The sequence below is a fragment of the Salipaludibacillus daqingensis genome (assembly GCF_029891575.1).
Classification (GTDB): domain Bacteria; phylum Bacillota; class Bacilli; order Bacillales; family Salisediminibacteriaceae; genus Salipaludibacillus; species Salipaludibacillus daqingensis.
The window spans coordinates 115,343-230,685 of the sequence record NZ_JARZHF010000008.1 but is presented as its reverse complement, the minus strand read 5'-3'; the positions used below and the strand labels follow the sequence as shown (position 1 = coordinate 230,685).

General features: G+C 38.2%; 111 protein-coding genes, 6 tRNA genes and 1 other annotated feature (2 of these 118 running past the window's edge). Of the genes, 86 read left to right on the top strand and 31 right to left on the bottom strand.

The features are described from left to right. The 20 genes from QDN89_RS16420 to rlmH form a co-directional block, all read left to right on the top strand. On the top strand, positions 1-677 hold the 3' portion of the coding sequence (locus tag QDN89_RS16420) for a YybS family protein (RefSeq protein WP_280771251.1). The gene continues 265 nt to the left of window position 1, outside the view; 677 of the gene's 942 nt are visible here — the last part of the coding sequence; the start codon falls outside the window, past its left edge; the stop codon is at positions 675-677. A 12-nt stretch (positions 678-689) separates the two neighbouring features. Then, positions 690-2,654: a DHH family phosphoesterase gene (locus tag QDN89_RS16415; RefSeq protein WP_280771250.1), complete on the top strand. Its 1,965-nt coding sequence runs from the start codon at positions 690-692 to the stop codon at positions 2,652-2,654. A gap of 2 nt (positions 2,655-2,656) precedes the next feature. After that, positions 2,657-3,103: a 50S ribosomal protein L9 gene (gene rplI, locus QDN89_RS16410; RefSeq protein ID WP_280771249.1), complete on the top strand. Its 447-nt coding sequence runs from the start codon at positions 2,657-2,659 to the stop codon at positions 3,101-3,103. A gap of 100 nt (positions 3,104-3,203) precedes the next feature. After that, complete coding sequence (gene dnaB / locus QDN89_RS16405) at positions 3,204-4,568, top strand: replicative DNA helicase (protein WP_280771248.1); 1,365 nt, start codon at positions 3,204-3,206, stop codon at positions 4,566-4,568. 482 nt (positions 4,569-5,050) lie between these two features. Next, positions 5,051-5,563, top strand: a complete 513-nt coding sequence (locus QDN89_RS16400; RefSeq protein ID WP_280771247.1) for a DoxX family protein — start codon at positions 5,051-5,053, stop codon at positions 5,561-5,563. Positions 5,564-5,910: 347 nt separating this feature from the next. Then, a complete protein-coding gene (locus QDN89_RS16395; RefSeq protein WP_280771246.1) occupies positions 5,911-7,197 on the top strand; it encodes an adenylosuccinate synthase in 1,287 nt (428 codons plus the stop codon). Between the two features lie 239 nt (positions 7,198-7,436). Continuing rightward, a tRNA-Lys gene (locus QDN89_RS16390) sits at positions 7,437-7,512 on the top strand. Between the two features lie 19 nt (positions 7,513-7,531). Next, positions 7,532-7,606 (top strand) — tRNA-Glu (locus QDN89_RS16385). 200 nt (positions 7,607-7,806) lie between these two features. Next, positions 7,807-7,883: transfer RNA gene (locus tag QDN89_RS16380), tRNA-Met, on the top strand. A 119-nt stretch (positions 7,884-8,002) separates the two neighbouring features. Beyond that, positions 8,003-8,078: transfer RNA gene (locus QDN89_RS16375), tRNA-Asp, on the top strand. Between the two features lie 42 nt (positions 8,079-8,120). Then, a tRNA-Phe gene (locus QDN89_RS16370) sits at positions 8,121-8,196 on the top strand. Positions 8,197-8,206: 10 nt separating this feature from the next. Then, a tRNA-Thr gene (locus QDN89_RS16365) sits at positions 8,207-8,282 on the top strand. 455 nt (positions 8,283-8,737) lie between these two features. Next, positions 8,738-9,445, top strand: coding sequence for a response regulator YycF (yycF, locus tag QDN89_RS16360; RefSeq protein ID WP_280771245.1), 708 nt, complete (start codon positions 8,738-8,740; stop codon positions 9,443-9,445). A 2-nt stretch (positions 9,446-9,447) separates the two neighbouring features. After that, entirely contained in the window at positions 9,448-11,274 is a 1,827-nt protein-coding gene (gene walK / locus QDN89_RS16355; RefSeq protein ID WP_280771244.1) for a cell wall metabolism sensor histidine kinase WalK, read from the top strand. Beyond that, positions 11,271-12,647: a YycH family regulatory protein gene (locus QDN89_RS16350; RefSeq protein WP_280771242.1), complete on the top strand. Its 1,377-nt coding sequence runs from the start codon at positions 11,271-11,273 to the stop codon at positions 12,645-12,647. Before walK ends, QDN89_RS16350 begins: the two co-directional genes overlap by 4 nt. Then, positions 12,634-13,416: a two-component system regulatory protein YycI gene (locus tag QDN89_RS16345; protein WP_280771241.1), complete on the top strand. Its 783-nt coding sequence runs from the start codon at positions 12,634-12,636 to the stop codon at positions 13,414-13,416. Before QDN89_RS16350 ends, QDN89_RS16345 begins: the two co-directional genes overlap by 14 nt. Before the next feature lie 18 nt (positions 13,417-13,434). Beyond that, a complete protein-coding gene (locus QDN89_RS16340) occupies positions 13,435-14,229 on the top strand; it encodes an MBL fold metallo-hydrolase (protein WP_280771240.1) in 795 nt (264 codons plus the stop codon). Between the two features lie 183 nt (positions 14,230-14,412). Then, positions 14,413-15,660, top strand: coding sequence for a S1C family serine protease (locus QDN89_RS16335; RefSeq protein ID WP_280771239.1), 1,248 nt, complete (start codon positions 14,413-14,415; stop codon positions 15,658-15,660). Positions 15,661-16,092: 432 nt separating this feature from the next. Beyond that, the gene (locus QDN89_RS16330; protein WP_280771238.1) at positions 16,093-16,260 is read left to right on the top strand and encodes a CxxH/CxxC protein; all 168 of its coding nucleotides are present in this window, start codon (positions 16,093-16,095) and stop codon (positions 16,258-16,260) included. A gap of 336 nt (positions 16,261-16,596) precedes the next feature. Continuing rightward, positions 16,597-17,076, top strand: a complete 480-nt coding sequence (rlmH, locus tag QDN89_RS16325) for a 23S rRNA (pseudouridine(1915)-N(3))-methyltransferase RlmH (RefSeq protein WP_280771237.1) — start codon at positions 16,597-16,599, stop codon at positions 17,074-17,076. A gap of 526 nt (positions 17,077-17,602) precedes the next feature. On the opposite strand, the gene QDN89_RS16320 is transcribed toward rlmH, so the two are convergent. Both QDN89_RS16320 and QDN89_RS16315 read right to left on the bottom strand, forming a co-directional pair. Then, entirely contained in the window at positions 17,603-17,704 is a 102-nt protein-coding gene (locus QDN89_RS16320; RefSeq protein ID WP_280771236.1) for a YjcZ family sporulation protein, read from the bottom strand. A gap of 223 nt (positions 17,705-17,927) precedes the next feature. Next, positions 17,928-19,103: a pyridoxal phosphate-dependent aminotransferase gene (locus QDN89_RS16315; protein ID WP_280771235.1), complete on the bottom strand. Its 1,176-nt coding sequence runs from the start codon at positions 19,101-19,103 to the stop codon at positions 17,928-17,930. 325 nt (positions 19,104-19,428) lie between these two features. Between QDN89_RS16315 and QDN89_RS16310 the strand changes: the two genes are divergently transcribed. The 7 genes from QDN89_RS16310 to argS all read left to right on the top strand — a co-directional run bounded on the left by QDN89_RS16310 (position 19,429) and on the right by argS (position 27,566). Beyond that, positions 19,429-20,220 (top strand): carbon-nitrogen family hydrolase, encoded by a 792-nt coding sequence (locus QDN89_RS16310; RefSeq protein WP_280771234.1) that lies wholly within the window; start codon positions 19,429-19,431, stop codon positions 20,218-20,220. 173 nt (positions 20,221-20,393) lie between these two features. Then, the gene (locus QDN89_RS16305; protein ID WP_280771233.1) at positions 20,394-20,900 is read left to right on the top strand and encodes a ferritin; all 507 of its coding nucleotides are present in this window, start codon (positions 20,394-20,396) and stop codon (positions 20,898-20,900) included. A gap of 394 nt (positions 20,901-21,294) precedes the next feature. Then, on the top strand, positions 21,295-22,362 hold the full coding sequence (gene desA / locus QDN89_RS16300; RefSeq protein ID WP_280771232.1) for a Delta(5) desaturase DesA: 1,068 nt from the start codon (positions 21,295-21,297) through the stop codon (positions 22,360-22,362). A gap of 125 nt (positions 22,363-22,487) precedes the next feature. Further along, positions 22,488-23,621, top strand: coding sequence for a sensor histidine kinase (locus tag QDN89_RS16295; protein WP_425335416.1), 1,134 nt, complete (start codon positions 22,488-22,490; stop codon positions 23,619-23,621). Then, positions 23,618-24,220, top strand: coding sequence for a response regulator (locus QDN89_RS16290; RefSeq protein ID WP_280771229.1), 603 nt, complete (start codon positions 23,618-23,620; stop codon positions 24,218-24,220). The genes QDN89_RS16295 and QDN89_RS16290 overlap by 4 nt, the downstream gene beginning before the upstream one ends. Before the next feature lie 218 nt (positions 24,221-24,438). Continuing rightward, positions 24,439-25,485, top strand: coding sequence for an SIR2 family NAD-dependent protein deacylase (locus QDN89_RS16285; protein ID WP_342394386.1), 1,047 nt, complete (start codon positions 24,439-24,441; stop codon positions 25,483-25,485). A 98-nt stretch (positions 25,486-25,583) separates the two neighbouring features. Further along, positions 25,584-25,806 (top strand) — a binding site (T-box leader). 77 nt (positions 25,807-25,883) lie between these two features. Further along, positions 25,884-27,566 carry an arginine--tRNA ligase gene (gene argS, locus QDN89_RS16280; protein ID WP_280771227.1) on the top strand — a complete coding sequence of 561 codons (1,683 nt, stop codon included), beginning with the start codon at positions 25,884-25,886 and terminating at the stop codon, positions 27,564-27,566. 114 nt (positions 27,567-27,680) lie between these two features. Here the strand turns inward: argS and QDN89_RS16275 are convergent, their stop codons facing one another. From QDN89_RS16275 to QDN89_RS16265, 3 genes are all read right to left on the bottom strand, one after another. Then, the gene (locus QDN89_RS16275) at positions 27,681-28,673 is read right to left on the bottom strand and encodes a chymotrypsin family serine protease (RefSeq protein ID WP_280771226.1); all 993 of its coding nucleotides are present in this window, start codon (positions 28,671-28,673) and stop codon (positions 27,681-27,683) included. Between the two features lie 299 nt (positions 28,674-28,972). Next, complete coding sequence (locus tag QDN89_RS16270) at positions 28,973-30,655, bottom strand: BCCT family transporter (protein ID WP_280771225.1); 1,683 nt, start codon at positions 30,653-30,655, stop codon at positions 28,973-28,975. Between the two features lie 565 nt (positions 30,656-31,220). After that, positions 31,221-32,318 carry a GGDEF domain-containing protein gene (locus QDN89_RS16265; protein WP_280771224.1) on the bottom strand — a complete coding sequence of 366 codons (1,098 nt, stop codon included), beginning with the start codon at positions 32,316-32,318 and terminating at the stop codon, positions 31,221-31,223. Between the two features lie 319 nt (positions 32,319-32,637). On the opposite strand from QDN89_RS16265, the gene QDN89_RS16260 reads away from it, so the two are divergent. Beyond that, positions 32,638-33,912, top strand: a complete 1,275-nt coding sequence (locus QDN89_RS16260) for a GntP family permease (RefSeq protein WP_280771223.1) — start codon at positions 32,638-32,640, stop codon at positions 33,910-33,912. A 29-nt stretch (positions 33,913-33,941) separates the two neighbouring features. On the opposite strand, the gene rnz is transcribed toward QDN89_RS16260, so the two are convergent. After that, positions 33,942-34,892, bottom strand: a complete 951-nt coding sequence (gene rnz, locus QDN89_RS16255) for a ribonuclease Z (RefSeq protein WP_280771222.1) — start codon at positions 34,890-34,892, stop codon at positions 33,942-33,944. A 312-nt stretch (positions 34,893-35,204) separates the two neighbouring features. On the opposite strand from rnz, the gene QDN89_RS16250 reads away from it, so the two are divergent. After that, the gene (locus tag QDN89_RS16250) at positions 35,205-35,447 is read left to right on the top strand and encodes a hypothetical protein (RefSeq protein ID WP_280771221.1); all 243 of its coding nucleotides are present in this window, start codon (positions 35,205-35,207) and stop codon (positions 35,445-35,447) included. Positions 35,448-35,585: 138 nt separating this feature from the next. Further along, the gene (locus tag QDN89_RS16245) at positions 35,586-35,924 is read left to right on the top strand and encodes a c-type cytochrome (RefSeq protein WP_280771220.1); all 339 of its coding nucleotides are present in this window, start codon (positions 35,586-35,588) and stop codon (positions 35,922-35,924) included. A gap of 61 nt (positions 35,925-35,985) precedes the next feature. Here QDN89_RS16245 and QDN89_RS16240 read toward each other — a convergent pair whose 3' ends face one another. From QDN89_RS16240 to QDN89_RS16230, 3 genes are all read right to left on the bottom strand, one after another. Further along, complete coding sequence (locus QDN89_RS16240) at positions 35,986-36,579, bottom strand: hypothetical protein (protein ID WP_280771218.1); 594 nt, start codon at positions 36,577-36,579, stop codon at positions 35,986-35,988. 60 nt (positions 36,580-36,639) lie between these two features. Further along, positions 36,640-37,452 (bottom strand): uroporphyrinogen-III synthase, encoded by an 813-nt coding sequence (locus tag QDN89_RS16235; protein WP_280771217.1) that lies wholly within the window; start codon positions 37,450-37,452, stop codon positions 36,640-36,642. Between the two features lie 199 nt (positions 37,453-37,651). Further along, positions 37,652-38,686: an STAS domain-containing protein gene (locus tag QDN89_RS16230; RefSeq protein WP_280771216.1), complete on the bottom strand. Its 1,035-nt coding sequence runs from the start codon at positions 38,684-38,686 to the stop codon at positions 37,652-37,654. Positions 38,687-39,011: 325 nt separating this feature from the next. On the opposite strand from QDN89_RS16230, the gene QDN89_RS16225 reads away from it, so the two are divergent. Then, positions 39,012-39,137, top strand: coding sequence for a YfhE family protein (locus tag QDN89_RS16225; protein ID WP_280771215.1), 126 nt, complete (start codon positions 39,012-39,014; stop codon positions 39,135-39,137). Between the two features lie 71 nt (positions 39,138-39,208). Here QDN89_RS16225 and QDN89_RS16220 read toward each other — a convergent pair whose 3' ends face one another. Beyond that, positions 39,209-39,931 carry a 3-ketoacyl-ACP reductase gene (locus tag QDN89_RS16220; protein WP_280771288.1) on the bottom strand — a complete coding sequence of 241 codons (723 nt, stop codon included), beginning with the start codon at positions 39,929-39,931 and terminating at the stop codon, positions 39,209-39,211. Between the two features lie 185 nt (positions 39,932-40,116). After that, positions 40,117-40,905 carry a VanZ family protein gene (locus QDN89_RS16215; protein WP_280771214.1) on the bottom strand — a complete coding sequence of 263 codons (789 nt, stop codon included), beginning with the start codon at positions 40,903-40,905 and terminating at the stop codon, positions 40,117-40,119. Between the two features lie 246 nt (positions 40,906-41,151). Here QDN89_RS16215 and QDN89_RS16210 point away from each other — a divergent pair, with 246 nt between their 5' ends. The 13 genes from QDN89_RS16210 to QDN89_RS16150 all read left to right on the top strand — a co-directional run bounded on the left by QDN89_RS16210 (position 41,152) and on the right by QDN89_RS16150 (position 52,634). Next, positions 41,152-41,403 (top strand): hypothetical protein, encoded by a 252-nt coding sequence (locus QDN89_RS16210; RefSeq protein WP_280771213.1) that lies wholly within the window; start codon positions 41,152-41,154, stop codon positions 41,401-41,403. Positions 41,404-41,746: 343 nt separating this feature from the next. Further along, positions 41,747-42,814, top strand: a complete 1,068-nt coding sequence (locus QDN89_RS16205) for a sulfate permease (protein WP_280771212.1) — start codon at positions 41,747-41,749, stop codon at positions 42,812-42,814. Between the two features lie 33 nt (positions 42,815-42,847). Next, a complete protein-coding gene (locus QDN89_RS16200) occupies positions 42,848-43,585 on the top strand; it encodes a phosphoadenylyl-sulfate reductase (RefSeq protein ID WP_280771211.1) in 738 nt (245 codons plus the stop codon). A 6-nt stretch (positions 43,586-43,591) separates the two neighbouring features. Beyond that, positions 43,592-44,731 carry a sulfate adenylyltransferase gene (gene sat, locus QDN89_RS16195; RefSeq protein WP_425335411.1) on the top strand — a complete coding sequence of 380 codons (1,140 nt, stop codon included), beginning with the start codon at positions 43,592-43,594 and terminating at the stop codon, positions 44,729-44,731. Continuing rightward, the gene (gene cysC, locus QDN89_RS16190) at positions 44,728-45,351 is read left to right on the top strand and encodes an adenylyl-sulfate kinase (protein WP_280771210.1); all 624 of its coding nucleotides are present in this window, start codon (positions 44,728-44,730) and stop codon (positions 45,349-45,351) included. Before sat ends, cysC begins: the two co-directional genes overlap by 4 nt. A 4-nt stretch (positions 45,352-45,355) precedes the next feature. Then, positions 45,356-46,972, top strand: coding sequence for a nitrite/sulfite reductase (locus tag QDN89_RS16185; protein ID WP_280771209.1), 1,617 nt, complete (start codon positions 45,356-45,358; stop codon positions 46,970-46,972). 34 nt (positions 46,973-47,006) lie between these two features. Then, positions 47,007-47,219, top strand: a complete 213-nt coding sequence (locus QDN89_RS16180; RefSeq protein WP_280771208.1) for a DUF3906 family protein — start codon at positions 47,007-47,009, stop codon at positions 47,217-47,219. Then, positions 47,209-48,030 (top strand): uroporphyrinogen-III C-methyltransferase, encoded by an 822-nt coding sequence (gene cobA / locus QDN89_RS16175; RefSeq protein ID WP_425335415.1) that lies wholly within the window; start codon positions 47,209-47,211, stop codon positions 48,028-48,030. Before QDN89_RS16180 ends, cobA begins: the two co-directional genes overlap by 11 nt. Positions 48,031-48,045: 15 nt before the next feature. Further along, entirely contained in the window at positions 48,046-48,804 is a 759-nt protein-coding gene (locus QDN89_RS16170) for a sirohydrochlorin chelatase (RefSeq protein ID WP_280771206.1), read from the top strand. Positions 48,805-48,869: 65 nt separating this feature from the next. After that, positions 48,870-49,484 carry a precorrin-2 dehydrogenase/sirohydrochlorin ferrochelatase family protein gene (locus tag QDN89_RS16165; RefSeq protein ID WP_280771205.1) on the top strand — a complete coding sequence of 205 codons (615 nt, stop codon included), beginning with the start codon at positions 48,870-48,872 and terminating at the stop codon, positions 49,482-49,484. Positions 49,485-49,647: 163 nt separating this feature from the next. Further along, positions 49,648-50,628: a TRM11 family SAM-dependent methyltransferase gene (locus tag QDN89_RS16160; protein WP_425335410.1), complete on the top strand. Its 981-nt coding sequence runs from the start codon at positions 49,648-49,650 to the stop codon at positions 50,626-50,628. Between the two features lies 1 nt (position 50,629). Further along, the gene (locus QDN89_RS16155; protein WP_280771204.1) at positions 50,630-51,481 is read left to right on the top strand and encodes a patatin-like phospholipase family protein; all 852 of its coding nucleotides are present in this window, start codon (positions 50,630-50,632) and stop codon (positions 51,479-51,481) included. 70 nt (positions 51,482-51,551) lie between these two features. Further along, the gene (locus tag QDN89_RS16150; RefSeq protein ID WP_280771203.1) at positions 51,552-52,634 is read left to right on the top strand and encodes a M42 family metallopeptidase; all 1,083 of its coding nucleotides are present in this window, start codon (positions 51,552-51,554) and stop codon (positions 52,632-52,634) included. 44 nt (positions 52,635-52,678) lie between these two features. Here QDN89_RS16150 and QDN89_RS16145 read toward each other — a convergent pair whose 3' ends face one another. Beyond that, entirely contained in the window at positions 52,679-52,978 is a 300-nt protein-coding gene (locus QDN89_RS16145; protein WP_280771202.1) for a YrhK family protein, read from the bottom strand. Between the two features lie 115 nt (positions 52,979-53,093). After that, entirely contained in the window at positions 53,094-54,707 is a 1,614-nt protein-coding gene (gene abc-f / locus QDN89_RS16140; protein ID WP_280771201.1) for a ribosomal protection-like ABC-F family protein, read from the bottom strand. A gap of 605 nt (positions 54,708-55,312) precedes the next feature. Here abc-f and QDN89_RS16135 point away from each other — a divergent pair. Together QDN89_RS16135 and QDN89_RS16130 are read left to right on the top strand one after the other, a co-directional pair. Further along, positions 55,313-55,858 (top strand): flavodoxin domain-containing protein, encoded by a 546-nt coding sequence (locus QDN89_RS16135; RefSeq protein WP_280771200.1) that lies wholly within the window; start codon positions 55,313-55,315, stop codon positions 55,856-55,858. Positions 55,859-56,021: 163 nt separating this feature from the next. Then, positions 56,022-56,366 carry an ASCH domain-containing protein gene (locus tag QDN89_RS16130; RefSeq protein WP_280771199.1) on the top strand — a complete coding sequence of 115 codons (345 nt, stop codon included), beginning with the start codon at positions 56,022-56,024 and terminating at the stop codon, positions 56,364-56,366. A 243-nt stretch (positions 56,367-56,609) separates the two neighbouring features. Here the strand turns inward: QDN89_RS16130 and QDN89_RS16125 are convergent, their stop codons facing one another. Continuing rightward, on the bottom strand, positions 56,610-57,578 hold the full coding sequence (locus tag QDN89_RS16125) for an NAD(P)H-dependent flavin oxidoreductase (RefSeq protein ID WP_280771197.1): 969 nt from the start codon (positions 57,576-57,578) through the stop codon (positions 56,610-56,612). A gap of 319 nt (positions 57,579-57,897) precedes the next feature. On the opposite strand from QDN89_RS16125, the gene QDN89_RS16120 reads away from it, so the two are divergent. Beyond that, positions 57,898-58,851: an alpha/beta hydrolase gene (locus tag QDN89_RS16120; RefSeq protein ID WP_280771196.1), complete on the top strand. Its 954-nt coding sequence runs from the start codon at positions 57,898-57,900 to the stop codon at positions 58,849-58,851. 28 nt (positions 58,852-58,879) lie between these two features. On the opposite strand, the gene gltC is transcribed toward QDN89_RS16120, so the two are convergent. Next, on the bottom strand, positions 58,880-59,785 hold the full coding sequence (gltC, locus tag QDN89_RS16115) for a glutamate biosynthesis transcriptional regulator GltC (RefSeq protein WP_280771195.1): 906 nt from the start codon (positions 59,783-59,785) through the stop codon (positions 58,880-58,882). Positions 59,786-59,953: 168 nt separating this feature from the next. Here gltC and gdhA point away from each other — a divergent pair, with 168 nt between their 5' ends. Continuing rightward, entirely contained in the window at positions 59,954-61,330 is a 1,377-nt protein-coding gene (gdhA, locus tag QDN89_RS16110; protein ID WP_280771194.1) for an NADP-specific glutamate dehydrogenase, read from the top strand. Between the two features lie 240 nt (positions 61,331-61,570). Here the strand turns inward: gdhA and QDN89_RS16105 are convergent, their stop codons facing one another. Both QDN89_RS16105 and QDN89_RS16100 read right to left on the bottom strand, forming a co-directional pair. Beyond that, complete coding sequence (locus QDN89_RS16105; RefSeq protein WP_280771192.1) at positions 61,571-62,704, bottom strand: S8 family peptidase; 1,134 nt, start codon at positions 62,702-62,704, stop codon at positions 61,571-61,573. 256 nt (positions 62,705-62,960) lie between these two features. Continuing rightward, the gene (locus QDN89_RS16100; protein WP_280771191.1) at positions 62,961-63,845 is read right to left on the bottom strand and encodes a helix-turn-helix domain-containing protein; all 885 of its coding nucleotides are present in this window, start codon (positions 63,843-63,845) and stop codon (positions 62,961-62,963) included. 435 nt (positions 63,846-64,280) lie between these two features. On the opposite strand from QDN89_RS16100, the gene QDN89_RS16095 reads away from it, so the two are divergent. The 4 genes from QDN89_RS16095 (at position 64,281) to QDN89_RS16080 (ending at position 67,439) form a co-directional block, all read left to right on the top strand. After that, on the top strand, positions 64,281-64,481 hold the full coding sequence (locus QDN89_RS16095) for a hypothetical protein (RefSeq protein ID WP_280771189.1): 201 nt from the start codon (positions 64,281-64,283) through the stop codon (positions 64,479-64,481). Positions 64,482-64,631: 150 nt separating this feature from the next. Further along, positions 64,632-65,771, top strand: a complete 1,140-nt coding sequence (locus tag QDN89_RS16090) for a polysaccharide deacetylase family protein (protein WP_280771188.1) — start codon at positions 64,632-64,634, stop codon at positions 65,769-65,771. 344 nt (positions 65,772-66,115) lie between these two features. Beyond that, positions 66,116-67,030, top strand: coding sequence for a protease HtpX (gene htpX, locus QDN89_RS16085; RefSeq protein WP_280771187.1), 915 nt, complete (start codon positions 66,116-66,118; stop codon positions 67,028-67,030). A gap of 172 nt (positions 67,031-67,202) precedes the next feature. Continuing rightward, a complete protein-coding gene (locus QDN89_RS16080; protein WP_280771186.1) occupies positions 67,203-67,439 on the top strand; it encodes a hypothetical protein in 237 nt (78 codons plus the stop codon). Positions 67,440-67,479: 40 nt separating this feature from the next. Here the strand turns inward: QDN89_RS16080 and QDN89_RS16075 are convergent, their stop codons facing one another. Both QDN89_RS16075 and QDN89_RS16070 read right to left on the bottom strand, forming a co-directional pair. Further along, positions 67,480-67,755, bottom strand: a complete 276-nt coding sequence (locus QDN89_RS16075; RefSeq protein ID WP_280771185.1) for a SunI/YnzG family protein — start codon at positions 67,753-67,755, stop codon at positions 67,480-67,482. A gap of 298 nt (positions 67,756-68,053) precedes the next feature. Further along, complete coding sequence (locus QDN89_RS16070; protein WP_280771184.1) at positions 68,054-69,607, bottom strand: histidine kinase N-terminal 7TM domain-containing diguanylate cyclase; 1,554 nt, start codon at positions 69,605-69,607, stop codon at positions 68,054-68,056. A gap of 272 nt (positions 69,608-69,879) precedes the next feature. On the opposite strand from QDN89_RS16070, the gene QDN89_RS16065 reads away from it, so the two are divergent. After that, a complete protein-coding gene (locus tag QDN89_RS16065; protein WP_280771183.1) occupies positions 69,880-70,605 on the top strand; it encodes a ThuA domain-containing protein in 726 nt (241 codons plus the stop codon). Positions 70,606-71,075: 470 nt separating this feature from the next. On the opposite strand, the gene QDN89_RS16060 is transcribed toward QDN89_RS16065, so the two are convergent. The 3 genes from QDN89_RS16060 to QDN89_RS16050 all read right to left on the bottom strand — a co-directional run bounded on the left by QDN89_RS16060 (position 71,076) and on the right by QDN89_RS16050 (position 72,016). After that, a complete protein-coding gene (locus QDN89_RS16060; protein ID WP_280771182.1) occupies positions 71,076-71,531 on the bottom strand; it encodes a DinB family protein in 456 nt (151 codons plus the stop codon). Between the two features lie 81 nt (positions 71,532-71,612). Next, complete coding sequence (locus QDN89_RS16055; protein ID WP_280771181.1) at positions 71,613-71,810, bottom strand: H-type small acid-soluble spore protein; 198 nt, start codon at positions 71,808-71,810, stop codon at positions 71,613-71,615. Positions 71,811-71,830: 20 nt separating this feature from the next. Further along, positions 71,831-72,016, bottom strand: coding sequence for an H-type small acid-soluble spore protein (locus QDN89_RS16050; protein ID WP_280771180.1), 186 nt, complete (start codon positions 72,014-72,016; stop codon positions 71,831-71,833). 193 nt (positions 72,017-72,209) lie between these two features. On the opposite strand from QDN89_RS16050, the gene QDN89_RS16045 reads away from it, so the two are divergent. From QDN89_RS16045 to QDN89_RS15945, 21 genes are all read left to right on the top strand, one after another. After that, positions 72,210-72,569, top strand: a complete 360-nt coding sequence (locus QDN89_RS16045) for a YidH family protein (protein ID WP_280771179.1) — start codon at positions 72,210-72,212, stop codon at positions 72,567-72,569. Between the two features lie 97 nt (positions 72,570-72,666). Then, the gene (locus QDN89_RS16040) at positions 72,667-73,674 is read left to right on the top strand and encodes a hypothetical protein (protein ID WP_280771178.1); all 1,008 of its coding nucleotides are present in this window, start codon (positions 72,667-72,669) and stop codon (positions 73,672-73,674) included. A 66-nt stretch (positions 73,675-73,740) separates the two neighbouring features. Further along, on the top strand, positions 73,741-74,181 hold the full coding sequence (locus QDN89_RS16035) for a MarR family winged helix-turn-helix transcriptional regulator (RefSeq protein WP_280771177.1): 441 nt from the start codon (positions 73,741-73,743) through the stop codon (positions 74,179-74,181). A 78-nt stretch (positions 74,182-74,259) separates the two neighbouring features. Beyond that, a complete protein-coding gene (locus QDN89_RS16030; protein WP_280771176.1) occupies positions 74,260-75,144 on the top strand; it encodes an NmrA family NAD(P)-binding protein in 885 nt (294 codons plus the stop codon). 387 nt (positions 75,145-75,531) lie between these two features. Continuing rightward, positions 75,532-75,960, top strand: a complete 429-nt coding sequence (locus QDN89_RS16025) for an AhpC/TSA family protein (RefSeq protein ID WP_280771175.1) — start codon at positions 75,532-75,534, stop codon at positions 75,958-75,960. Positions 75,961-76,605: 645 nt separating this feature from the next. Next, the gene (locus QDN89_RS16020) at positions 76,606-77,451 is read left to right on the top strand and encodes an SAF domain-containing protein (protein ID WP_280771174.1); all 846 of its coding nucleotides are present in this window, start codon (positions 76,606-76,608) and stop codon (positions 77,449-77,451) included. Between the two features lie 21 nt (positions 77,452-77,472). After that, positions 77,473-78,648: a CpaE/TadZ family protein gene (locus tag QDN89_RS16015; protein WP_280771173.1), complete on the top strand. Its 1,176-nt coding sequence runs from the start codon at positions 77,473-77,475 to the stop codon at positions 78,646-78,648. A gap of 28 nt (positions 78,649-78,676) precedes the next feature. Then, a complete protein-coding gene (locus QDN89_RS16010; RefSeq protein WP_280771172.1) occupies positions 78,677-80,023 on the top strand; it encodes a TadA family conjugal transfer-associated ATPase in 1,347 nt (448 codons plus the stop codon). A 7-nt stretch (positions 80,024-80,030) separates the two neighbouring features. Continuing rightward, positions 80,031-80,957: a type II secretion system F family protein gene (locus QDN89_RS16005; protein ID WP_280771171.1), complete on the top strand. Its 927-nt coding sequence runs from the start codon at positions 80,031-80,033 to the stop codon at positions 80,955-80,957. 3 nt (positions 80,958-80,960) lie between these two features. After that, complete coding sequence (locus QDN89_RS16000; RefSeq protein WP_280771170.1) at positions 80,961-81,899, top strand: type II secretion system F family protein; 939 nt, start codon at positions 80,961-80,963, stop codon at positions 81,897-81,899. 82 nt (positions 81,900-81,981) lie between these two features. Beyond that, positions 81,982-82,191 (top strand): hypothetical protein, encoded by a 210-nt coding sequence (locus QDN89_RS15995; RefSeq protein WP_280771169.1) that lies wholly within the window; start codon positions 81,982-81,984, stop codon positions 82,189-82,191. 145 nt (positions 82,192-82,336) lie between these two features. Next, positions 82,337-84,100 (top strand): OmpA family protein, encoded by a 1,764-nt coding sequence (locus QDN89_RS15990; protein ID WP_280771168.1) that lies wholly within the window; start codon positions 82,337-82,339, stop codon positions 84,098-84,100. A gap of 43 nt (positions 84,101-84,143) precedes the next feature. After that, positions 84,144-85,601 (top strand): YtxH domain-containing protein, encoded by a 1,458-nt coding sequence (locus QDN89_RS15985; RefSeq protein WP_280771167.1) that lies wholly within the window; start codon positions 84,144-84,146, stop codon positions 85,599-85,601. A gap of 13 nt (positions 85,602-85,614) precedes the next feature. Continuing rightward, complete coding sequence (locus QDN89_RS15980) at positions 85,615-86,223, top strand: hypothetical protein (RefSeq protein WP_280771166.1); 609 nt, start codon at positions 85,615-85,617, stop codon at positions 86,221-86,223. A gap of 73 nt (positions 86,224-86,296) precedes the next feature. Then, complete coding sequence (locus tag QDN89_RS15975) at positions 86,297-86,989, top strand: hypothetical protein (protein WP_280771165.1); 693 nt, start codon at positions 86,297-86,299, stop codon at positions 86,987-86,989. A gap of 19 nt (positions 86,990-87,008) precedes the next feature. Further along, positions 87,009-87,551 carry a hypothetical protein gene (locus QDN89_RS15970; protein WP_280771164.1) on the top strand — a complete coding sequence of 181 codons (543 nt, stop codon included), beginning with the start codon at positions 87,009-87,011 and terminating at the stop codon, positions 87,549-87,551. 2 nt (positions 87,552-87,553) lie between these two features. Next, a complete protein-coding gene (locus tag QDN89_RS15965; RefSeq protein WP_280771163.1) occupies positions 87,554-87,979 on the top strand; it encodes a hypothetical protein in 426 nt (141 codons plus the stop codon). Between the two features lie 23 nt (positions 87,980-88,002). After that, positions 88,003-88,407: a TadE/TadG family type IV pilus assembly protein gene (locus QDN89_RS15960; RefSeq protein ID WP_280771162.1), complete on the top strand. Its 405-nt coding sequence runs from the start codon at positions 88,003-88,005 to the stop codon at positions 88,405-88,407. Further along, a complete protein-coding gene (locus QDN89_RS15955) occupies positions 88,404-89,069 on the top strand; it encodes a hypothetical protein (RefSeq protein WP_280771161.1) in 666 nt (221 codons plus the stop codon). The genes QDN89_RS15960 and QDN89_RS15955 overlap by 4 nt, the downstream gene beginning before the upstream one ends. Before the next feature lie 367 nt (positions 89,070-89,436). Beyond that, the gene (locus QDN89_RS15950; RefSeq protein ID WP_280771160.1) at positions 89,437-89,709 is read left to right on the top strand and encodes a hypothetical protein; all 273 of its coding nucleotides are present in this window, start codon (positions 89,437-89,439) and stop codon (positions 89,707-89,709) included. Between the two features lie 790 nt (positions 89,710-90,499). Further along, on the top strand, positions 90,500-92,623 hold the full coding sequence (locus QDN89_RS15945; protein ID WP_425335409.1) for a glycoside hydrolase family 3 protein: 2,124 nt from the start codon (positions 90,500-90,502) through the stop codon (positions 92,621-92,623). Between the two features lie 852 nt (positions 92,624-93,475). Here QDN89_RS15945 and QDN89_RS15940 read toward each other — a convergent pair. Further along, on the bottom strand, positions 93,476-93,826 hold the full coding sequence (locus QDN89_RS15940; protein ID WP_280771159.1) for a DUF4870 domain-containing protein: 351 nt from the start codon (positions 93,824-93,826) through the stop codon (positions 93,476-93,478). Between the two features lie 229 nt (positions 93,827-94,055). On the opposite strand from QDN89_RS15940, the gene QDN89_RS15935 reads away from it, so the two are divergent. After that, positions 94,056-94,433 (top strand): SpoIIAA family protein, encoded by a 378-nt coding sequence (locus QDN89_RS15935; RefSeq protein ID WP_280771158.1) that lies wholly within the window; start codon positions 94,056-94,058, stop codon positions 94,431-94,433. Positions 94,434-94,702: 269 nt separating this feature from the next. Continuing rightward, positions 94,703-95,929 carry a LysM peptidoglycan-binding domain-containing protein gene (locus QDN89_RS15930; RefSeq protein ID WP_280771157.1) on the top strand — a complete coding sequence of 409 codons (1,227 nt, stop codon included), beginning with the start codon at positions 94,703-94,705 and terminating at the stop codon, positions 95,927-95,929. Between the two features lie 80 nt (positions 95,930-96,009). Here QDN89_RS15930 and QDN89_RS15925 read toward each other — a convergent pair whose 3' ends face one another. The 4 genes from QDN89_RS15925 to ablB form a co-directional block, all read right to left on the bottom strand. Beyond that, the gene (locus QDN89_RS15925) at positions 96,010-96,684 is read right to left on the bottom strand and encodes an SOS response-associated peptidase (protein ID WP_280771156.1); all 675 of its coding nucleotides are present in this window, start codon (positions 96,682-96,684) and stop codon (positions 96,010-96,012) included. A gap of 206 nt (positions 96,685-96,890) precedes the next feature. Continuing rightward, positions 96,891-98,864, bottom strand: coding sequence for a hypothetical protein (locus QDN89_RS15920; RefSeq protein ID WP_280771155.1), 1,974 nt, complete (start codon positions 98,862-98,864; stop codon positions 96,891-96,893). A 38-nt stretch (positions 98,865-98,902) separates the two neighbouring features. Then, positions 98,903-100,246, bottom strand: coding sequence for an ATP-grasp domain-containing protein (locus QDN89_RS15915; RefSeq protein WP_280771154.1), 1,344 nt, complete (start codon positions 100,244-100,246; stop codon positions 98,903-98,905). Between the two features lie 185 nt (positions 100,247-100,431). After that, the gene (ablB, locus tag QDN89_RS15910; protein ID WP_280771153.1) at positions 100,432-101,286 is read right to left on the bottom strand and encodes a putative beta-lysine N-acetyltransferase; all 855 of its coding nucleotides are present in this window, start codon (positions 101,284-101,286) and stop codon (positions 100,432-100,434) included. A 497-nt stretch (positions 101,287-101,783) separates the two neighbouring features. Between ablB and QDN89_RS15905 the strand changes: the two genes are divergently transcribed. Continuing rightward, positions 101,784-101,942, top strand: coding sequence for a hypothetical protein (locus QDN89_RS15905; RefSeq protein WP_280771152.1), 159 nt, complete (start codon positions 101,784-101,786; stop codon positions 101,940-101,942). A 79-nt stretch (positions 101,943-102,021) separates the two neighbouring features. Beyond that, positions 102,022-102,279, top strand: a complete 258-nt coding sequence (locus tag QDN89_RS15900) for a hypothetical protein (RefSeq protein WP_280771151.1) — start codon at positions 102,022-102,024, stop codon at positions 102,277-102,279. Between the two features lie 88 nt (positions 102,280-102,367). Here QDN89_RS15900 and QDN89_RS15895 read toward each other — a convergent pair whose 3' ends face one another. After that, a complete protein-coding gene (locus QDN89_RS15895; protein WP_280771150.1) occupies positions 102,368-102,886 on the bottom strand; it encodes an acyl-CoA thioesterase in 519 nt (172 codons plus the stop codon). A 124-nt stretch (positions 102,887-103,010) separates the two neighbouring features. On the opposite strand from QDN89_RS15895, the gene QDN89_RS15890 reads away from it, so the two are divergent. After that, entirely contained in the window at positions 103,011-103,349 is a 339-nt protein-coding gene (locus QDN89_RS15890) for a CHY zinc finger protein (RefSeq protein WP_280771149.1), read from the top strand. A 51-nt stretch (positions 103,350-103,400) separates the two neighbouring features. On the opposite strand, the gene QDN89_RS15885 is transcribed toward QDN89_RS15890, so the two are convergent. The 3 genes from QDN89_RS15885 to QDN89_RS15875 form a co-directional block, all read right to left on the bottom strand. Continuing rightward, complete coding sequence (locus QDN89_RS15885) at positions 103,401-104,843, bottom strand: carbon starvation CstA family protein (protein ID WP_280771148.1); 1,443 nt, start codon at positions 104,841-104,843, stop codon at positions 103,401-103,403. A 149-nt stretch (positions 104,844-104,992) separates the two neighbouring features. Next, a complete protein-coding gene (locus QDN89_RS15880; protein WP_280771147.1) occupies positions 104,993-105,742 on the bottom strand; it encodes a LytR/AlgR family response regulator transcription factor in 750 nt (249 codons plus the stop codon). A 76-nt stretch (positions 105,743-105,818) separates the two neighbouring features. After that, positions 105,819-107,570 (bottom strand): sensor histidine kinase, encoded by a 1,752-nt coding sequence (locus QDN89_RS15875; protein ID WP_280771146.1) that lies wholly within the window; start codon positions 107,568-107,570, stop codon positions 105,819-105,821. A gap of 558 nt (positions 107,571-108,128) precedes the next feature. Between QDN89_RS15875 and QDN89_RS15870 the strand changes: the two genes are divergently transcribed. The 7 genes from QDN89_RS15870 to QDN89_RS15840 form a co-directional block, all read left to right on the top strand. Beyond that, positions 108,129-109,913 carry an FAD-dependent oxidoreductase gene (locus QDN89_RS15870; RefSeq protein ID WP_280771284.1) on the top strand — a complete coding sequence of 595 codons (1,785 nt, stop codon included), beginning with the start codon at positions 108,129-108,131 and terminating at the stop codon, positions 109,911-109,913. A gap of 1 nt (position 109,914) precedes the next feature. Further along, entirely contained in the window at positions 109,915-110,688 is a 774-nt protein-coding gene (locus QDN89_RS15865) for a heterodisulfide reductase-related iron-sulfur binding cluster (protein ID WP_280771145.1), read from the top strand. A 98-nt stretch (positions 110,689-110,786) separates the two neighbouring features. Beyond that, positions 110,787-111,779 (top strand): sulfurtransferase, encoded by a 993-nt coding sequence (locus tag QDN89_RS15860; protein WP_280771144.1) that lies wholly within the window; start codon positions 110,787-110,789, stop codon positions 111,777-111,779. Between the two features lie 24 nt (positions 111,780-111,803). Continuing rightward, positions 111,804-112,502, top strand: coding sequence for a TVP38/TMEM64 family protein (locus QDN89_RS15855; protein WP_280771143.1), 699 nt, complete (start codon positions 111,804-111,806; stop codon positions 112,500-112,502). Positions 112,503-112,844: 342 nt separating this feature from the next. Continuing rightward, positions 112,845-113,543, top strand: coding sequence for a TVP38/TMEM64 family protein (locus tag QDN89_RS15850; protein ID WP_280771142.1), 699 nt, complete (start codon positions 112,845-112,847; stop codon positions 113,541-113,543). A gap of 55 nt (positions 113,544-113,598) precedes the next feature. Continuing rightward, complete coding sequence (locus QDN89_RS15845; protein ID WP_280771141.1) at positions 113,599-114,810, top strand: ABC transporter substrate-binding protein; 1,212 nt, start codon at positions 113,599-113,601, stop codon at positions 114,808-114,810. A 76-nt stretch (positions 114,811-114,886) separates the two neighbouring features. Beyond that, on the top strand, positions 114,887-115,343 hold the 5' portion of the coding sequence (locus QDN89_RS15840) for an ABC transporter permease (protein ID WP_280771140.1). It continues 329 nt past the right edge of the window; only the first 457 of its 786 coding nucleotides appear in the window; it begins with the start codon at positions 114,887-114,889; the stop codon falls past the right edge of the window.

Genomic DNA, 115,343 nt, shown 5'->3' with positions numbered 1-115,343 from the left:
TTGGTGAATGTTACCGTCGAAAAAAGACTGCATTCGGAGTATTGTTAGGGGGGGCACTTACTTACATTGCTGGTTTTGTTTTGATATATGTTGGAAGTATCGTTTTATTAGATGTGAATCCAATTCAAGAGTTTCAAGGAGCTATGCTGGAATCAACAGAAGTGGCAGATGAAATGATGTTAATGATGGGTGTTGAGGAAGGTGTCGTGCTAGAAAGTGTAGAAGAATTTATTGATGGGTTACTAGTCATTACTCCTGTATTACTCATTATCATTGGAGTTGTGTTTGCCTTCATTGTTCAATTCATCTCGGCGTTCCTTCTAAAGAAGAAAGGCTACGATATAGAAAAATTCCCACCTTTGAGAGAATGGGGATTCCCAAAGGCGTTTATATGGTATTATTTATTTACCTATTTGATTATAATGATAGGGGTAGAAGAAGGAACAGCTCTATATACTGTAACAGCGAATCTTACACCGATTTTATATATCGTGATGGCTATTCAAGGGTTTGCACTAGTGTTTTATTATTTTTATCAAAAGCGCGTGAACACTGCGATTCCCGTGATTATCGTTGTGATTTCATTTCTTTTTCCGATTTTCCTTCATATTGTAAGAATCTTAGGTATAATTGATTTAGGTTTTGACTTGAGAAAGCGGATGAATGCGCAGAAGTAGGAGTTGTGAATAATGCCGAAATTCCTGTTAAGAAAATGGCATGGTTATCACGTCATTGCCCTGTTGAGCGTCGCTGTGATGTTTACTGGAATATTAACGTATTACCAATGGCAGCTTGGCCTCTTAGGTTTTGCTAGCTTAGGTGTGGTCTTGTATTTGATCATTCGAGCAAGGATAGAGTTTGAAAGAGAATTATCTGAATATATTTCTACACTCACATATCGGGTGAACAAGGCGGGAGAAGAAGCGGTAACTCATTTACCGATCGGAATCCTTCTATATAATGAAAACCGAGATATACAGTGGACGAATCCCTATTTAACTAAGATTGCTGAAAAAGATGTGATAGGGGATTCTATGTCTATTTTTTCCGATGAGCTTATTAAACAAGTGAATGAGGAAAAGAAACGGTTTTTATTAAACGTAAAAGATGAAGACTTTCGAGTATATCATGAACCTGATGAACGATTACTTTATTTTATTAATGTGACGGAAGAACAAGAATTTAAAGATTTATTTGAGAGAGAAAAAACAGTCATTGGATTGATTTATCTTGATAACTATGATGAAGTTACTCAAGGAATGGATGACCAAATTAGAAGCAAGTTATTAACGCAAGTGACGGATTCATTGAATCGTTGGTCGAAGGAACATGATATATTTATTCGTAGAACATCATCGGATCGCTTCATTGCAATATTTAATGAAGAGACTTTAAAGACGTTAGAAGATAACCGATTTACAATTCTTGATGAAATCCGTGAAAATACAGCGAAGGAAAAAATCTCTTTAACATTAAGTTTAGGGATCGGTAGTGGCGAATTATCGTTACGTGAGTTAGGGACCCTAGCTCAATCAAGCCTCGACTTAGCTTTAGGTCGTGGGGGGGATCAAGTAGCGATCAAAGAAAAGAATGGGAAAGGTCGCTTCTATGGCGGTAAGTCGAATGCCATGGAAAAACGAACGAGAGTAAGAGCAAGGGTCATTTCCCATGCCATTCGAGATTTTGTTAAAGAAAGTGATAAAGTATTTGTGATGGGACATAAAAATCCTGACATGGATTCCATTGGTGCGGCAATTGGTATGTTGAAGATTGCTGAAGCAAATGGTAAAGATGCATTTATCATTCTGAATCCAAATGACGTGAATCAAAGTGTCCATAAACTATTAGATGAAATAGAAGGTCACAGAGATCTTTGGGCGCAATTTATTACGCCAGAGGAAGCAAGAGAAGAAGTAACCGATGATACATTAATGGTTATAGTCGATACTCACAAACCGTCTCTTGTCATGGACCCCAAGCTTTTAGAGAAGATGGATCGAACGATTGTTATCGATCATCATAGGCGCGGAGAAGATTTTATTGATGATGCAGTTCTAGTTTATATGGAACCATATGCCTCGTCTACTGCTGAGTTAGTAACGGAATTGCTTGAATACCAACCTACACAACCAGATTTGGATGTATTGGAATCAACAGCTTTACTAGCGGGGATTATCGTTGATACGAAGAGCTTTGCTATACGCACAGGATCACGTACGTTTGATGCGGCATCTTATCTTCGTAGTCGAGGTGCAGATACAACACTTGTACAAAAACTATTAAAAGAAGATTTTGATCAATTTGTCAAACGTTCAAAGCTGATAGAAAAAGCGTATATATATCCTGGAGGGATGGCAATTGCCAAAGGATATACAGAGGAAACATACGGTCAAGTTCTCATTGCTCAAGCTGCAGATACATTGCTTACAATGAATGACGTTGTTGCATCCTTTGTCATCTCGAAGTTAGAGGATGGCCGTGTAAGTATTAGCGCTCGTTCTCTTGGAGAAGTAAATGTCCAAGTTATCATGGAAATGATGGATGGCGGTGGTCATTTGACAAATGCAGCAACACAATTAGAAGGTGCAACAATAGAAGAAGCAGAAGAAACTCTTAAAGAGAAAATTGATAATTATTTCAAAGGGGGACAATAATCATGAAAGTCATCTTTTTGGACGATGTAAAAGGAAAAGGTAAAAAAGGTGAAGTGAAGAACGTTTCTGAAGGTTATGCAAGAAACTATTTGTTGAAAAATAACCTTGCAGTTGAAGCAAATAAAGGGAACATGAAATCGCTTGAGAAAAAACAAGAGAGTGAAGAAAAACAAGTAGAAAAAGAACTTGAGCGTGCAGAAAAATTCAAGTCAGAATTAGAAAACATGACAATTGAATTAACTGCAAAAGCTGGAGAAAACGGTCGACTTTTTGGTGCCGTAACAAATAAACAAATTGCAGAACAATTGAAAAAAATGGATTTGAAAATTGATAAAAGAAAAATTGAAATGGACGAACCAATTCGAGCACTCGGATACACTAATGTGAAAGTTAAAGTCCATAACAAAGTAACCGCAACATTAAAAGTGCACGTTGCAGAACAAAAATAGTGATACTCAGAGCGAATGGTACGTGAAAAGAAAAGATTTCTCCACCACCATTTGAATTCTGAGATCATGTAAATCAGCGGGGAAATGAGGGAATCAAGTCATGTCTGACTTATTTGCCGATCGAACGCCACCGCAAAATATTGAAGCCGAGCAGGCGGTGCTAGGAGCAATCTTCATCGAAGACCAAGCTCTCGTCACCGCCTCTGATCGTTTGATTCCTGAAGATTTCTATCGGGCAGCTCATGAGCGTATTTTCACTGTCATGTTGGATCTCTCCTCTAAAGGAGAGCCAGTAGATTTAGTGACTGTTACTTCAGAATTGCAAACGAAAAAATGGCTAGAAGAAATAGGCGGCGTATCATATTTAAGTGATTTGGCGAATGCAGTACCAACTGCAGCAAACGCCAGTTATTATAGTCAAATTGTTGAAGAAAAATCATTATTGAGAAGGTTAATTCGAGTAGCAACAAACATAGCATCTGAAGGGTATGCAGCTGATGAAGATGTTGACTCTATTTTAAATGATGCCGAGAAATCCATTTTAGAAGTGGCTAAAAAGAAAAATTCAGGAGAATTTGTAGACATTAAAGATGTTCTTGTTGAAGCATTTGATAAAATAGAAATGCTTCAACACACAGCGGGAGATGTTACGGGAGTACCAACTGGTTTTACAGAGTTGGACCGGATTACTGCTGGATTCCAGAAAAACGATCTAGTTATCGTTGCTGCACGTCCATCCGTGGGTAAGACGGCCTTCGCATTAAATATATCTCAAAACGTTGCAACGAAAACAGATGAGAATGTTGCTATCTTTAGTTTGGAGATGGGGGCGGATCAACTTGTCATGCGTATGCTTTGTGCTGAGGGAAATATCGATGCTCAGCGTCTTCGAACAGGGAAACTAGAAGATGAAGATTGGCAACGCTTAACGATGGCAATGGGAAGTTTATCTAAAGCCGGGATTTTTATTGATGATACTCCAGGTATCAAAGTAAAAGACATTCGTTCTAAATGTCGTAAGTTAAAACAAGATCGAGGGCTTGGTATGATTATGATTGACTATTTGCAGCTTATTCAAGGAGATTCTAGAAGTGGGGAAGGAAGACAGCAAGAAGTGTCGGAAATATCCCGAGAATTAAAAGGACTAGCTCGTGAACTAGAAGTACCTGTTATAGCTTTGTCTCAGCTCTCACGTGGAGTGGAATCTCGGCAAGATAAACGCCCGATGATGTCTGATATTCGTGAATCAGGAAGTATTGAGCAAGATGCCGATATTGTTGCGTTCTTATATAGAGATGACTATTACGATCAAGAATCTGAGAAAAAAGATATTATTGAAATTATTATTGCTAAACAACGTAATGGTCCAGTAGGAACAGTCGAATTGGCATTTGTGAAAGAATACAATAAATTCGTTAACTTAGAGAGGCGCTTTGATGAAGGCGATATGCCACCAGGTGCGTAATTATTGATTTCATTATCATTTTTGTCAAAAAGGGTGTTTCAAAAAGCCAAATTCAAAAGAAACGAGTCAGTTGTATCCATTCTGACTCGTTTTTCTATATGATTTGATATCTCACATCCATAAGAAAGTATGACAGGTGATGAAGTTGATAGCGGTGTAGAACCTAATAGTAATAAAAGGCTGTTCACATAGTACATAGTACTTGTGAATAGCCTTTTATTGTTATGGATGAAACCAGTGGAGGGGAAGAAAACGTCTCTTTTTAAAAATGTGAATTTAGTCACACAATGATCACTGTATTGCAACGAACTGTTCACACGTATGACGTTCACAGTATGGAAATCCATATTATACTAAGGCTATAGAAAGATAGTTAGTGATCACTCACAACCTAACGAGACAAACGAGAAATTATTTTATTACTATTAGTGGTCACCTACTGCCTTCATAAAAAACTAAAATTAATTTAGGAGGAATGGATTATGTTTATGGATTTCTTAAGAAATAATAAAATTGCAGCGGGAGTATTGACGTTTTTAAGAGTGTATATAGGTTGGCAATGGTTAACATCAGGTTGGGGAAAAGTTTTTGGTAGCGAACCTTTTGATGCAAGCGGATATTTAACAGGTGCTGTGAATAATGAAGCGGTGATTGAACAATATCCAACGTATCACGCATTTATCGAAAATTTTGCGTTACCAAATGCAGACATATTTAGTTTCATGGTAGCTTGGGGAGAAGTCCTCGTTGGACTTGGTTTAATTGTAGGTGTGTTGACAACAGCAGCGGCGTTCTTCGGTATTATGATGAACTTTGCATTTATGTTTGCAGGCACAGTTTCCTCCAATCCTTGGATGGTGTTATTAACAATCTTCATTCTTGCAGCAGGATATAACGCTGGTAAATTCGGTGGTGACCGATGGGTAATTCCATATATTCGCACAGTTATTTTTAAAGATAAGTTAACACCTAAAGAAGACAAAAAAACGGCATAAGAATACAATTATTTAATAATTAGATCTCCCGTCATGAATTAGACGGGAGATCTTTTTGAATTGTTAGAAGCAATTCGGAGGAAAAAGAGGAATGAATAGGTCTAAAAAGTAAACATGAGGGAGATGAATATCTATCGTTTCCCAAAAAATACTCCAATTTTCTGATTATATATGAATAAACGAATGAAAAAGACTAATATTAGGTCAACGTTCGGAATATAGTTGACGGTAGCGGGGGAAACTGATAAACTAACGATGGTTCAAATGATAAAAGCAAATGATAAAAGCAAATGATACAATGTAAAAAACAATACATGAAAGTAAATACACTTGGAGGTGCTCGATTCATGCCATCAGTAGTTGTGGTAGGTACGCAATGGGGAGACGAAGGAAAAGGAAAAATTACCGATTATTTATCTGAGCAATCAGAATTAATTGCCAGATATCAGGGTGGAAATAATGCAGGTCATACAATTGTATTCAACGGTACGACCTACAAATTGCACCTAATTCCATCAGGAATCTTTTACAAAGAAAAAACGTGTGTGATTGGAAATGGTATGGTTATTGATCCGAAAGCTCTTGTTAAAGAGTTGTCATATTTACATGATAAAGGTGTGGATACGAGCAACCTCCGAATTAGTAATCGTGCGCACGTCATTCTTCCATATCATTTGAAATTAGATATCGCTGAAGAAGATAGTAAAGGTGCGAATAAAATCGGTACAACGAGAAAAGGGATTGGTCCTGCTTATATGGATAAAGCAGCTCGAGTTGGAATCCGAATCGTTGACTTGTTAGATAAAGAAACCTTTAAAGAGAAACTTGAAATAAATTTACGTGAAAAAAACCTTTTGTTGGAAAAGATATATGAAGTAGAAGGTTTTAAAATAGAAGATATTTTAGAGGAGTATTATGAGTATGGTCAACAGTTTGCTCACCATGTTGCTGATACGTCAGTCATTTTAAATGACAGTCTTGATGCTGGGAAACGAGTGCTTTTTGAAGGTGCTCAAGGGGTAATGCTTGATATCGATCAAGGAACGTACCCTTTCGTTACATCATCTAATCCGATTGCTGGTGGAGTAACGATCGGTTCTGGAGTTGGTCCATCAAAAATCGACCACGTTGTAGGTGTGTCTAAAGCCTATACAACTAGAGTAGGAGACGGACCTTTCCCAACCGAATTAAATAATGAGATTGGCGATAAGATTCGCGAAATAGGGAATGAATATGGAACGACAACAGGACGGCCACGTAGAGTAGGTTGGTTTGATAGTGTTGTTGTACGTCATGCTCGACGAGTTAGTGGAATTACTGACTTATCATTGAATTCTATTGACGTTCTTACTGGGATAGAGAAATTGAAAATATGTGTTGCCTATAAGTATCGAGGAGAAATTATGGAAGAGTTCCCAGCGAGCTTGAAAGTCCTTGCTGAGTGTGAACCTGTGTATGAAGAATTACCTGGTTGGACAGAAGATATTACGAACGTGAAGTCATTACATGACCTTCCACGTAATGCACTTTTTTATATTGAAAGAATTTCTCAACTTACTGGCATTCCGTTAACAATCTTTTCTGTAGGGCCAGATCGTACTCAAACGAACCTTGTTCGTGGAGTATTTGCTTAATCAAATTATTTTATAAGGGCTCTGCAAAATTATTTTTGCAGAGCCCTTGATTTTATATGTAAACTTCGTTAAAGTAAGGAAGGTTCAGTAAAGAATAATCATGTCTATTTAAATATTTTTAGAAAAAGTATTGCTATATTTAAAACTAGATGTTAAGATAAATCTTGTCGCTGAAAAGCTGTGGAAACAGCATGAAGCGAAGTTAACAGAGCACAGTACATTCAAATTTAGTGAATTATGAGCCATTAGCTCAGTTGGTAGAGCATCTGACTTTTAATCAGAGGGTCGAAGGTTCGAGTCCTTCATGGCTCACCATTTTATCATTCAAAGAGATGGCCCGTTGGTCAAGTGGTTAAGACACCGCCCTTTCACGGCGGTAACACGGGTTCGAATCCCGTACGGGTCACCAAAAAACTTATTGACTTATATTAAGTTTTCAAGTATAATTATATCTGTTGTCCCTCATACTAGAAAAGAGAGGTAACAAGATAAAGTTTGTCGAATGAACGATAATTTGTGTCGATTGATAAACTCCTCAATCAAATATTTGAAGAGGAAGAACAGTCGAAGAAAGCTCAAGAAAATACATTTTGAATGTAATATTATTATCGCGGGGTGGAGCAGTCTGGTAGCTCGTTGGGCTCATAACCCAAAGGTCGGTGGTTCAAATCCGCCCCCCGCAACCAATTTAAATTCCCGATACCTTTGAAGATATTTATTTCAATACATAGTACTTTTCCAGGGATCGTTCTTATTATATTAAGACAAGTTATTTTACATATTTTCAATGTTGATAACGTTTAATGGTCCCGTGGTGTAGCGGTTAACATGCCTGCCTGTCACGCAGGAGATCGCGGGTTCGATTCCCGTCGGGACCGCCATTTTTAAAAAGATAGAAACCTAGTGTTTACTTCAAGTAATGTGGCTCAGTAGCTCAGTCGGTAGAGCAACGGACTGAAAATCCGTGTGTCGGCAGTTCGATTCTGTCCTGAGCCACCATCTTTTGAGTGCTGGCCTAGCTCAATTGGTAGAGCAACTGACTTGTAATCAGTAGGTTGGGGGTTCAAGTCCTCTGGCCAGCACCACTAACTAATTTTTAAAAGTAATCCTGTCCAATATGGATAGGTTTTTTTGTGTTTATAAATGCAGTTACATGCCTTAGAACGATTTTTTTAGGAGAGCCAAAAGATAGCATAAATTCATTTCCTAGGAAATAATTGTCGAATCAGAAGAATTTGTCGTATTTGATTAAGTAACTCTTTTTTTTTAGAATCGCCTTTATTATATAAATATAAATTGATCGGGGTTAGCGGATCAGTAAAAAAGGTACATCAAAAATAATTCTGAAATTCATTATTAACACAAAAAGAGACAAAAAACAAAAAGTTCACTTAATATTTCTCCCTCTTAACATGTGATATCGTTAAGAGGTTTTTGTATAAAAGTAAATTTCAATAAACTTCCTTTGCTGAAGCTAGAGAAGTGAAAAATTAATATGATAGAATAGAAGAAGTGAATCAAAAAGAGGAGCTGGTTAAAAGTGGATAAGCAAAAAATACTAGTAGTAGATGACGAAAAGCCCATTGCGGATATTATAAAGTTTGGATTAGAAAAAGATGGTTTTGAAGTCATTTGTGCATATGACGGAAATGAAGCAATAGAAAAAGTAAAAGAACATGTACCGAATTTGATACTTTTAGATATTATGCTTCCATTCAGAGATGGTATGGATGTTTGTCGCGAGGTGCGAAAAACATATGATATGCCTATTATTATGCTGACAGCAAAAGATTCAGAAATTGATAAGGTATTAGGTTTGGAATTAGGTGCAGATGATTATGTAACGAAACCTTTTAGCACCAGAGAATTAATCGCTCGAGTGAAAGCGAATCTTCGTCGCAATCAAAAAGTACAAGAATCAGACACGGAAAAGAAAAATATTGAGATTGGTCCTTTATTAATTCAACCAGACGCCTATTTAGTTACGAAACGAGGCAAACCAATTGAACTAACACACCGTGAATTTGAATTAATTCATTATCTTGCTCGCCACATTGGACAAGTGATGACACGAGAACATCTTTTACAAGCGGTTTGGGGATATGATTATTTCGGAGATGTGCGAACAGTGGATGTAACTGTTCGTCGTCTTCGTGAAAAAGTAGAGGATAATCCAAGTAGTCCAGCATGGATTGTTACACGCCGCGGTGTAGGATACTATTTAAGACAATCTGATCAGGAGAACTAAATATGAAAAAGATTCGCTTTTATAAATCAATACACGTAAAAATTGTCATTATTTACGTGCTATTAATTCTGATCGCGATGCAAGTCATAGGTGTCTATTTTACAAAGCAGCTAGAAGATCAGCTTGTAGATAATTTTAGATCGACTCTTAATGAAAGAGCTGAATTAGTGGCTTACAACGTCGAACAGGAAATGACGAGAGATGAAGAAGAGGAAGATAGGTCGCTTCAGCTAAGAATTAATGACTTATTAAATCAATTATTTAATATGGATAATGCTGAAGTTCAAGTGATTGATCAAAATCAAGTGATTGTTACTGCGACAGCCAATCATGATAATTATGTGGGACAGCGAACAACGAACTATCGAGTGATGAGAACGCTAGCTGGTTCAGATGATGAAGCAGAAGTATTTCGTAATCGAACGACAGGTGATCGAATGCAAGTATTAGCAGTCCCTGTAGAATCAGAAGATGATTCGATCGTTGGCGCCATTTATATCGAAGCATCCATGCAAGAAATATATAATCAAATACAGGAAATTAATCAAATTCTCTTAACAGGGACAATCATCGCACTTCTTCTAACGGCTGGATTAGGCGTGTTTCTGTCACGAACAATCACAAGACCCATTGTAGATATGAAAACTCAGGCTGTTGTGATGGGAGAAGGAGATTATTCTCGGAAAGTTCGAGTATATGGTCATGATGAAATTGGTCAACTGGCTTCCACTTTTAATGAGTTATCAAACAAACTTGAAGAGGCTCATGCAACGACAGAAGGAGAAAGAAGAAAGCTAGCATCAGTATTAACCCATATGACTGACGGTGTAATTGCAACAGATAGACACGGTAAAATCATTCTCATGAATAGAAGAGCTGAAGAAATGTTAGATCAAAGTCAAGAGATTGCAATGAATTCTGAGATCATGAAAATATTGAATCTCGACAAATTCATGAGATTAAATGACCTATACGGAATGAATGATCCAATTCTTTTAGACTTCGACAGTGATGAAGAGGAAACGATATTAGAAGCACATTTCTCTGTCATTGAGAAAGAAAATGGGCAAGAAAATGGATTAATTGCTGTTTTACATGACGTGACGGAACAAGAGAAAGTTGAAGAAGAACGTAGAGAGTTTGTTGCAAATGTTTCGCATGAGTTACGAACACCGTTGACGTCAATGAAAAGTTACTTAGAAGCACTGTCTGATGGTGCTCTCGAAGATCCGGAGATAGCGCCGCGATTTATTCAAGTGACATCAAATGAAACCGAACGAATGATTCGCCTTGTCAATGACTTGCTACAATTATCAAAAATGGATAGTAAAGACTATCAGATTATCATGGCGAGTATGAATGCGACAACGTTTGTAAATCAAGTCATTGATAGATTTGAAATGACAACGAAAAATCAAGATATTCAATTTAAACGGCGTATCCCAGAGAAAAGCATACCTGTTATGGGAGACCGAGACAAATTGACACAGCTTCTAGATAATATTGTCTCAAATGCAGTTAAATACTCTCCTGAAGGCGGTACGATTACGTGCACATTGAAAACGGAGAAAGAACGAATTGTTATTAGTGTGAAGGATGAGGGAGTAGGAATTCCTAAGGATAATATTCCACACGTATTTGACCGTTTTTATCGAGTAGATAAAGCCCGTTCTAGAAATTTAGGAGGAACAGGTTTAGGCTTAGCCATTGCTAAAGAAATTGTTGCTGCTCATGGGGGAAGCATTTGGGTAAGTAGCGAATGGGGCAAAGGAACAACATTCTCATTTACTTTGCCATACGACTTAAATGAGGAGGGGGATGGCGAATGATTATTGAAAACATTAAAACTGCCATCCTTTGGGTTCTAATTTTATCAAGTATCGCTCTTACTTGGCTCATTTGGACATATCAACCTGATTACGCAGAATTACAAGAAGCAGGGGAAGGCTATGTAGAAATCGAAGAAATAGGTGATACACAAAATTTATCACAAGTGATTCATCCAACAAAAGTACTTATTCATAACGATGAAAATATATCCTTAGTAAATCCGGGAAATGATCGTTACGAAGAGTTAGATGAATTGTTAGCGTCGATTGAAATAGATTACATGTATCAGAAAGACTCTGCAAAACATGCTCCATCTTTGGATCGATTTTACTCTGGTGTAGAAATAGTATACTCACAAGCGATTAAAGGAGAATGGCTTGAGGAACTATTTAGCGTAGAAGAGGAGAATATACCAATTGAATTAGTCGACCGAATCATATTTTTAGAGAACCCTTCTTCTTCTATTGGATCTGAAGTGTTGGTTCAATTTGTTGATAGTGAAAATGAGTATATTTACGAATCGGAAACATCGATCTCCGTGAGTCAAATGGAAGAGTTTTACGATGATACAGAAGATTCTCAAACTCCTGTGGAGAAAAGGGTTTTTCGAGAGAGAGAAGAAAGTTACTTTCAACCAGTTCGATATGTTACAACAGAACCTATTACTTTGAAAACTTTCACGTATGAGTCTCGAGATTTATCGTCACAAGCATTTTCAGATATTTTGTTTTCTGATCCGGAATTTGTCCGTCGATACCCACAAGGTGGTCAGGAAGAAACGTTTACGGATGGTAACCGTATGATGACTATTCAAGAAACAGGTTCAAGTGGTTCTATCTTACAATTTGATCGTCCGAGTGTAAGAGTCGGTGAAATTGTAAACCTTGATCCAATATTAGAAGCCGGTCTTGATTTCGTTAATGGCCATTCAGGTTGGACGGATCACTATTATGCTGATAAATGGAGTGAGACAGATTTGCAAGACGATGTGACGTTTCGTCTCCATGTCGGAGGAGTACCGGTGTTTGGGTCGAATATGAACGATGAAAGGTTTCACACAATTGAAGTAAAAAGAAGAGAAAACCAAGTTACGGAATATACACGTCCAATGTTTCAGTTAGAAGACGAACCTTTCGACAAGGATACAAAAGTAAGAATACCGCCTTTTGAAGTGGTTGAACAACATATAGAGGAAAATGAGTTATTTAATATGGATGCTGTTGATGATATTAGAATTGGTCATAACATGGAACGAGAGAGATCATTTGCAACATTTGAACCATTCTGGTATGCGAAAGTTCGAGGAAGATGGGTTCAACTAGACATATCTTTTGAGGCTGATAGAGAGGTGATTGAAAGTGGATTGGAGTAGAACAAAAACCATTTTTATAGTGACTTTCTTTTGTCTTAACATTTTCCTTGGTTACCAGTTGTATGAAAAACAACAACAGGGAGAAGTTAGTGATTTGTTTGAGGCGACGTTTTCCGAACGTTTGGAAGCTAGTCGTATCGAAATAGATATCGAAGACCCTGATAATACGGTGGAAGGCGCTCCGATTACTGGAACACTTCGTTCCTTTCAAGAAAACTTTTTTGAAGGGGTTCTTGATAGACAAGAACCTGTCTTGTTGAACGAAACAACGCTACAATCTGAATTGGAGAGTCCATATCGTTTAGTAGGAGCTAATTTAACTGCTAGTGTAGGGGCATTTCTACAGCAATACGTATATGAAGGGGACCAGTACGAAATTGCTGTATTTAATGAAGAAGAACAATACATCGGTCTTTATCAAACGTATAAAGGTCGAAAAATAGATCAATATGAAAGAAACGATTTTCACCTTATCCTTTACATTTCAGAGGATTTCGAAGTAGAAAGATATGTGCAAAATTACATGTCTATATCAGAACAAGAAAGCCGAGAACAAGAATTACTCTCACCATCCAAAGCAATAGAGAGTCTCTTAGATGCGAATCAAATTAGACCAGATACAACAATAAGTGAAGCGCAACTTGGTTATTACAGTACGATCCAGCTTGAGGCAAACTTCCAAGTATATGCCCCTGTATGGAGGATCAAAGCAAATGATGAATACTACTTTGTTGATGCCCTTAACGGAGAAGTTCAATCGGTCAGCTAGCAGGGAGTGGGGGACAAAATGAGTTTAAAGTTTAGTGTATTAGCCAGCGGAAGCACAGGAAATGCGATTTATGTGGAGACAGGAAAACAACGTCTCCTCATTGATGCTGGACTAAGTGGGAAAAAAATTGAACAAAGTTTCAAGCAAATTGGTGTTTCACCTGCTGATCTCGATGGCATTTTAGTTACCCATGAGCACAGTGATCATATAAAAGGTGTTGGAATTCTTGCCAGACGATTTAGTCTACCGATCTATGCAAATGAAAAAACGTGGAGTGCAATGAACGCTAATATTGGTGCGATTCCATTGGAGCAGAAATTTTGCTTTGAACGTGGGAAAGTGAAATCTTTTTCAGATATAGATGTAGAATCATTTGGGGTGTCGCACGATGCTGCTGATCCAATGTTTTTCACCTTTCATCACGGTGGGCGGCAATTGACAATTTTAACAGATACCGGATATGTTAGTGATCAAATGATGGGTATTACTAAAGGATCCGATACGGTGATTTTTGAATCAAATCATGATACGGATATGCTCAGAATGGGTAAATATCCATGGACAATAAAACGTCGAATTCTTGGCGATGAAGGTCACGTATCTAACGTAGATGCAGGTATTGCTTTAGCTGACATATTAAAAGATACAAGAGCAGATGTGTATTTAGCTCATCTTAGTCTTGATAATAACATGAAAGATTTAGCGAGAATGACCGTACAGCAAACTCTCGAGGAATATGATATCGAAGTTGGCCGTCAAGTAAAGATATTTGATACGGATCCCGTTGTCCCAACACCGTTAAAAGTAGTTTAGAAAAATGACTTAATCATACGTTTATCTTCGTATTTCGTGGGAAATTATATGGATATATGAAAAATTATCGAATTCAAATCAAATTAATAGACGAGAGTAGGACGAATGAATAAAATAAGATTACAACATGATATTAAATATCCAACTTTTTTCATACATTTTGTTTAAGAGGGGGTACGAAATATGGGTTATTATGATAGTCATTCGCCTTCTTCTCCAAGTCGTCGCAGAGAAACAAAAGGTGGAACGAAGCGTTCAGGTGCTATTGGCTTTTTGGGAGCATTATTTGGTGCTTTGATTGTCGTTTTTTCGATTCCTGTTCTTGCCAATTATGGTTTCCTTCCTTATGAAGTCGTTCCGAAAAACGCTTCGCAGGAAGATCAAGCTGTGATTTCCCAAGAAGACGTGGATGAAGATACGGCAACAGAAACGTTGAATTTACAAACCACTTCTGAAGTAATTGAAGCAACGAGTAAAGTTTCTGATGCCGTTGTTGGAGTGGTGAACATGGAACAATCTTCAGGGCTTTTTGGAGAAGGACCTGGTGAAGGTACGGGGTCAGGTGTCGTTTATAAAGTGGAGGATGAGCGTGCTTTTATCGTTACAAATCAGCATGTCATTGATGGAGCAAGTCGAGGATCCAGTGATATAGATGTCACCTTAAATGATGGTTCTAGAGTATCTGCTGAGTTTGTTGGAGAAGATGTTTTAACAGATTTAGCTGTTCTCACGATTGATTCCGATGGCATTGATACAGTTGCTGATTTTGGAAGTTCGGATATATTACAAGCAGGTGAACCAGCGATTGCAATTGGGAACCCACTTTCCTTTGAAGGTTCTGTCACACTAGGTATTATTAGTGCTGTGGAACGAAGCCTTCCTGTTGACTTAACAGGAAATGGACAGCCAGATTGGAATGCCGAAGTACTTCAAACGGATGCAGCGATCAACCCGGGAAATAGCGGCGGAGCATTGCTAAATATTCAAGGTGAAGTAATTGGTATCAACTCGATGAAAATAGCTCAACAGGCCGTTGAGGGTATTGGTTTTGCTATTCCATCAGCGATTGTCCTTCCAGTTATTGAAGATCTTGAGGAATATGGGGAAGTACAACGTCCGCAAATGGGCATAGCTCTTCGCTCACTTCAAGAAATTCCAAGCTTTCACTGGCAAGATACATTAGGTTTACCTGATGATATCAAAGGTGGTGTTTATGTTGAAGGAGTTGAATCAAATACTCCGGCTGCGGAAGCAGGTTTAGAAGAAGGTGACGTGATCACCAAATTAAATGATACGGAAATAAAAGATTCTCATGATTTACGACGATTCCTTTATACAGAAGTAGCAATCGGTGAAACAATTTCCGTTACGTTTTATCGAAATGGTGAGGAACAAACGTTAGATCTCACATTAGATAAACAAGTGTTTTAGCGATTGACTGTTTCAAAAGTATACATCCTTTTATATAAACTAGGTTCGACATCGCTATCGATGGAAGATTTCTTGCAGAAGTTGTTGCATGACGCTCTTTTGAATAGCTGATGAAATCGATATAATATAGAAAAACGAGTCAGGTGGATATATCCTGACTCGTTTTTTTGAATGGTGGATGAGTTTTGGGACATCCTCTTTTTATTTAGTAAAGGTTTGAGTAATTGTGGATAAATAAATGAATCGTGGTAAAGCTGCAATCTGTTTGATAAAATCTAGACTGTGGAAAGGTAATAACATAAGAACAAATTTAATGTGGAGTAAGGTAAAAGTTATTCACATAGATTTGTGGATAACTTTATTGTCAATACTAAAACTAACGTTCGTAGTTTATCGTTTGGAAATTTAATTTTCATAAAGAGAGGTGTAAATATGATTTATAGTTGTCCTGAGCATTCGGAAGAAGCGATCGAAGAAGCCATTGAAGACGGGGGGTTACCACCAATTTTCGAAAAAATACAGACAGAACTACATCCATCAAAAAAATGCTTTATTTGCAATGAAAAAGCAGTTTATCAAGTTACTCAAGCGGAGTCATAATTGATGTTCGAGTGTGGATAAGTTGTGGGGATTTCATATTGAAAAACAATGATTTACTTATCTTTTATATAAAATACGACTAATTGTTTATCGAATGAAGATAAAAAAATGAATAATATACGAAGTATAACAATTCAATACTAATTCTATACGGATGAAAAGATGATATAGATAAATGGTTATCCACATATAAATGAGAGATTTAAGTTCATTTAAGAGCAATTTTTTATTTATACTGTGCATATGTGGATAACTTCTGTGGACAAATGGAAGGTGTGTATAATCATACTTTTTATGTATTTATTAATGGATAAATTATTAGTAAAGGAGAAACGAATGAATATTTCAATTGTTGCTGTTGGTAAACTAAAAGAGAAGTATTTGAAGCAAGGTATAGATGAGTACATAAAAAGACTATCATCGTATGCTAATGTACAAGTTGTAGAAGTGGCTGATGAAAAAGCACCGGATAACATGAGTGAAGCAGAAATAGAGCAAGTGAAAATAAAAGAAGGTGAAAGACTTCTGGCCAAAATAAGTGCTGATACATATGTGATTGCTCTTGCCATCGAGGGTAGCCAATGGAATTCGGAAAAATTAGCGCATGAATTGGATCAATTAGCTACATATGGAAAGAGTAAAGTTTCTTTCATAATCGGTGGTTCGGTCGGTTTGAGTGATGCTGTTATTAAGAGGTCTAATGCTAAACTTTCTTTTTCTAAAATGACGTTTCCACATCAGCTAATGCGATTAATTTTAACAGAACAAGTTTATCGTGCATTTCGAATCATAAATGGACATGCGTATCATAAGTAATTCGTTTATACTCGATTAATGTTCATATGTATGGAAAGTGATCATTTCAATTATGAATTGTTACACGTGAAACACCCTGTGTATAAGGAAGTAGACTTGAAAAACAGGTTTAAAACTTATCACTCCGGGGGTTTATATACTTAATGAATTAAAAAGGTGCCATTTAAGACACCTTTATGCTGTTGAGAAAGTCTTCTCAACAGCTTTTTTTATGAATATTAGTCCGATTAATTAGATAAATAAAATTAGGGTATCTGTTTACATACTTAAATAAATACAATCTGTAGTTGCTACTCCCGGTTAAAAAACTTGAAAGATGCAAGTAAACAAGTTCTAATGCTCCCTTCCATTAGAACATAAAGAAGATCGCAAATCCACCTTACTATGCAAGGGTGGATTTGCGATCTTCTAGCTTAGAAAGTTGATCTGAATGGAATTTATGAAAGATAAAAGAACCCCCTTTTTGAGAAAAGGGGGGATTCTCGACAATAAAAGGTGTCATATATGGCACCTTTTTATACTGGAATTAATACCCGTAACCTGTGTAAGACGCACCAATGATTATTAATAGAATGAACAGCACAACAAGTAGCGCAAATCCTGCACCATGATAATGAGTATGTGACATTAACAAGCACTCCTTTTTAATTTTATTGTGGAAAGCCCCACTTAAAACTACAGTATTCAAAGAGTTGTTAATGAGATTGGACTTTTGCTGATTTTTTTGTGATGTTTTTCAATTTTAAATTTGTGGTCATTGGTAAGAGGCAGGAATGTAAGAGGTTGAATTGTAATTTTTAAACAATGGAGTAGCCTAGCTCTTTCGTTTGAAAGAACTTAGGCGTAAGTGATTAAAAAAGCTTCAGATTTTCGATTCTTGTAGCGGCTTCCCGAAGTTGATCCTCATTTGCCACGAGGCCGATGCGAACAAATCCTTCACCGAATTCACCAAAACCAAGACCTGGCGCCACCACAACATGGGCTTTTTCCAACAGAAGGTTTGCAAACTCTTCAGATTTATAGCCTTTAGGAACGGCCAGCCAAGCAAAGAACGTTCCTTTTGGAGCTTGCACATCCCAACCGGCTTTCCTGAGCTGGTCGATCAATACATTACGCCTCGTTTGATATGTGTTAACGAGTTTATACACATCATCTTGAGGAGCAAGGAGAGCTTTGGCTGCCGCTTGCTGGATGCCACCAAACAAACTCATGAACATATGGTCTTGAATTAAATTAATATTTTCGATGACAGAGGAGTTCCCTACAGCAAAAGCTACACGCCATCCAGCCATGTTGTATGTTTTGGAAAGAGTATACATCTCAATACCAACGTCTTTTGCTCCTTCAGATTCAAGAAAACTCCGCGGCTTTTCCCCATCAAAACCAATCGCAGCATAGGCGAAGTCATGACAGACGCAAATGTTGTGTTTTCTAGCTATATCCACTGTTTCATCAAAGAACTCTTTTGATGCTATCGCTGAGGTAGGATTATTAGGATAGTTTAAAAACATGAGTTTCGCTTGATTAAGGATGGGTTTGTCCAGTTCATGGTAATGAGGTAAGAAATCATTTTCACTTTTTAGCGGCATGAATGCTGGTTTTGCATTAGCTAAAGCAACTCCAGAAAGATAATCCGGGTAACCAGGATCAGGGAGTAAAGCTATATCGCCAGGATTAAGTAAACATTGACTCAATTCAACGAGACCCGTTTTTGAACCAGACATGATAGCAACTTCAGATTCCGGGTCGAGGTCAACGTCATATTCACGTTTGTAAAATTCACAGATAGCTTTTTTCAAAAATAGTTGTCCACGAAACGGTGAATATTTGTGGTATTCCGGATTTGATGTTGCTAGCTTTAGTTCTTCAACGATGTGTGATGGGGTGGGTAAATCCGGATTCCCTTGTCCTAAATTTATGACGTGATAACCTTTATCATTTAAGTGTTGTGCTTTTTTCACGAGTTTTGCAAAAAATTGATCGGGTAACCGTTGCAGCGATGCAGATGGGTCAAAGTTTAATGTCATGAATGGATCACACCTCCATTTTCCTATAGTCCGTATTGTATATTGTAATTAATGGTAGACTCATAAAATGGCTTTGTAAAGATTTGTTATCACTTTTAGAATACTATAATGGCTGTTGTGCACTTATGCTAGGAAGATGATGTAAAATAGAAGAAGACGTATGTAAATAGGGAAGAGAAAGTATGGATAATTAATCAGTAGTTTGTCTTTTCCGGATTACAGGGAATGTGGAATGGAAGGAAGAGAAAAGAATCGGTCGTGTAAGTGAAGTGAGTATAGTTCAAAGAAGTAAATTTTCTAAAAAGATGCAAAGGAAGTGACTATCGTGCGTTTAAATGTGGCATTGGTTCAAATGGATATTGCATTTGGTGAACCTAAAACGAACTTTGAGTTTGTGGAAGAGAAGATTCATGAGGCAGCAAGCGAAGGAGAAACAGATGTCATTGTATTACCAGAATTATGGTCAACGGGGTATGACTTAGCTTCCTTCGATGAAATTGCAGATGTAGAAGCGGAAAAAAGTATCTCTTTTCTTTCTGAACTAGCAAAAAAATATCATGTAAATTTAGTAGCTGGTTCCGTTGCGAAAAAGTCAGCTGCTGGATTGACGAACACAATGCTTGTTATTGATCGTAATGGAAAACTTGAGAAACAATATAGCAAAGCACATTTATTTCGTCTCATGAATGAAGAGAAGTATTTAGTACAAGGAAATGACGACGGTCTTTTTCAACTAGATCATAACAAGTGCGCCGGGGTTATTTGTTATGATATTCGTTTCCCTGAGTGGATTCGAACGCATATGCTTGATAATACAAAGGTATTATTTGTTGTAGCAGAATGGCCGAAACCACGGATCGATCATTGGCGGGCTCTTTTAATAAGTCGTGCAATTGAAAATCAGTGTTACGTTGTTGCCTGTAACCGAATTGGATCTGATCCTAACAATGAATTTGGCGGGCATTCCATCATCGTCAGTCCTTGGGGAGAAGTGATTGCTGAAGCGGGGAACGAAGCGACAACACTTTATGGAGAAATTGATGTTGATGAAGTTGATAAAGTGAGAAAAACAATCCCAATATTTACAGATAGACGAGTTGATCTTTACAAGTTGTAAAGGGAGAATGTAATCATTTTATATCAAATATCGTTGTTCATTACTTAGTATTTGGGTAACTTCTCATAATCGACAAATCCAGACGGCTTTAGCCATGGCTATTCCCTAGCGCTTATGCTAGCCTTGAAAGTAGAATCATATCATCATATATCAGTAAAGGACAGGTGAAACACATGATTACAAAAGAATTAGTTGAAGGATTAAATGATCAAATGAATTATGAATTTTATTCTGCACACGCCTATCTTGCTACAGCAGCTTATTGTTCAGCTGAAGGTTTCGATGGTTTTGCGACTTTTTTTCTTGCACAGGCAGAAGAGGAACGCTTTCATGGAATGAAATTTTATAACTTCATTAATGATTTGGGTGAAAGAGCTACGGTAACGAACATGCCAACACCAAACAATGAATTTAATTCCGTATTAGACTCATTTGAGAAATCATTAAAGCATGAAAAAGAAGTAACACGGCGAATTTATAAACTTGCCGACATGGCTATGGATCAGCGTGAACACGCAACGATGACATTTTTGAACTGGTTTATTGAAGAACAAGTGGAAGAAGAAGCAACGTTCGATAACTTGATTCAGAAGCTAGAGAGAATTGAAAATGATAGCAACGCCTTTTATATGTTAGAAGCGGAGCTCGGAAAACGTTCATTTGACGCTAACGAAAATTAAGATTTAATAATAGATAACAATCGGAGGGTGCTTAGGCGCCCTTCGTTTGTTTTAGTGAAAGGGAATGTCATGAACTCATTTGAGTCTTCGATATTAAATAGAATCAGCTAGCACCCCTTGGAGCCAAAAAAGTGAGGAATGGATGCTAGATTCCCTGCGCTATTCCTAATTTCCGTAGCCCACGCACTCCAATCCCTTCACGCCGTTCTGTAAGCTTTCCATTTCCAAAAACAATTCAACAACAAGCATTTCTTTCCATTAACACTGTGCCTATATGACATATGTCATATAAAGGTTTTGACGTTTATGACTTAAAGTTACCTTCTATTTTTATTATTCTTAAGGAGAAGATCAGTCGCGTATGTGACGAAAGATTATGAGGAGGTAAGTTGTCATGAGCAACGAAAACATTGCCCAACTAAAAAAAGAAGTTGCACCATTTGCAAAAACAGATCATAGTGCTAGCATAAAACAAATTTTAAATACAATCGTCCCACTCATCGTCCTTTGGTATATCGGATATTTAACGTTATCGATTTCCTATTGGGTGACCTTACCAATTTTAATTGTGACGGCAGGATTTTTAGTACGAACGTTTATTATTTTTCATGATTGTTGTCATCAATCGTTTTTCAAAAGTAGAAGAGCGAATAATATATTAGGCACAATTACTGGCGTATTAACACTTGTTCCTTATGAGCAGTGGAAAAATAGTCATAACACGCATCATGCAACGAGCAGTAACTTAGATAAACGCGGTACAGGAGATATGTGGCTCTTAACTGTAAAAGAATATAATGAAGCTTCGAAATGGACGAAATTAAAGTATCGTATTTATCGAAATCCAATCATGATGTTAGGAATTGGACCAATTGCTGTGTTTATGATTGAATATCGAATGAACAGAAAAGAAGCTAGACGAAAAGAAAAAATTAACACACATGTGACGAATATTTCTATTGTTGGCCTTTATACGGTGTTAATTTTAGCTATCGGTTGGCAAGCATTTTTAATGATGCAACTTCCAGTACTTATTGTGTCTGGGATGCTTGGAATTTGGTTATTTTATGTGCAACATCAATTTGAAGATTCTTATTTCGAACATGATGACGAGTGGAGTTATGTTCAAGCAGCGGTAGAAGGAAGCTCTTATTATAAACTTCCTAAAGTACTACAATGGATCACAGGAAACATCGGTTTTCACCATGTGCACCATTTAAGTCCAAGAGTACCGAACTACCATTTGGAAAAAGCACACGAAGCAGCTCCTCCATTACAAAAAGCAACGACAATAACGATTAAATCTAGTTTCAAATCACTTGCCTACAGATTATGGGATGAAGATGCAAAAAAATTCGTCTCGTTTAAACAAGCGAAAAAAAGCACTCGTTCAGAGGCCATTGCTTTTGTAAAAAAGAAGGACGCAGACTCAGAACCAGAATTGTTGAGAAAAACAAACTAATATAGTGAGTATATAAGGACGTCAATCATTTGGGGCCACAGGGCTCTGACTGATTGACGTTTCACTTTATGCTACAATACATAATACATGCATAGCAGTGCGAAGAAACGAGGGTGGATAAAATGGTGAAAAAATGGAATTGGAAAGTTCGGAAAAACACAGGGCTTAGCCCATATGTGTGGGTAGTGTTCTACATCCTCCCTTTTTATTTTATCGTGCAAGACTCCTCGACATCGGAAATCGTAGTAGGCGTTGCGATGGTTATTGGATATTTTCTCTGTTATGTCCTTTCATTTGCCTCAAAAGGGTGGCTTGTCTACCTAGGTGCGATCATGCAAATAGCTATATCAACTGCAATGAGCTTACTGTTTGGGTATATTTATTTCTTTCTATTTTTAGCTTTCTTCATCGGCACACTTCGAAGTTGGTCAGCTTTTTTGACACTCTATATTATTTTACTGATCAATACATTTGCCACGAGTTATTACGGTTTTCTCAATCATAGTGTATTTATTACTCAGCTCCCATTTGTTTTCTTAAGTATTATTGCCGTGATTTTACTCCCAGTCAGCACATATAACAAAAATAAAGAAGAAAAGCTTCAAGGCCAGTTAGAGGATGCAAATAAACGAATATCTGAGTTAGTAAAATTAGAAGAGCGGCAACGAATCTCCCGAGATTTGCATGATACGCTTGGTCAGAAGCTTTCATTGATTGGTTTAAAAAGTGACCTGGCAGGAAAACTCATAAGTAAAAACCCAGATAAAGCTAGATCAGAAATAAAAGATGTGCAAATTACAGCGAGAACAGCTTTACAGGAAGTACGAGAACTAGTTACAGAAATGCGTGGTACAAAACTAGAAGATGAGATGCAGCGGGTGGAGCAAATTTTACAAGCAGCAAATATTAATTTGACGATACAAGGACCACTTCAATTACCGAATACATCGCTTATAGCTGAAAATGTTGTCAGTATGTGTGTCAAAGAAGCGGTTACGAACGTGGTAAAACATAGCGGAGCCTCCTCTTGTTCGATCATTATTGAACCGTCTGAAACAGCGTTGGCTGTGAAAATTCATGACAATGGTGTCGGGATGAATGTAGCGAAAGGTCGTGCAAAAAAGAGTGGGCTTCAAGGAATGAAAGAACGTTTGGAATTTGTAAATGGAAACTTAGATATAGTTGATGAGAATGGAACGACTCTTGTTATTAACGTCCCTGACGACTATCAGAAAGAGAGCGGGAGGAACGAACGATGATTCGAATTGTCATTGCAGAGGATCAAAAGATGCTGTTAGGAGCGCTGGCTGCACTCCTTGATTTAGAGGAGGATATGACTGTCGTCGGAAGCGTATGTAATGGCGAAGATGCAGTAGCGATGGTTCATGAATACAAGCCAGATGTTTGTATTATGGATATTGAAATGCCGAAGAAAAGTGGGCTTGACGCAGCTGAAGAATTAAAGGGGAAAGTGGACTGTAAGTTTATGATCTTAACGACGTTTGCTCGATCAGGGTATTTTCAGCGAGCCGTGAAAGCGGGGGTCAATGCGTATATGCTGAAGGATAGTCCGAGCGAAGAACTTGCAAGTGCGATTCGAAGCGTGATGAACGGTCGACGTATATATGCCCCAGAGCTTGTCGACGAGTTTTATAGTCCACAAAACCCACTAACTGATCGCGAGAATGAAGTTCTTAAGTTAATGGCAGAAGGTAAGAGCACAAAGGAAATTGCTGATCAACTTTATCTTACAAATGGGACAGTCCGAAATTATATTTCTTCTATTCTTGAAAAACTTGAAGTAAATAATCGAATAGAAGCCATTACCGTTTACAAAGAAAAAGGCTGGTCTAATTAAGAAACAAAAAACACAGACGTAACACGATGACAAGTGTTACGTCTGTGTTTTTAATTTAATAGGCTGCTTTGCAACGATTTAATTTAACTATATAACTTTTGAGAACGAATACGAAGATGAAAGAAGACGTTCAAATCAAAGCGAAACACGATATAAATTATTGAAGTGAGTCCTCATGCTAAAATGAAGGGGGATATTGATTAAAGGAGAGATTCTCAATGGAAGCGAATCAAGGTTGGGAAACTTTGTTAACTATTGGCGCAGAAGAAGGAGACGTTCATTTATACGGAAAAGAAACGATGGAAGGAATTTGGGAGTTTTCAAGAACATTAGTAGATAATGAAGAGAGCATCACTGCTGTCGGAAGTGTAAAGGGATGGGAAAATGCACTCTCCTTGCTGGATGATTATTCTTGGTTAGAGCTCTACCCAATATATATCGATGAGCGATTGAGAGCACATGTTGCCAAAGAAGTTCTCACCACATCGATTCATCATAAAGATACGTTTATGGCTTGGGCAGACCGTTGCTTTCCCGACGTGAATTCAAATATCGTATTTGCTGCGAACTGGATTCAAACAGCGGGTTCAACGGTTGTTTTAACAGGAGCGGGCATGTCGACGGAATCGAACATTCCTGACTTTAGATCTTCGTCAGGATGGTGGAAGCAAATCGACCCTAGAACGGTTGCAACGACTGAAGCGTTAGCAGGAAATTATCCGTTGTTTCAAGAGTTTTACGCAAGAAGAATCGAAGCGTTGAAAGACATTGATCCCCATGAAGGTCACCGTGTTTTGGCTTCGTGGGAACAACTCAATCTTATTGATGTTATCGGTACGCAAAATGTGGACGGACTGCATGCAGCGGCAGGGAGCAATAACGTCCATGAACTGCATGGATCAATTGATAAAATAAGATGTGATGATTGTGACATGCCAGCGGAGAAAATAGCTTTTGTTGAAAACGAGGCATGTTTTCAGTGCAACGGAAAGCTAAGGCCCAATGTTGTTCTTTTTGGTGAGATGCTGCCGCAAAAAGCGTGGACAAAGACGCTTGAAGCTATAGAAAAAGCAGATTTAGTTATTGTTATTGGAACAAGCCTCGAAGTCTATCCAGTAAACCAGTTGCCTAATATGACAAGTGGGCGGACGATTTATATAAATGCTGAAATTAGTGACGTGACACATCGTTTTGACATTGTAATCGAGGGTATGGCGAAACTTACGCTAATGGAAATAAATGAGTTGGTTCTGAGGAGTGCATAAATGGGGCTTTTTAATCATGCACCGATTTTAGCATTGATTTTAATTCTATTCATGATATGATTTACAGTAATATTTTCGTTTAAAATTTAAAAATAAAGACAACATCGATGACAAAGAGAGTAGTGATTTGTGGGACGAAAGCGAGTCAGGGACGGTGAGAGCCTGATGCCAAACTTATCATGAAGCGCACTTTGGAGATTCTTTTCTGAACGAGTATAGGGAAAGACGGGGAGGTCCTCGTTATCAACGCCAAGTGGCTTTTATTTTATGAATAGGAGCAATTAGAGTGGTACCGCGGGATTTTAAACTCTCGCCTCTTTCAAACGTGAAGGGGGTGGGAGTTTTTTGTTTTCCAATTTCCAGCCCAAGTAAATGAAATTTCAAAAGGAGGAATAGTGATGAAGGTCAAAGAAGAAGTAGCGAAACGACTAGAAGAAAAATTACAGGGGGAACTGGAGCGTCGCAAGATCTTACTTATGCTCGAAAAACCGAAATATGCCGATATGGGAGATCTAGCTTTTCCTTGTTTTGAATTAGCGAAGGTGTTTCGAAAGTCACCACAAAATATTGCTTGTGAACTTGCTGGGAAAATAAAAGATCCTATCATTGAAAAAATCGAAGCTGTAAGCGGCTATGTCAATGTGTTTTTGAATAAGAAAATGGTTGCGAACGAAGTGGTTTCAGGCGTCATAGAACTCAATGAGAACTATGGGAGTATCAATATTGGCAATGCTGAAACGATGATAATCGATTTTTCATCACCAAACATCGCCAAGCCTTTTTCCATGGGGCATTTGCGCTCGACGGTTATTGGTCAATCCCTTTCCTTAATCGCTGAGAAGTGCGGATACAAAACGGTGAAGATTAATCATATTGGTGACTGGGGGACGCAGTTTGGAAAGTTGATTGTTGCGTATCGATTATGGGGAAATGAAGCGAAAGTCAAGAAAGATCCTATAAAAGAGCTCTTGAAACTGTATGTGCAATTTCATGAAGAAGCGGAGCAAAATTCTACATTGAATGACCAAGGGCGTGAATGGTTTAAGAAATTAGAGCACGGAAACGAAGAAGCGCTAGGCTTATGGAAGTGGTTTCGCGAAGAATCACTAAGTGAGTTTGAAAAAATTTATGAAGAACTAGGAATAACATTCGACTCTTATCACGGGGAAGCTTTTTATAATGATAAAATGCAGCCAATCGTTGATCTCATGGAAGAAAAGGGAATTCTTGAAGAGTCAGAAGGAGCACAAGTCGTTCCTTTAGCAGGTATGCCTCCTTGTTTAATCAAGAAACGAGATGGCTCCACCCTTTATGCAACAAGAGACTTGGCAGCGGCATTGTATAGACAAGAAACATACGGTTTTTCAAAATCTCTTTATGTGGTTGGCAATGAACAAAGTCTGCACTTTCAGCAACTCTTTGCTGTGTTAAAAGAAATGGGCTATAACTGGTACGAAGGTATGTCTCATATATCTTTTGGAATGATGTTAAAGGATGGAAAGAAAATGTCGACGAGAAAAGGAAAAGTTGTCTTGCTAGATGAAGTGATCCAAGAAGCGGTTTCGCTTGCGTTGAAAAATATTAATGAGAAGAATCCCTCTCTTGAAAACAAAGACAACGTCGCTCGGCAAGTCGGAACAGGAGCGATTATTTTTCACGATTTAAAACATCATCGGCAACACGATATTGAATTCTCCCTTGATGATATGCTCAGGTTCGAAGGAGAGACCGGACCTTACGTACAATATACACACGCACGTGCATCATCTCTATTGGTAAAAGGTCAGTTTAATAAAACGGATGAGGTGGAGGTAGTAGATGATGAACTTGCTTGGCCAGTTGTCACTCAACTTATGGCTTTCCCAGAAGTCGTTAAACGATCGTTTCATACGTACGATCCATCTCAAATTGCAAAGCACGTTGTAGAATTATCAAGGGCATTCAATCAATATTATGGGGCTGTTAGGGTATTAGATGATCCAATTCACAAACAAGCCCGCTTAACTCTCGTTTATTCCGTGAAGGTTGTATTAAAAGAAGGATTAAGGTTACTTGGTTTAAAAGCTCCTGAGAAGATGTGAGAAAACGATAGCAGAAAAGTGCAGTCGGGACTGCATTTTTCTGCATGATTAAATTCTTTATTTGTGGGGGAAGAATTCACTTTTCAATATAATTTTCGATGACGTGATCCTCGGTTAAACAAAGTCAATGCGCAATAAGCTTCGAACATTTTCAATTTGATTGAGAATCGTAACGTCTGGACTCCCTGCAAACAGAAGTCCGATAGCACGGTTTTCAGAATCTGTTGCAAGAGACCCGCTATCTCCGCCTTCTGAGAAAGGTGTTGTGAGAATTTGGTCTTGGAACCGTGCGACTCGATTATTTCCGAAGTTTACATCAATGGTTGCGTCCACGGCAGTAATTTCAGCTGTTGTATAACCAGTTGTACGACCGGTTTTTTTGATTACTGTGCCAACTTCTACCTCTTCTTTTTTCAGCCAACCTTTCACATATCCATTCCAGTAGACCTCACGATCCAGTTCTTGAAGAGATCCTTCAGCGATAGCAGCATCAACAAGATTGTTATGCTCTGATTCAGGTTTATCTGGGGTGAAGTCGATTGGAACAAACCTACTTAATGTGGCAATTTGGTCATCAGGAGAACTGCCTCCGTCCACTGGACCTGGTTGCAAAATCGGGTCTCCAATATTTGCATGATTACTGTTTGCTAGAACGTGATTATTTGAGAGAATATAGTACTTTAAAGGATTTTTCTCTTCTTTATTAAATACGACAGCTCCTACTGTTCCAGCAGTAATATCTGGATGTCCGACACTCCAACCACCTTTAACTGGTCTAATTCTCTTATTGAGTTGGTTTGAGGGAAGTGTTCGAAGAAGATCATTTTCTTTTATCGAAGGTTGGACAGTAGGCATTCCTATTTCAATTACATCTGTTTCTACACCGTCTAATAACTCAGGTATAACATCCTCTTCTTCCAACGTTTCCAGAGGCTTTTTACTCGTTACGTAAGTGACTAACGCAGGTTTTCCCGTTGGCACACCATTGGTTATTTTCACACCAATACCTAAACCAACAACATTTTTCTTTCTCATTATCGCGTCTTCGTTCTTTTTGTTTTTTACAACTCGAACTTTGGCAACTTCTTGTTTTGATAAATGAGGCATGATTAATCTCCTTCCTGTTTTAATATTCAGAAAAGTATTGTAAATTATTCTTTTCGATGCTCGTTGTATATATCCTTTTCATTATCAAAAAATAGGTCGTTTTATCCATAAAATGACATAATAAATACGCAAATCTATATATAGATATTGATGCCGCTTAAAATAATTACTCTTTAATATGTTTTAAAAAAGTATTTTATGATTTGAAAAAGTCTTTTAGACAATGGAGTTAACGAAGTAATCTCGAAATAGACGCTAAAAAACATCCCACACCAATGAGTTGGTGTGGGATTGTTAGATTACTTATCGTTTGTTTCATCCTCATCTACTTCTACATAACCGTTGCCATTATCGGTTGTCCATTCTTCTTCATTTTCATTTATGACGTCATCTTGAATTTTTCGTTCATTTCGAAGGTCTTCTAAAGCAGCATAGATTCGTTGTCGTTCCATTGGTAACGAACCATCTCGAAGTTCATTAAGAAGAGCTTTCAATAGGCAGAAAATCATAAAGAACATAATGATCATAAATGGAAAGCCACCGACAACAGCTGCAGTCTGCAATGCACCTAAGCCACCAGCTAATAATAGAACAGCTGCAAACGCACCTTCCAATAACCCCCAAGTAATACGTAATTGTATCGGAGGATTCATGTTTCCTTTTGATGTTAACATCCCGATAACATACGTTCCAGAGTCGGATGATGTAACAAAGAAAACGGTTAATGAAAGCATTGCTATGACTATTAGTAAACTAGCAAATGGAAATCCTTCAAGCATTGCGAAGAACCCAAGTGCCTCATCTTGTAAGACGATATCAAGAATACTTGTGTCAGTAAAATGTTCACGATAAAGCGCGGTACCACCGAAGACACTGAACCAAACCATACCAACGAATGTTGGTACAAGTAATACACCAATAGAGAAGCTACGAATCGTTCGTCCTCTAGAAACTCGTGCAATAAATGATCCAACGAACGGTGCCCAAGAAATCCACCAAGCCCAGTAAAAGATTGTCCATGCACCGTACCATCCATCTGTATTTTCTCCTGCAGCATCAATTCCAAAAGACATCGATAACAGATTTTGTAAGTACTGACCAGATGAATGTGTGAAAGCATTGAAAATAAACAGTGTCGGTCCTAAAATTAAGACAAATAACATAAGAAGCCCAGCAACACTAATATTAATTTGACTTAGCCATTTAATCCCCTTATCGATCCCAGTCGTAGTGGAAACAATAGCTAAAGCTGTCACGATAACAATGATAATCATCCATAAAGCGGTATTGTTAGGAGTGCCAAATAATGTTTCTATTCCACCGCCAATTTGCATTACTCCAAGTCCGAGGGAAGTAGAAATACCAAATAGTGTAGCGATAACTCCAATGATATTTACTGTATTTCCCCATCCACCATTTAAATTATCTTTACCGATAAGCGGTTCTAACGTGGAACTTAAAAGCATCGGTAAGCCTTTTCGATAAGTGAAATATGCTAACGATGCAGCAACAATAGCATAGATGGCCCATGGATGTAAGCCCCAGTGGAAAAAGGAATATTGCAAAGCCATATGAATAGCTTCCTCTGTTCCACCTTCACCCATCGCAGGCCAATCATAGTGGTTAATTGGTTCTGATACACCCCAGAATAAAAGTCCGATACCCATACCAGCGCTAAAAAGCATGGCAAACCAGCTTGGTGTAGAGTATTCAGGTTCTTCATCATCTCCACCTAATCTGATCTCTCCTAAGGGGCTAAAAATGAGAAAAATTGTAACGATTAAGAAAGCACTTCCCCCTAGAATGAAGGTCCATCCTAAGTACTCGACGACCCATGCAAACGTATTATCCATGTAAGTGCCAAAATTGGGTAAAGTAGTTCCAAGAATGACAAATGTAATGGCAATAATGAGTGAGATTAAAAATGTCGGTGTTTTTAATGATGCGTTAAATGAAGTTAATCCTTTTGGTCTGGCTGGCATACTTCTCCTCCTTTAGTTGATTGGATATAAACAGAACGTTTGTTCCTTTTAACTGCAAAAATAATAGCGTTTAACTTAACTAACCTTAAGACATGCGCTAAAAACGAAATATTCCTACTATTAAACTAGTTATTGATAAGGCTATCATACTATTCGATTTTAAAACAAGGATTATGATACGTCATACATGACGAAAAGATGTCCTATCCCATTGAGGTCAATACTCTAGCTCTCTTTTTCATAGTAATCCTTTGATTTCTACTATACTGGTAGAATTAATCCAATTAATATCTAAAAATAATAGTGAAAGTGAGGAAGGGAAATGTGCAGATAGAAAGTTAAAATGTAGTTAAAACAAATACATAATTATTGTAGTGAATACGATAATTATGTATAAAAAGGTTTAGGAAGAGTTTCAAATAGATTAACGAAATATTATTCTTGGAAAGTTACAATTTGCATGATATTAAGAAGTACAAAAAAAGAAGACCAGATGTATCCAATCTTCTTTCATATATGAATTCTTAGTGTAAATCATTTTAAACAAATTATTTTTAAATGAAAATTAATAGTTTGATACAACTTTGTTTTTCCCTGTATCTTTTGCTTCATATAACATGGCATCAGCTTGTTTAAAGAAGTCCGCTTTTGTTAAATGATCATCGAAGTTCTTTAAGCCAATACTAATGGTTACGGACCTGTCATCAATTTCTTCATGATGAAGTGAAGCAATATGTGATCGTATTTTTTCCGTAATTTGAAGAGATTCTTCAAATTTTTTATTGGTGAATAAAATGGCAAATTCTTCTCCACCATAACGGGCAACAATATCGTTTTCTGAAGATTTCTCGTATATCGTCCTTGCTACACGTTTCAAAACGGAATCTCCTACACTATGACCAAAACTATCATTAATTTTTTTAAAGTTATCGATATCTAAAATTGCTAGCTGAAGAGGCATTTGATATTCTTTACTTTGTTTAACTAAATGATCCATATATTCATGGAATGTTCTATGATTGTATAGGTTAGTTAATGGATCTACTTTCGTGAGTTTTTCCATCAACGTATTTTTAATTAAAAGGTCCTTTTCCTTCTCAGACGATTCTCTAAGATCGCTTAAGACTTCTTCCCCTCTTTGTAGGATCGCTAAATAAATAATGTAACCGGCAAATAAAGCGAAAACGTAAGAAAAATACTCATACTCCGTTGTAGCTAATCTGATGGATGGAAATAATAAGTAAATCGACGTCAGTCCAAAAACATTAGCAATGAGACTAAAAAATAATTTCTTTTTATCTAAATAGATCAATGCGACTCCCATGGGTAAGAGTAGGGTGACTTGTAAACCAGGGACAGCGGGGTTAATGACAATGACGACTAAAGCTAACAAAGTCCCAGCTATGATTAACAACCTTGAACGATACATTTTTTTAATTTTGATGATGTATTCACAGATTAACACTATGAGTAACTGGATACCTGTTGCTAAAATAATCGTACCGAAAATAAATTGAGAAGCGTAATCAGGGTGATAATAGATCGTCACACTTAACCCGACGATATGCCCGACAAGGGAAATGATAACAATAAGCCAATAAAAGTTCAGAATTTTTTTCGACCAAAGTTCATAATTGATTTGTGAAGCGTCATGATGGTCCACGAAATATTCATCTCCCTTTTCCAGAAATTTTTCATGTACACAGACTTAGAGAACTTGTATAATTCAAATTTCCGTTTGTAAATGCAATGATAGTAAAAAAACATTTCGGTTGATGAAATAATGAATAATACATACCATTATACAGCTTTACAAAGAAGTAAGTATATACTATTTTAGTAGAATTCTGACATAGTATATTTGTCTAATAAATAGTATGATGGTAAAAATTTTAGGATCTGTTATCAATCCATGTTGATTTTTAAAATCAACAACATACATTATTAGAGCTAAATTTTAAAAGCATAGGGGCGTAATATAAATGGATGTACAAATATCAACGTTAGGAACATTTCTTGCTCTTATCGTGACAATCGGTTTGATCTTAGTTAAGGTAGCCCCAGCTTATGCGATGATGGCTGGAGCAGTATTTGGCGGTGTTTTAGGGGGATTGGCTCTAACTGACACGGTTCAGATTATGATTACTGGTGCAGAAGGAATGGTAGGGGTTGTACTTCGTGTTTTAGCTGCTGGTGTTCTTGCTGGTGTATTGATTGAATCAGGAGCGGCAAAAAAAATTGCGGAATCAATTCTGGATGGACTAGGAGAAACAAAAGCAATTCTTGCCGTAGCTGGTGCAACAATGGTATTAACAGGCGTTGGAGTTTATGTAGGGGTAGCTGTATTAACCATTGCACCGATTGCTCTCGCTATTGCTAAAAAAACGAATATGACGAAAATGGCCGTGTTACTTGCTATTTCTGGCGGCGGAAAAGCTGGAAATATTATCTCACCTAATCCGAATACAATCGCTGTAGGGGAAGCTTTTCAGGTGCCGTTAACAACGGTAATGTTTGCAGGAGTTTTTCCAGCAGTTGCAGGTTTAGGAATTACGTATGTTTTGGCTCAGAAGCTTAAATATAAAGGTTCGAAAGTGCAAGATCACGATCTGTCTACGGAGGTGAAAGGTGAAAATCCAACATTACTAAAAGCATTGTCTGCTCCAGGGGTTGCGATTTTTTTACTATTGTTGCAGCCGTTAGCGGGTGTTCAAGTAGACCCATTGTTTGCTTTACCCATTGGAGGAATCGTTGGCGCTATCATTATGGGGAAAAGAGAAAATTTGAACGAATACATCTCATCAGGTCTACAAAAGATGGCAGGGGTGGCTGTTCTTTTGATTGGAACAGGGACACTTGCCGGTGTGATTTCACACTCTGCTGTTATTGGTCAGATCATTATTGGAATTGACGCGTTTCATATTCCAGCATATATCCTTGCATCATTGGCAGGTATTACGATGTCTGGTGCGACAGGGTCTACGGCAGCAGGTACAGCAGTCGCTGGTAATGTGTTTGCCCCATCAATTATGGACTATGGCATTCATCCACTGGCGGGGGCAGCTATGGTCAACTCTGGAGCTACGGTTTTAGACCATATGCCACATGGGACATACTTTCACATTACGCTTGCAAGTGTCCATATAGGCATGAAAGAGCGTTTTAAATTACTACCTTATGAAACCTTGATTGGTGCAGTTATTGCTCTTGTTTCAATGGTGATCTTCGGTGTTTTCGGGCATGTATTTTTAGGGTGAAACTTTTATAAAGCCAACTCTCAGATGATTCAAGCATTCGATTGATAAGGTCTATTCACTTTGGGAATGTCAAACGTCGAGAAGTCTGCTGAAATAAACGTGTTTGTAAAGACGGATCTTGCTTCTTTCAGTAATTGTTCCACATCTTCTTCTTGATAACGAGAACTAATATGATTAAGAATCAATTGGTGCGCGCCAGAGCGTTTGGCGACTTCGGCAGCTTGTCTCGTTGTGGAATGGAAGAATTCTTTAGCTAATAACGATTCATCTTCTGCAAAAGTCGCTTCGTGTATGACAGTATTTGCATCTTTAGCTAACGTGATGGCTTTTTCTGAAAAACGGGTATCCCCTAAAATGGTAACGATTTTTCCTTGTTTAGGTGAACCGATAAACGATTTTCCATCAACTTTTCGTCCATCTGGGAGTGTTACTTCCATCCCTTTTTTAAGTTTTTGTAAAACAGGGCCGGTCGGAATATTCGCTTCGTTTACTTTTTCCATTAATAATCGGCCCGGTAAATCTTTTTGTTCGATTCTAAATCCGAAGCAAGGGAGAGCGTGATCTAATTTACTTGTTGTGACAACATAGTGATCGTTGTCAAAGAGTAACCTATCTCCGGTTATTTCAATAATGTGCAGGGGATACTTTAGATAAGTTCCGCTGACATTTAGAGAAGTTTCAATAAATGATGCGATCCCTTTTGGACCATAAATAGTTAACGGTGTGTCTGCACCTTGAAAAGAACGGCTTCCTAAAAGGCCAGGTAATCCATAAATATGATCACCGTGCAAATGACTAATGAATATCTTCTCCATTTTTCTTAGTTTTATCGGCGTGTGTAAAATCTGGTGTTGTGTTGCTTCTCCGCAGTCAAACAGCCAAATGGTGTTCTCTTTATTCATTAAATGCAAAGCTAACGAAGAAACATTACGTAGCTTTGCGGGAATACCAGCTCCTGTTCCTAAAAAAGTTACCTTCAATGTTTTCCCTCCTCAATGTAGTTCTTTTATTTTAGTATCCATAACACTCAAAAAAGTATCAAGTTTAAAAAAATAGACTCTTCAACTTGTCATTTCGATTGTAGAAAACGAAATGGTACCATCACTCATAGAAAAAATTTCGTTCCCCCCCTTTTTTCCATACGAAGCTGTACTTATTATTCAAAAGGGTTTGTTATGTTCCAGTGTTTATTAAGAAAATAATCGTTCCTTTTTTTCTGACGGAGCAATAATTTTCAAAACACCATTCTACGATAACAGAGTCCTTTAAAAGTATAATTGGAGGCGGTTTTGATGGGAGAATTCACAACATTTGAGCTTACTGAAATGGATCCTACTTCAGGGGAAGTAACGTTGCATATAAAAATGGAAGGGGAAACGAATTTACCAGTTTGGAAACATGATTTGAAATTAGATGCTGCTCTAGCTTTGTTAGAAACGGTAGACCGACATCATTTCATTGAGTGTAGCAGAATTCATGAGTTTGAGGAATATATGGAAGAGCTGAAAGATATTATTGAAATGATGAGAGCGTAAACGATACTAAGAAAATCTCTCCATCATTACTGGTTGGTCGTTATTTTTCCGAGGCATGTAAAAAATAGTCATTTTTGTGAGTAAAATCACATGAAGCTCATCGATAATCTTGTATACTCTTTCATGGGGGGATGTAGTATGAAAAAATTAATCGTAACACTCATGGGAGCCTCTCTCTTTATCGCTGCTTGTGGTGGAAATGATGTTGTTAATGAAGCAAGCAATTCAACCAACAATGAAACAACATCGAATGGAACGTATGATTTAGCGAGCGGAGAAGAAATTTACCAACAAAAGTGTGCGGCATGTCATGGTGGTGACTTAACCGGAGCAGGAGCTTCAGCGGTTACCGGCTTAACTTATGATGAAGTATTAGATGCCGTTGTGAACGGAGCTGGAAGTATGCCCGCTGGACTAGTGACAGGAAGTGACGCAGAAGATGTGTCTGCATGGGTAGAAAAAGTAGGCAATGAATAAGCAGTTTATGAAATAAGAGAAACGAAAAGACCATCACATGAGGATGGTCTTTCTTTATTCCTTAACGTTTTGAAATCGGCGTGTTCTTTTTTCCATCAGACATTTCATCGACAGCTTGAATCACACGGTAACCAAAGTTCTCAATCGATTTATATACAATGATCGAGGTCACAAGACTTCCAATAGCAGGTAAGAAGTTTCCAAACAAACCAAGTTTCGTTCTAAGTCCTACACTACCTAATATGATCTTCCTCGATGTATTCACTTTTTTCTTTGTATCATCCGTTCTTGCTTTTACGTTCCGAATGTTCATCTCCATTTCCCGTTCTAACTGTCGTGTCAACTCGTCTTCATTTAAGCGATAAAGTTTTGCGATGTCTCCGATTAACTGTTGGTTCGCTTTTCGAATGTAATTCGTATCCGTTATCATAGATAACCCTTCGTTGACAATCTGACTAGGAATAAAAGCAGAACCACCTGTGATGGCGGATATGGCCCATGAGCTTAAATCAAACCCCGTTGAGGTGAAAAAAGATTTCAACATGCTTTTCTTCGCGACTTTTTTCACAATTGCTCTTTTTTCGGGGAAGTCTTTATTAGAAAATTGTGTCTTGAATTGTTCCTTTTGAACGATGTCTCCATCTTTTATTGTCATAAAAATCTCTCCTCATTGCTAAGAAACGGTTAGATAAAGTTCACCCCAATAAAGAAGAACTTAGATTCCCTTGGTTTTCTCATAATAACGACTAAGTTCAATGATCATTGCACCCATTCTTTCTAGTTCCGGTTGTATGACTCGTTCGATTCCTGCTTCATACAAGGCCTCAGAAGTCACTTTTCCTACAGCAACTGCAAGCGTATGATGATGAAAAGCATCCATGACCTCACGAAGGTATCCTTTTTGTTGCACATATTTAAATAAGGATCTAACTTGAACAGCAGCTGTAAAACAGACCGCATCCATCTCATTTCTTATGAGCTCTTGGCAAAATAATTCCAATGTTTCCAAGTTTGGCTCAACGTGTTTGTATGGTAGAACAGGAATGACAGTTGCTCCTTCTTCTTCTAAGTAGGTAATCAAAGTGGGAGCATTTTCTCCATGTAGTTGAATCATGACACGTTTTCCGTTAAAATCGATTGGTTTCAGAGAAGCAATTAACCCTTTGATCGTTCCATCGTCGTCTTTTACTTGAGGAGTAACTCCGATTTTTTTCAAGGCTGCAAATGTTTTATATCCTCTTGTCGCAACCTTCGTACGATGAATCATTTGTAAAAATAATTCTTTCTTATTTATTTCCTCTGCTACATCAATAAGAGCATTTGCGCCAATACCTGTTGTGAAAATCAACCAATCACATTTCTCTTGCAGAATACGATCGATATCGTCTTTTACTTGATGATCATTTAAAAATACGGTTCCTTGAAGAGAGCGAACGATTGGAGTTCCATTTTGTTTTTCGATAAGTGTACTCATTTCGTCTGTTTTTCTTGAAGCGGCCAAAACGACACGTTTATTATGTAAACTCATATGATCGCATCCCTTCTTAAATTAATGTCGAATAACTCTTATCATACATCAGTTTGAAAGTTTTCGTGAAATAGACTCGAGAGATAATGATTAGATCCGTACCTTTAGAAACCATCTAAAATAATAAAAAAGCATGACATCTAAGGAGATCATGCTTTTACTATTTGTTCATGGATGTGGTGTAGTGACGCTTTTTATACTAAAGAAGTTGCTTCCCTTCTTGAGAGAGAGCATACAAAATGGCGTGCTTCAAAGTAGAGTAGCTGGTAATATTTGCTTCTTTAATACTAAAATCTGCCTTTGTCATTTCAATGCTTAAGCTGGGAGAAATACCAACAAGAATACATTGTGAGCCTAAGAGAGAGGCGGCTTGTGTCATTTTTAAGATGAGTGAAATCATATACTCATCCACCCCTTCACTTATCCCTGTCATATCCAAAATAACATATTTCGCTTTATACTCTGGTAATATAGCTAACGTTTTCTGGAGAAGTTCATCTGCTCGAACGTCATCATATGTACCCATTAATGGAATCACCACAATCCCATCAAGAACTGGAATGATTGGGGAAGATATTTCTCGAACTAAATCTTTTAACTCTTTTGTTCGTTCATCAACCATTTCTTCTAGTTTTAAGATTTCATATTGTTCCTGGCTTCGTGTCAACTCATGAATATTTTGGTTAGGTGTAATCGAAGAAGGGGCGAAGTGGTACTCACAATATTCTTCCCCTTTCAGTTGGCTTTTTTTCATTGAATACCAGATATTTTCACTGTACAAGTTTGTTAGCAATCCGGCGAAATGACCTGGAAGAAAAGGAGACTCTTCTTTTCTTCCTTGTTTTTTATTAATTCGATATTCCCAAGAATCTTTGATTCGCAAAACAGCTGTTTTATTTTCTAACGAATATTCTTCTATCGTGACAAGTCCCCATCCAGCTGCGCCGTAAACGCGGGGTAAGGTTTCGAGCATGTCGTTAATCTCGGATGTTTTAAAAAAATCACTGACCATTTCGCCCATCCGATAGCCTGCGGTTTCAAGTACTAAGTTTACAACTTGGGAACCTGAAATTTCTTCAATCGTATCAAGAAAGTTCCTCATCGCTGTTTCAACCCAAATTACCATGGCGAATTCCCCAGAAAAATTTAGACTTCCATTTTCTTCCGCCCATTCAATCCCCATGCCATAAATTTCTTTTGTATGAATGTCCGACTTATTACTAGAATAACCCATATAGTATCCCGTCCCTTTTATTAGAAAAAGTAGTCATACTTTCTTCCAAATCCACTAGTTACTCATTCGTAACTTTATTGATATTTTTGTCGTCGATGAACATTTTAAGGATAATAACATTATTGTATTAATTATACAGTTAAAGGAAAGTAATTTCAGCTAAATGTTTTGGATGGTAATGTATTTTCTAAAAAAAATAGTAATAGATCAGTGATATTAGCTGTTTTCGTGTCAATTTGCCAACATGTATCTTCTAATATGTTTAAAATATTTTTCTTACGGGAAATGCGTCAACTAACTTGCTTATGAAAGGGGTTATCGAACAATGGAACAAAATTATAAGCCACACAAGCATATGAATGAAAAACATAATGGACTAAGTTCAGCCCAAGAAGTTCATTATAGTAGTGCCTTTAGAGGCGCAGACAAAGCAGCAGAAAATAAAAAATAATTAATTATTTAATCAAAAACAGACCGACGCTTTAGTTAGCGTCGGCCTGTTTTTATGTTAAATCCATTTTTTTAAAATGGATTCGTCCCCCATTGGGCAGCGGTTTTGATGAAAGTTCGTTGTTCTAGTTTAAGCTGGCTAATGATATATTCAGCCAAATCTTCTGCTTGTGTGTATTTATCTGGATTACGTGAATTGGAACCTTTCCCTCTTGTTAAGTCTGTTTCAACGAGACTAGGGGTTAAAACGCTGACACGTATATTGTTCGTTCGTACTTCTTGCATGAGAGACTCGCTCAATCCGATCACGGCAAATTTTGATGCACTATAAGCGCTAGATCCTTTAGTTCCTTTTAGACCAGACATAGATGAAATATTGATAATGTCACCTCTGTTTTTCTCGATCATCCCAGGAAGAACAGCTTTTGTTACGTGAACAACGCCCATCACATTTGTTGAAAGGACTTTATCCCATTCCGTCGTCGGTAATTCTTGAAACGTTCCATTTGTGCCAACACCAGCATTATTAATAAGAATATCTAGGTTGCCAAGCTTGTTTTCAATGTCTTTGACTGCTTTTCGCACCTCTTTTTCTTGAGAAACATCAGCGACAGCCGTGATAAAGGTAGCGCCAAGGTCCGTTAATTCTAATCGAATAGAATCAAAGCTTTTTTCCGAGCGGGCGATCAGGCCTAACTCGACTCCTTCTTTCGCTAAAGCAATCGCTGTTGCTTTACCAATCCCTCTACTTCCCCCTGTAATTAACGCTCTTTTTCCTTGTAATGATTGCATAATGATAGTCATCCTTTCCAATAAACCTCTTACCTTTCTATTATTCACTAAAAACGCAATGGAGAAACATCGTTTATGTTAAAATAGAACAAACGTTCCTTTTGGTGGTGTGAATAGTGAAGGGTTATGAAGTTTGATACATAAAAAAAAGAAGGCCATTTGTCTAATTAGACGAGTGACCTTCTTTATTATTCGAGCCAGCTAGAAATCTTTTTTTTCAAGAAGCCCATCGTTGTCCCAAACAGTCCGCCTGCAGTATCAAGATAAACATCTTCGATTAATCCTGACCTGGAAGGAATGAACGTTTGCCGGTATTCATCGAGAGCCGCATAAGCGATGACAACAATCATGGCGATGATAAATGACGAAAGTGATCGTCGACTTAATTTAAACAACGCAAGGAAAACGAAAAAGCCTAACATCGCAAATAAGAAAAAGTGAGCAGCTTTTCTTAGTAAAAAGTTCAATAATCCATCGACACCATGGGATTGCAGATTTACCGGTGATCCTGCATAAGTAAAATCAATCGTTTGTAAAATGGCTCTGATTTGATCAAAAGATGCGCGGCTTCTTAATGCTTCAATGACAAGATCACTTCTTACTAAAAAGATAAATGTAGCTAGGAATGAAAGAAGCAAACCTGTATATAAAATGGTTTTAACTACTTTTTTTGCTATGGAATCATCGGATCTAAATAGTCGGAAGAAAACAAAGGCGATGATTATCGATAAAATAAAGATAGATACGAGGACGATCATTGGATTGTTAGCGACGACAGAAATCCCACGCTCAGCAACGATATTCACTCGCTCCATGAGTGAGCTAGCATATCCCCTTAACGTGTTCTCGTCGGTTACCTGATCTAAAATAGGACTGATATCCTGCTGATCTGAGGACTGGGAAGACGCAATAAAGATAGTACCCATGATGATTATTATCGGAATAAGGTTGATTACAAAATATTTTAAAAATTTCATACTGTCCTCCTAATCTTGCTGGGTGTTCATATCATTCTAATAATATAGCATACGTGAGAAGAGTCAACCTGAATATTGAGGGAAGGGAAGAACTTACGATCAATGAGACTTGAGCTTCTGTTGTTTTGAAAAAAATGGTAGTTGTTTTTAATAAATACAGACTATTGTATTTACTTTTTAGAACTACATGAAATCTTCAAATTTGAGTCGTATGGTAAAAGTACATACTAAAAGGAGCTGATATGGATGAAAATAATGACTACAACGCTATTAACCGTTACACTTTTGTTTGGTGCAGCAAGTTTTGCTTTGGCAGATGACCATGGAGATGATCATGACATGTCTGGAAAAATGAATGTTGGACAAATGAAAAACATGCACTCTGACTTAACGATTCATGAGTTTAAGGACATGTATAAAGAGCATCATGGCACGTTAGGGGCAGCACCAAGCAAGAATTTTGTACATCATATGCACAATGGCTCAATGAAAGACTAAAGATAATGTGATCAATGGTTGCACTTCTTCGGCGGAAGAAGTGCAGCCATTTTTTTATGGTGAAAAAGCGATGAATTTACAAAAAGTAAAAGCCCTGGCGATAGTGCCCGAAGCGAAGGGAAGCAAAGGATGCGCATAGCAACGGACGAATGAGCGTCTCACAAAAAAACATCCTTCTCTAGGTTCCGTTAAAAACGCCATAGGAAGCAACTTCACTCTTTTCTAACTAAAACTTTCTTAAATTTCTGTTGACGATTTAATCATATGCGTATATAATCCCTAGTAAACATATAGGAATTAACACAAATGGAATTTTGAATCTACTTGTTAGGAAGTGTGCGCGATGATATTAGCTTATATAACGATTGCTATAGCCTTGTTTTTTGCCATGAATATCGGGGCTAGTGGGGCCGCAGCAACGATGGGACCTGCATATGGCAGCGGTGCAGTGAAACAAAAATATCTCGCACTCATTCTCGCTGGTTCTGGTGCTTTATTAGGAGCGGTAGTCGGTGGAGGAGAAGTAGTAAAAACGGTGGGAGAAGGGATTATCCCTAAAAATATTTTCTCTCTAGAAGTGGCACTTGTCATCTTGCTTTCAGCAACACTTACGCTTTTTCTAGCGAATATGATTGGGATTCCTTTATCCACGAGTGAAGTGACGATTGGTGCCGTCGTTGGAGTCGGGATTGCCTTTCAAGCTTTGTATGTGAACCAAGTGTTGTATATCGTTTCCTTTTGGCTTTTGGTACCTGTTGTTGCATTTGTACTCTGCTATATTTTCGGAAAAGTCATTCAACTTATGGAACGGAGATGGCCGCAATTAACTGGTAAGGGAGTCTGGAAAAAAGGCTTAGCCATCCTATTAGTCGTGACGGGGTTCGTCGAAGCTTTTTCTGCAGGGATGAACAATGTAGCTAATGCCATTGGTCCTCTTGTGGGTGCAGGAATCATGGAACAAAGTTCAGGTATTTGGCTTGGAGGAATTTTTGTAGCTTTAGGGGCCATTTTATTCGGAGGAAAAGTACTTGAAACAAATGGGAAAAAGATCATTTCGTTTTCCTTGCTGGAAGGTACGGCTGTATCTGGAACTGGTGGAGGGCTTGTTATCATCGCTTCTGTGTTTGGAATTCCAGTACCGTTAACGCAAGCAACAACGGCGGGGATTGTTGGCATAGGCTGTGCTAGAAGTGGATTTCAACTATGGCAAAAAGGTGTTATTAAGAAGATCGTTAAAGTGTGGGTTGTTTCTCCAGTCCTTTCCCTTGTGATGTCATATAGTTTGATTCATGTTTTTTTACATCCAAATCCATACATGATGGTCATCGTCCTTGCAATCATTGTTGCGACAATCGGGACGCTGAATTTATATAAATCTGTAAGACTTGAGCAACAAACCGTTCAACAATAGAAAGAATGTATGAAAAAGGAAGGAGTTTCAAATATGACAGAAAAAGCTAAGTCTTACCAGTCGTTTACCGAAAATGACTACCGTTTTTTCCAAGAACGATTGAAACATTTAACGGCAGAAGACGTGATCACGTGGGCATATGAACTATTTAACGAGAAGCTCACGTATGCATGCAGCTTTGGGGCAGAAGGCATCGTGCTCATTGATATGATTGCAAAAATTAGGCCGAATGCTCGTATCGTTTTTCTTGATACGCACGTTCACTTCAAAGAAACATATGAATTGATTGAAAAAGTGAAGCGGACGTACCCGACGCTTCAAATTGATATGGTTCAACCAGAGTTAACTCTTGAACAACAAAAGGCGGAGTATGGTGACCGCCTATGGGAAAGACAGCCAGATAAATGCTGCGAGATTCGTAAAAATATCCCTTTAAAGAAAACATTGCAAGGAAGTACGGCGTGGTTATCAGGGTTAAGGAGAGCACAATCACCGACAAGGGCGAATACAGAGTTTGTCAATCAAGATGATAAATTCCAACTCGTAAAAGTTTGTCCACTGATTCATTGGAGTTGGCAGGACGTATGGGATTATATTCACGAACACGACCTTCCATACAATCCTCTTCATGATCAACACTATCCGAGTATTGGCTGTGAGCCTTGTACGTTTGCTGTGAAAAATGGAGAAGATCACCGAGCAGGAAGGTGGGCAGGGCAACAAAAAACAGAATGTGGCTTACATGTAAAACCAAATCCAAACAAGGAGTGATTCACGGTGACCATAAGCATCCCTCACGGAGGTACATTAATTAATCGACTAGATGAAAAGTATGACGTATCCACGATTCAAACAACGGTCGAATTAGACAAAACAGGATTATCAGATTTAGAACTCATAGCCAATGGAGCGTATAGCCCATTAACCGGTTTTCTCGGCCAAGAAGATTACAAAAAAGTCGTTCACAATATGCGTTTATCCGATGGAAACGTTTGGAGTTTACCGATTACATTACCAGTTACGAAAAAACGAGCGGAAAGTCTGAAAGCAGGAGAGTCGGTTCGTTTGACGTTTGAAGGGGTCACTTACGGAGTTTTACAGCTAGAAGAGATTTTCACACCAGACCAAGAGACAGAAGCGATTCATGTCTATAAAACAAATGATCAAGCACACCCAGGTGTGAAAAAGATGTTTGAGAGAGGGGATACGTATTTGGCAGGACCGGTAACGTTGGTTCGATCCCCAGAAAAAGACCAGTTCTCCCATTTCTATTTGAATCCGTCGAAAACACGGGAAACGTTTGAACAAAAAGGATGGAAAAAGGTCGTTGGTTTCCAAACGAGAAACCCTGTTCACCGAGCGCATGAATACATTCAAAAGGCGGCTTTGGAAATTGTAGATGGGTTATTTTTGAATCCTCTTGTCGGTGAAACGAAAGCCGATGATATTCCAGCTGATGTCAGGATGGAAAGTTACCAAGTTCTATTAGAGAACTACTATCCTAAAGACCGCGTATTCCTAGCAGTGTTTCCTGCAGCGATGCGTTATGCAGGTCCCCGCGAAGCAATTTTTCATGCGATGGTTCGAAAGAATTATGGGTGCACCCACTTCATTGTCGGAAGAGATCATGCAGGTGTAGGAGATTATTATGGAACGTATGAAGCGCAAGAAATTTTTACCCAATTTACAGAAGCAGAATTAGGAATAACACCACTGTTCTTTGAACATAGTTTTTATTGCAACAAATGTGAGAACATGGCTTCCACGAAAACGTGTCCGCATGATGTGGAAGATCGCGTCATTTTATCAGGAACAAAAGTACGCGAATTGCTTCGAAAAGGCGAAACGCCACCAGTTGAATTTAGTCGACCGGAAGTGGTTCAAGTGCTCATTAAAGGAATGAAGGTGAGCGTATGACAAAACAAACAGCGACGGAAAACATTCATTGGCATGATTCTGCTGTAACAAAAGAAGAGCGGCAGAAGCTTCGCAATCATAAAAGTTGTATCGTCTGGTTTACGGGATTATCGGGTTCTGGAAAATCCACGCTTGCGAACGCGTTGGATCAGCGACTCTACCAATCTCGTATTCATAGTTATGTACTTGATGGTGATAACGTACGTCACGGGTTAAACCGCGATCTTGGTTTTAAGCCAGAAGATCGTCAAGAAAACATTCGCCGTATCGGTGAAGTATCCAAACTTTTTGTTGATAGTGGCAGCATTGTTCTTACCGCTTTTGTGTCACCTTACCGATCTGATCGAGACCTTGCCCGAGGGATGGTTGCTGATAAGGAGTTTGTAGAGGTCTATGTGAAGTGTTCGTTAGAAGAATGTGAGAACAGAGATCCGAAAGGGCTTTATAAGAAAGCTCGCAGCGGAGAAATTCCTGAGTTTACAGGAATCAGTGCACCTTATGAGGCACCCTTAGCACCAGAATTAACGATTTCAACGGATGAAACGTCTGTGGAACAGTCAGTGCAGACAATTATCAACTATTTAGTTAAGCAGGACATCTTAGACGAAAAAGGAGTTTGATCGCATGGCATACACGAAAGTTTGGGCTGATAATGAAAAATTGAGTAAAGAGGAAAAAGCAAAGCTACAAAAAGATGGATTGGATATATTAGATGACATCCCCGTTTATGCAGAGCAGGGGTTTGAATCCATTCCTAAAGAAGAGTGGTCATTATTTAAATGGGCTGGGCTTTATTTACAAAAACCGAAAGAAGACGGCTACTTTATGATGAGAGTGAATGTTCCATCAGGTATTCTCAATCAAGAGCAATCATTAGCTTTGGCCGACATTGCCAAAGTGTATGGTCGAGATGTGATTGATATTACGACGCGACAAGCGATTCAGTTTCATTGGCTACAAATTCAAGACATTCCAGATATCTATCATAGGTTAGAAAAAGTGGGGTTATCGTCCGTTGGTGCATGCGGGGATATTATGCGAACAATTGTTGGAAACCCTTTAGCTGGAGTAGATCCAAATGAAAGAATTAATACGAAAGAAATCGTAAACGACGTTTATGACTATTTCCAGCATAACCGTGATTTTTCAAACTTACCGAGAAAGTTTAAAGTGTCCATCTCATCAAACATCCATAACGCACAAAACGCTGAAATAAACTGCTTGTCGTTTACTCCTGCTACGAAAGAAATAAAAGGAGAAGTCACTGATGGTTTTCACGTTTACGTTGGTGGTGGACTGTCAGCGAAACCATATTTGGCGCAAGAGCTTGATGTGTTCGTTACGCCTGATCAAGTGAAAGAAGTAACCAAAGTCATAACAACGATCTTTCGTGACTACGGTTACCGTGAAAAACGTCACCGTGCTCGCTTGAAGTTTCTACTTGCAGACTGGGGACCGGAAGCCTTTAAGGAAAAGATGGAAGAGTTTATTAAATTACCATCGAAAGGAACGAATCTTTTTGAAGCTTGGAATGCTGGATATTTCTATGGTGTTCATCCTCAAAAACAAGCTGGGTTAAATTATGTTGGTTTGAATATTCCTGTCGGACGATTGTACTCAGATGAACTGATTGAACTATCTCGTATATCGAAGAAATATGGAAATGGAGAAATTCGCACGTGTAATTCTCAAAACATCGTCATCCCTCATATTGCTGACGCTGATGTGGATGCTTTATTAAAAGAAGACTTATTAGAGCGTTTGAACATCGAACCAAAACCTTTTATCGGATCGTCTGTGTCTTGTACAGGGATCGAATATTGCAACTTGGCTCTTGTAGAAACAAAGGAAAGAATGCGAAATATCGCCAATTATTTAGATGATCATTTAAAAGTAGATGTGCCGGTTCGTATTCATATGGTCGGTTGCCCAAATGCTTGTGGACAAAGGCAAATTGCAGATATTGGTTTGCAAGGGATTAAGATGAAAAATAAAGAGAAACAGCTCGTTGAAGCATTTGAAATTTATGTCGGAGGTACGTTGACTCATGGTGCGCAGTTCAATGAAAAGCTGAAAGGCAAAATTGAGGCTCCAGTGTTACAAGAGGTTCTTCTTAAATTCATATCTTATTTCACAGAAACGAAGCAAGATGGAGAGAATTTCCATGATTTTTATCAACGAATCGGAATAGATCCTTTGCAGGAAAAATTGACGGATATTATTGATCAGCAGGCGTCGTAGGCGAATGCTCTAAGATTGATTGGAGAAATGATAGATGAAACTTTACAGATTTGAGGCTAGAGTCAATCGAGACCATGATGTAGCGGTTATCGTTGTAGCAGAAAGTGAAAACGAGGCGTTTGACGCCGCTGAAGTAGAATTAGAAAAATCGTATTTGAAAACACCAATCATAGAAGAACTGTCATTAATGGACACTAGAATTGTTGCGAAACAAGCAGCATTTGTAATTGGATATGATGAAAACTAGAGGAGGAAAAGGCGTGAATAGGAATAAAGGAGAAGTTTATTTTGTTGGAGCAGGCCCCGGTGACCCGAAGCTTTTGACTCTTCGAGGGGCAGAATTATTGCAAGAGGCCGATGTGATTGTATATGATCGACTCGTAAACGTAGAATTATTGAAACACGCGAAACAAGGTGCTGACTTGATTTATTGCGGAAAGCAACCCGAGGTGAAGTGTATTTCTCAAGATGAGATTAATGATATCCTTGTTTTTCACGGGAAAAGAGGGCTTAAGGTTGTACGCTTAAAAGGCGGCGATTCTGCGGTTTTTGGTCGCGTAGGGGAAGAGGCCGCCGCATGTCGCCAACATGGTCTATCCTTTGAAATTGTTCCTGGGATTACTTCTGGAATTGCGGCTCCAGCATATGCTGGAATTCCTTTAACCCATAGAGAGTTGAGTTCTTCATTTGCCGTTGTCACGGCACATCGCCGAAAAGATGGTAGAAAAGATGAGATTCATTGGGAAGGGTTGGCGACTGGAGTGGATACGCTTGTGTTTTACATGGGAGTGAAACAAATACAAATAATCCAAGAAAAGCTTATCCTCCATGGGCGTTCGCCAAGTACTCCTATCGCCATTATTCAATGGGGAACGTGTGATGTTCAAAAAACGGTGACAGGAGAATTAGCGACGATTGTCGAAGATTTAAAAACGAATACAATTGCCTCACCTGCGATCATTGTTGTGGGAGAAGTTGTTAGACTGCGAGACGAACTTGCATGGTTCGAAGCGAAGTTAGAAGATTCCGCTTTGTTTCAAGAAGCAATAAACGTATAGGAGAGGTGACTGTGAATGAGTTCTAATCATACTGGTGTTCTCCTTATTGCCCATGGTTCTAGTAACCCAAGATGGGAAAAAGATATAGAGTATGCTATCGATCAAGTGGAAACAAAGCTTCCGATTGTCGTCAGTTATTTGGAGTTCACAGAAGAGAAGACGATTGAAAAAGGCGTAAGAGAACTTGAAAATCGAGGGATCGAAACGATTATCGCGATTCCGATTTTTATTTCATCAGGAAGCACTCATATTGATGAAATCAAGTATGCTTTAGGAGTCATCGAAAATACACCGATTGATACAGACTTGACCCGAATCAACACTAATTGTCACCTTATTTGGTGCGATCCAATGGACGACCACCCCGCCGTGTTGGAATTGCTTGCGGAACGAGTGAACTCCTTGTCCGTTGAGCCGAAAAACGAGTCTCTATTGATCGTCGCGCACGGAAGTGATGAACCAAACTTTCATGAGATATGGGAGAGTTTACTGGAAAGAATCAAGCTAAACATCGCTCAACATTTCTCTTTTCAGAAAGTTGTTCATGGTACCCTGCATCCGGACAACTTAAGAGAAACGGCTGAATCGTTACCGAGCGACTCAACGATTTTAGTGCTTCCGTTATTTTTATGCGAAGGATACTTTACCAACAAAGTTGTTCCTGCTCGGTTAGACGGCCTTAGCTATAAATGGGAAGGGAAAACGTACCTTCCTCATCCCCTCGTTTCAAAGTGGATAGACGATCAAGTGAAATCTGCGTTAGCAAAAAGGTAAGTATACGAATTGCCTTTAAGAGGATTGGTCTGATCTTCTCGTATTGATGGAAAGGAATTGGTGGAATGAGTAGTCCGTTCGTTCTTCAACTAAAAAATAGACGCTGCCTCGTTATCGGTGGTGGGACGGTTGCTGAAAGAAAAATCAATCACTTAGTAACGGAAGGTGCAGCCGTAACGGTGGTTAGTCCGGATTTAACGGAAGGTTTGCGGCAGCACAGGGAGAATATTGACTATGTACAGACAGCATTGGCTGAATCGGATGTGAATCAAGAAAGCTGTCCCCGTCTGAATTTGCAGTGGCGCGATTTTTTCTTAGTTGTGATTGCGACGGACTCTTTTCAGTTAAATGAAACGTTTGCCAAGAAGCTTGGCCAATTTATATCATTAATTAATGTTGTTGACAATCAAGAGCTAAGCACCTTCTTTTTCCCGTCAGTGGTGGATCGAGGTCTCTTAAAGATTGCAGTTACTACGTCTGGCGCGAGTCCTATTTTGGCTAAAAAAATTAAGAAACACTTGTTGCATTCGATTGGCCCTGAGTACCGAGAATATGTGGAACAATTAGAGATTATCCGAAAGCTTTTACATGAAAATGAACCAAACGCCAGAAAGCGACGAGCGTTGTTAGAAGCGATTACTCACTTTCCTGCGCCCCATTCCGATAAAGGGAATAGATGAAGTGAACGCCTCTTCAGGATAAGAAATTCCTGAAGAGGCGTTTTTGTGAATAAGAACTGAAAAATCATCAAATCAATCTTTTCTCTTTGCTATTTTCTCCTATTAACGATATCGTTTAATGAAACAAGAAATGATCGTTAGAATCAAAAAGGGATGAACGAGAGTGAATAAGAATTACCAATACGAAACAAGAAGGTCCATCTATACCTATACATACAAGGCAGAAGAGCATGATTTGTGTCAGTTGGAGATGCATGCTTTTTTTGGTCGTGATACGAAATTAAATATCCTAGAAAGCTCCATTCGAGTGGACCCGAGTAGGAGTCCGTTCATAAAAGAGCGGATTGACGTCTTATATGAAGCCGGTTCGATAGAGGAATTAATCAGCCAAGTGAATGAATTACCCCAGTCTGATCAGACCTTTAAATTGATTTTTGTGAAAAATCCGTCAGAAATTAATCCGACATTTATAGAAAGACAAGCAATGGAACGAGGAGTTGGATTGGCAATTTCTAGACAAGTAGATCTAACTAATCCTGAGCAATTATTTGCTATGATGAACGTGAATCAACGTTGGGTGTTTGGTGAACTTTTTCTTAGTAAATCAATCTGGTTTCATCATGAAAAAAAACCACACAATTACTCAACAGCACTGAGTACGAGGTTAGCGAGAAGTGTCGTAAACATTGCAGTTCCTGATCCTCGTGGGATAAAGGTGATTGATCCTTGCTGTGGCATTGGTACGGTTGTGATTGAGGCTAGTTCGATGGGGATAGACATAGAAGGTAGTGACTTAAATCCCCTAGTTATGAAAGGTCTTCGTGAAAATCTTGCTCATTTCGGGGTGGACGTGAAGGTCACAATCAAAGATATGAAGACAATCACCGGAGACTATGATGTGGCAATTATCGACATGCCGTACAATTTGTGTTCGGTTATTACAGAGGAAGAAAAGGTAGATATGTTCAAGAGTGCGAGAATGTTTGCGAAAAAAATCGTTGTCGTCACAATTGAATCAGTAGATGAAGCGTTGAAAAAATCAGGATTCAAGATAGTTGATCGATGTATCGCAAGTAAAAATAAAACGTTTGCACGAGAAGTACTCGTTTGCAAGCGAAATGAATGGCTAGCAAAGGACGTTTGATATGCATAATTGTGGACTAGTGTTAGAAGGTGGAGGAATGAAAGGGCTCTATACAGCGGGCGTGTTGGAGTACTTCCTCGAAAAAAAAGTATTCTTTAACTATGTGATAGGTGTTTCCGCCGGTGCTTGTATGGGTGCCTCTTACTTATCAAGGCAAAAGGGGCGAAATAAAAAAGTGAATATTGGACTCGTGAGTGATTCGCGCTATTTATCGTGGCGTAACCTTATTTTAAAAAGAGAGTTATTTGGCATGGACTTTTTATTCGACGAGATTCCAAACAATATTGTTCCGTTTGATTTCCACTCCTTTGCAACGAGTGAAGAGCAATTTTTCATTGGTACGATTGATTGCCATACCGGAGAAGCACTTTACTATAACAAACAAGATCACGGCAAAGACATCTTAAAAATTATTAGAGCATCTAGTTCGTTGCCGTTTATCGCACCACCAGTGGAGTATGACGGAAGGCTTTTGCTAGACGGTGGTCTCGTAGATCCGATTCCAATAAAAAAAGCGTTTGCTGATGGTAATCAAAAAAATGTAGTCATCATGACAAAAGGGGATAATAACCGATTAAAACCAAGTAAAGTTTCTTCGTTCATGAAACTTTTATATCGAAAATATCCAGCTGTAGCAGATTCACTTCAAAAAAGATTGATTACGTATAATGAAGTTTTATCTTTCATGGAAACAGAGCAAGAAAAAGGAAACATATTTTTAATCCAACCGAGTGTGGATCTTCCTATTAGCAGTTTTGAAAGAAATCAGAAAAAACTTCTTGCTTTATATGAACTAGGTTATGGTGATGCACAAAGGCATGATCAACGACTAACGGAATGGATGAGAGCATAGCAAGTAAGTGTGTTCCATTGAACGTATGATAAAATAGAAAGTAATCGTTTTCAGTAAAGGGGAAGATAGAGTGAATAAAGACGAATTTCTAGAAGAACTGAAAGATATTGCCGCTATTCAAGGGACGCCTGGCCAGGAAATGAAAGTGGTCCGATCGTTAGTGGAGAAAATATCCCCGTATTCCGATGAGGTGGAAATCGATCACATGGGGAACATTTATGCAACGATTCATGGAAGTAAACCGGGGCCAACGATGATGGTATCAGCTCACTCAGATGAAATTGGCTGCGTCGTTCGTGACATTGATGACAATGGTTTTTTAAGAATAGAACGAACGGGTGGAATGATTGAATCCTTACTTATCGGTCGGAAAGTCAACGTTAATGGGCATTTTGGTGTCGTTGGTGTAAAAGCTGGTCACCTGCAAACGCCAGAAGAAAGAAAAACGATTCCATCGATCTATGATCTCTACGTCGATGTTGGCGCGACGTCAAAAGAAGAAGTACATAATATGACGATACAAATTGGCGACCCAATTAGCTATATTAGTGATATAGAGACATTTACAAATGCAGACCTCATTTGTGGCAAATCTATCGATAATAGATCTTGTTGTGTCTTACTTTTACAACTTTTTAAAGAGTTATTTACTGAGAAAAATTTTGCAGGAAAACTTGTCGGCGTCATTGCCGTTCAAGAAGAAGTGGGACTGCGAGGAGCTAAGGTAGCCACGTATAAAGTAAACCCAGACTTCGCTTTAGTTTTAGATACGATTCCTTGCGCAGATACGCCCGATAGCATTGGGAGCGGGTACCCAGTAGGTATTGGCAGAGGACCTGTGTTTCCAGCATTGGCTGGAGGTGGTGTTCGTGGGAATATTATGTCTCCACAAGTTAAGAATTTGTTGATCCATTACGCAAACGAGCTAGATGTTCCATACCAAATGGCGGTGATGACTGGCGCAACAACAGATTTAGCGGCTGTTCATCTTGAGCGAGAAGGGGTGCTTGCCGGGGCGATTACATTTGCACGTCGCTATTCCCATTCACCTGTGGAAGTTGCTCACTTACGCGACTTTAAGCAAGGTTTTGATTTGTTGAAAAAAATGATTACCGATGCAGATAATTGGGGAGATCTTGGTTTTATCAAGTAAGAAAATAAGAAGAAGGTAGAGGGCTTTCGTGTTCACCTCTACCTTTACTCTTGCCGTTTCGTTGGGTTATAGTTTTCAGAATCCTTCATTTCATTACGAAGTTGCGCATCGTGCATGATTCTTAGCACCGGGCGGCTTGCAAGTAACAAACTACCGCATAAGTATAAAATCATACCAATCATTTCCGCTGACGAGAAGAAATTAAGAATACTGCCGCATACGAAAAATATACCGATGAATAAATCATTTACGGTTGTTATTAGCCTATACCTCTTTTTGAAATATAGCCGAAACCGTCCTGCCTTCACATCCAACTGATCTTTTTTATCCCAAATATCAGGCATTTCTTGCCTCCTTCATTTATGGTTCCCTATCATACGGAGTACCACAAATGAGGAGATTAAAACATAGACTCAGTTACTCATATCCTTCGAATAGTCATTTTAAACGTTTACGGTTTTACATATTCTGCTTTTTTTTCGACAATTCGCTAAACTCTTCCTCAAGAGCTACCTTTTCGTGTTCATCCGAAACTTCCCCTAATTTACTTATAACTTCCGATAACTTCATATTAATGGAGAGGAGACTAATCTCTTCTTCATTCGTTGCAGGTGATTTATCTTTTCGGTCATCGATGTTTCTCTTTTTCAAAATCGCACGTCCATCGCTTATATGGAGAACATCACTAGCTAATTGTTGAATCAAATAGCGGTCGTGTGTGACAAAGAGGATCGTGCCAGGATATTCTCTTAACACTTCTTGAAGGGCTTCTTTTGTAGGTAAATCCAAAAAGTTTGTTGGTTCATCTAAGAGCAAGATGTTATAGTGACCGAGAAATACTTTGGCCAAGGCGGTTTTTACACGCTCTCCACCACTTAATTTATATATCGGTTTATATACATCGTCACGTTTAATTAAAAGTCTTGCAAGAACGGTTCGAATAAATGTTTCTTCGTATTGACTTGTTTGCATCACATTTTCTAAAATCGTTCGGTCTTCGTGAAGGTTTTCTAACTGTTGATAGAAAAAGCCGACCTGAGCTGGTTTAGCTATTCGAACTCCTTCTCTCCTTTGGACAATTGTTTTCAATAACGTCGATTTTCCAGCACCATTCGCTCCTGTAATCGCTATTTTCGCTCCAGGTTTTATGGAGGCGGTAAAGTTACTAATTAACAAGCGATCACCGACATTCACGTTGAGTTTATCGAACGAAACGGCCATTCGACTATGAATCATCGGAAATTCGGTAAGGTCAAAGTTGATATCTGTCACGGTTTTAGGTTTTTCAATTTTTTCAAGTTGGTCAATGCGCGACTGAATGGATTTTCCGATTTTATCAAGTTTCGCCTTCTTTTGACCGACGCTTCGTTTGTGCAAGCGTGCTTCTGAATTCCCCATCCGTTTAGGGGCTTTTCGTAAAGATTTCGCATGTTGAGATTTTTCTTGTTTTGCAGCAGTTAAGCGATCTTTTTCTTTTATATACTGTTCATATTCGAACTGATGTCTCTGATTTTTTCGTTCTTTTTGAATGACATAGTCAGAGTAATTACCTTCGTAAATATGAACATCACCACTTTCTACTTCCCAAATGGATGTACATACGTGATCGAGAAGAGCACGGTCGTGTGAGATAATCACAAAAGCTCCGTTAAAAGACAACATCTCCTTCTCGAATTGATGGACTCGCTGAACATCCAAGTGGCTAGTCGGTTCATCTGCAAAAATTAGCTTGGTGCCAGAAGCGAATGCAGCTGCGATTTTCTTTCTCGTTTGTTCCCCACCGCTTAAAAAGTCACTGCCACGCACATGCCATTTATGATCATCAAATTTGTTTTCTTTTTTGTTCTCAATGATTTCTAACTGAGGAATATATGCCCCAGTTTCGAAACGATGAATGTGTCCGCTATCAGGTTCCAATTCTCCGTATAGGATTTTTAATAATGTAGTCTTTCCTTCGCCGTTTTTTCCGACAAGTCCAATTCTGTCTCCATCATAAATCTGTAGTTGTGGTACTTTTACGATCAGTCGATCCGCGTAATTTTTTTCAATATTTGTTGCTTGTAATAAAAGCATAAATAAACCTCCCTATTAAGCTAGAGAGGAAAAGTGTTTGAGTTAGGTATACGCAAATAAACCGTCCTTTTAAAAATTAAAGGCTTGTTAATCTTCCTTGTTAATTTTGAAAAATCAGCGAGACGCCTGTGGGAAAAGTAAGAGCTGAAGATCCCGCAGGTTGATTTTTCGAGGAAGCTGAAGTCTTGTCCACGGCAAGCGAGCCTATTTTCATAATCAACAATATTCTTTAACATAGCCAAAATAAAAGGGGAGATTTTTCGCTTACTGTCCGTAATCGAAAGCTACCTAAAAATGGTCACACTAATCCTATCTAGACAAAATGATTAACGATCAAAATCATGTCTGTGAAATAGGATTATTGCTTCATCGTATAAGGTACCTTCCTTTTCTTTAGATTACTCTTATCATATTTTGCATGCTCTTATTTGTCAATACTGTTCAAAACTAGGTTGTACTTGTTTTACGAATTCAAACGAAGCTAATTGTGTCTAACTAAAAAAACTTTGCTGAATAATTTTCAAATAGAATACAATCGAACAGGGATTTCTCTCCTGGATGTGGAATGGATACAAAGTATTCATTTCATTTGAGAGGTGTAGCTAATGAAAACAGTAGTGTTATTTAAATCTAAATCGGGATTTACGAAAAGGTATGCTTCGTGGATTTCAGAAGAACTACATGCAGATTTAATTGATATGACAGCTAAAAGAGTCGATGTAAATACTCTTTTAACATACGATACGATTATTTATGGAGGGGGACTTTATGCATCTGGTATTCACGGAGTTAAGTTTATAATCGCAAACGCAAACAAACTTACTGAGAAGAAGCTTATTGTTTTTGCTACAGGTGTCGCCCCTGCAAGAAAAGATGTCGTGCATGAAGTAAGAGATAAAAATATCCCTTCCGATTTGCGAGATAATGTTTCTTTTTTTTATCTACGTGGAGGCTTTGATTTCACTAAGTTAACTCCTATCGATAAAATCTTAATGACATTACTAAAGTGGAAAATAACGATAAAGAAACGACTGAAAATAAAATTAGTTCAAGATGAAAATGGAATGCTTGCTGCTTATTCGATGCCAGTTGACTATACAAGAAAACGAAACATTCGGCAATTAGTATTAACGGCAGAAGGTCAAGGCTAGTAGGCTGGAAGCGAGCGGTACTTTTTTAAAAACATTTGATACCATGTCTTTTTATTTAGGGGAATTCATATCTTTTAGAAAATAATCTTATACTATAGATGTTTTAAAGTTCTCATAAAGTAATAATTAGTATAAAATGGGATATGGGTAAAGGGGGATAAAAATGACAGACAACGTATTACCACCAAAGACATGTGAAATAGACAGAATGGTTACAAAACCAGAAGATGTAGAAAAGGTTCTTAAAGGAAAGAAAACAGCAACGAGAAGAAACGGTAGGTATGCCGATCCAGGTGAAGTCATGGTTCTTGAGGGGCAATCGTTCAAAGTAGATCGTGTTTACCGACAAACACTAGGAGACTTGACGGATGAGATTGCCGTGCAAGAAGGGTATGAAAACCTCGAGGCTTATAAAGATTCCATCTTGTCGATTCACCCAGGTATGCCTTGGAAAGCTACCATGCAAGTGTGGGTACATGAGTTTTCAATGTTAGACAGTAACGAATAAATCATCGAGGTCCTTCCATCTAGGAGGGACTTTTTTTAATTTCTAGGCTAATGCTATTATTCATATTAGAGACTCTGAACGTTTACCAATGTCCATTGTTCAAAAAAATTTAAAAAACAAAAAACACCGCAAAAAATGCGATGCAATTAGTTAAACATTTCGTTTTTTTCTCTTGCTAATAAAGTTTTTAAAAGGAAGCGGAGCTTGTTACCACTTTGAGGCCTTTTAACTATTTGTCATTTTTTAGTGAGAAACAACGGCACTTAATTCAGTATACTCATTCATAATGTTATCAATGATTTTTTTCGTTGGTAAAATATTGTTGATTTCATGAACTCTTGATCCACAAAATACAAGACCATCTTCTGCATTACCATTCTTTGATTGCAACAAATGATCCAAGATACAATATCTGTGGGAACACTTTTTTAAACACTGATAACATTTATCGATTTTTACACTTTTATTATCACTTATTTTATCAGTGAAAGTGTTTCTAATCGCTCGACCTTCTAAACCAACGACTGACTTTATTAAAGTAGCGTCGCCTTCTTTACTTTGCACAAATTTATCTTTAAAAGAATCGGGAGCATCGCACTCAACACTTGCGACAAATCTTGATCCCATTTGGACTCCAGAAGCACCCATACTTATTGCTTTTTTCATATCGGTCCCGCTAAGAATACCACCTGCAGCGATTACGGGTATATCTACAGCTTCGACGACTTCAGGTAAGATATCGAAAAGAGGGCGGTCCGTTCCTAAATGGCCACCTGCTTCAAATCCTTCTACAACAACTGCTGATGCCCCTAATCGTTGAGACATCCTAGCTAATTTCCCGGAAGAAACAATAGAGATGACTGGTATGTTGTATTCTTTTCCCCAAGAATACATATCTCTAGAAATCCCAGCTCCAGAAATAATAAAGTCAACTTTTTCCTCAAGTGCGGCTCTCATTGTTTCAGCAAAGTCTGTCATCGCGTAAAGAACATTCACGCCAATATAACCTGCTCCTTGAGTAAGTTCTCTAGCTTTTCGAATATGGCTTCGCATCTCATCAATTGGAATTCCAGTTCCAGAAATGGTTCCTATTCCACCAGCATTTGCTACAGCTGCAGCTAAGCTACTTAATGAGATACCAACACCCATTCCCCCTTGAATAATTGGTACTTTAGGCTCCATCTTTCCAATTTTTAGTTTTGGAAAATTCATTAAAATCCCTCATCTCTTCAGTAGTAGATACGTTTAAATAACTTCCCCAAAGAATTCCTTAAAAGCATCTTATCGTTTATTGTATCAATGAGGAATGATATTAATAGTGACATCTGTCATCAAGTTTTCGTTATGTAAGTGACAATTTAGTGTCTGTAAAAAATTGGTGATACTAGATCTGTTGTGAACACAATTGTTAAATGATAGTGGAAATTTTGTGAAGAGATGGATGTTATACTACTAAGGAATACTACTAGAAATAGAGACTATAAGATGACTCAATAGTATCTGAAGTTTGCAGTAAAGGGGAGTTAAAAAGATGAGTAAAAAGGATTCGAACGAAAGCTTTTTAATAAAAGGGTCTGACGGAACAGACGTTTTTGTTTATTGTTGGGAGGAAGTTTCCGAGCCGAAAGGAGTCGTTCAGATTTTTCATGGAATGGCAGAACATGCAAAGAGATATGAAAATTTCGCAAAGCATTTAAATCGTCAAGGATACATCGTGTTTGCAGACGACCATAGAGGACACGGAAAAACAGCAGAAAGCATTGAGGAACTTGGATATATTGGGGAAGACGGATTCAACCAAATCGTGGAAGACGAACACGCGATTATGGAGGAAATTAGGTCGAAGCATCCACAATTACCGATCGTTATTTTCGGGCACAGTTTTGGCTCATTCCTCGCACAAGAATTTATCATTCGATACGGTAAGGACGTGGCGGGCGTCGTTTTGTGTGGTTCAGCAGCAAGAACGGGGATTGAAGTTTCTCTTGGAAAAAAGGTAGCTTCGATTGAAAAATACCTTTTTGGAGAAAGAAATCAAAGTCGCCTTCTTGATTACTTAAGTTTTAGCCGCTATAACAAAAGGATTAAAGACAGCCAATCGAAATTTGCTTGGCTAAGTCGAAACCGTGATGAAGTGAGGAAATACGAAGATGATCCGTATTGTGGAACGTTATTTACTTCAGGATTTTTCTATTATTTTTTCGAAGGTCTCTCCCAACTATACGTGAAAGAGCGGTTAGCTAAAATTCCAAAAGATCTTCCTATTTTTATCATCGCAGGGGATCGAGATCCTGTTGGAAATTACGGTCGTTTAGTTAAAAAATTGAGTAAGTTTTACAAAGTGGCAAAGTTACAAGATGTGCAATGTAAGTTGTATCAAGACGGAAGGCATGAACTATTAAATGAAACAAATAAAGAGGAAGTCTATGAAGATGTTGTATCGTGGGTCAATGAACGAGTGTCGGTCGTATCCAATGGACATTAAGCACAGGGTCTCGATAGACACATACCTTTCACTCTTTGAAATAACTTAAACGAGCAAAGAAATCTTGCAGAAATTGATAAAAAAGCTGCTCAGTTGGTAATAGTACCCGCTCCTTAGGTGTAATCACCCCGACGGTGCGGGTAACATTTGGTTCGACAAGAGGTATTTTCACTGTTGAACGAGACAAACTCTCCATTAGTGTCACCTCTGGCATTAGCGTAACGCCAAGCCCTGCTGAAACAAGCCCCTTTAACGCATCAATATCATCCCCCTCAAAAGCAATCTGAGGTTCGAAACCAATATCTTTACAAGCATTGATGACGATATCGCGAAAAACAAAACCTTCTGGTAATAACACAAACGGATCGTCTTTTAACTCCCGTAATCTTAACGTTTCACGATCGGCAAGTGGATGGTGAATGGGTAATAAGGCCACGACATTTTCAGTAAATAAAATTTTTCTGTTTACTTTTTTTTCTTCCATTGGTACAGGACCGATTAAAGCCATATTGAAATCACCTGATGCTACACCGTCAATCAAGTCATTGTAAAGACCCTGTTTCAACTGAAATTTCGCTTCTGGATAGTACATTCGAAACGAAGAAATAGCTGTTGGGAGCGTATGAGCTGCTAAACTGATTGGAAAAGCAATGCGAATCGTTCCTTTTTCAGGATCTAAATATTCTTTCACTTCTCTAGTGGCATCATCAATGACGTTCATCGCATGGGTGATTCTTTTAAGAAAAATTTTACCAAGAGGAGTCAATTTTACTCTTCGACCTTCTCGAATAAACAAATCCACTCCTAATTCATTTTCCAAATTAACGATCTGTCTACTTACCGCTGATTGGGCGACATGCAAGGCCACAGCGGCTTCTGTCATGTGCTCTCGGTTCGCTACTTCTATAAAATATTGGATCTGTCTCATTTCCATCGTTTTTCCTCCAAAAAGATCAATCTCAAATAAGCATTGATTCTATCGATTATTGATATTGATTAGATGATTAACTTAATTATAAAATACTGAATAGTGAGAATCTAATATAAATGTACAATTTGTCCATTTTAATTTATAGAAACATGAAACGAGGGAGCTGAGAAGATGAAAACCATAGAAAGAGTTGAGCAAGCGCAAGACGTGTTAGCTTATGTTGATGGCGTTTATCAAACCGTTAAGGACAGAAATCCCAATGAAAGTGAGTTCCATCAAGCGGTGAAAGAAGTTTTTGATTCATTAATGCCCGTACTTGAAAAAAATCCTGTCTATATGAAGCAGGGCATTTTAGAAAGAATCGTTGAACCAGAGCGAATCATTTCTTTTAGAGTACCTTGGGTTGATGATCAAGGCAACGTTAAAGTGAACAGAGGCTTCCGAGTTCAGTATAACAGTGCGATTGGTCCATACAAAGGTGGACTCAGATTCCACCCAAGCGTTAATGCTAGTATCATCAAGTTTTTAGGATTTGAACAGATTTTCAAGAACTCTCTAACTGGTCAACCAATCGGTGGTGGAAAAGGCGGAGCGGACTTTGATCCTAAAGGAAAATCAGACATGGAAATCATGCGATTTACGCAAAGTTTTATGACAGAACTTAGTCAACATATTGGCGCAGATGTCGATGTTCCAGCAGGTGATATCGGTGTTGGTGCAAGAGAAATCGGCTATATGTTTGGTCAATACAAAAAGATGCGTGGCGGTTATGAAGCTGGAGTATTAACAGGAAAAAGCATTGACTCTGGTGGTAGCTTGGCTCGAAAAGAGGCCACAGGTTACGGAACCGTATACTTTGTGGAAGAAATGATGAAAGAAAAAGGAAAAAGCTTTGAAGGAAGTACAGTAACTGTATCTGGATCTGGGAACGTTTCCATTTATGCCATGGAAAAGGCAATGGAGTTAGGGGCAAAAGTTGTCGCGTGTAGTGATTCAGCCGGATATATTTACGATAAGGATGGTATTAATCTTGCGACGGTAAAGCAACTGAAAGAAGTGGAGAGTAAAAGAATTAGCGAATACGTGACGATTCATCCTGAAGCACATTACTTTGAAGATTGTGCTGGGATTTGGTCCATTCCTTGTGACATAGCTCTTCCTTGCGCAACGCAAAACGAATTAGATGAGATGGCTGCCAAGATTTTAGTTGCAAACGGTGTTGTAGCTGTTGGTGAAGGAGCTAATATGCCATCAACTCATGCAGCTGTTCAAATGTTCTTAAACAGTGACGTTCTTTTCGCTCCAGGAAAAGCTGCGAATGCAGGTGGAGTATCTGTTTCAGCTTTGGAAATGGCACAAAATAGTGCACGTTTAGCTTGGTCTTTTGAAGAAGTCGACGCAAAACTACATGACATCATGAAAAATATATACCGCAATAGTATGAAAGCAGCGGAAGAGTATGATGCACCTGGTAATTTAGTGGTTGGTGCTAATATTGCTGGATTTATTAAAGTGGCCGATACAATGGTCATGCAAGGTGTCATTTAATCAGAATGATTGATATTTGTCGATGTCTCGATAAGTAACTTCCATAAAGGTTCGATTTTGAACACTTAGGGCTATTTGCTCTAAGTGTTTTTTTGAAAAAAGTAATTTTATCGTGCTAACCAGTGTGAGATCGAAGGAGTTATAATAGCGCCTTACTTCCATGCGTGAGGTACTATCAGAAGCGCTGAAAAACTAAAAAAGTCCCTATCAATCAAGATAGGGACTCATATAAGCTAACTGTTAATTTTCAATAGCATCCAATGATTGAACGAGACCATGGCCATATTGGTGAGATGAGCCAAGCTCTTGAGCTGTCTCTTGGAGAAGCGCTCGAAGTTCAACATTCGATAAATCAGGCTTTGCTTGTAGTATTTGAGCTGCAACACCTGCGACATGGGGAGAAGCCATCGATGTTCCATTAAATGATGCATAATTATCCCCTGGTGTCGTACTTAATGTGTCTACTCCTGGTGCAGATAATTCAACAGCAGGACCAGTACTGGAAAACGTAGCGCGGTTATTATTTTCATCAACTGCCGCTACAGCAATGACTGAATCATAATTGGCAGGATAACCAACTGTATCGTTATTTCCACCTCTGTTTCCACTATTACCTGCAGCAGCAACAACAAGGACACCTTCATCGTATGCTAGGTCGCTAAAGTCTTCTAAAATCGTAGAACCTTGTGATCCGCCCAAACTCATATTAATGATGTCCATATCATTATTGATGGACCATTCAATTCCTTCTGCAATACCTGCTAATGTTCCACTTCCATCATTATTTAATACTTTTACAGCATATAAGTCCGCTTCATGAGCAACTCCGATCACTCCTAAGTCGTTATCAACGGCACCAACCGTACCTGCTACATGTGTTCCGTGTCCGTTTGCATCGAAATAAGGATCGCTGTTGTCAGCATCGTCAAAAACGGAGTGTCCGCCTTTCACGTTAGCCGCCAAATCTTCATGAGTGTTGTCTACACCAGTGTCCAGAATAGCTACTTTTACGTTCTCGCCAGTGAACCCTTGGTCCTGAGCAGCGGTGCCTTGAACATGAGGGATACCCCAAGGAACCTCTTGACCCAATGCTTCCACTTCACCGTTTTCTTCGACAGTTTCAATTTGAGGATGTCTCTCTAAAGCGTTCACTTGATTAACAGTTAAATGAAGGTGCATGACTGGTAAGTTTTCATATTCGTGAATAATATCTTCGTCATCTACTCCAAAGGCTTGTACTAATCCTTTTTGTGCAGGTCCGTTAAATTTTACGAGATAGTCATCTGCGTCATCTTTTTCACCAGCGGCAAGACCAACTTGGCTAGGTAAAAGAATAAGGGTAACTACGATCCATGATAAGAATAACTTTTTCAATGTAATCCTCTCCTTATAGGTTGTATGTACCAAACATTCACAGGTGATTGGTTGCATGATGTTTAGTCTAGAACTATAGTAATCTAAAAATTCTAAATAATAAAACTTCAATTTGAGTCTATGCGGACAATGAACTGTTTTCTCATCCACGACACCTTAGATTTAGGAGAGGATACGAAAAAGAATATTAACTTATTAATATTTTTTGAAAACGAAAGGATGAAAACCTTAACAAAGACATTCAAAATAGGTAAGATTATTGACTATTTTGAATGTAATTGATTTCTTCTTTTAAGTCTTCGATTAATTCAGGGACGGGATTTAATTCATATATCCATAACGTTTTATGCAGCAATTCAAGACTTTCTTCCTTATAGGCACGATCATATTCAAATAACGAGCAACCTTTTTGGAAATATAGTTGACCTAACAAGTAAAGATGTTCTTCTTCTAAACAAATTTTGATAGCTTTATCAGCGTAAAACAACGATTCACGATATTTTTTTCTGTCATACGCATTTCTGCTCGCATTAAATAAGATTCGAATGATTAACCGGTTTTGTTTGAGCATGGATAGAGATTCTATATGAGTTAAAAGTATTTTGTAAATATCAGCAGCAACATCAAGTTTATTGATGATACTATAGATGATTGCTTTTGAAGCTAAAATATCCATTTCTGTTTCTGTATAATTTCTCTCATTCCCTTGCTGTAGTTGAAGAGCTTGATCAAGGATATTCAGTGCTCGTTCACTATCGTCATACATATGAAAGACACAAATTCCTTCTCTCCATAACAAATACTGCTTTAAATGTTTTTCTCTAAAAAGAGGATTCTTTTTCTCTAAATGGACCGTTTGCATGACTTCTTCATATTTGTGATCACGAATTTGGCTGTCGATATTGCGTATCGTTTCTTTCACATAATTGATCCCGTTTCGAGAGATGTCGTCAAAGAAATAGTTCAAGTCGACACCTAACCGAAGAGCGAGTTGATGGAGTAAAGGGGCTGTCGGGGTAGCTGTGTTTCTTTCAATTCTACTAATCAATCCTTGCGTACAAATCCCTTCACAAAGACCTTTTTGTGATATATGTAAATGTTCTCGTAAATCTTTGATTCTTTCACCTAATAAATAGTCCATTTGACCATCTCCATCTATAAAAATATTAATATGTTAATAACCACGTGAGAAATCACTAGTATATTCATTATAATACCGTATTATTTTCAGAATATTAAATATATTGCCCGAAGCATATGAGGATGAATTATGTAACAATAAGATAAAATCTTAAGGAGTTGTTCCTATTATGAAAAAAGTACTTGTTGTTTTGGCAGTAACAGTTATGATGACTTTGCCACTAAATGCCTACGCGATTGATACTACTCCGGATGCACCGCCAAAGTATACTCATGGATAATTATAAAAACAAGGCGATCACTTGTCTACTAGACAAATGATCGTCATTTTTTTCGAGATGAAACGCCGACAATAAAGGAGCAAACGGACCTACATAGACGGGAAATTATGGTATAATATATGCAGGAAATGAAGAGATAAAGGAGGAATACACAGATGGATTTTTGGTTTTATATCGTCATTATTGTTGCCATTTATTATTTATATATTGGATATGAAAGTAAGAAGAAATACAAGTATAAAGAGAAAGAGTTAAGAGTAGAAGAGCGGCGAATTGAATTGGAGAAACTAAAAATAGAAAAAGGAATTCCGTTAGACGAAACGATGGATCCGTTAGAAATAAAAGAGGATCGATAACGAATGAGCCATAAAGCCACTCGAGGTAAAACATGAACTCGAATGGCTTTATTTTATTCGCGGACTTGTCCTAATTTTCGACTATATGTAACAAATCCCTTACTCATCACGTCTAATGTAGTAACAAGGCAGGAGAGGAGGGACACAAAGATGATGAAAAATCGTTATTTTAAAGTTGTCTTAGCACTCATACTCCTATTCAGTTTAATCAGTACATCTTTTTGGATTGGAAAGGCATCTCATACTGATGATAGAACATTGATGGAGAAAAATCTTCAAGAAAGTGAACAAGAATTGAAACGACTAGAACAAGATGTTTTACAGTCTGAAGAGGAAATAGAGCAATTAAAAGAAGACCTTCAACGTTCAAAGAAAGAGATCGACGAGTTTGAGAAGCAAATAGCTTCATTGGAGGAATTAGAGGCAGAAAATGAACACTTAAAAAGTAGATTAGATGAAAAAAAAGCTGAGATTTCCAGTCTAGAAGAATCCAACACAGAAAAAACAGAAGAGTTAGATGAGTTGCAAAGGCAACTAAATGAAACATCTTCAAATTCGTCTAATGAATCGGAGTCGAACCAGTCGAATCACCAATTTGTGAATATCCCAGAAACTGATGGGTCCAAGAAAGTTTTTTTAACATTTGACGATGGACCAACGACAACGACTCCAGATATTCTTGACACATTAAATGAATATGATGTGAACGCAACTTTTTTTACGATCGGGCAAAGGATGGAAAAACACCCGGAAATTGCACAACGAACGTATTATGATGGAAACATGATTTTAACACATTCTTATACGCACGATTATGCAATATATGAGAGTTTTGATCGATTTTATAATGATTTAGAATTAGCAGAAGAAGCATATGAAAATGTTCTAGGTTTTGAAGCACCGAAAATTATTCGTTTTCCTGGGGGTTCATCCAATCATAGCTCTTTTGACTATGGTGGGAAGCAGTTTATGCCTCGGTTGACGGAAGACATAAAAGAGCGTGGCTATCACTACATTGATTGGAACGTTTCCTCAGGAGATGCTGGAGGGCTTTCTAAACAACCTGAAGCAATGCTAGACCAAATCAAACATTCCTCGCGAGGCAAAGATCTCGTCGTAGCACTGTTTCACGACACGGCACCTAACCAAGCGACAGCAGATATTCTACCGAAAGTCATCGAATTCTATAAAGAAGAAGGATATAAGTTCCGTACGTTTAGAGATATTACGGACGAAGAATTAAACGACATGGTACAAAATCGATTAGCAAATAAACCGATTGTTCGTTAGTTTTATAAAACATTTCCATTTTTGAGATAAATAGTTGAAAATATCTATATAACGAAGTATTTCATAAAATAGATAGAGACTGGGTGATTGTAGCTCAGTCTTTTATCGTGCTAAAATAACAACCGATCATTCTCGTCAATATGAGATATGACATTATAGAAAAACTCGCGAACTATGGAAAAGATTTAAAGAAAAATAGGGATAGATTTGCTGGCATTGTTTCTAATTAAAGTAGTTTGGAGTTTTAACAGACGAGATATCTTAACATTTTAATCTATTTACTTTCATATTAATAGAATCATGGTAAAATGTACGAGTACATCATGAAAATGGAGGCTTACGAAATGGGAAAAAGAGTTTTATTTTTTATTATTACAAACATACTTGTAATGACAACACTTGTGATTGCATGGACACTTATCACAACATTTACAAACATTGATCCATCTATTCAAGATGGTAGTGGTGGATTAGGAATTAATTATACTACTCTCATGATCTTCAGTTTGCTCATAGGTTTCGGGGGTTCTTTTATCTCATTGGCGTTATCACGCTGGATGGCAAAGAAAATGATGAAGGTAAAAGTATTAGATCCAGATGATCAACTTACTCGGCAAGAACGTGCTGTAGTGGAGAAGGTTCATCGTTTTTCTCGAGCTGCTGGTTTAATGCATATGCCGGAGGTTGGAATTTATCAATCAGCTGAAGTAAATGCTTTTGCTACTGGACCTTCGAAAAAACGGTCACTCGTTTGTGTATCTGCAGGGTTATTGCAAAATATGGATGACGATTCAGTTGAAGGTGTTATTGCTCACGAAGTGGCGCACGTAGCCAATGGTGACATGGTAACGATGACGTTATTGCAAGGTGTTGTGAATACCTTTGTCGTATTCCTCTCAAGGATCGCTGCGATTCTTGTATCACGTTTAGTACGTTCTGAAATGCAATTTGTTGTTCGTTTTGCGGCGATTATCATTTTCCAAATTTTATTCTCCATATTGGGAAGCATTGTTGTCAGTGCTTACTCCCGACACAGAGAATTTCACGCCGATCGCGGGGGAGCTGACTTAGCTGGTCGAGATAAAATGGCTCATGCTCTTCGCTCACTGAAAACACACGTAAATCGAGCAACCGTAAAGGATCGTACCGACGATTCAGCAATCCAAACGATGAAGATAAGTGGGAAAGGGAGTATGATGAAGTTGTTTTCATCTCACCCTGACTTAGATGAAAGAATTGCAAGACTTGAACAGCGCTAATACCAGACAAACCGCTCACTTTAGTGGCGCGGTTTTTTTTGTGGTTTAAATAGATTTTCCCCATTCATTAACTTAAAAATAGATAGATTAGAGCAGGAAACAGCTAACTCTTTAGCGAAATAAAATGGTAAATGATCATGATTGCGGGAAAACTCAAGAGGAGGAGATTAACGTGTTTTTCAGAAATAGTACAGAAGTTGAAGATAAGAATTGGAGAAAAGCAGCTATTTTTGGCTTTTATACTTTTCTTATACTATTATTTGTCGATACAATCTATATTTATCTGAATGACAACGAGGTGTTATCTTCTACAGTTATTTTTTGGATAGGGTTATTGGCTACCTTTTCCGTAAACTTTCTATTAAATGTGAAATCGAAGAGAGACTCAAATAAAAGAAAAGAAATTTAACAAGTTTTTCTAATAAATGAAGAAGAAGCCCATTAAGTATTTAGGGCTTCGTTAAAGATTTCATGATAGAATTCAATTTATTTTCCAGCTGAGGTCCCTTTGAAGTAAATAGAATGAAGTTTCTAGAGGGTGTTTTAATTACTAAACGATCCGTTGAATCAGAAGGTGTCCCAATTCTAATCCCTGGTTGATTCACTCCACCGTAGCTGTCATCATGACTTATTTCAGTAATTTCTTTAATAGGCACTTTTATATTCGATAGTTGCCATTGAATAATAAGATGAGAGCGAGATGTTGATACGTCGATTTCGAACATTATGATGCCTCCTCCAATATTTTCCTTTAAAATAGGTCCTTCTTTTCATACGAGCAACAAAACGAAAAGTTTCACAAATAGCTACTTTTCCTTCAAATGGAATGCTGGCAATCGTGCTCTACAAATAAAAAAGCAGTCCTGGAAGATGAATCTCATTCACCTTTCTAGAACTGCTTTTTCTTATAACGAGGATGGAATACATCAGTAATGGTGACTTCTTCGTGCTAGAGTCACGCATGGCAGCGAAACTCAATCCTTAAAATAAACAGCATTGCCTGTCTCAAGAAAATAAGTTAGTTCAAGAGTTTTTAGAATAGATATGGTAACCATTTTTGCCATTATGCTTCATTTGGTACATCGCTTGATCAGCTTTATGGATTAGCGTTTCTAAGTCATTCCCATGGTTAGGGGAAAGGCTAATTCCCATGCTAATGTGAATTGGAATCGAAACATCATTCTCTTGGAACGGTTGTTTTTTGCATAAGTCAAGCAAGTTTGTAGCAAATGCAATGACCTCTGGTTGAGTTTCATAAGAGAAATACATATAAAACTCGTCACCACCGACTCTCGAAGCCATACCGGAATTCTTGATGCTGTGTTCTAAAAGTTTCGCCGTATGAATCAAGTAATGGTCACCGGTTTGATGGCCATAGGTGTCATTGATTAGCTTGAAACCATCTAAATCGATAACGACAATGGCTAATGGATGTTGTTTTGAAATGACTAAAGGAGCTTGTTCATAAAAGTAACGGCGATTAGGTAACTTGGTCAGGGCATCATGATAGGCAAGGAAACGAATCGTGTTTTCTGCTTCTTTGTTCTCATCCACATCACGAATAATCAACATGTTATGAGGTTCTTGATCAATAAACACGTAGTCACCATCTATCAACACGTATTTCTCAATGCCGTCCCTCGTTTGAAGTTTAGTTTCAAACTCATAAAATTTTTCGTTTTCAGAAAAATGTCGTTTGAAGTGATCCAACCACGTTTGTTTCTTTTTGTCAGGAAAAAATTGATGGAACGATTGATTGCTTAAGGAATCGACATGCAACAAATTTTTTGCAGCTGGGTTGGAACTTTCTATGATTCCATCTTTATTAACAAGAATAATGGATGCAGGATTTAAATTATACAAAGTAGCAAACCGTTTATTGTAAGAAGCAAGGAAATCAAATTTTCTCGTCGCATATCCTAAGGCGACAGCCCAGAATAGACCGGCAAATATATACGGGTATGGAGGCATCACTCCACGAAATTCGAAGTAGCCGAAAATAATATTCCAAATAAAAGCGATGAAAGCGACAATGATAAGGAGCGTAAACATCTGTTTTTTTGCTTCTGAAGCGCTTCGTCGGTGCAAATAGACCATAAAACCGATAATAAAGGCACTGAAGAAATTAGCAATAGTTAATGTCATGATATATGCTGAATTAAACTCTGGGTAAATCCACATTCCAACTTGAACAAAATCTTGGCTGTTCATGATGTTTTCTCGGAAAATAAATGTCAACAGAATCGGAATAAGTGTGACATAAAAAATATACGGATATAAATATTTAGGCATCTTTTTATCAAAACCGGCCAGCTTGAACGTGAAATGAAAAAACAGGCTTGGGATTAAAATACCAGCATTTCCAAACCAATATGTGACCAATGCGGGACTATATTCTATAGGAACCAACTGGCGGATGTACTCTTCTAGAAATAGCATTCCATAACAGACAAAGTAAATGGCAAGTAACCGGTTCTCCGTTCGTTTAGGGTTTCTTTGAAAAACATCAACGGCCATATGAAATAAAATAAAAAGCGGCAAAATATAAATGATAATCGGGAGGAGAACTTCTCTCATAGGTCTACAGTCCTTTTCTATATAGTGAACACACAAGCTGTTTTTTTTGGGGCGGAATGTTAAGTTACTATTAGTATAAGGCAAAAGGCGAATTAATTCCCCTTTTAATGCTTAGAAATGACAACAACTTATCAAATTACTCGATTTTAAAAATAGGTATAAAGTTATATATGGAAAAAGTTTTGAGTGTGAGTAAACGTTTACGCATTTTTCTGTTAAACTTGAATGGTGAGTGAAAACGTTTGCTTAATTCGAATAAGGAGAGATAAGAAATGAAAGTAACAGTATGGAATGAAAACCGTCATGAGAAGCAAAATTCTGTTGTAGCAGATATTTATCCTGAAGGGATTCACGGGGCCATTGCCTCTTTTTTGAAAGAGGAGTCGCTTGACGTAAACACGGCAACGCTCGATGAACCGGAGCACGGTTTAACAGATGAGGTGTTAAATAATACAGAAGTATTACTATGGTGGGGACACATGGCCCACGATGAAGTGGATGATACTATTGTGGAGAAAGTAAGGCAACGAGTGCTGGACGGAATGGGTTTGATCGTTTTACATTCAGGGCACTTTTCTAAAATTTTTAAAAAGCTAATGGGAACGTCCTGTGATTTGAAGTGGCGTGAAGCAGATGAAAAAGAGCGGTTATGGGTTGTTGAACCGAGCCATCCGATTATGGATGGAATAGGACAATACATCGAGTTGGAAAAAGAAGAAATGTACGGGGAACACTTTGATATTCCAGCACCAGATGAGTTACTTATGATGAGTTGGTTTGAAGGTGGCGAAGTGTTTAGAAGTGCATGCACGTATCGAAGAGGGCAAGGAAAGGTATTTTATTTCAGACCAGGACATGAAACGTACCCTACGTATCATAATGAAGAAATCCAGCGAGTTATCAAAAATGCTGTGCGTTGGGCCGCACCTACACCAAGAACAAAACCTGTCTATGGAAATGTAAAACCGATTGAACAGATAGAAGCAAAAATGAAATAGCCAAATACTAATGAGTTAGGGGCACTAGTTGGTGTGACTAGTGCCCTAGTTAGTTGAAATCGCAAAAGAAGGGGCACTAGTTGATATGGCTAGTGCCCCTAGTTAGTTGAAATCGCAAAAGAAGGGTCACTAGTTGATGTGACTAGTGCCCCTAGTTAGTTGAAATCGCAAAAGAAGGGTCACTAGTTGATGTGACTAGTGCCCCTAGTTAGTTGAAATCGCGAAAGAAGGGTCAGTAGTTGATGTGATTAGTGCCACTAGTTAGCTAAAGTCGCAAAAGAAGGGTCAGTAGTTGATGTGACTAGTGCCCCTAGTTAGTTGAAATCGCAAAAGAAGGGTCACTAGTAGATGTGACTAGTGACCTAGTTAGTCGAAATCACCATAAAAGGGTAATAATTCCACTAATTAGTCCCGTGATAAGAAAACGACACGTAAAATGACTATTCAATCATCTTGAGTGAGTTTTATTCTTACTTTTTCACAAACATTGGTAACTTTTCATGGCCCATTTCGCGCACATACACAAATAGATTGCCTTTATGATTAATTTCGTGATCAATAGCCATATCTATCAACGTTCGAGCAGGAACATTGATTCCCATCGAATCTGAAAGGTCAACAAACTCATCGAGCCTTTCTTCTGATAACGATTCAATGAGTTTGACCGATTCATCCGTGTACCGTTGGGCAAGCAATGGTAAATTCTTATCATCGTCCTTATCGTGGAGTGTCTTTGGTCGTTGTTTAGCGGCCGCAGATGCAAGATGGTAAAACGACGTTAACATATGAACAACCAGTTCGTGTGCTGACATCGAGGTAGGTGTTGGCTTATAGTCGAAGTGTTCTGTTTTGATTTTTCCGATCAAATCATTCGTGATCAACCGGTGTGATAAAAAACGATCTTTAATATGACTGCTTTGACTCAAAAGAAACCCCTCCTTAATGAATATGATGCACTACTTTTAAGGTAGAGGAATCGACCATGCGAGTCAAGAAAATCGTCTCCTTTATAAATCAACTTCGCTTTTACTCTCAATCAGGTCTGTTACGTGCACTTCATACTCATTCTCTTGCTCGTCCAGAGTTGATACGAGCGCTGTCTGGTTATCCATGTCTACGTGTTGGATGTAAATGGGCTTTCCGTTATAAGTGACATGGTGCATCTCTGGAGAATGAGCAATTTCCTCTGCTCGTTGTCTATGCATGGTGATAACCTCCCTTCCATTTATGGTCCTTCTTCCACTAAGCCGTCTATATCGACTTCTTGATGAGCATCCATGTTTTCAAGTGGAAAAACAGATGCCAATTGGTTTCCTTCATCTAATTCCTCAATATACACGGGGATTCCGTGGTAGGTGACATTAATTAATACGGGTGATTCAATGATTTGTTTTACTCGTTGACTGTCCATTAACAACCTCCTTGAGACGTGTCCATCGTATTTTTCGCAAAACAAGGGAGAGTATGAGAGGAGAATGTTGGTATCACAGAAAAAGGCTGCACGTCAGCCGATCAAAAGTAAAAGGTTCATTTTTCAAAAATCGAGTAGTCATGTATGATAATAAAGGAAAGAAATCTTATCTCGTAGAAAAGAAGGGATTGAAATGGCAGAACCAACAATTGACTCATCGTATATTCAGCAACACCTTGCCAATGAACGAACGTTTCTCGCATGGGTTCGGAGTGCTTTAGCCATGAAAGGTATTGGATTTCTCATTTTTGGTATCGAATTAACAGCGGGAGTAAGTTCACCAATGAGTAGAAACTTAGCTACGATGCTAAGTGTGATTTCTTTTGTTGCAGGAATGACAGTACTTATCCTTGGAACGTGGCTATTTTTCAAAAATAAGCGAACAATAAATGAGCAACAATTTAAATCTTCATCGTGGATAGTTATCATAACAAGCACGCTCGTAGGTGTAGTCATGTTGTCGTTGCTACTTTATGTTTTACTAATTGGATGATGAAAATATTATAACGAACACCCAAAACTTATATAACGAATTAATGGTGATATTCCCCTTTCAAGCGTCATAAAAATGCAGAGGAGGGGGATTTTATATGTCAATATTGCAACTGCTTACGAAGACGTTACCATTTATATTTTTTAGAATTGCTGTATATGGTATTTTTGCCTTGGTATCATTCATTTTTTTAGGCATTATGCTTGGAGTCAGCATCTTTTTGTTTAACATGTTTGAATTTGCCGCAGGATTTTTCATTTTCATCATTCTTCTATCATTTTTTAGTGTATTAGCAGGTCTCCGTTTTTTGGAAAGATACGTGCTGTATATGGTGAAGGTCGGTCACATTTCCGTTTTGACGGAACTATTACGCAATGGAGAAGTGCCTGACGGAAAAGGGCAGCTCAGTTATGGTAAAGAACAGGTCGTGAATCATTTCGGTTCGGCTAACGTATGTTTTGTCGTTGATAAACTCGTTTACAGAGCTGTTAGACAAATTCAAAGATGGTTATTTCGAATCGGCAATTATTTTAGCTTTATGCCAGGTGCGAAGAACATCATGGCAATTGTTAGCAGAGTTATGAATATTAGCCTTCGCTACATCGATGAAGCGGTATTAAGTTACATTATGCTTCGCAAAAAAGAGGGAGAGGAAGAAACCGTTTGGAAATCGGCCTGTGATGGTGTTGTCATGTACGCTCAAGGATGGAAGAAAGTATTGACGACTGCAGCAGGACTCGTTGTGTTTATATATATTTTAAACATCACCGTGTTTCTCGTTACCGTATTTCCACTAATGGCACTTGGCTCTGCAGTCGCGGACAACAATGAGGCGGCGTCGTTTCTTGGTTTTCTTGCGGTTGTTGCAGCGTATGTGATCACAACCGCAGTAAAACGAGCTCTCATCGATCCAATCTGCACAGTGGCGATGATTCGGTCTTATCAAATCAACATTCGAGACATGGAACCAAGCATTGATTTGCAGCAAAAACTGTTGAATGTATCGTCGAAATTCAAGGAAATGTTCAAAAAGTCAAAGGAAAAAGAAACGCCATCTAAATCTGTAAAAGAAGCTGACGTTTCAGATCCACCGCCATCAACTTGACAAGGAACAATATAGTTAGTAAACTAACTATATTGTAAGAAAGTATGAAGTAAAGGATGTCTTGTCATGGATCGACGATATAATACTGGTTATTTACTATCAAAAGCAGCACTTGTATCGAAAGCAGAACTAAATGATGCGTTGGAAAAACACGATGTTACCGCCGCGCAGTGGGGTGTGTTATTGGACATATATATTCAATTAGAGTTCGGACATTCTAGTGTGAAGCCAAAAGATATTGCTGACAGAATGCATTCTGATCGTCCAACGGTGACGGCCATTTTAAAACGACTGAAAAAAAGAGGCTTCCTCATCTTGCGATCGAACCCTGAAGATGGTCGCTCACAGCTGGTTTCGTTAACGGACGAAGCCCGGGATCTGATACCAAAATTGAAACAAGAAGCAGATCGAACGATTCAAACGTTAATGAATGATGTGGAAAAAGAGGAAGCTGACGTTTTTCAGAAAGTCCTACAAAAAATCGTTGAAAAAAGGTATGACTTATAAGGTAAAAATTTTTAACAATATAGTTAGTTGACTAACTATAATCGAAAGAACATAGATAAAATCGAGGAGGACTATCTAATGGGAAAAATATTCGTTACAGGCGCAACTGGTAATATCGGTCGGCATGTCGTAGAACAGTTAGTCAATAAAGGAGAGGACACAGTTGCAGGCTCATGGCATGCATCAAAAAGAACACGAATCAGTGATCATCATGAAGAAGTTCCGTTTGATTTTTTAAATGAAAATACGTTTGATGAAGCGCTGATAGGGGTGGATCGTATCTTTCTCGTTCGACCGCCGCAGTTAGCAAAACCCAAGCGCGATATGGTACCGTTCCTCAACAAGGTAAGCGCAATGAACATAAAAAATCTCGTCTTTATCTCGTTATTAGGAGTGGAGAAGAATCCGATTGCCCCTCACAAAAAAATCGAGAAAATGATAGAAGAATTTGATATTCCACACACGTTTTTACGACCGAGTTTTTTCATGCAAAATTTAAGCACAACGCATCGAGACGACATTGCCCTTCGTGATGAAATAGCCGTTCCTGTGGGCAAAGCGACAACGAGCTTTATTGATACGAGAGATATAGGAGAAGCGGCTGCAATTTGCTTACAAGACGCGGACGAACATGTAAATAACATTTATACGTTAACAGGAGAAGATGCGATAACTTATGAGACAGTGGCTTCCACGTTATCAAGAGTACTAGGAAGACAAATTACGTATCGAGATCTAGGTTTTCTCGCATTTAGAAAGGAACAAATCGCTTTAGGAGTAAAAAAAGAGTTCGCCAACGTTATGACGATGCTTTACGCCATTACGAAAATGGGCAATGCCAAGAAAGTAACGAATGATTTAGAGGTACTACTAAAAAGAAAACCAACGTCATTCAGGCAATTTGTTATCGATCATCAATCGAAGTGGTCACCGTTGGTAGAATTGGAAAAGAAGGCCAAATAGACTGGAGGACCGAAAACGTTTTTCGGCGTATTGCAGAGCGGGAGTCATCAATGGAGGGATCATTGCGGTTTCAGCTGTTGTGATGCTTTTTTTATTCCGTTTCGTTGGCTGCTCATGCCATTCATGTTGTCGTTGCCTTATTAGCCATTTTTCTGATTCCTAAATCAATGAAACGATAACAATTGTTTTACAATTCTTTCCTATATGGTATAAGCTAGTCATATCTTGGAATTCAGGTAAGGAGTGAGAGAAATGAATCTAGCCTACCATTTAGAGTCAACAGATGGAGAAGAAGTATTATTACAACAGCTCATCGAAAATCAACGCTCATTAGTTGTATTTGTCCGACACCTCGGTTGACCGATATGTCGAGATTATCTCGCGCAGTTGCGTGAGCACGAAGATGAGATTACAAAAGAAGAAGTACAAATTATCGTGATTGCACCTTCGAAAGGGTCGTTTGTTAGCCAGTTTCTCGATGCATTTGGGCCATATCCGTTTCCTTTTTACGGTGATCCGAAGCGTCACGCATACCGAGAGATGGGGCATCAAACCGCTCCCAAACTGAAATTACTTTCCATGGCTGCCTTTGCCTTTGTTACTGGAAAAGTGAAAAATTTCCTTCCGAAAGAAGCAAGCCAGAACGCCATCGTAAAAAAATCCATGAAAACACAAGATGTATATATTCAAGGAGGAACATGGTTTTTCAATGAAAATGGAAAGGTGATCTGGAAACATATTGATAAAATGCCAGACGATCACGCCTCTATTAATGAAATTAAAAACCAAGTGACGAAGACCTACACCACTGAATAAAAGGGTGTGGGTCTTTTTTGTATGAAATAAAATGTTTAACGTGGCTTTCATTCAAGTTTTTAACGATGGATAGAAGGCTAGAACCTATTTTTCAGTAATTAGGTTTCAACGGAAATGATTCTTATATCGACAAAATTTTATGTGGTTGTCGAATTATGTAAATCAAATAAGACTTACGATAGATGTTTTTTTATCGTTTTCATTCAAACGCAAATTTAAACGCTTCATTAGCTGACTAGATATCATTTACTAGTTGGTATCATTGACTATTCCATAAATATAATATTTGAGACGTAAAACTAAGGACTTTTGATTTAAAAAAGACAGATAATCAATAAAATGAGGTAAAATCACCCATTTTAGTCTAATAGGATTAGTTATATTATACTACTCAATAATTGGATGGATTTGGCAACTCCTTTGCTTTGTGGTAAAAGAAGGGTAGTGTTCACTGATTAGACACAAATAGATTGATAGATAAAAAGTTGAATCTATCAGACTAAAATTACTAAAACCTATTTCAATTGAATTGTTAAAAAGATCAGTGAATTACCTAGTAGGTAACAAGATTTAAGAGGCAAGGGAAAATTTACTAAGAAATAAATCTATTAGTTTTTTGTTAATTAGAAAGAGAGTGGAGCAGGGATGTTAGAGTCGAAAAAAAGAGCACTTATATTTTTAACGTTATCAATAATTTTTGCTGGAATTGCGGGAGTTTTAATCCTTAATAAGGTTCAGGATCTTCAGTCAGAACTTGGAGGAATGACGGAAGTTTATATTGCTAATACAGATATATCTTCGCGTGAATTAATTATATCAGACCATATTACAATGATGGAACTTCCTAATCGTTTTGTGACGGAGAGTCATATTACGGAATTAGAACACTTGGATGGGAAGGTATCGGTGGTTCCACTATCAGAGGGGAATTTGATTACACATAATATGTTAAGAGATTACTCTAATGTAACCGAAGATGGAAATCGAATCGTTGCTTTGTATTCATCGGACAAAATCCATTTTGATCAAGAACTTGAAGTTATGGATAGAATAGACATCGTTGTTTCGCATGGGTTTGAGGGTGAAAGTATGACGGAAGTATTTATGGAAGATGTGCCAGTAGCCATGGTTTCAAGAGAGGGTAACTCCTTTAGCGGAGTTGCTGTTGAGGTTTCTTTGGATGCAGCGTCAGAACTTATCCATATGCAAAACTTTGCAAGTAGTTTACGAATACTGAAGGCTAATGTAGGGACCGATGGGATTAGTCCACTAGATAATTCTTTAGAAGAAAATTCACATGAAAATGGTGACCCAGAACAAGAAACAGATGAGGAAAGTCAGGATAGTGAAGAAGAAAATGAAAATAACGATAACGAAGACAGCGAAAATGAAACAAACAGCGAAACCAATGAGAACGAAGAAAACAATGAAGATGAAACAAATAACGAAGAAAATGAGAATGAATCGAATAACAATAATGACAATGAATAAAGAGTGGAGGGGAATGCATTCGTGAGTGTTGATAATAAAATTCTATTAATCTGTGATCAAGAGGAAATACGTAATCGTATAATTCAAGAAACGTTACAATCAAATGACAATGTTGAGATCAATTCATCAAAAGAAGTAAAAAAAGAGATTGGTAGAATAGCTCCTGATGTTGTTATTTTCGTCGCTCCTAACAATGGTTCAGAAGTAGAGTTAATTCAATATATAAATAATGAATCACAGGGCTTTCGTACACCTGTCATTCTATTTGTAACGGAAGAAGAAAATTTTCTGCAGCTTAGGGATGTCATAAGAGCTGGAGCCTCTGATTTTTTTGTCTTTCCTGATGAATTTCACCAGTTTAACGAACGATTTGAGAAGATACAGCAAGTCGTGAAGAATCAAAAAGAGTCTGTGGAAGAAACTGCTGCTACATCTGGAAAGGCATTAAAGAGAGGAAGAGGACAGGTTATTTCGTTTTATAGCGGTAAAGGGGGAGTAGGAAGAACTTTACTATCCTCTACCTTTGCGCAGACATTAAAATTTGAATCGACCGCCGAAGTATTACTAATAGACTTAAATTTACAATTCGGGGGTGTGGAGACTTTTTTAGGTATTGAAAGTAACCGGTCTTTAGCCGATTTAAAACCTGTTATAAACGAGCTTAATGAAAATCATATAAGGAATGTGAGTGAGAAAGAACCGTTATCCAAACTAGAGTTACTACTTAGTCCTCAGGATGCAGAAGCAGCAGAAAGTATTTTGGATGAACATGTTACTCAACTCATTCGGTCTTGCCGAAGGATATTTGATTTTGTAATCATTGATTTACCAACTGAAATGAATGCTAAAACTTATGCTGTTCTTGAGGAATCAGATTTGATTTATTATGTGATGAAACTAGATACACCGTCAATTAGAGTCTATCAACATGTCGATGCCCTTTTTGATAGATTAGGTATGGATACAACGGATCGTATTCAAATAGTCATTAATGAAAAAGAGCGAAATAACGAGTTGAATGCAAAGGATCTTCAAGAATTTATTCCCTTACCTGTCGCTACAGAAATTCGTAGAGATATGAAAGGCGTACAAGGTGCAGTAAATAAAGGTGTTCCTCTTCGTCAAAAGGTCCGTGAAAGAAAGATACCACTTGTAGCGAAAGATGTTCGTAAATGGGTGTCATCAAAACTAAAGTAAGGATAAAGGTCATGAGAGGAGCCAAAAAATGTCTTTATTTCAAAAGAAAACAACTAGAGCAGTAGAGAATGAAAACAAAATGTCTTACTCCTCCTCCTATGACAACTCATATATTGATCAACTGAGTAAACATTATAAAGCCCGCTTACTTAATGAAACCAATTTAGAAAAGCTAACAAATATGGATAAAGGTGAAATGCGGCTTCGAATTGAAAGAATCATTAGCCAGTTTATGAGTGAGGAGAAGGTCATCATCCCTCATCGTGATAAAGAGGAACTATTAATAAGATTAATCGATGAATCTGTAGGATTTGGACCATTAGAACCTCTTCTGACGGATCCGGCAATTACGGAAATCTTAATTAATGGGCACGATGAAGTTTATATTGAGAAGCTAGGAAAATTGGAATTGACAAGTTTAAAATTTCGCGATGGTGCGCATGTCAGACACATTATTGATCGAGTAGTAGCGCCGATAGGGAGACGAATTGATGAAAGTTCTCCTATGGTTGATGGACGGTTACCGGATGGGAGTCGTGTTAACGCAGTGATCCCTCCAATCAGCCTTGACGGTCCATTAGTATCGATTCGTAAATTTCGGAAAGAACCTTTTATGATGAGTGATTTGATTGAATATCAGTCATTAAATGAAGAAATGAAGAAATTTTTAGATGCGGCGGTCAAATCAAAACTAAATATTTTAATATCCGGTGGGACAGGCAGTGGTAAAACGACATTATTGAATGCATTAGCTGGAACAATTCCAGTGGGGGAACGTGTCATAACGATAGAAGACTCTGCTGAGTTGAAAATTGATCGACCGAATGTAGTTGGCATGGAATCTCGTCCAGCAAATGTTGAAGGGAGTGGAGAAATCAGTATCCGTCAACTAGTAAGAAACGCGCTAAGAATGAGACCAGATCGAATCATCGTCGGTGAGGTTAGAGGCGCGGAAGCCTTTGATATGTTGCAGGCGATGAATACTGGTCATGAAGGTTCCCTGACAACTGTTCATGCAAACGCCCCAACCGATGCGATTCGTCGGATAGAAGGGATGGTTGTAATGGCTGGAATGGATCTTCCAACGAAAATAGTACGAGAATATATCGTTGGTGCATTAGATATCATTTTGCAAGGGGAGCGGTTGCAAGATGGACAACGAAAGATTGTTGCGATTTCAGAAGTGGTAACTGATTTGGATGGCAATGTTCATATCCAAGAGATATTTAAATTTAAAAGGACTGGGATTAATGAAATTGGAGAAAATGAAGGACAATTTGAACCGACAGGTGTGATTCCAAAATGCTTACGGCGTATGCAAGTTTACGGAGCGAATATTGACGAAGCTATCTTTCGTGTCAAACAGGGGGATTGAATAAAAAATGACAATATCCATCTTGTGGTCATTTGCGATATTATTTCTTTTGTGTTCGGGGTATCAATATCTTGGTTACCGATCAATAAAACGCGAATGGAAAAATAAAGTAGAAGAATGGTATGACACGAAAAGCAACAGAAAAAGTAAGATCATGGTCTGGGGAGAAAAATTTGATCAGACAAACCATGGTCTGCGAGTTAAAAGAAAATTAATTAGAGCGAATATGCCACTAATGGCTTCAGAGTTTTATGCAATGATGATAGTCAGCGGAATGATATTTGCCTATATGTTAAGCATTTTTTTTAACATCATTTTTCCTTTCAACATTTTGATTGCAGTTATCATGGTAGAGATTACTAGACGCAGTTTGTTTTATATTAGACGAAATAAATATTATGACCGGATGAATGAGCAACTCCCTGAAATATGTCGTATTCTTGCCAACTCTACTCGCTCAGGAATGACACTTACACAGGCAATTGATTTAGCAGCGAAAGAAATAGAAGAGCCTTCGAAAGAAGAATTTACACGTTTAGCAAGTGAACTTCGATTGGGTGTAGATTTTAACATAGCAATAAACGACTTTGAGAAAAGAGTAAGAACGCGTGATTACAAACTATTTATTGCAACAATAAAGATTCAGAAGAAGGCAGGAGGTAATATTCATGCGGTTTTAAGTGAAATGGGAAAAACATTGGATGAGAGAAGATTGCTCGTTCAAGAAACCAAAACTATGACTTCAGAACAAAAGTACATTTCGTATATTATTCCAGTTATTCCTGTATTTCTTCTTCTTATCATGAACAACATTATGGAAGGTTTCCTTGAGCCACTCTTCACATTAGTAGGTTTAATATTATTAACGGTCTTTATTTTAGGAATTGTGGTGACCTTTATAATTATTAAAAAAATAACGGATGTAAGGGTGTAGACAATGGATGGTCTGATTCTAATAACAACATTGCTGTCAATGGTTTTTCTCATTGTCTTTGCTATATCATGGTTTGAGTTCGCAAAAAGCAAAGAAGAAGTGAGACAACATATTTTTGAGATATCAACATACAAACAACAGCGTATTACAAGCGCCAATAAATCTTTTAGCAAAAATATAGTAAATCGAATTTTTCATTATGCAGATGATTTTTCATCATTAGGTCATCGTATTAATTTTTTTAGTGAATCACACGATATTGAACGTCTACTTATGCAAGCTGCATATCCCTATAATTTGAATGTCGACCGTTTCCAGGGAACTAAAATAGTGTTAGGAATTGCAGGTTTTATCATGGGGTCACTTCTTTTTATTATCGGATTTCCTTTCTCTCAATTTGGTTTAATTGCGTTTCCACTTGCGGGTTATATGACACTGATCATCTGGCTAAAGTCGAAGGCAAAGGCGCGACAAGAGGAACTGGGTTTTGTTTTGCCAGACTTTCTGGATACCGTGAGTGTCACGCTACAAGCAGGAGTTTCGCTAGATCAAGCGATTGAAGAGATTGCACCTTATTTCGATGGTCCAGTTAATGAAGAATTCAGCCGATACTCACAAAAAATAAAATTGGGAGTTCCTCGAGAAATGGCTTACCGAGATTTATTGACTAGAAATGAAAGTCCTGAATTCCAATTATTAATAAAATCACTTATCCAAGGTTCCCAATTAGGGGTACCAGTATCCACAACATTTAAGTTACAAGCAGAAGAAATGCGAAAACTGAAAAAAGAGAAAATTAAGGAAAAAGCAGCTAAAGCATCACCGAAAATTACTTTAGTAACCACGTTTATATTGATGCCGACTGCTATGTTTTTAATAGGTGGATTAATGATTATGAATATGTTTATGGGTGAAAACAACATGATGGACTTATTTGGTTAATACTCGATCTGTACTTCTTAGGAGGTGAAAAAAGAAAAGTACATGGTCAGATAATATAAAAAATCTTCGGGAGGTAATATGAATGATGAATTTAATATTAAGTATGTATGCAAAAGCAACTGGTGCCATCAATAACGAAAGAGGAGCACAATCATTGGAGTGGCTCGGAATTGCAGCTGTTCTGATTATGGTAGTGGGTATTGTAGGGACAGTCTTGAATGAGGGAATAGTCTCAAATGGTGTAACAGATATTATAGACGGAATATTTGATAAAATAAATAGATCATTATAAGTTTTTAAAAATTATAGCTTAAGTATCTCTATATTTGGGTGCTTGAGCTTCTCTTTATATAATTTTACAAGTTTTTTGTATAGAGTGAAGTAAGTTTACATATTTATTTAAGGTTTGTATTAATCTATTTTAAAGGAGGCCTAGAATGAAACTAATCAAAAAAGACCGAAAGTTACAGATGTTACTTTTTTTCATATCATTTTTTATTCTTATTTCATGTAATAGTGAAGATGATGAGGAAGTGGAGAATAATGTTGAAAACGATGAGAGTGAGTTTGAACTAGAAACCAATGTGACAAATTCCGCAAACGATACTATGGGACAAGAAAACGATTTGAATCCGTTTATTCCAGAAGCACCGTCTGAACCAAAGACATACGAAGAAGTGATTGCTTATGGAGAAGGAAAGTTAGCACATTTGGACCGAGATGATGATGAAGAAAAAATAATGGATATTGTTAAAGATAAGCTCCCTTCTTTAAAAGGTGCTTCTGAGGAGGAAATGCAGCACTATTGGGAATCGCTTCTTTATTTATTTGCGAAAGACTTTATGCCGGTAGATGGACTGGTCGAAGAATATGAATTGGGGGAATTTGATTCGGAAATTGAAGGTGTCTGGTACGTGATGGAGGGTCAATTGAATGTTTTGACCGTTTTGAATATAGGAGAAACAATGACTGAATCGGACTTACATATAGCTAAAGAGTCAATTAAATTATTGGATAAGACATTACCTACAGCCGTCTCTCCCCATCTCGGAGTGAGAACGGTGGGAGGAGAGGGGCTTTCTGAATGTGGGGAAACTGAACTTATTTACGATTTTTCTGGAAGTGGATTAGATCGATACTTCGATATACCTGAAATTTTAAATGAATTGTCGTTAGGAGAAGAGGGGCACCTAATTCATGCACTTGAAGAGGCAATAAAAGATTTTGATAATTATCCTTCTGATATGAATACAAATGTCATTTATCTTCTCACGAATGGGGTGGGTACGTGTGACAATGACTTGGTGAAAGGTGTGAATGAATTATGGGAGGGAGTGGGGTCAGATATTATTCTGAATGTGATTGGTGTTAATGTGGGGGAGACAGATAAGGAGATATTGGAAGATGTTGCCGATGTTGGAGGCGGTATATACATTCCTGCGTCTTCTGAAGAAGAGATCGAAGAAGGGTTAAAACGGACCCGTGAATTTACTTCTGAATGGATAAGTTGGAAAAAGAAAGAGGAGAGGTCGGCTTTTTCCAATAGACAAGAGAATAAGTATAAAATATCAGATTTCAGTAGTTCATGGTATGAAAGTCAAAGACTTGAGATGTCAAATATGAGAAATATTATTGGTAATTTATATAGAGAAGATTATATAGATCGTGAATCACGTAATTTTTTAGGTGATAGGAATAGCGAGAGAAGAGTTTTTACTGGAGAGAAACTAGATATTGAAGTTGAGAGATTAACAGAAGAAAACGAGCATAATTACAGAGCGGTATTAGGGAAAATAGCGGGTCAACTTGCGTTACCAGGCAAGCCAGTTGTAATTGAAGAAGAGGATGAATTTGTCATGCTTGAAATCGATGAGACATTCTTATTTGACTATGATGACGATACTTTAAAACCGGAAGCGGAGGAAGTTTTGGATGAGATAACGGATGCTTTGGTTAAGTTAGACGGGGCAGAAGTGGATATTCATGGTCATACAGATAGTGATGGGGATGCGGACTACAATCAAGCATTATCTGAACGAAGAGCGCAAGCGGTGAAAGCGTTTTTTGAAGGCGAAGAAGGGTTGAACAATGTGACATTTACGAAAGAAGGATTTGGTGAAACGCGGCCGACTGCAGATAACGATACGGAAGAGGGGCGTGCGAAAAATCGGAGAGTCGAGGTCTGGATTGAACAGCATTAATGATGACGTGTTTATTTAATTACCAGGAAAGGAGAGGGCAGTAGTGAATCTGAATACTCCTAATAGGTTAAAATCAAAAATCGCAGGACTTTGTGCCGCTGCAATTCTTTGTATAAACGTATTACCCGCAGCCTATGTAAGTGCTGGAGTGATTAATCCAGGAACACCAATCAATCCCGGAACGCCAATTTCACCTGGAACTCCAATAGACCCGGGATCAGGAATAGACCCTGGAAATCCGATCAATCCTGGGACACCAATTTTTCCGGGAAGTCCAATTAATCCAGGACAGGGAATAGATTCGGGGACTCCAATCAACCCGGGAACCCCAATCAATCCAGGACCAGGAATTAATCCTGGAACCCCGATTAACCCAGGGAACCCCATTAGTCCAGGAAATACAATGAGTCCAGGGGAATCAATTAATTCTGGAAGCCCGATTACAGTTGGGATCCCATTGCAGAGCGAAGCACTACAATGGGGTGAAATGACTCCGGGGACGAGTTTTGAAAGTGGAGAATTTGGACCGGGAAGTCCATTTCAATTAGATGGTATAAATGGAGGAGTATTAGATTCAGCAAATCCATGGTGGTATGATAGTTTAGACAATGGAGTGATCGGAAATGGTGATGGTTTCGGTAGTGGTGATTTAGAAGAAGGGAATTATGCAATAGCAGACACAATTAAATATACCGGTACGGGCCTGGATATTGCAACTAGAGTGGTCGATTTTGGGATGGAGGTATTACCTGCCGGGATGTCTATACCAAATGGATTTGCTATAAAAATAAGGGATGACGGTTACGTTAAATATGGAAAAAATAAACCTATGGGTGATGGGAGAATTGCCCAATTCAGTTTCGATCAATATCAAAGGTATATTGGCGATATTAACTTTAATTATTATACAGCTGATACAAATCGTTCTAAAAGGATTCATGAATTAGGTAAAGGGGCTACTAGTTCGATTCGATCGACTATGAGTGATTCATATAATTTTCTAAACAAAAACTTTTACTCTGTTAAAAATAATATTACAGGTGGAGGATTAGTTGGCATTGCTATAGATTCAATAAATAGTTTCGTTGACTATAGCGGTATTGGAGAGAATGCAGATGAAGGGTATGCCAGTACAGGTTTTGCTTCATCTTTGGTTACAGATATAGGGATAGGTGCAGCTATTACCGGCTTTGCCGCTAGCGTAGGAGCAGCGGTAGCTGGGGCGGCAGGGGGAGCCGCAGGAGCAGCGTTAACAGGAGCAGCAGCGGGATCTGTAGTTCCTGGTATAGGTACGGTAGCTGGATTTACCGTAGCGTTAGGGGTTGGTGCCTTTATGAGTACGACACCTGGAAGGAAGTTGAGAGATGGCATACAAAAAGGTGTGAAAGCTGGAATGGATTGGACTGTTGATACAGCTAAAAACGTTAAGGATTGGACTTCGGACAAAGTTAATAAAGCTAGTGAAACCGTAGGTAATTTCTTTGGTGGATTATTTAATTAATGGGGGATCTTAAATGAGGGAAAAAAAATATGTTGCTAAAGAAGCGGAGGAAAATGTTCGTATATTTTGGGTAATGTTATTCATGCCTATTTTGGGGGGAGCAATTGCTACTGCGAATCCTGAGCTATCATTAATTTATGGAGTAGCAAGCCTCATTTTCGTCGTCCCACTCACTCTATGGACAATTTACGGGGTAATCATGAAAAAATGGAAAATAATTGGTTGGATTCAACTACATTATATTATTTGTAACTATGTGGCGACTGGTTTAATTATGGTTGGAGTTTGGAGATACTTTGGAGCAATTAGTTTTATCGGTGTTCTTTTTCTTATCATCTATCTTTCCTCTACTATCATTCCATACATCTACCGGAAAGAATTTTTCGGTGCAATATGGGGGGGGAAGGGAAGTAAAAAAATATTTCCTCTTTTCTTTGGCGTGTTTTGTCTAGCAGCATTAATTGCAGGTGGTAGCTCATATGCATCTATGCAAGCGAGCGTGCGCTTATATGGTGAGGAAATTACGCAACTCCGGTATAGCGTTGCTGGTATTTTTGTTAGTATATTTTTAAATATGCTTTATTCAGGGCTATGGACTATTGTCAAAGACGAGAATGACTAAAAATCAAGAAAGTAAGACAGTACCTAAAGATTATATAAACATAGTCATATATTTTTTATGAGGAGTTGACTAAATGTCCTATTTAAATGAAGCATTTAGTTTATATTTGAGCCGTTTTCACCACATTTTGTTCATTACTCTTGTAATAGGATTACCCTTACAGTTTGGTGAATATTTTTTAACGGTGTTTGTTTTTGTTTTTTTTGATTACTTAGGGTTAACTTTAATCGGAACGATCGGTATGTTTATAGTGGCAGGTGTTGGGGTTATTCTTATTCAAATACCTTATATTTGGATTGCAAGTCATTCAATCATTAACGAAGAAGTGGATCTTCGCTATGCACTTTTACTATTCATTAAATGTTTCGTACCTATTGGATTTCTCAGCACACTTTATTTAACAGGAGTACTTCCTGGGACGCTATTATTAATTGTACCTGGAATAATTTTTCTTACATTTGCAATTTTTTACCCTTATGTAAAAATTATTGATAATTTAAAAGGAAAGAAAGCTATTAAAAAAATGTTTGAAATTAGTAAAAATCATTGCATTCAAATGATACTTATTCTTATTGTTTTTATAAGTGCAAATATGCTGATTTGGTTTGGGTTATCATGGACGACAATGCAATTTACAACAGATTTAATCACTTTTATTATTTTAAGAATGTTACTAAATGTCTTTATGGTTCCCTTATTTGTGTTTGTCATGACGCTTCATTATTATGAATGGTCACCCCAAAGCTTCACTAGATTGGAAACTTAATAATGAGGGAGAGTTTAGTATGAAACACACTATTTTAATTTCTATTCTTATTGTGAACTTGATTTTAGTTACAGGGTGTCAAAACATCGATTCTGTAGAGAAAGATTTGAAAGATTATCTAAATACCATGTATATCCCGTGGACAGAGTTATATCACGAATTAATAGACTACTACAATATGTATCATGAGGCGGCTTTGAATGGAGATGAAGAAGGGATGTTCGAGGTAAATGAAACTTATCTTCAGCCTCAAGTGTCAGAAATGCTTTCAATGATAGAAAAATATGAAAGTGATATAAAAACAGAAGAGGTTGGAGAGTTAAATGAGTTATTGAAACAAGAAATTCAATTTATCCATAAAGCTGTTGAAATAGAGGACGAAGCGTTAAGGACCTTTTTAGAGAATCCAGAAGATCATGATGAAAATGAAATAAAGGAACAACTTGCTCTTAGGGATGAGTATTATACACAATCAGATGAACAGTTAGTTGAATTTTTAAGTGTGATAGATACGATGGTTCAAGAGCATGGCATAACGATTACTGACAGTAGAGGAGAATAACGATGGATTATGAACATGATTTTAAAAAAGCATCAGTATTTCTAAGAGTGATTATATCTTTAGTGACGTATGGCGTTTACCTTCCGTATTGGTTTATATCTAGAAGCAAAGCTATTAATGAAAGAGCGGGGCAGGAAATGATTCCTTTAGTAATGCCCTACATAGTGTTAGTTATTTATTCGATTCAGGCATGCTTTTATACATCTGCATACTTTATAGATTATAGCGATCAATTGAAGTCTACGGTTGATGTTATTGATACTCCGCTTACTTATGGAGGCATGGCTGTTATCGTTTATCTAAGCTTTGTAACACGTAAAATATTTAATGATACGTTTGAAACGAAGAAAACACGATTTGTGTGGACACTTTTATTTGGACCTTTTTATTTGCAGTATAAAGTCAATAAAGAATATTACTCGGACTAAAATGAATAAAGGAGTGGAGACTGTTGGCAATTCGGAAAATATTAAAGCGATATCTACAGAAACAAAATGGTTCTATGACCATTGAATTCATAGGCGTATTACCCTATTTCTTTTTAATATTTGTTTTATTGTGGCAAGTAGTTGCTTCCGGAATTGCTGTCGTTACCACTCAGAATGCGTTGAATGAAGCCTCCAAAACGTATTCACTTACTGAAAATTATACGGAGGCGCAAGCAGTAGCTTCTGACATTATAGGAAATAGTGATATTGTGAGCATGCATTCATTTAACATAGATCCAGGAATAAATAGTAATGAATATGACTTGGAAATAGAAATTGTACACGGTTTAATTTTTATTCCGGAAATTTGGCGAGAAAATACATCCATTAACTTTTCACATTCTACTTCAGGTAGGTTATTAGAATGATGAATAGGTATATTAATAATCAGAACGGAAGCACAGTGTTTTATTTAATTTGGGGTTTCTTTTTGATGGGGATGTTGCTGATATTAACATTTAATATAGTGAATATCTATGTTGTGAAAAATCAAGCCAATATAGCTGCCGACCAGGCCAGTATGGCCGCATCAAGTGAAGTTTATAAATCAATAAAAGATGTGATTAGTGATTATGAACCTCCTGGTATATTAGGTTTATTGGAAGAGGAAGAAGAAACGCTAGCTGAGAAAATAGAGGAAGAAATCGAAAGTCTAGAAACGTCACATGGATACTTATCAACTACTGAGACAGAAATTCGTGCTATAAACAATGTTTTGAATGATGAATTAACAACGAACAATCATTTGCGGAGTGAAATAAGTGAAAGTATCAACGATTCGTTACCATCTGTGATTAATGTTGTTGAGAAGGTCCTTGAACAAAATAACGCTATAGTTACAGGTAGTAAAATAACATTATTTAATGAGGACTTAAGGGTCGAAGTTATGACTTCGACGGAATATAACACAACCGAATACTCTTCCATGATGCCAACTCTTTCTGAAGATATTGATCAAAAAGGGGTAGGATTAAGTGTTTCATTTGCCGATTTAACAGGATGGAGTTCGTGGGAGTATGTTTTTGATTAGAAGAAATACAATCACTATTCAGTAACTAGTATCATTTTAATGTCGCTGTGTTAGTCACTAGTTTTAAAGAAAACATGGTTAAGAATTCAGCTATTTATAGTTTTAATATTTGGAACTGGGTTTTAATTAGTAGAGTGGGCTATAGACGGAGAACAGCCATTTCCTGATTACAACCCTAAGTTATAAATGGCCGCTTGCAATATGCTATTTATCCTCTCATTTTTTCATTCTTGTTCTAGCGGAAATGGGTAAAAATAACGGGACAAGTATACGGCATTGAAAGTACTTATAACCCTAGGATTTATACTTTTAGTGGTGTTGGCGTAAAGTCGAGAAGGTAATAGGGCTGAATGAAAGTTGGTGAGTCATGGAAAAGAAAACTTGGACGAGAATTCAGATTGTTATTGGTGCAATATTAATACCAGGAATGCTCCTATTCTTATGGGTCACGGATGGAGACCTAAACCATATCTTAATGAGAAATCCAATTTACAGGTGGTCTTCTGTTTTAATAGTACTATCGGGTTTTTATGTAGCGATTTTAGCAGAAATCAGTAAATCTACTGGGAAAACTGATAAAAAACACACTTACAATCATTCATCACTGTCTTATTTATCTTTACTATGGGAGCGATTGTAAGAAGTTAATATGTGAGCGATTTTTAGAAGATAATGTTACTGGAAAGGTGGAGCATGAAAGGAAGGGATCAGAGGATGAGAGTCAAAGGATTGTTTGAGATTACTACGAAATAATTGCGGAGAGGTCGGGGAGAGTATCCCCATGTAGTTATTAATGAAATTGAGTTTGAGAACAAGGATTTTGAAAAAATGGCTATCAGTCTTGCCATAAATTACAAAAAACAATTTCTTTCTCTAGACCGGACGTTTCCCAGATTATTCTCTAAAAGGAAAGGGAAATATTTCATGTCATTTAGGGATGATTTATGGAACGAAACTCACTTTAAGTTATTATAAATCGAAAATCCTTCGTGTATATTTTTGTGATTATATTGAATAATTTTTAAAAAAAATGTTTCAACTGTAAGATGTGACTTTTATGCAATTAAACTGTATATAAAATCTTTGATTAGATTAATAGGTAAAAAGGTTTAATAGCTAGACAAGACGTCGGATATACAATGTTTTTATCTACATGAGTAATCTCGATTTTATTTAAAACAGATGTTAGTATGGTGGGAATAAATACAAGTAACTATGACTAAAGGTATATCTGCTTATAAAAACCTAGTATTCTAGCACTTAAGTGGTATAGACAACTATATATAAAATTCAGTAGTCTTAAGATAAGGTAGAAAGCTGGTAATAAATTTACCTCATTACATTTATGTTATAAAGAGAGTTTATCTCTTTAATATATTAATAAGACTGGAGGTAGGAGTGAACCATATTAATAACTAGGAGGTCGTCGTATGAAATCAGTAAAAAAGACAGTGACGTTATCGTTTCTAGCAATCATCTTAGCTATGTCTCACCTAATGACAGGTATGGCAGGGCAAACAGTGCAAGCCGCAGAAGACGGTGTAAAGGATCTGATTATTTTTCAAAATGTACCGGAAGCAGATGGAACCTTTGAAAACAATCGGATAGATTTGAAAGCGCTTAATGTTTACGAAGGAGGTCATTTCTCTGTTAAATCAGAACAGTTAACATGGGAATCATCAAACAAAAATGTTGCTAGTGTAGATGATGGAACAGTAAAGATGACGGGCCAGACGGGTAGAACATTTATTGAAGTGACAGATGGTGAATACACGGACAGAATAGCCATTCATAGTAAAAAGGACCGAAGCTCAAGTAGCAAGGGGAAACCTGATACGAAACCTTCTTTAATTAAGGAAGAAGGAGAACGCTACGATATGATTGGTCACGCGATCGAAAATATGACAATCGAAGAAAAAATCGGTCAGATGCTTATGCCAGATTTTCGTAATTGGGATGGTGAAAATGTAACAGAAATGCTTCCAGAAATAGAAGAACTTGTGCAAGAGTATCATCTAGGAGGCGTTATTTTATTCGCTGAAAATGTGGTGACGACAGACCAAACCGCTGAACTCGTATCTGATTACCAAGAAGCGGCTGAGAAATTTGGTCTACTTATGACAATTGACCAGGAAGGTGGGATTGTAACGAGGTTACAGTCGGGCACGGATTTCCCTGGGAACATGGCGTTAGGGGCAACGCGCTCGGAAGAATTATCATATGATGTTGGACATGACATAGGAGAAGAACTAAACTCTCTAGGCATCAATATGAATTTGGCACCTGTTCTTGATGTAAATAATAATCCGGACAACCCAGTAATCGGAGTTCGTTCATTCGGTGAAGATCCTGATTTGGTTGGTAAATTGGGCGTTGCTTATACGAAAGGGCTTCAAGATAGCGGGGTTGCCGCAACTGCTAAACATTTCCCTGGTCACGGTGATACAGATGTGGATTCTCATCTAGGGTTACCAGAAGTACCGCACGATATTGACCGTTTATTTGAAGTAGAGTTGCATCCATTTCAACAAGCGATGGACGCAGATATTGATGCGATCATGACGGCTCATGTGACTTTTCCAAAAATTGACGATACAAAAGTTATATCAGAAGCAACTGGAGAAGAAATTGCATTACCTGCAACGCTTTCTCATACCGTTTTAACAGAATTAATGAGAGAAGAGATGGCATATGAAGGTGTTATTATTACGGATGCGATGAACATGCAGGCAATCAGTGATCATTTTGGTCCTGTCGATGCTGCGATCCGAACGGTGAAAGCTGGGTCTGACATAGTGTTGATGCCTGTAGGTTTAGGAGAAGTAGCTGAAGGGTTACTTGATGCTGTAGATAATGGAGAGATCACAGAAGATCGAGTAGAAGCTTCTGTAGAAAGGATTCTTTCCCTTAAAATGAACCGAGGAATTTTAAAAGAAGAAACGCCAGAAGCGTTGGAAGATAAAATTACTAACGCGGAAGCAGTGGTCGGCTCTGAAGAACACAAAATGACAGAAAAAGAAGTGGCGGAGAAAGCCGTCACATTAGTGGAAAACAGCGATGAGGTGCTGCCATTAGATATGAATGAAGATGAAAGCATCGTCGTCTTAGGAGGTAGCTATATCGGTAGTCTCGGAGATGCAGTTCGGAATTATTATCCTGATGCATCAGTCATTCGGGCATCTTCAAGTGATGATATTTCTGACGAGCAGTGGGAAGAGATTCGAGAGGCTGATAAAGTGATCGTTGGAACGACCACCGCTACTGTCGCTCAGAGAGCAGAATCTAGTCCACAAATGACGATGGTGAGAGATCTCTCGGGTGAAACAGATGCTCCACTTATCGCAGTCGGATTTAGAAACCCCTACGATATAATGGCATATCATAATGAAGTAGATGCTTATGTTGCCCAATACGGATTTAGAAGCGCTAGTTTTGAGGCTACTGCAGCAACGATATTTGGTGAAAATGCACCTTCCGGCCAGTTGCCAATTACGATTCCAGATTATGATGGTAACGTTCTTTACGAGTTCGGACATGGATTACATTTAAACTAATTGACCGAAGATTTGGGATGACTAGTTACAGTCATTCCAAATCTTTTTTAGTTGAATGAAATCAGGCGAATGAGTGCCTGGACTGTTAGTGACCCTAACGGAGTATTTTGGTAAAACAAGGGTCAGTAGAGTATGTGACTAGTGACCCTAAACAAGCAATTTGGTAAAAGAAAGGTCAGTAGAGCCGCCGACTAGTGACCCTAAACAAGCATTTTGTTAAAAGAAAGGTCAGTAGAGCTGCCGACTAGTGACCCTAAACGAGTATTTAGGCAAAAGAAGGGGCAGTAGAGCTCCTGACTAGTGACCCTAACCGAGTATTTTGGTAAAAGAAAGGTCAGTAGAGCTGCCGACTAGTGCCCCTAAACGAGTATTCTGGTAAAAGAAAGGTAAGTAGAGCTGCCGACTAGTGACCCTAAACGAGTATTTTGGTAAAAGAAAGGGCACTAGAGCTGCCGACTAGTGCCCCTAACCGAGTATTCTGGTAAAAGAAAGGTCAGTAGAGCCGCCGACTAGTGACCCTAAACAAGCATTTTGTTAAAAGAAAGGTAAGTAGAGCTGCCGACTAGTGACCCTAAACGAGTATTTAGGCAAAAGAAGGGGCAGTAAAGCCGTAAACTAGTGACCCTAACCGAGCATTTAGCCAAAAGAAAGGTCACTAGAGTACTTGGCATGAATAAAAAAGGTAATAAGCTGTCCAAAAACCATTTAAAATTTAGAAAAAAGAGACAGGATTGAAACCCTAAATTGTTTTTTTAATGTCCTCTGGATATCATCATCATTCAATTCCATTGATAAAATATAAATCAAAATAAAAAAAGAGAACAGGATCTGCTCTCTTTCTAATAAACAGAGTTATTTTTTTAGTTGGTTCTCTGCTAAATCACCAACGATAGGAAATTTATATCTTTCCCCTTTGTATGCTTTGTACATCGCAACAATCCACAAAACAAAGAAAATTGGAGCGAAGAGTAAATTGAAAATCCAACCGATAAATGGGATCATTCCGATAGCAATATTGAGGATGAGTAATCCTCCGAACAAGAAAATGGACTGCATGGCATGAAAGCGAATGAAATCATTTTCCTTTTCAATAATGATAAAAATAATGCCTGTAACAAATGTAGCTAAGTAAGCAAGAAGCCCTCCTAAATTTTCATCAAGACCTGTGGAACTTTTTCCAGCTGATAATTTCTCTTGGTCCATGATGCTCCTCCTTTCTTGAAAAACAAATGTTATAACGAATTAATTATACCATATACAGAACAAGAATCGCCTTTTTTAACGAAAAAAATAATTTAAAAATTCTGACTTCAGATCAAATGAATGTTATTTTTCAAAAAATAAATAAAGTAGGTTTCAAAAAGTTAGTAAATGGTTATATGTAAGTATAAATAAGCAAGACTATTATATCATGATATAAGGAGTGAGTATGATGCATGAAGTAAAAGTAATAAATAAACAACATAAGATAATTGGGATTAGTTGGATTGGGAAAGTGACGCCAGAAGATATTCATGAAGCAAATGGTAAATTGGCTGAACTCATCAAGCCATATCAGTCAAAAGGGTTTGATGTATTGGTTGATATGAATGAAATTACAGTTCTTTTTCCTGAAACGCAAAAGGAACTGGTTCTTCACCAAGAGTGGCTTATAGAAAGCGGAATGCAACGAGCGGCAGTTGTTGTGAGTAGTAGTATTGCAAAAATGCAGTTGAAAAGAACGGCAAAACAATCAAATCACGAAACAGAACTTCATTTTAATAATCAGTCTGAAGCCCTAGATTTTTTAGTGAAAACGCCTGTTAGGTGAAAATGAGGAGTAATGCAACGAAAAAAAATTTGAGAAAATACGAAAGTATTGCTTATTTATAATCATATCAAGTTTATAACTAATACTTTCTATGCAAAACCATTGCTTTTTTGAGATTTCTCAATAGGCTAATCATCCTGAATTGTCAGATAAGTACGGTGCTTCATTCCTCTTTTACGGTTTATCTCTTTTTTCCTTTCATACGAAAGGCTAACATTATACATGTTGGTGAAAACAGGAAATAAACCGAATAATCAGGGGGAGCAAAAATGAACCAGGAATTGCAGCTTATACAATCTACTCGAAAACAACGAATTACGAAAGAACGGAACAAATTAAGTAAAAAACGCAAAACAAAAGTGGCGGGATATGCGTTGGCAAGTACGGTTGCGGCGGGTGCCTTATTCAGTGGTGGGAAGGCATTAGAAGTGAGTGCGACGGAACAACTATATACCGTTAAGAAGGGAGATACTCTTTACAGTCTTGGTAAAAAATATAATGTTTCGATCGATCAGCTAAAAAATGTAAACGGTCTCGATTCAAACAGGATTTATACTGGTGCACAGATAACAGTACCAGGAGAAAAGGCGGCTACATATAAACGTGTCACGGTAAAAAAGGGGGACACTCTTTACCGCATAGCACAACAGCATGGGCTGACTGTAACAACGATCAAGGAAGCCAATAGTTTGTCATCAGACCTTATTCAAGTCGGAGAAAAATTGTATGTTCCACTCCATGCAGATGAATTTAAACAGGTTGGGAATAGCCTTGAAGACTCGAATGGCATCTATGATGTTGAAAAGGGAGATACATTATATTCTATCGCACAGCAGTTTAATGTTAGTGTGAAAGTCTTGAAAAATATGAACGGATTAACAAATGATCGGATTTTTGTAGGAGAAAAGATTCTAGTTCCAAGCGTAACGAAAGCTAGCATTGAGGATCCTTCCGCAAAGGAAGAAAAGAGAACGGTCTATCAAGTAGCACAAGGAGATACGTTGTATAGAATAGCCAAAAATCATGGCGTATCTGTAAAGGAAATCAAAGAAGTAAATGGAGATACTATCCATGCGAATATCATCTATCCTGGGCAGACAATATATCTTCCACCTATGGAAGTAGAGGATGTAGAACTTGAGGAGAAATCTGTCGATCGAGCGATTTATACGGTGGCCCCAGGGGAAACACTGTGGAGTGTCGCAAGTCGTTTAAATTTGACCGTAGAAGAACTAAAAACAATGAATGACATGGAAGATGATTTTATCCTAATTGGACAAGATCTCGTTATTGAAAGTTCGAACTTAGTATCAACGGAAGCTGTTTTAAAAGGGGCAGTAGATCGTTCTTCTGTAGAGTTTGAGCTTCATGGTCAATATTTGGTGTTAGATGTGCCGTTTGGTATGTCTGAAAAATTTGATAAACTTACTGATGAGAAAGTTACTATCATTTATCAAGATAAAAGAAAGCCTACTCTCGTATCGATTGACGTTTGAAGCTGATTCGCTTTTTTATAGTAATAATTTCTGAACAACTCCGACCTTGGAAACAAGCGGAGTTGTTTCTTAGTAAGCATTCACAGAGATATTCGTTCGATTAACTCAGGTCGATTATTTTTCGGAGAATTCACTTGTTGAGATACGGGATACGCCGTCATGTCTTCATCTGGGAAAGGTTGCAACAAGTGTTCAAGTTCGCTTGTATCTGTTTGGTTTGGATCAAGCCATGCTGCTTCATCTTGTTGTTTCAAGATGACCGGCATCCGGTCGTGAATGTCCCGTAATAATGGATTGGCTTCTGTCGTAATAATTGTACAGGAAAAAACTTGGTGGCCAGAGGGCGAACGCCATTTTTCCCATAAGCCAGCAAAGGCGAATGGTTCTTCGTCTTTTAACGTCATTCGATAAGGCTGTTTTTCCCCACCTTGTTTTTTCCACTCATAAAAGCCGTCAGCAATAATGAGACAGCGTTGAGTTTGAAATGCTTTTTTAAAACTTGGTTTTTCGGCTAATGACTCAGCTCGTGCATTCATAAGTTTATAACCGATTTTTTCATCTTTTGCCCAGCGAGGAATGAGTCCCCAACGAAGGTGTCCCATGCGTCGCTTATTCCCATCATGTATGACGGAGAGAATTTGCTGACTTGGAGCAATGTTATAGGAGACCTCCATCTGATCTGGAAGGAAATCTTGGGCAATCGCAAAGCGCTCATCTAAACCATCTATTTTACTAAGAGAAAATCGTCCGCACATGCTCATCCACTCCGTTCCGTGTATCTTTTTCTTAATTATAGTAGATGACGCGATATTATCAAAGAACTTAACGAAAAGGAATGTAGCGATAGAGCTCATAAGAAAGATTCCTTAAAGCTCCACCGGTCAATTCGTTCGAGAATTGCTCTATTATTACTAAAAGAAAAGAATGATGAGAATTTCTCAACATTCTTTTCTACAACGTTTTAAAGGTCAACCCACGTATATTTTTCGCCCCAGCTTTCACGAGCCAATTTCTCGACTTTTTCCACTTCTTCTTTGTCAACAGCATAAGCGTCTCCTTGCTCATACGGGTTGTAATGAAAAGCATACAACCGCGCAACAAATTGATGGAATGGTAACGATGATTCCCCAGCGATTTCACCATGTCCAGAAACGCTCGGTTCAATTCCTTGCCCCCATATTTGTGAGCTATCGTTGTTCGGGTTATACATGTAAATTCGATACTCCCCATCTGGGTCTTTAGCAACTCGCTGAATAGAGACAGCGTGCAACCCAAGCAAGTGGCCAAACGAGTTAGTAATGAAGATACCAACTGGGTTTGGATAGATCAACTCATGACCTTCATTAAGTTCAGGATGGTGCGTCGAGTAAAACAGTCTTACAAATCCTGAAAAGTCAGTGACAGATCCTGTTATAGGATCAAGAGCAGAGCTGAATCCATTGTTCACCCAGTTTCCATAGAAGGCTGGATTTACCCATTTATGAACATCATCACCGCGGAAGCCAGCTCGACGAACAAGTTCACCGTATATGCGGTCCATGTGAGGAACGAGTACTAACGAAACGGGATCTAATTCTTCATGTAAATCATCCACTAACCCTTCCCGTAGGTTTTTGGAATGAATCATCTGCCCTTCAAACATGACATCCACATCTCCATCTCGAGCGGCACGAGGGATTAACTCTAATAAGTGACCGGGAGCATGCAAAGACCAAAGGCTGATGCCTCGGGCTGTCTGACACGTTGGGTTCATACCTTGACCAATCCCAAGTGGTTGTCCTAACACACTGATAACGCCGGCAACGAGAATATCATTGGCGGTGATACCTTCATTAGGATTGATAGAGTTTAACAATAATTTTCGAATATCTGGTTGTAAATCAAGCTCAATTAATCGGCGTAGTCCTGGAATAACAGGATTAGATGATAAAACACCGCGTTCTAACAAGAGTGCTAAACCGTATAACGACTGCCGCATCGGCGGATGAATCGCTACCTTTATTAATCCACTTACTGTATCAAAATGCTCATCAAGGTGGGCGATTCCTTTTTTACTTAACCCGAGAGCAATAGGTAGTAGATCTTTTTTCTCCCGGTTAAAGTAACGGACGAGAACGACATGATGATCAGATACAAGCCCTGTTTCATGCATCGATTTTGCAAAGGCTTTTGCTTCTTCTTTCAACTCTTTATCGGTCGCGTCTTTTAAACGTTTTCTGTAATCGCATGGTTCCTTAACCTCTTTACACAATTTTGCAGATCCAGAAAGGGCTTGAACATATTTTTTAATCGCTTTTTTGTCTTGAGCGTTAATCGGATTGTTGAGAAGTTGTTCGGCATCTTTAATCATCGAGACGGTCCGTTTGACCATGATCGGTCGCTGGGCAACAAGACCATCGATCTCTTTAATGAGGGTGGTAGCAATAGAGGTGAGGGACAGTTCCTCTGCTAAAAAATGAAAGAGCTTTTCTGCACGATTTTTTTCTTTCCCTTTTCCTTCGATTCTAGCTGCTTCTGTTTCCTCAGGAAATAAAATATCGATATTTAACGCCATTACAGAATCTAAGAAATCTTTTGCCTTTTCTTTCGTTACCGTTTCATGTTCGTGATTCCCTTTCGCTATGGAAACCATGCGAAGTTCACTTAAAATTTCCACAATGCTTGTCATTCCGCTAGCCATTAAAGAACCTGATACGAGACGAGGTTCAAGCTTTGATGGTTCCGCCCAAGGTCCCCCTTCGAACAAGCCCGCTGCATCGAATCGATCAGCATACTGATACAGAAATTTCATTCCATCTACGTCTTCCATGACTTTTGCAGCAGCCTGTAATGCATCAGATTGATACATTTTTTTTGCGTAAGGGAACGCTTCTTCCATCGTATGAAAGGCTTTTTTGAAAGCTTCCGTGTTTGAAGTGTTTACGTCTAACGTCATATTAATGTCTCCCTTCCGTCGGTTTCTAGATGAGCGAATTACATAAAGAAATTATGATCCACATAATCAGTTAATGGTTGCTTTACATGTTCACTATCCTCATGATAGAAAAACACCGTTCCTAGGTGATTCCCATAGCCTTCTTGATCTTGAACTTTACTCACACCAGGCCTAAATAAAGTATGTTTCTCAAAACTAGGGTGATCCTCTAACTCAGGAGGAATATTGATTCCTGAAATATATTCCGATTTTGGATACACGAGAAAGCTACCAGCGTGACCGTTATGGTTTTTCTCATCAGGAAATACGCCTTCTAGCTCCTCTTCGGTCGTGTTTGGATCCGAGCAAAGAATATGTGCTTCATAAGGGTTAAATCCATACGTTTTTTTCATTAAATCGAAAATATGACCTCCTGGAATACGGTAAGCCACTTCGCCAAAATAAAGAGTGCCATCGTTGGAAATGAAAAATTCGGGATGTATGATGCCGTGGTCAATGTCGAACACGTCTACTACCTTTTGCACTTCGTCACGAACTTCAGGACGGAGTGCCTCAATTTCAGGGGAAGGAGGTACCATCATCGAGTAGCCGAATACAACGTACTCCGTAATATTCAAGAACCTTACTTTCCCACCTTGAATGAAGGCTTCACAAGAAATTTCCACCCCTTCTAAGTGACTTTCCATGAGACAAGGGAAATTCCCATCTGACAATTTATGATCAATATCTTTTTCTGATCGGATAATCCGGTGACCGGCAGCTCCTGCTTTATTTAACGCCTTCACATGAATAGGCTCAGGATCTTCGTCGCGATGGCGTAGTAACGAGTGATTGATCCGTTTAAAGAATCGTCGAACGTCCTCTTTTGATTCCCCTTCTTCAAAAACACCCACTTTCAGACCACCCATATGAGCTCTTCGTTTCATCATCGCCTTGTCCCTAAATAGGATCGAGTGATCATAAAGCTCAGGGTCTTTACGAAAATGGGAATTCAATGCCCCAGCCCACTCAACCGTTTCTTCAAAAATAGGAATGGCATGATCCACATCTTGTTCCGTTAAAATATCGTGTAACTCTTTCGATTGGTCGTAAATATCGTCATAGCTAAGGTTTCGGTCGAAGTTCCATTTCGTAAACGGAATTTGATGCTCCGTTGCATAACTTTCAAACTCTGGAAGACTCACGACGATATATGGCCGCTGAATATAATCTAGCGCCTCAATCGAAGGAATGCTCCAACCGATAAGCGCAATTTTCTTCTGTTCATCTCTTTTCTTATGATTTAACCGTTTAGGTCCTGTTTTCCTTCGTTGTAAAACTTGTCGGTCTTGTCGGTCATTTGCTTTAAATGATAGGTCTTTTACTCGGTCATTTAACGGCATGCTTGTCCTCCCCTTCTCTTTACAAATCAATATTGAATGCACGAACTCACACCTATCATGATTTTCTAAAAAGAGTAAAATTATTCGATGATAATAAGAATAATATTTGGAAAAATATACGTATTTTTTCACCCAAAAAAAAGGGAACGATAGGTAATTAATCGTCCCCTAAGATTCTCAACCACTCATAGGGTTTTATACCAGATATTCATATTTTCGATACTTCCAGAAATATTGCTGTTTTTAATCATTCGACCGCCAAAATGAAAACCGTGTTTAGCGTTAACTAAATTCATCCCAGCTGACTTCGATCTGGAATAGGAGAATAATGTGCGTACACCAACCTTTTTAAGCTTCGGAAAAAGATGAGCAACTTGATAAGACAGGAGTTGTTTACTGCGATGTTCTCTGTATGTGGCACAATCCGAAAGCTCTGCAGCACGAAACTTTTTCAATAGTTCAGCTGAACAAGCACTAACGATGTCGCGGTTATGTTGAACGATTAGAAAATAAACGTCATCGTCCATCATCTGTTTAATAAACTCAGGGTCATTCATAGGTGTTGGGTACGACTTAAATACTGTTTTATATAAGGTTGCCATTTGCTGCGCGTCACGTTTGTTTCCCCACCTCATATGAAAGCCAGCTGGTAGTTGGAATCGATGTGTTGGACCTTCTCCTCGTTTTCGATGGACGAGCCGAAACACATTTTTTTCTTGCTCAGACAGATGAGTTTGCCCTCTTTGTGGATCTAGAAATATAGCGTAAATATGAGCATCTTCTCCGTCAAAAAAAGACTCAATCATCCCTTCATATCTCGTTGAATAAGGATGAATCATAGGTTGTTCGGAAAGCTTCACATAAAAAATGAGTTTATCACATTGATGTTGTTTACCTAATTGTTTCAGAGAGCGGATAAACGGCTCCATTTGCTCACTTGCCGGGAGTTTATACACTTTCAAACGTTTACTAGTTGGTTCTAATAGAATGGATGATCCAAACAAAGATATCGTAAATGAATGATCCTTTAATGCGTTCATGGAAATGCAGATTCCCCCTTCAATTTCATCGTATAAGATGAATATATTTGAAGAGAGTTCTTTTTATGCCAAAAAAAGACAAGGGTTGTCCTTTTTTTCTTCGATTTCGTTCCTTTAAACGAGTTTTTTTGTGGGAGAACGGATGAAACTGTGGAGCTATGGAGCAAGCACTGAGTTAGTGACCTTAAATGAGCTTTTTTTGGGGGGTTATGGTCACTAGAGGGCCTGACTAGTGCACCATGCGAGTTGATTTTGGGGAAGAAGGGTCAGTAAAGGCGGCGCTTAGTGCCCCTAAACAAGCAATTTATGAAAAGAAAGGTAACTAACCCCACTCCACCCCACTAAAACAAACAATCTACCTACCTAACTCACAAACGAACAAAACCTCAAAATAGCGCTTACATACTTTTACATCGGTTTTCTACTACCTATATGTTTGAAATATTTATGTCCGGGAATCAATTCCACTAAGACACAAATAAAGGAGCTTTACGTATATGAGTGACGATTTTAAACGAGAAGAAAAAGTAGAAAAAAGAGAAGAACCAGGTAGAGTAGGAGCCACTCTCATTAAATACGGCTTCATTACAATTATCACGCTAATCATTTTATATTTTATCGCAAACTACCTTATACCATTAATTCCTGGGCAGTAACTTGATCATCAAGATGTATAAATGAAAACTTATGAAATAGTAGTTGAAATTAAAGACACAAATAAAGGAGCTTTCGCATATGAGTGACGATTACAAACGAGAAGAAAAAGTAGAAAGAAAAGAAGAACCGGGCAAAGTTGGTTCAACCTTTATTAAATACGCATTTATTACAGTCATAACGCTTATCATATTGTTCTTTATCGTGAATTACCTCATGCCAATGTTCCCAGGTGGCGATGGAGATGGCGGCGGTGGTGACGATAATACCATTAACGTCGAAATCGACGGAAACTTAGATGGAGATGGCAACAATGGAGGAAATGAAGGCGGAGATTAACAAATAGAATGAAACAATATAAATCATACATGAAAAGCCGTGCGGCACAGAGAAAGTCGCACGGCTTTTCTAGGTATCTAGAAGGTTGTTAGCAGTTTTCCCAAGGTTTTAAATCAGAAAGAATTTTTGCCAGCTTTTTACTTTGCTTGCGGCCTTCTTTTCTCACTTTAAATCGCTCCGGAGCAGTATCGTGTAAATAAACTTCTTCTTCGGACTCTGGAATTGCTTTTGGAACGTTGGTCGGTCGTCCTGTTTCATCAAGTGCAACAAATGTTAAGAAACTAGTTGCTGCTACTCGTCGATCAGCAGTAAGTAGATCTTCCGCTATCACTTTTACGAATACTTCCATGGAACTCGTTCCTGTCCATGTCACATGGGATTCTAAGCAAACGGAGTCTGTTTGACGTATCGGGTGAAGAAAATCGACAGAGTCTGTGGAAGCAGTGACACATTCAGTTCGACAATGTCGTGCGGCTGAAATCGAAGCAACATCATCAATATCTCTCATTAACTTTCCGCCAAAAAGCGTGTTATGATTATTTGTATCTTGAGGGAAAACTCGTCCCGTTTTTATCACTTTTGAATCTTTACATAGTTTTTCTAACATAGTCGTTGAGCCTCCTGAAGGATAAATAAGTAGATTTTTAACAGTATACCATCCATTCATTAATAATCAAGAAATCAGGGTGATTACTAGAAGTGGCAAAGTATTAATAAGGAGGGGCAAAAACATGCTCATTCATCAAATAAATGTAAAAGGAAAAGTCATTGACGGAGAAACGCGTTGTGAGCATTATCATGGAGAGAGTGATCGTATCGCAATTAAATTCAAGTGCTGCAATACGTATTATCCATGCATTCATTGCCACAACGAAGCGGTTGACCACCAAGTTGAGCGATGGGGAAAACATGAACGGCAACAACAAGTTGTCTTATGTGGATCGTGTGGAACAGAATTAACGATCGAAGAATATATGCAGGCAAATGACCAATGCCCTTCTTGCAAGGCCTCTTTTAACCCAGGATGCCACCTCCATCACCACTTGTATTTTGTAATGGATACGGATTAAACGCAAAGCCCCCAGCCTTCGAAGGCTAGGGGCTTTATATAAGAGTTAACATTATGCTACTTTATCAACATTTGCATCGACTTCAATTTGTTTTGTTTCCAATTCGTGTTTCAATTTTTTTGCAAAAAGGATAATGACAATAACGGTTCCTACAGCTGCACCAGCATAAGAGATAGGCATGGATAATCCAAAACCAATTTGTGCGTTAAGGATGTAAGTAAACGTTACCATTGTCATAAATGCAGCAGGAATACTTGAAATCCAATGATTCTTCTTTTGTAATCCTAAATACATCGCACCAACCCAGAGGGCGATCATCGCAGTGGACTGGTTGGCCCAAGAGAAATAACGCCAAAGGATAGTGAAGTCCATTTGTGTTAATGCAACGGAAATGACGAATAATGGAATAGCAATCATCAATCGGTTGCGAACTTTCATTTGCTTAATTTTAAAATAGTCAGCAATGATCATTCGTGCACTTCTGAAAGCTGTGTCACCTGACGTGATTGGAAGAATAATAACACCGAGAATAGCCAATGTTCCACCAATACCACCGAGCATCATCAGCGAAACGTCACTAACAACAGCAGCAGGTCCACCTTCACTGATCAATGCACTTAAATCTGTCCCATAAAATAAGCTCATTGCGGCAGCAGCCCAGATCATAGCAATAACTGCTTCTGTTATCATCATGCCGTAAAAGATCTTTCGTCCGTCTTTTTCTCGTTGTGTTGTGCGAGAAATGATCGGAGATTGCGTTGCATGGAACCCAGAAAGTGCACCACAAGAAATCGTTAAGAACAACAGCGGAAAGATCATCAATCCGTCTGGATGCATGTTCGTTAATGTCATTTCAGGGATCGGTGCACCAGTGATAACCATGCTACCGCCAATACCTAATGCACTAATGAGAAGCAATCCGCCAAAAATTGGGTAAACTCGTCCGATGATTTTATCGATCGGAAGCATCGTTGCAATGACGTAGTATAAGAAGATTAATCCAATAATCATGCTTAATGTGACCCAACCAGGGACCATGTTATAAATGAGCGCGGCTGGAGCTGTAACAAAAACCGTACCTACTAAAAGGAGTAAAAGAACGGCAAAACCATTGACGACGTGTTTCATCACTTTTCCTAGAAACTTTCCTGCAAGTTCAGGTAAATGCGCACCACGATTTCGAATAGAAATCATTCCGGTTAAATAGTCGTGAACAGCCCCGGCAAAAATTGCCCCAAGAACGATCCAAAGAAAGGCAACTGGTCCATATAGCGCGCCCATAATTGGACCAAAAATCGGTCCGACACCAGCAATATTTAATAGCTGAATTAATGAATTTCGTTTTGTGCCCATCGGAACATAATCGACACCGTCGCCTTGACTCATGGCCGGAGTGACTCGCTCATCTTTCACACCAAACACTTTCTCTACAAATTTTCCGTACGTAAAATAACCGACGACTAAAATAACAATGGAAATTAAAAATGTAATCATAATACCCTCACCTTTCAATGGATGATAACGCTCTCAATGTTGAATTTATTATAGCTTGAAAGGTGGTTGGGTAGGTGTTTCTCTTATTATGATGTTGATAATAGAACTTAACATGCTAAAAGCATCGGTTAAGATGCAATGACATCATACTAAAGTTCCAACCGCTGACGTAAATGCTTTACATAATTTCGACTAACAGGGATATGTTGCTCCACATTTGTAAGTTTCAATTGATACGCTCCGTGAAACCATGGGGTAATCTCTTCCACGTGATTTAAATTTACAATATACCCTTTATGTGTTCGGAAGAAAGAATGATCAACTAATTTCTCTTCTATTTCTTTTAAAGGATAACGTGTGATGTACTCCACTCCTTGGCTAATGACTTTTGTGACGTTTCCTTCGCGAAAAATATAATCTATTTCTTTTGGTGAGATGTAGTGGATCGTCTCATCTTGCTGAACAGCTAGCTTCAAAGTATCCTCAGTAGAGAAATGAAGTTTTGACTTTTGCTCGCTTTCATCTGGAAATGCTTTTCGAATACGTTTAACAGCTTCAAAGATTTGATCTTCATCAAATGGTTTTAGTACATAATCTAAAGCTTGAACGCGAAAAGCTTTCACAGCAAAATCAGGATAGGCTGTAGCGAACACGATAAGCGGGACTTTTTTAAGCTTTTGAATCGTAGAAGCGAGTTCGATACCATTTCTTTCTCCCATTTCTATATCTAAAAAAAGCGCGTCTGGTTCTAATTCAATAATTTTCTCCAACCCTTCTTCTGCAGACCGAGCTTCGCCAATGATGTTAAAGTCAGGGTATGCAGACAGTAAATGTCGTAATTCGTCTCTACTAAAAGGTTCATCGTCTATTAATAAAGTGCGGACTTGTTTTTTTACCATGAAACTACGCTCCCCTCTGAGTTTTTTGTATCACGTAAGTTATCTCGATTTATTCCATTTATTTCCTTATAAAACGTTAGGAATCCTCTATATCATGATGTTTTAATGAAAAAGAGACGATTGTTCCTTTAGAAGGTTCACTAACAATCGTTAAACCAGAATCTGGAGAAATCATATCCGATAGACGGCGGTGGACATTGTAAAGACCAATTCCAGCACCTTTGTCTGACTCGATTGGTTGTTTCGTTAATGTAGATAATTTTTCGGTAGAGATGCCCTTCCCGTTATCTTCAATGGAGACATAACATAGAGTATTTGCTTTCATAATAGTTATTTTTACTTGCAGCGGTTCGTTGCTAGAGGTTCTTCCATGTTTGATGGCATTTTCCACGAGCGGCTGCATCGTAAGAGTCGGAACTTGCAAATGTAAAAGGACTTCATCAACGTCCCATTCTACTTCTAATTCTCCTGCAAAACGTGCTTCTTGAATTTCTAAATATGATTTGATTTGTTTTACTTCATCCCCTAAAGATGACCAAGCTTTATTTGTTCCTGCTAAATTTTGCCGAAAGAAGTTGGAGAGAGAAAGAAGTAGTTTTCTTGCTCGTTCAGGGTCTGTTCGAATCATCGAGACAATAATGTTGATCGTATTAAATAAGAAGTGTGGACTAACTTGAGCTTGCAACGCTTTGATTTCTGTTTCCCGAGCAATCTTTTTTAAATCTTCCACTTTTGCTAGTTCGAGCTGAGTGCTTAAAAGTCTCGCTAAACCTTGAACCAATTCTTTCTCTAAAACAGTGATTTCTTTTTCTGATCGAAAGTAAAATTTCAGAGTTCCGACAATGTCATCTTTTTGCTTCAATGGTACGATCATTGCTGCTTTGATTTCTCTAGGTAGGTCATCATGATCGCGAATTTCTTTTTGCATGCCTATGAACGTTTCTCCTGTTTCAAGAACTTGTTTTGTTGCCTCGGTTTTAATTTGATGACCTTCTAAATAAATCTCAGACCCTTTGCCTAGGTAGCATAAAATAGACTCTCGGTCGGTCATGGAAACAGCGGACGCGTTAACTTCTCTCAAAAGTATGTTACAGGTTTGATTGGCAGAATTTTGAGTTAATCCTTGTCTCATATAAGTAATCGTATGTTCAGCAATGCTTAATGCTCGTCCTGACTGCACGGCCGCCATTTTTTCTTCTTCTTTGATAACGCTGCGAATAATAAGCACAAAAACCGCGGCCCCGACTCCGTTAGCAATGATCATCGGGAACCCTATAAGTTCCACTAAGGCTAGTGCTTGATCATATGGCTTTGCAACGAGAAGAATGATACCCATTTGAATTGTTTCACTCAATGCTCCGATGAAAAAGGTTAAAGGTAAAGAAATGTTGGCGCCCTTTTTCACATAGCGATGGGCAATACCGGCGATAAGCCCAGCAATAATTGCGGATAATCCACAAGCAACGCCTGTGAAACCACCGAGTAAGAAACGGTGGCCACCGGCGATGATCCCAGCGCCGAGACCAACTTTCCATCCTCCAAGTAAACCGGCAACGACGATGCCGATCACACGAGAATTTGCAATTGCCTCGTCTTGAGCCAAATCAGAAAGCCACATCATATAGCTTGCTTCTCCTGTAGATACAACAACTCCGGTGTATGTGCCAATAATCCCAAAGAAACCAAATAAAAGCGTAACACTAATTCGTTGAGATAACGTCACGTCGCGGTCATCGATAAGTCGACGAAAGAAGGGAATTCTAGTCATAACAAATGCAACCATGACGATAATCCCTAATCGCTCAAGCATAATGATAAATAGTTCCATACATTCCCTCCAAGTGAGCCGTCGTAAAATATTTTCATAAACTTTTTTAATGAATGTGAGTCGTCGTAAATTACTTCACAAATTATTTTTAATGTATTAGCTTTCTCTTATAAACTGACTTTATAACGAATAATAAAACCTGTCCACCTTTGTTAGACATATATCTTCATATATAAATGTATTTCTAAAAACCTTTAACCGACTAAACAAATTGGTATGGACTGTGTTGAAAATTGTCTACATCTCTGTCACAGAGTATTCGATTTTTATTTCGTCAATCGTTCAAAAATTTGATAAGTTAGGTATAGAGGTATTGGTATTCAAACAAGTCATTTCAGGAGTGAAAATATCGATGTAAAATGTAAAGATATGATTTTGAGCTATGTGATTTTTAGTTTGTTCAACAAATGAAAGAAATCCTCCTAAATGGATAATAAACAATGTAAAAGAAAAATCGTCTCGAAAAAGTGCACGAATGAACCGTGTTTTTTTAATCAAAAATTATGTGAAAATATTCACGTTGGACGATTTTTACAATGAGATGGAGAGGTGAGCGTGATGGAATTTAGAGAAAAGGTATTAGAACAGGCATCAACTATTACAGATGGTTGCATGGGGCATGAAGAGGCTTTCTGTGTAGCGGCTTGTCCGATGCACACCGATGTAAAAAAATACGTGGCACAAATTGGTAAAGGCGATTATGAAGCTGCTTTGAAAACAATTCGAGAAAAATTGTTCCTTCCGAATACTCTCGGAAGAATATGTGCCCATCCTTGTGAGGTGGATTGTCGAAGGAATACCGAATTCGGTCAAGCGATTTCAGTGGCCGGCTTGAAACGATTTGCAGCAGAAAAAGCCGATCGAAAAGAGCTTTGGGATGATGCTGTTGGCACTCCAACTGGAAAGAAAGTTGCCATCATTGGAGCAGGTCCAGCTGGAGCCCAAGCAGCGATTGACTTACGAAAAGCGGGACATGAAGTCGTCATTTATGACAAGTTAACAGTTGTTGGCGGGATGATGCGTGTAGGAATTCCTGAATATCGACTTCCACGAGAAGTGATTGATTTTGAATATAGTTATTTAGAAGATCTAGGCGTGAATTTTCAAATGGGTGTTGAGATTGGTAAAGATATGACATTCGAACAGCTTCGTGAAGACTATGACTCGGTGATCGTAGCAAATGGTGCTCACGTCGGAAGCATTCCTCCTGTTCCAGGAAAAGACGCAAACGGAGTTTTTAATGCAGTAGATTATTTAAAAGAAATTAGCTTAACTCATAAATTTCCGAAAGTCGGAAAAAGAATTGCTGTAATCGGCGGCGGAGACGTTGCAATGGACTGTGCTAGATCCTCTTGGAGAATTGGTGCAGATGAAGTATTCCTTATTAGTTTAGAAGAATTAGAGAGTCTTCCAGCCAGTCAAGCTGAAATTGATGAATCCCAAGAAGAAGATGTTCAATTCATTAACGGCTGGGGAACAGATGAAATTCTCAAAGATGACGGAGGAAAAGTAACAGGTATGCGTTTGAAGAAAGTCATCTCCGTTTTTGATGAAAATGGAAGGTTTGCACCAACATTTAGTAATGAAATGAAAGAAATAGAAGTAGATAGTATTGTCTTTGCTACAGGACAGCAAGTACAAGATGTATCTAATGGTCTTCTAGAGCAAAAAGGTGGCGGTCGATACGTCACAGATTCTGAAACACTAGCAACGAATCTTCCGGATGTTTTTGTTGCCGGAGATGCTAGTGGAGGAGCAATCGTTGTTCAAGCGATGGCGCTTGGTCGAAAAGCTGCAGCATCCGCGGATCGATTCTTAAAAGAAATTGATCTAACGGAAGGACGTCAGTTCAAGTTCGAATATAGTTTTGAAACGAGACTCGATGTTCCGCTTCCAAAAGGAACAGAAAACCTTCCTAGAACGTCAGGAAATCATCGACCAGCGAAGGAAAGAAAATGGGATTTTAAACCGTATGATCTCGGTTATACCGATGAGCAAGCAAAAAAAGAAGCATCACGATGTATTCAATGTGAATGCAAACTCTGTATGACTGAATGTATCATGCTGAATGATTTTGGTGAATGTCCGCAAGATATTTTCAGTGAATTCCTAGAGAAAGGTGAGATTGATCCGGTTATTCCTTATTCTTGTAACATGTGTGGTGGATGTACGCATGTCTGTCCAAACGATTACGGTATCGGGGAAACGTTCATGGGTATGAGAAAAGATTTCATTTTACACAATGACGGAAAATCACCGATGGAAGGGCATAAAGCCATTGAAATTCATCAGAAGCTTGGGTTCTCAAAAGTCTTCTGTACAAAAGTGAAAGGAGTGAAATGATATGACACAAAACATGGGTTTTATGCCGGGATGTTCCCTTCCCTCTTACACACCTGAAGGCGTAAAGCAGACAATGGAATATTTGAAACAAGTTTATCCTGATTTAGGTGGCGTTCAGAAATGCTGCGGAAAAGGAACAAAAGCGCTCGGACAAGAAGAGAAATTCAAAGAAAGATTTGCCGGATTACAAAAAGATATAGATGATGTTGGCATTGAAACGATGATTGTTGCATGTCAAAACTGTTATAAAACGATTAAAGAAACGAGTGATCATACAGCTGTTGAGTCTCTATGGACACTACTTCCGAAAATTGGTCTACCGGAGGAAGTTCGGGGAAAAGCTGCAGACAGTGATGTCGTGTTTGCCATTCACGATTCTTGTTCCACTAGATATGAAAAAGAGATTCAAGATGGCATTCGTTGGATCCTCTCAGAATTAGGTTACAAAGTAGAGGAAAGTGAATTTTCTCGTGAAAACGCTCGTTGCTGTGGATTCGGGGGCATGATTGTTCCTGCCAATCCAGATCTCGCTATGCGAGTAATGAATCGTCGAGGAAATGACTTTGATAGTGATTATGTCGTTGTTTACTGCGCAGCATGTCGCTCTTCATTAATGAAAGCAGGAAAAAAGTCGTTTCATATTCTAGATTTATTGTGGGGACCGGTTGTGTATTTGGATGAATCGGCGCCAGAGGATGTATTATCAAGCCCTGCAAAATCTTGGATTAACCGTTACAAATCAAAACAAATTGTCAAAAAAGTAGTGAAAGCGTAATGAACCGTTTCAACTGAGAGAACAATGTGGCTTTATAATAAGAAGTCACTTCGTTATCTCATGTGAATAAATGAGCATAAATATGAGGAGGAAAGATCATGAGTAAAAAAATGAAAATTAGTGGCTTTAGTGCATTAGCTGTTGCGATTATTGGAATCTTTGTTTATTTTTCTTTAACAGGTATTGATGCGCAGGAGGTTGATTTATCCGTGCAACAGGAAAAAATTAATGAGTATGCCAATCCAGATGTTTTTATTACGGCAGAAGCATTGAATGAATTAATGGAAGACGAAGCGGAAGATGTGGTTGTTATCGGCACGATGGATGAAAGAGGCGGGGCTATTCCAGGTTCTTTTGAAGTATGGCGACCTGACTACTCAGGAACAGATGCTTACCCATATGGTGGTATGGCAAATTCTAAAGAAGAATTAGAAGCATTGTTACGTTCATTTGGTGTTACAGAAGATACAACCCTTGTCACTTATGCAGCTAACGATCAGCACGATTCAGCACGATTGTTCTGGCAGTTTAAAATGCTTGGGCATGAAGATGTTCGATTGTTAGATGGTGGCATTAACGTATGGATTGGAGCCGGTTTTGAGACAGGAGATGCATTAGCACTTGGTGATCGACCAGAAACAGATTACGAAGCTCCAGACTTTAATGAAGAAGCATTTAATGCCTCTTTAGATACAGTTATTTCAGCGGTAGACAATAATGATTTCCTCGTCCTTGATACTCGTGGTCAAGACGAAGAAGACGGTTCAACCACATTGAGTGGAGCAGAAGGACCGGGAAAAATTAAAGGGGCAATGTTCCTTGAATATTCTGATGCAACGGCAGAAGATGGAACGATTAAGTCTGTTGATGAATTAGAAGAAATTTATGCCGATGTGATAGACGGCGACGAAACGGTCATTTCTTACTGTCAGTCAGGCGTTCGATCTGCGTACACTTGGCTTGTATTAACACATGCTCTTGGTTATGAAGATGCTTTAAATTACGACGGTTCGTGGATCGAGTGGTCTTATGAGGCTTATGTAGATGCTAACCAAGACGTGATCGATAGAACAGAAAACGGTGATTTCTAAAAATCACAAAAGGAGTGAAACAGTATGAGTGAAAAAAATAAATCAGCGATCAAACTAGCTAGTTTGGTCGCTGCCATAGCCATTGTTATATTAGTTGCATGGCAAACCGGCTTAATGGATAGACTTCAAGACGTTGCGGCGATGCAGGAATTTATTAATAGCTTTGGTATGTTAGGGTACGTCATTTTCATTTTAGTTTTTATCGCTGTTGCCGTCTTTATGTTACCAGGAGCAGTATTAACGATTGTAGCAGGGATCACATTTGGACCAGTTATTGGTGGCATTCTTTCTCTAATAGGTGCGACGCTAGGTGCGGCGGCAGCGTTTCTTGTTGCTAAATACTTGGCTCGTGATATGATTTTGAAAAAGTTCAAAGGAAACCCTATTTTTGATAAAATCGATCAAGGTGTTGAAAAAAATGGCATTAGCTTTTTAATTCTAACAAGACTCGTTCCAGTATTTCCTTATAACGTTCAAAACTACGCATATGGGTTAACGAGTTTAGGGTTTGCAAAATATACAGGAGTTTCTCTCATCACGATGGCACCAGGAGCATTTATTTATGCTTTCATGGCGGGGCAAATCGTTCGTGAAGGAATTTCAATGAATTTAATGCTTCAGTTTGCAGCGGCAGGAATTATTCTTTTCTTAGTTTCGCTTATTCCAAAATACCTTGCGAAGCGAAAAGGAATCGATATGGATGATCTAAAGAAATCATCTTAATAACGCTTCCGGAGATCAGGTTTTTTCAGTAGCTCCTAACTAACCTCAATAATCAAGTTAGATGAGTCTTGAATAATAGCGAAGCGTTCGAGCTTATCGGACGCTTTTTGCTTGTAGTAAACAGATATTTGAGAGAAATAACATTCGTGGTAAAATGAACTTTATTAATAAGAAAAAACTGGTATTTATCTTTAGACTTTCCCCCTTCTATACGTTTAAATTAAGATGTGTAAGTAAACTTACTTTTTAATTTTTCTAATGAGGTTACAATGTTCTAGTATAGAGATACAACCTCGTAAGAAAAGGGTACAGAGAAGGAAGGACATGAGGGAGGAAACAAGGATGAGTAACAGAAATAAAGCGGCGATTAAACTCATTTCGCTGATAAGTATCATTGCTATTGTTTTTTTTATCGCATGGCAAACAGGAATTATCAATCGATTGCAAGATGTAGAAGCGATGCAAGCATTTATTAACAGTTTTGGTCTGTTAGGATATGGGGTTTTCATCCTTGTGTTCATTGCTGTTGCCGTTTTTATGCTTCCTGCTTCTATTCTTACAATTGTAGCAGGGATTACTTTCGGACCGGTAATTGGAGCGATACTCGCACTGACTGGTGGGACGTTAGGAGCAGCCGCAGCGTTCCTCGTTGCTAAATATTTGGCGAGAGATATGATTACGAAGAAGTTTGGGGGAAACAAGCTTTTTGATAGTGTGGACGAAGGTGTCGAGAAAAATGGTGTTAGCTTTCTAATCCTAACAAGACTCGTTCCAGTATTTCCCTATAACGTTCAAAACTACGCTTACGGCTTAACAAAATTGCCATTCGTTAAGTACACAGTCGTTTCATTTATTACGATGGCACCAGGTTCGTTTATATATGCGTATATGGCTGGTCAAATTGTTCGTGAAGGTATCTCTCTTCGCCTCTTGTTTCAATTTGCAGGAGCTGGGATTATTTTATTTTTGGTCTCTCTCATTCCTAAATATCTTGCGAAGAAAAAAGGAATTGACATGGATGAACTAAAACAAAAAACATAACGTTTAGTTGGATAGGAATTGTTAAAAAAATTACTAGGTGGAGTGTGGAAATCATATGAAAAAAATAATCCCAATGATTGGTTTAGCGACAGCTTTTCTTTATGGGTGTAACTCATCCGCTGAAGAAGAGCAACATGAGGACTTAATGGATGCCGATTGGGACGAAGTTATTTCTCAAGCAGAAGGCACAGAAGTTAGCATTTATATGTGGGGGGGCGATGATGGTGTCAATCGTTACATTGATGACTATGTTGCACCTGCATTAGAGGAAGACTATGATGTCACGTTAAATCGTATTCCAATGGATGCGCCCGATTTCTTGTCTAAGCTTATGACAGAAAAGCAAGCAGACCAAGAGACAGGAACAGCAGATATTCTATGGATTAATGGAGAAAATTTTAGAAATGCGAAAAATAACGACCTACTCTATGGAGACTTTGCATTCAAGCTACCTAATATGGACGAATACATTGGTGATGAACCGGCGTTTGTCCATACGGATATGGGAACAGAAATTGAAGGTCACCAAGTACCTTGGGGAAATGTTCAATTTGCATTTCAATATAATGCCGATATGGTTGAAGAACCTCCTACGACGATAGATGAACTGATTCAGTGGTCGATAGATAACCCAGGTCAATTTACGTATCCGAACGTGACAGATTTTACAGGCAATGGTTTCCTTCGTCATATTTTATACGATGTTGCGGACGACCCAGCAGCCTTAGAAACATTTAACGAAGAGTGGTTAGATGAAAATGGGCAAGAAATTTGGGATAGGTTAAATGCATTTGAAGATTCATTATGGCGCGATGGTCAAACGTACCCGGAATCTCTTTCTCAGCTCGACCAGCTTTATGCAAATGGAGAGCTAGCCTTTACGATGGGTTTTAATGAACATCGGGCGGATAGTTTAATCGAAGATGGCGTTTTTCCACCTTCGACGGAAACGGTAGTATTAGAGCCGGGTTCCGTCAGTAACACGCACTATTTAAGTATTCCTTTTAACAGCCCTGAACCTGCTGGAGCAATGGTAGCGATAAATTTCATGATCTCCGCTGATGCACAAATTAACAAACTGGATCCAAGTATGTGGGGAGAGGGAACGGTACTTGACGTTTCTCGTTTAACGGATGAGCAACAAGAGGAGATGGAAGCATACATTGGGCCACCAGTTGTGGAACAAGAGGAGATTCTTGCTGAATTGGATTCCAAGTATCATGATTGGATTATAGAGAACTGGGAACGAGAAGTTGTTCAGCAATAGTGCAAGGTTCAGAAAATACCTGTTTTTAGTTCCAGCACTCCTTGTTACATTTATTTTTGTAGGATACGGGCTTTTTATGGCTGCGAGTGATAGTTTTGCTACAGAAGGGAATCAGCCTTTTTTTCATTTTTATTTAGAGTTATGGAGAAACGATACGTTTTTGAGTGCCCTACGTGTAAGTGTATGGGTTGCCTTTATTTCAACAACCATGGCACTAATTATTGGACTCTTTCTTACAAGAGCAATGTTTCGCCTATTTAAAAGAGATGATTGGAAATTTATTGCGTGGTTTCCCATGCTGATTCCTCATTTTGTCGCAGCTTATATTTGTTTTTTGTTATTTGCACCGAGTGGTTGGTTTTCATCGGTCGTTTTTCAAATAGGTTGGTTAGAAACGATGAGTCAATTTCCTGTGTTTGTAAATGATCCGATGTATTTGGGGGTTATTTTGACATATGTTTGGAAAGAAATTCCTTTCGTTATCCTGATGCTTCTCCCTGTATATCAAGAAATGGATCTTCGTTATGAGGATG

Bases quoted from the DNA above. Each gene is read 5' to 3' on its own strand.
- QDN89_RS16415 (WP_280771250.1), top strand. From the start codon at position 690: ATGCCGAAATTCCTGTTAAGAAAATGGCATGGTTATCACGTCATTGCC.
- rplI (WP_280771249.1), top strand. From the start codon at position 2,657: ATGAAAGTCATCTTTTTGGACGATGTAAAAGGAAAAGGTAAAAAAGGT.
- dnaB (WP_280771248.1), top strand. From the start codon at position 3,204: ATGTCTGACTTATTTGCCGATCGAACGCCACCGCAAAATATTGAAGCC.
- QDN89_RS16400 (WP_280771247.1), top strand. From the start codon at position 5,051: ATGTTTATGGATTTCTTAAGAAATAATAAAATTGCAGCGGGAGTATTG.
- QDN89_RS16395 (WP_280771246.1), top strand. From the start codon at position 5,911: ATGCCATCAGTAGTTGTGGTAGGTACGCAATGGGGAGACGAAGGAAAA.
- walK (WP_280771244.1), top strand. From the start codon at position 9,448: ATGAAAAAGATTCGCTTTTATAAATCAATACACGTAAAAATTGTCATT.
- QDN89_RS16350 (WP_280771242.1), top strand. From the start codon at position 11,271: ATGATTATTGAAAACATTAAAACTGCCATCCTTTGGGTTCTAATTTTA.
- QDN89_RS16340 (WP_280771240.1), top strand. From the start codon at position 13,435: ATGAGTTTAAAGTTTAGTGTATTAGCCAGCGGAAGCACAGGAAATGCG.
- QDN89_RS16335 (WP_280771239.1), top strand. From the start codon at position 14,413: ATGGGTTATTATGATAGTCATTCGCCTTCTTCTCCAAGTCGTCGCAGA.
- QDN89_RS16330 (WP_280771238.1), top strand. From the start codon at position 16,093: ATGATTTATAGTTGTCCTGAGCATTCGGAAGAAGCGATCGAAGAAGCC.
- rlmH (WP_280771237.1), top strand. From the start codon at position 16,597: ATGAATATTTCAATTGTTGCTGTTGGTAAACTAAAAGAGAAGTATTTG.
- QDN89_RS16320 (WP_280771236.1), bottom strand. From the start codon at position 17,704: ATGTCACATACTCATTATCATGGTGCAGGATTTGCGCTACTTGTTGTG.
- QDN89_RS16315 (WP_280771235.1), bottom strand. From the start codon at position 19,103: ATGACATTAAACTTTGACCCATCTGCATCGCTGCAACGGTTACCCGAT.
- QDN89_RS16305 (WP_280771233.1), top strand. From the start codon at position 20,394: ATGATTACAAAAGAATTAGTTGAAGGATTAAATGATCAAATGAATTAT.
- desA (WP_280771232.1), top strand. From the start codon at position 21,295: ATGAGCAACGAAAACATTGCCCAACTAAAAAAAGAAGTTGCACCATTT.
- QDN89_RS16290 (WP_280771229.1), top strand. From the start codon at position 23,618: ATGATTCGAATTGTCATTGCAGAGGATCAAAAGATGCTGTTAGGAGCG.
- QDN89_RS16285 (WP_342394386.1), top strand. From the start codon at position 24,439: ATGGAAGCGAATCAAGGTTGGGAAACTTTGTTAACTATTGGCGCAGAA.
- argS (WP_280771227.1), top strand. From the start codon at position 25,884: ATGAAGGTCAAAGAAGAAGTAGCGAAACGACTAGAAGAAAAATTACAG.
- QDN89_RS16275 (WP_280771226.1), bottom strand. From the start codon at position 28,673: ATGCCTCATTTATCAAAACAAGAAGTTGCCAAAGTTCGAGTTGTAAAA.
- QDN89_RS16270 (WP_280771225.1), bottom strand. From the start codon at position 30,655: ATGCCAGCCAGACCAAAAGGATTAACTTCATTTAACGCATCATTAAAA.
- QDN89_RS16260 (WP_280771223.1), top strand. From the start codon at position 32,638: ATGGATGTACAAATATCAACGTTAGGAACATTTCTTGCTCTTATCGTG.
- QDN89_RS16250 (WP_280771221.1), top strand. From the start codon at position 35,205: ATGGGAGAATTCACAACATTTGAGCTTACTGAAATGGATCCTACTTCA.
- QDN89_RS16245 (WP_280771220.1), top strand. From the start codon at position 35,586: ATGAAAAAATTAATCGTAACACTCATGGGAGCCTCTCTCTTTATCGCT.
- QDN89_RS16240 (WP_280771218.1), bottom strand. From the start codon at position 36,579: ATGACAATAAAAGATGGAGACATCGTTCAAAAGGAACAATTCAAGACA.
- QDN89_RS16235 (WP_280771217.1), bottom strand. From the start codon at position 37,452: ATGAGTTTACATAATAAACGTGTCGTTTTGGCCGCTTCAAGAAAAACA.
- QDN89_RS16230 (WP_280771216.1), bottom strand. From the start codon at position 38,686: ATGGGTTATTCTAGTAATAAGTCGGACATTCATACAAAAGAAATTTAT.
- QDN89_RS16225 (WP_280771215.1), top strand. From the start codon at position 39,012: ATGGAACAAAATTATAAGCCACACAAGCATATGAATGAAAAACATAAT.
- QDN89_RS16215 (WP_280771214.1), bottom strand. From the start codon at position 40,905: ATGAAATTTTTAAAATATTTTGTAATCAACCTTATTCCGATAATAATC.
- QDN89_RS16210 (WP_280771213.1), top strand. From the start codon at position 41,152: ATGAAAATAATGACTACAACGCTATTAACCGTTACACTTTTGTTTGGT.
- QDN89_RS16205 (WP_280771212.1), top strand. From the start codon at position 41,747: ATGATATTAGCTTATATAACGATTGCTATAGCCTTGTTTTTTGCCATG.
- QDN89_RS16200 (WP_280771211.1), top strand. From the start codon at position 42,848: ATGACAGAAAAAGCTAAGTCTTACCAGTCGTTTACCGAAAATGACTAC.
- cysC (WP_280771210.1), top strand. From the start codon at position 44,728: ATGACAAAACAAACAGCGACGGAAAACATTCATTGGCATGATTCTGCT.
- QDN89_RS16185 (WP_280771209.1), top strand. From the start codon at position 45,356: ATGGCATACACGAAAGTTTGGGCTGATAATGAAAAATTGAGTAAAGAG.
- QDN89_RS16180 (WP_280771208.1), top strand. From the start codon at position 47,007: ATGAAACTTTACAGATTTGAGGCTAGAGTCAATCGAGACCATGATGTA.
- cobA (WP_425335415.1), top strand. From the start codon at position 47,209: ATGAAAACTAGAGGAGGAAAAGGCGTGAATAGGAATAAAGGAGAAGTT.
- QDN89_RS16170 (WP_280771206.1), top strand. From the start codon at position 48,046: ATGAGTTCTAATCATACTGGTGTTCTCCTTATTGCCCATGGTTCTAGT.
- QDN89_RS16165 (WP_280771205.1), top strand. From the start codon at position 48,870: ATGAGTAGTCCGTTCGTTCTTCAACTAAAAAATAGACGCTGCCTCGTT.
- QDN89_RS16155 (WP_280771204.1), top strand. From the start codon at position 50,630: ATGCATAATTGTGGACTAGTGTTAGAAGGTGGAGGAATGAAAGGGCTC.
- QDN89_RS16145 (WP_280771202.1), bottom strand. From the start codon at position 52,978: ATGCCTGATATTTGGGATAAAAAAGATCAGTTGGATGTGAAGGCAGGA.
- abc-f (WP_280771201.1), bottom strand. From the start codon at position 54,707: ATGCTTTTATTACAAGCAACAAATATTGAAAAAAATTACGCGGATCGA.
- QDN89_RS16135 (WP_280771200.1), top strand. From the start codon at position 55,313: ATGAAAACAGTAGTGTTATTTAAATCTAAATCGGGATTTACGAAAAGG.
- QDN89_RS16130 (WP_280771199.1), top strand. From the start codon at position 56,022: ATGACAGACAACGTATTACCACCAAAGACATGTGAAATAGACAGAATG.
- QDN89_RS16125 (WP_280771197.1), bottom strand. From the start codon at position 57,578: ATGAATTTTCCAAAACTAAAAATTGGAAAGATGGAGCCTAAAGTACCA.
- QDN89_RS16120 (WP_280771196.1), top strand. From the start codon at position 57,898: ATGAGTAAAAAGGATTCGAACGAAAGCTTTTTAATAAAAGGGTCTGAC.
- gltC (WP_280771195.1), bottom strand. From the start codon at position 59,785: ATGGAAATGAGACAGATCCAATATTTTATAGAAGTAGCGAACCGAGAG.
- gdhA (WP_280771194.1), top strand. From the start codon at position 59,954: ATGAAAACCATAGAAAGAGTTGAGCAAGCGCAAGACGTGTTAGCTTAT.
- QDN89_RS16100 (WP_280771191.1), bottom strand. From the start codon at position 63,845: ATGGACTATTTATTAGGTGAAAGAATCAAAGATTTACGAGAACATTTA.
- QDN89_RS16095 (WP_280771189.1), top strand. From the start codon at position 64,281: ATGGATTTTTGGTTTTATATCGTCATTATTGTTGCCATTTATTATTTA.
- QDN89_RS16090 (WP_280771188.1), top strand. From the start codon at position 64,632: ATGATGAAAAATCGTTATTTTAAAGTTGTCTTAGCACTCATACTCCTA.
- htpX (WP_280771187.1), top strand. From the start codon at position 66,116: ATGGGAAAAAGAGTTTTATTTTTTATTATTACAAACATACTTGTAATG.
- QDN89_RS16075 (WP_280771185.1), bottom strand. From the start codon at position 67,755: ATGTTCGAAATCGACGTATCAACATCTCGCTCTCATCTTATTATTCAA.
- QDN89_RS16070 (WP_280771184.1), bottom strand. From the start codon at position 69,607: ATGAGAGAAGTTCTCCTCCCGATTATCATTTATATTTTGCCGCTTTTT.
- QDN89_RS16065 (WP_280771183.1), top strand. From the start codon at position 69,880: ATGAAAGTAACAGTATGGAATGAAAACCGTCATGAGAAGCAAAATTCT.
- QDN89_RS16055 (WP_280771181.1), bottom strand. From the start codon at position 71,810: ATGCATAGACAACGAGCAGAGGAAATTGCTCATTCTCCAGAGATGCAC.
- QDN89_RS16050 (WP_280771180.1), bottom strand. From the start codon at position 72,016: ATGGACAGTCAACGAGTAAAACAAATCATTGAATCACCCGTATTAATT.
- QDN89_RS16045 (WP_280771179.1), top strand. From the start codon at position 72,210: ATGGCAGAACCAACAATTGACTCATCGTATATTCAGCAACACCTTGCC.
- QDN89_RS16040 (WP_280771178.1), top strand. From the start codon at position 72,667: ATGTCAATATTGCAACTGCTTACGAAGACGTTACCATTTATATTTTTT.
- QDN89_RS16035 (WP_280771177.1), top strand. From the start codon at position 73,741: ATGGATCGACGATATAATACTGGTTATTTACTATCAAAAGCAGCACTT.
- QDN89_RS16030 (WP_280771176.1), top strand. From the start codon at position 74,260: ATGGGAAAAATATTCGTTACAGGCGCAACTGGTAATATCGGTCGGCAT.
- QDN89_RS16020 (WP_280771174.1), top strand. From the start codon at position 76,606: ATGTTAGAGTCGAAAAAAAGAGCACTTATATTTTTAACGTTATCAATA.
- QDN89_RS16010 (WP_280771172.1), top strand. From the start codon at position 78,677: ATGTCTTTATTTCAAAAGAAAACAACTAGAGCAGTAGAGAATGAAAAC.
- QDN89_RS16005 (WP_280771171.1), top strand. From the start codon at position 80,031: ATGACAATATCCATCTTGTGGTCATTTGCGATATTATTTCTTTTGTGT.
- QDN89_RS16000 (WP_280771170.1), top strand. From the start codon at position 80,961: ATGGATGGTCTGATTCTAATAACAACATTGCTGTCAATGGTTTTTCTC.
- QDN89_RS15995 (WP_280771169.1), top strand. From the start codon at position 81,982: ATGATGAATTTAATATTAAGTATGTATGCAAAAGCAACTGGTGCCATC.
- QDN89_RS15990 (WP_280771168.1), top strand. From the start codon at position 82,337: ATGAAACTAATCAAAAAAGACCGAAAGTTACAGATGTTACTTTTTTTC.
- QDN89_RS15980 (WP_280771166.1), top strand. From the start codon at position 85,615: ATGAGGGAAAAAAAATATGTTGCTAAAGAAGCGGAGGAAAATGTTCGT.
- QDN89_RS15975 (WP_280771165.1), top strand. From the start codon at position 86,297: ATGTCCTATTTAAATGAAGCATTTAGTTTATATTTGAGCCGTTTTCAC.
- QDN89_RS15970 (WP_280771164.1), top strand. From the start codon at position 87,009: ATGAAACACACTATTTTAATTTCTATTCTTATTGTGAACTTGATTTTA.
- QDN89_RS15965 (WP_280771163.1), top strand. From the start codon at position 87,554: ATGGATTATGAACATGATTTTAAAAAAGCATCAGTATTTCTAAGAGTG.
- QDN89_RS15955 (WP_280771161.1), top strand. From the start codon at position 88,404: ATGATGAATAGGTATATTAATAATCAGAACGGAAGCACAGTGTTTTAT.
- QDN89_RS15950 (WP_280771160.1), top strand. From the start codon at position 89,437: ATGGAAAAGAAAACTTGGACGAGAATTCAGATTGTTATTGGTGCAATA.
- QDN89_RS15945 (WP_425335409.1), top strand. From the start codon at position 90,500: ATGAAATCAGTAAAAAAGACAGTGACGTTATCGTTTCTAGCAATCATC.
- QDN89_RS15940 (WP_280771159.1), bottom strand. From the start codon at position 93,826: ATGGACCAAGAGAAATTATCAGCTGGAAAAAGTTCCACAGGTCTTGAT.
- QDN89_RS15935 (WP_280771158.1), top strand. From the start codon at position 94,056: ATGCATGAAGTAAAAGTAATAAATAAACAACATAAGATAATTGGGATT.
- QDN89_RS15930 (WP_280771157.1), top strand. From the start codon at position 94,703: ATGAACCAGGAATTGCAGCTTATACAATCTACTCGAAAACAACGAATT.
- QDN89_RS15925 (WP_280771156.1), bottom strand. From the start codon at position 96,684: ATGTGCGGACGATTTTCTCTTAGTAAAATAGATGGTTTAGATGAGCGC.
- QDN89_RS15920 (WP_280771155.1), bottom strand. From the start codon at position 98,864: ATGACGTTAGACGTAAACACTTCAAACACGGAAGCTTTCAAAAAAGCC.
- QDN89_RS15915 (WP_280771154.1), bottom strand. From the start codon at position 100,246: ATGCCGTTAAATGACCGAGTAAAAGACCTATCATTTAAAGCAAATGAC.
- ablB (WP_280771153.1), bottom strand. From the start codon at position 101,286: ATGAACGCATTAAAGGATCATTCATTTACGATATCTTTGTTTGGATCA.
- QDN89_RS15905 (WP_280771152.1), top strand. From the start codon at position 101,784: ATGAGTGACGATTTTAAACGAGAAGAAAAAGTAGAAAAAAGAGAAGAA.
- QDN89_RS15900 (WP_280771151.1), top strand. From the start codon at position 102,022: ATGAGTGACGATTACAAACGAGAAGAAAAAGTAGAAAGAAAAGAAGAA.
- QDN89_RS15895 (WP_280771150.1), bottom strand. From the start codon at position 102,886: ATGTTAGAAAAACTATGTAAAGATTCAAAAGTGATAAAAACGGGACGA.
- QDN89_RS15890 (WP_280771149.1), top strand. From the start codon at position 103,011: ATGCTCATTCATCAAATAAATGTAAAAGGAAAAGTCATTGACGGAGAA.
- QDN89_RS15885 (WP_280771148.1), bottom strand. From the start codon at position 104,843: ATGATTACATTTTTAATTTCCATTGTTATTTTAGTCGTCGGTTATTTT.
- QDN89_RS15880 (WP_280771147.1), bottom strand. From the start codon at position 105,742: ATGGTAAAAAAACAAGTCCGCACTTTATTAATAGACGATGAACCTTTT.
- QDN89_RS15875 (WP_280771146.1), bottom strand. From the start codon at position 107,570: ATGGAACTATTTATCATTATGCTTGAGCGATTAGGGATTATCGTCATG.
- QDN89_RS15870 (WP_280771284.1), top strand. From the start codon at position 108,129: ATGGAATTTAGAGAAAAGGTATTAGAACAGGCATCAACTATTACAGAT.
- QDN89_RS15865 (WP_280771145.1), top strand. From the start codon at position 109,915: ATGACACAAAACATGGGTTTTATGCCGGGATGTTCCCTTCCCTCTTAC.
- QDN89_RS15860 (WP_280771144.1), top strand. From the start codon at position 110,787: ATGAGTAAAAAAATGAAAATTAGTGGCTTTAGTGCATTAGCTGTTGCG.
- QDN89_RS15855 (WP_280771143.1), top strand. From the start codon at position 111,804: ATGAGTGAAAAAAATAAATCAGCGATCAAACTAGCTAGTTTGGTCGCT.
- QDN89_RS15850 (WP_280771142.1), top strand. From the start codon at position 112,845: ATGAGTAACAGAAATAAAGCGGCGATTAAACTCATTTCGCTGATAAGT.
- QDN89_RS15845 (WP_280771141.1), top strand. From the start codon at position 113,599: ATGAAAAAAATAATCCCAATGATTGGTTTAGCGACAGCTTTTCTTTAT.